At 71.4% G+C, this 115343-nt stretch carries 101 protein-coding genes and 13 pseudogenes (2 of these 114 running past the window's edge); 35 read left to right on the top strand and 79 right to left on the bottom strand.

The features are described 5' to 3' along the window. From rplB to QQK35_RS11960, 33 genes and pseudogenes are all read right to left on the bottom strand, one after another. A protein-coding gene (gene rplB / locus QQK35_RS12120) for a 50S ribosomal protein L2 (protein ID WP_284254393.1) crosses the window boundary here: on the bottom strand, positions 1-277 show its beginning. 563 nt of this gene lie to the left of the window's left edge; the window shows 277 of its 840 coding nt (coding positions 1-277); the start codon lies at positions 275-277; its stop codon lies off the left edge, out of view. Positions 278-294: 17 nt separating this feature from the next. Continuing rightward, the gene (gene rplW, locus QQK35_RS12115; protein WP_284254391.1) at positions 295-594 is read right to left on the bottom strand and encodes a 50S ribosomal protein L23; all 300 of its coding nucleotides are present in this window, start codon (positions 592-594) and stop codon (positions 295-297) included. Beyond that, positions 591-1235, bottom strand: a complete 645-nt coding sequence (rplD, locus tag QQK35_RS12110; RefSeq protein ID WP_284254390.1) for a 50S ribosomal protein L4 — start codon at positions 1233-1235, stop codon at positions 591-593. The genes rplW and rplD overlap by 4 nt, the downstream gene beginning before the upstream one ends. A 2-nt stretch (positions 1236-1237) precedes the next feature. After that, entirely contained in the window at positions 1238-1888 is a 651-nt protein-coding gene (gene rplC, locus QQK35_RS12105) for a 50S ribosomal protein L3 (RefSeq protein WP_284254389.1), read from the bottom strand. Positions 1889-1898: 10 nt separating this feature from the next. Then, complete coding sequence (rpsJ, locus tag QQK35_RS12100) at positions 1899-2207, bottom strand: 30S ribosomal protein S10 (RefSeq protein ID WP_120761912.1); 309 nt, start codon at positions 2205-2207, stop codon at positions 1899-1901. A 412-nt stretch (positions 2208-2619) separates the two neighbouring features. Then, complete coding sequence (locus QQK35_RS12095; protein ID WP_284254388.1) at positions 2620-3588, bottom strand: DNA topoisomerase IB; 969 nt, start codon at positions 3586-3588, stop codon at positions 2620-2622. A gap of 202 nt (positions 3589-3790) precedes the next feature. Continuing rightward, on the bottom strand, positions 3791-4984 hold the full coding sequence (gene tuf, locus QQK35_RS12090) for an elongation factor Tu (protein ID WP_284254387.1): 1194 nt from the start codon (positions 4982-4984) through the stop codon (positions 3791-3793). A 71-nt stretch (positions 4985-5055) separates the two neighbouring features. After that, positions 5056-7169 (bottom strand): annotated as a pseudogene (gene fusA, locus QQK35_RS12085) (elongation factor G). A 105-nt stretch (positions 7170-7274) separates the two neighbouring features. Next, positions 7275-7745 (bottom strand): 30S ribosomal protein S7, encoded by a 471-nt coding sequence (gene rpsG / locus QQK35_RS12080; RefSeq protein WP_284254386.1) that lies wholly within the window; start codon positions 7743-7745, stop codon positions 7275-7277. A gap of 4 nt (positions 7746-7749) precedes the next feature. Further along, the gene (gene rpsL / locus QQK35_RS12075; protein WP_284254385.1) at positions 7750-8124 is read right to left on the bottom strand and encodes a 30S ribosomal protein S12; all 375 of its coding nucleotides are present in this window, start codon (positions 8122-8124) and stop codon (positions 7750-7752) included. 220 nt (positions 8125-8344) lie between these two features. Then, positions 8345-9154 carry a type II secretion system protein M gene (locus tag QQK35_RS12070; RefSeq protein ID WP_284254384.1) on the bottom strand — a complete coding sequence of 270 codons (810 nt, stop codon included), beginning with the start codon at positions 9152-9154 and terminating at the stop codon, positions 8345-8347. A gap of 209 nt (positions 9155-9363) precedes the next feature. Next, a complete protein-coding gene (locus QQK35_RS12065; protein ID WP_284254383.1) occupies positions 9364-9846 on the bottom strand; it encodes a hypothetical protein in 483 nt (160 codons plus the stop codon). Next, positions 9843-10886: a type IV pilus assembly protein PilM gene (gene pilM / locus QQK35_RS12060; protein ID WP_284254382.1), complete on the bottom strand. Its 1044-nt coding sequence runs from the start codon at positions 10884-10886 to the stop codon at positions 9843-9845. The genes QQK35_RS12065 and pilM overlap by 4 nt, the downstream gene beginning before the upstream one ends. 35 nt (positions 10887-10921) lie before the next feature. Next, positions 10922-11740: a prepilin peptidase gene (locus tag QQK35_RS12055; protein WP_284254381.1), complete on the bottom strand. Its 819-nt coding sequence runs from the start codon at positions 11738-11740 to the stop codon at positions 10922-10924. Next, positions 11740-12855: a hypothetical protein gene (locus tag QQK35_RS12050; RefSeq protein WP_284254380.1), complete on the bottom strand. Its 1116-nt coding sequence runs from the start codon at positions 12853-12855 to the stop codon at positions 11740-11742. Before QQK35_RS12050 ends, QQK35_RS12055 begins: the two co-directional genes overlap by 1 nt. 612 nt (positions 12856-13467) lie before the next feature. Continuing rightward, entirely contained in the window at positions 13468-13899 is a 432-nt protein-coding gene (locus QQK35_RS12045) for a hypothetical protein (RefSeq protein ID WP_284254379.1), read from the bottom strand. After that, entirely contained in the window at positions 13896-14036 is a 141-nt protein-coding gene (locus tag QQK35_RS12040; RefSeq protein WP_284254378.1) for a PulJ/GspJ family protein, read from the bottom strand. The genes QQK35_RS12045 and QQK35_RS12040 overlap by 4 nt, the downstream gene beginning before the upstream one ends. Beyond that, positions 14029-14427, bottom strand: coding sequence for a type IV pilus modification PilV family protein (locus tag QQK35_RS12035; protein WP_284254377.1), 399 nt, complete (start codon positions 14425-14427; stop codon positions 14029-14031). Before QQK35_RS12035 ends, QQK35_RS12040 begins: the two co-directional genes overlap by 8 nt. An 83-nt stretch (positions 14428-14510) precedes the next feature. Continuing rightward, positions 14511-14939, bottom strand: coding sequence for a type IV pilin protein (locus tag QQK35_RS12030; protein ID WP_284254376.1), 429 nt, complete (start codon positions 14937-14939; stop codon positions 14511-14513). Between the two features lie 141 nt (positions 14940-15080). Next, a complete protein-coding gene (locus QQK35_RS12025; protein WP_284254375.1) occupies positions 15081-16310 on the bottom strand; it encodes a type II secretion system F family protein in 1230 nt (409 codons plus the stop codon). Positions 16311-16556: 246 nt separating this feature from the next. Next, positions 16557-17621: a type IV pilus twitching motility protein PilT gene (locus QQK35_RS12020; RefSeq protein ID WP_284254374.1), complete on the bottom strand. Its 1065-nt coding sequence runs from the start codon at positions 17619-17621 to the stop codon at positions 16557-16559. Positions 17622-17957: 336 nt separating this feature from the next. Continuing rightward, positions 17958-19628 (bottom strand): GspE/PulE family protein, encoded by a 1671-nt coding sequence (locus QQK35_RS12015; RefSeq protein ID WP_284255692.1) that lies wholly within the window; start codon positions 19626-19628, stop codon positions 17958-17960. 189 nt (positions 19629-19817) lie between these two features. Continuing rightward, positions 19818-20597 carry a hypothetical protein gene (locus QQK35_RS12010; RefSeq protein ID WP_284254373.1) on the bottom strand — a complete coding sequence of 260 codons (780 nt, stop codon included), beginning with the start codon at positions 20595-20597 and terminating at the stop codon, positions 19818-19820. Positions 20598-20700: 103 nt separating this feature from the next. Next, positions 20701-24585, bottom strand: coding sequence for a DNA-directed RNA polymerase subunit beta' (locus QQK35_RS12005; protein WP_284254372.1), 3885 nt, complete (start codon positions 24583-24585; stop codon positions 20701-20703). Positions 24586-24638: 53 nt separating this feature from the next. Beyond that, a pseudogene (gene rpoB, locus QQK35_RS12000) lies at positions 24639-28094 on the bottom strand (DNA-directed RNA polymerase subunit beta); the annotation flags it as partial. 371 nt (positions 28095-28465) lie between these two features. Next, on the bottom strand, positions 28466-29107 hold the full coding sequence (locus QQK35_RS11995) for a response regulator transcription factor (RefSeq protein ID WP_425564965.1): 642 nt from the start codon (positions 29105-29107) through the stop codon (positions 28466-28468). A gap of 64 nt (positions 29108-29171) precedes the next feature. Then, complete coding sequence (locus QQK35_RS11990; protein WP_284254370.1) at positions 29172-30557, bottom strand: GH1 family beta-glucosidase; 1386 nt, start codon at positions 30555-30557, stop codon at positions 29172-29174. Beyond that, positions 30554-31165 carry an aldo/keto reductase gene (locus QQK35_RS11985; protein ID WP_284254369.1) on the bottom strand — a complete coding sequence of 204 codons (612 nt, stop codon included), beginning with the start codon at positions 31163-31165 and terminating at the stop codon, positions 30554-30556. Before QQK35_RS11985 ends, QQK35_RS11990 begins: the two co-directional genes overlap by 4 nt. A gap of 80 nt (positions 31166-31245) precedes the next feature. Then, positions 31246-31446 (bottom strand): annotated as a pseudogene (locus tag QQK35_RS11980) (aldo/keto reductase); the annotation flags it as partial. Positions 31447-31529: 83 nt separating this feature from the next. After that, complete coding sequence (locus QQK35_RS11975; RefSeq protein ID WP_284255787.1) at positions 31530-31685, bottom strand: hypothetical protein; 156 nt, start codon at positions 31683-31685, stop codon at positions 31530-31532. A gap of 349 nt (positions 31686-32034) precedes the next feature. Further along, positions 32035-32328: pseudogene (locus QQK35_RS11970) on the bottom strand (VOC family protein); the annotation flags it as partial. A gap of 102 nt (positions 32329-32430) precedes the next feature. Beyond that, positions 32431-33660 carry an ROK family transcriptional regulator gene (locus QQK35_RS11965; protein WP_284254368.1) on the bottom strand — a complete coding sequence of 410 codons (1230 nt, stop codon included), beginning with the start codon at positions 33658-33660 and terminating at the stop codon, positions 32431-32433. A 1-nt stretch (position 33661) separates the two neighbouring features. Beyond that, the gene (locus tag QQK35_RS11960) at positions 33662-34450 is read right to left on the bottom strand and encodes a substrate-binding domain-containing protein (RefSeq protein ID WP_284254367.1); all 789 of its coding nucleotides are present in this window, start codon (positions 34448-34450) and stop codon (positions 33662-33664) included. A gap of 575 nt (positions 34451-35025) precedes the next feature. Here QQK35_RS11960 and QQK35_RS11955 point away from each other — a divergent pair. Beyond that, on the top strand, positions 35026-35925 hold the full coding sequence (locus tag QQK35_RS11955; protein ID WP_284254366.1) for a TolB family protein: 900 nt from the start codon (positions 35026-35028) through the stop codon (positions 35923-35925). Positions 35926-35940: 15 nt separating this feature from the next. On the opposite strand, the gene QQK35_RS11950 is transcribed toward QQK35_RS11955, so the two are convergent. The 4 genes from QQK35_RS11950 to QQK35_RS11935 form a co-directional block, all read right to left on the bottom strand. Beyond that, positions 35941-36639 (bottom strand): carbohydrate ABC transporter permease, encoded by a 699-nt coding sequence (locus QQK35_RS11950; RefSeq protein WP_284255691.1) that lies wholly within the window; start codon positions 36637-36639, stop codon positions 35941-35943. Next, positions 36528-37640 carry a carbohydrate ABC transporter permease gene (locus tag QQK35_RS11945; protein WP_284254365.1) on the bottom strand — a complete coding sequence of 371 codons (1113 nt, stop codon included), beginning with the start codon at positions 37638-37640 and terminating at the stop codon, positions 36528-36530. The genes QQK35_RS11950 and QQK35_RS11945 overlap by 112 nt, the downstream gene beginning before the upstream one ends. A gap of 73 nt (positions 37641-37713) precedes the next feature. Beyond that, positions 37714-39078, bottom strand: a complete 1365-nt coding sequence (locus tag QQK35_RS11940) for an ABC transporter substrate-binding protein (protein WP_284254364.1) — start codon at positions 39076-39078, stop codon at positions 37714-37716. Positions 39079-39281: 203 nt separating this feature from the next. Next, on the bottom strand, positions 39282-40199 hold the full coding sequence (locus QQK35_RS11935) for an ROK family protein (RefSeq protein WP_284254363.1): 918 nt from the start codon (positions 40197-40199) through the stop codon (positions 39282-39284). Positions 40200-40360: 161 nt separating this feature from the next. On the opposite strand from QQK35_RS11935, the gene QQK35_RS11930 reads away from it, so the two are divergent. Continuing rightward, positions 40361-41398: a LacI family DNA-binding transcriptional regulator gene (locus QQK35_RS11930; protein WP_284254362.1), complete on the top strand. Its 1038-nt coding sequence runs from the start codon at positions 40361-40363 to the stop codon at positions 41396-41398. A 23-nt stretch (positions 41399-41421) separates the two neighbouring features. Here the strand turns inward: QQK35_RS11930 and QQK35_RS11925 are convergent. Further along, positions 41422-42389, bottom strand: a pseudogene (locus tag QQK35_RS11925) (acetylxylan esterase). Positions 42390-42400: 11 nt separating this feature from the next. Then, positions 42401-44176 (bottom strand): ABC transporter ATP-binding protein, encoded by a 1776-nt coding sequence (locus QQK35_RS11920; RefSeq protein WP_284254361.1) that lies wholly within the window; start codon positions 44174-44176, stop codon positions 42401-42403. A gap of 207 nt (positions 44177-44383) precedes the next feature. On the opposite strand from QQK35_RS11920, the gene QQK35_RS11915 reads away from it, so the two are divergent. The 5 genes and pseudogenes from QQK35_RS11915 to QQK35_RS20495 all read left to right on the top strand — a co-directional run bounded on the left by QQK35_RS11915 (position 44384) and on the right by QQK35_RS20495 (position 51076). Next, entirely contained in the window at positions 44384-45697 is a 1314-nt protein-coding gene (locus tag QQK35_RS11915) for an ABC transporter substrate-binding protein (protein ID WP_284254360.1), read from the top strand. A gap of 203 nt (positions 45698-45900) precedes the next feature. Next, the gene (locus QQK35_RS11910) at positions 45901-46734 is read left to right on the top strand and encodes a carbohydrate ABC transporter permease (protein WP_348534934.1); all 834 of its coding nucleotides are present in this window, start codon (positions 45901-45903) and stop codon (positions 46732-46734) included. A gap of 26 nt (positions 46735-46760) precedes the next feature. Continuing rightward, positions 46761-47639 carry a carbohydrate ABC transporter permease gene (locus QQK35_RS11905; protein ID WP_425564948.1) on the top strand — a complete coding sequence of 293 codons (879 nt, stop codon included), beginning with the start codon at positions 46761-46763 and terminating at the stop codon, positions 47637-47639. Continuing rightward, positions 47636-48459, top strand: a pseudogene (locus QQK35_RS20500) (glycosyl hydrolase 2 galactose-binding domain-containing protein); the annotation flags it as partial. The gene QQK35_RS11905 and the pseudogene QQK35_RS20500, both read left to right, overlap by 4 nt. Positions 48460-49942: 1483 nt before the next feature. After that, a complete protein-coding gene (locus tag QQK35_RS20495; protein WP_431311847.1) occupies positions 49943-51076 on the top strand; it encodes a glycoside hydrolase family 113 in 1134 nt (377 codons plus the stop codon). 41 nt (positions 51077-51117) lie between these two features. Here QQK35_RS20495 and QQK35_RS11885 read toward each other — a convergent pair whose 3' ends face one another. The 4 genes from QQK35_RS11885 to QQK35_RS11870 all read right to left on the bottom strand — a co-directional run bounded on the left by QQK35_RS11885 (position 51118) and on the right by QQK35_RS11870 (position 54018). After that, the gene (locus QQK35_RS11885; RefSeq protein WP_284255686.1) at positions 51118-51657 is read right to left on the bottom strand and encodes a substrate-binding domain-containing protein; all 540 of its coding nucleotides are present in this window, start codon (positions 51655-51657) and stop codon (positions 51118-51120) included. Further along, a complete protein-coding gene (locus QQK35_RS11880; RefSeq protein WP_284254358.1) occupies positions 51630-52148 on the bottom strand; it encodes a LacI family DNA-binding transcriptional regulator in 519 nt (172 codons plus the stop codon). Before QQK35_RS11880 ends, QQK35_RS11885 begins: the two co-directional genes overlap by 28 nt. Before the next feature lie 117 nt (positions 52149-52265). Beyond that, positions 52266-53162, bottom strand: a complete 897-nt coding sequence (locus QQK35_RS11875) for a sensor histidine kinase (RefSeq protein WP_284254356.1) — start codon at positions 53160-53162, stop codon at positions 52266-52268. A gap of 316 nt (positions 53163-53478) precedes the next feature. After that, on the bottom strand, positions 53479-54018 hold the full coding sequence (locus QQK35_RS11870) for a hypothetical protein (protein WP_284254355.1): 540 nt from the start codon (positions 54016-54018) through the stop codon (positions 53479-53481). An 89-nt stretch (positions 54019-54107) separates the two neighbouring features. Here QQK35_RS11870 and QQK35_RS11865 point away from each other — a divergent pair, with 89 nt between their 5' ends. From QQK35_RS11865 to QQK35_RS11850, 4 genes are all read left to right on the top strand, one after another. Further along, the gene (locus QQK35_RS11865; RefSeq protein ID WP_284254354.1) at positions 54108-54992 is read left to right on the top strand and encodes a spermidine synthase; all 885 of its coding nucleotides are present in this window, start codon (positions 54108-54110) and stop codon (positions 54990-54992) included. Positions 54993-55074: 82 nt separating this feature from the next. Beyond that, complete coding sequence (locus tag QQK35_RS11860; protein WP_284254353.1) at positions 55075-56088, top strand: PQQ-dependent sugar dehydrogenase; 1014 nt, start codon at positions 55075-55077, stop codon at positions 56086-56088. After that, positions 56088-56540 (top strand): SprT-like domain-containing protein, encoded by a 453-nt coding sequence (locus QQK35_RS11855; protein ID WP_284254352.1) that lies wholly within the window; start codon positions 56088-56090, stop codon positions 56538-56540. Before QQK35_RS11860 ends, QQK35_RS11855 begins: the two co-directional genes overlap by 1 nt. Positions 56541-56550: 10 nt before the next feature. Beyond that, complete coding sequence (locus QQK35_RS11850; protein WP_284254351.1) at positions 56551-57030, top strand: CGNR zinc finger domain-containing protein; 480 nt, start codon at positions 56551-56553, stop codon at positions 57028-57030. A gap of 11 nt (positions 57031-57041) precedes the next feature. On the opposite strand, the pseudogene QQK35_RS11845 reads toward QQK35_RS11850, so the two are convergent. Next, positions 57042-57352 (bottom strand): annotated as a pseudogene (locus QQK35_RS11845) (DUF427 domain-containing protein). 177 nt (positions 57353-57529) lie between these two features. Here QQK35_RS11845 and QQK35_RS11840 point away from each other — a divergent pair. Further along, positions 57530-58660: a lactonase family protein gene (locus tag QQK35_RS11840; protein ID WP_284254349.1), complete on the top strand. Its 1131-nt coding sequence runs from the start codon at positions 57530-57532 to the stop codon at positions 58658-58660. An 86-nt stretch (positions 58661-58746) separates the two neighbouring features. Here the strand turns inward: QQK35_RS11840 and QQK35_RS11835 are convergent, their stop codons facing one another. Next, positions 58747-59175 (bottom strand): hypothetical protein, encoded by a 429-nt coding sequence (locus QQK35_RS11835; RefSeq protein ID WP_284254348.1) that lies wholly within the window; start codon positions 59173-59175, stop codon positions 58747-58749. 55 nt (positions 59176-59230) lie between these two features. Then, positions 59231-59599, bottom strand: coding sequence for an EVE domain-containing protein (locus tag QQK35_RS11830; protein ID WP_284254347.1), 369 nt, complete (start codon positions 59597-59599; stop codon positions 59231-59233). Positions 59600-59644: 45 nt separating this feature from the next. Between QQK35_RS11830 and QQK35_RS11825 the strand changes: the two genes are divergently transcribed. The 3 genes and pseudogenes from QQK35_RS11825 to QQK35_RS11815 all read left to right on the top strand — a co-directional run bounded on the left by QQK35_RS11825 (position 59645) and on the right by QQK35_RS11815 (position 62410). Continuing rightward, on the top strand, positions 59645-60148 hold the full coding sequence (locus QQK35_RS11825) for a hypothetical protein (protein ID WP_284254346.1): 504 nt from the start codon (positions 59645-59647) through the stop codon (positions 60146-60148). Next, the gene (locus QQK35_RS11820) at positions 60145-60759 is read left to right on the top strand and encodes a DUF1684 domain-containing protein (RefSeq protein WP_284254345.1); all 615 of its coding nucleotides are present in this window, start codon (positions 60145-60147) and stop codon (positions 60757-60759) included. Before QQK35_RS11825 ends, QQK35_RS11820 begins: the two co-directional genes overlap by 4 nt. Positions 60760-60917: 158 nt before the next feature. Next, positions 60918-62410 (top strand): annotated as a pseudogene (locus QQK35_RS11815) (DEAD/DEAH box helicase). Between the two features lie 118 nt (positions 62411-62528). Here QQK35_RS11815 and QQK35_RS20490 read toward each other — a convergent pair. Next, positions 62529-63272: pseudogene (locus tag QQK35_RS20490) on the bottom strand (LLM class flavin-dependent oxidoreductase); the annotation flags it as partial. 86 nt (positions 63273-63358) lie between these two features. On the opposite strand from QQK35_RS20490, the gene QQK35_RS11810 reads away from it, so the two are divergent. After that, positions 63359-63796, top strand: coding sequence for a MarR family winged helix-turn-helix transcriptional regulator (locus QQK35_RS11810; protein ID WP_284254344.1), 438 nt, complete (start codon positions 63359-63361; stop codon positions 63794-63796). Here QQK35_RS11810 and QQK35_RS11805 read toward each other — a convergent pair. From QQK35_RS11805 to QQK35_RS11785, 5 genes are all read right to left on the bottom strand, one after another. Then, a complete protein-coding gene (locus tag QQK35_RS11805) occupies positions 63793-66486 on the bottom strand; it encodes a DUF5979 domain-containing protein (protein WP_284254343.1) in 2694 nt (897 codons plus the stop codon). The genes QQK35_RS11810 and QQK35_RS11805 overlap by 4 nt on opposite strands. Continuing rightward, entirely contained in the window at positions 66480-70097 is a 3618-nt protein-coding gene (locus tag QQK35_RS11800; RefSeq protein WP_284254342.1) for a DUF5979 domain-containing protein, read from the bottom strand. Before QQK35_RS11800 ends, QQK35_RS11805 begins: the two co-directional genes overlap by 7 nt. Beyond that, the gene (locus QQK35_RS11795) at positions 70094-71647 is read right to left on the bottom strand and encodes a hypothetical protein (RefSeq protein WP_284254341.1); all 1554 of its coding nucleotides are present in this window, start codon (positions 71645-71647) and stop codon (positions 70094-70096) included. The genes QQK35_RS11800 and QQK35_RS11795 overlap by 4 nt, the downstream gene beginning before the upstream one ends. Then, the gene (locus QQK35_RS11790) at positions 71644-72180 is read right to left on the bottom strand and encodes an isopeptide-forming domain-containing fimbrial protein (protein ID WP_284254340.1); all 537 of its coding nucleotides are present in this window, start codon (positions 72178-72180) and stop codon (positions 71644-71646) included. The genes QQK35_RS11795 and QQK35_RS11790 overlap by 4 nt, the downstream gene beginning before the upstream one ends. Positions 72181-72331: 151 nt before the next feature. Beyond that, positions 72332-72889: an NUDIX hydrolase family protein gene (locus tag QQK35_RS11785; protein ID WP_284254339.1), complete on the bottom strand. Its 558-nt coding sequence runs from the start codon at positions 72887-72889 to the stop codon at positions 72332-72334. Between the two features lie 139 nt (positions 72890-73028). On the opposite strand from QQK35_RS11785, the gene QQK35_RS11780 reads away from it, so the two are divergent. Continuing rightward, positions 73029-73637: an alpha/beta hydrolase gene (locus tag QQK35_RS11780; RefSeq protein ID WP_284254337.1), complete on the top strand. Its 609-nt coding sequence runs from the start codon at positions 73029-73031 to the stop codon at positions 73635-73637. Between the two features lie 79 nt (positions 73638-73716). Then, a complete protein-coding gene (locus QQK35_RS11775; protein ID WP_284254336.1) occupies positions 73717-74271 on the top strand; it encodes an alpha/beta hydrolase in 555 nt (184 codons plus the stop codon). Here the strand turns inward: QQK35_RS11775 and QQK35_RS11770 are convergent. Continuing rightward, complete coding sequence (locus QQK35_RS11770; protein ID WP_284254335.1) at positions 74268-75542, bottom strand: MFS transporter; 1275 nt, start codon at positions 75540-75542, stop codon at positions 74268-74270. The genes QQK35_RS11775 and QQK35_RS11770 overlap by 4 nt on opposite strands. An 83-nt stretch (positions 75543-75625) precedes the next feature. On the opposite strand from QQK35_RS11770, the pseudogene QQK35_RS19795 reads away from it, so the two are divergent. The 3 genes and pseudogenes from QQK35_RS19795 (at position 75626) to QQK35_RS11745 (ending at position 81833) form a co-directional block, all read left to right on the top strand. Further along, positions 75626-80361, top strand: a pseudogene (locus QQK35_RS19795) (ATP-dependent helicase). An 8-nt stretch (positions 80362-80369) separates the two neighbouring features. Then, positions 80370-81176: a DNA-formamidopyrimidine glycosylase family protein gene (locus QQK35_RS11750; protein ID WP_284254333.1), complete on the top strand. Its 807-nt coding sequence runs from the start codon at positions 80370-80372 to the stop codon at positions 81174-81176. A 141-nt stretch (positions 81177-81317) separates the two neighbouring features. Beyond that, the gene (locus QQK35_RS11745) at positions 81318-81833 is read left to right on the top strand and encodes a hypothetical protein (RefSeq protein ID WP_284254332.1); all 516 of its coding nucleotides are present in this window, start codon (positions 81318-81320) and stop codon (positions 81831-81833) included. 6 nt (positions 81834-81839) lie between these two features. Here QQK35_RS11745 and QQK35_RS11740 read toward each other — a convergent pair whose 3' ends face one another. After that, positions 81840-82382, bottom strand: coding sequence for a hypothetical protein (locus tag QQK35_RS11740; protein WP_284254331.1), 543 nt, complete (start codon positions 82380-82382; stop codon positions 81840-81842). Here QQK35_RS11740 and QQK35_RS11735 point away from each other — a divergent pair. Next, the gene (locus QQK35_RS11735) at positions 82381-82722 is read left to right on the top strand and encodes a hypothetical protein (RefSeq protein ID WP_284255786.1); all 342 of its coding nucleotides are present in this window, start codon (positions 82381-82383) and stop codon (positions 82720-82722) included. The genes QQK35_RS11740 and QQK35_RS11735 overlap by 2 nt on opposite strands. 129 nt (positions 82723-82851) lie before the next feature. Then, complete coding sequence (locus QQK35_RS11730; protein WP_284254330.1) at positions 82852-83415, top strand: hypothetical protein; 564 nt, start codon at positions 82852-82854, stop codon at positions 83413-83415. Positions 83416-83425: 10 nt separating this feature from the next. On the opposite strand, the gene QQK35_RS11725 is transcribed toward QQK35_RS11730, so the two are convergent. After that, the gene (locus QQK35_RS11725) at positions 83426-83932 is read right to left on the bottom strand and encodes a MarR family winged helix-turn-helix transcriptional regulator (protein ID WP_284254329.1); all 507 of its coding nucleotides are present in this window, start codon (positions 83930-83932) and stop codon (positions 83426-83428) included. Between the two features lie 40 nt (positions 83933-83972). Continuing rightward, positions 83973-85298 carry an EAL domain-containing protein gene (locus QQK35_RS11720; RefSeq protein WP_284254328.1) on the bottom strand — a complete coding sequence of 442 codons (1326 nt, stop codon included), beginning with the start codon at positions 85296-85298 and terminating at the stop codon, positions 83973-83975. Between the two features lie 68 nt (positions 85299-85366). Here QQK35_RS11720 and QQK35_RS11715 point away from each other — a divergent pair, with 68 nt between their 5' ends. Continuing rightward, complete coding sequence (locus QQK35_RS11715) at positions 85367-85663, top strand: DUF7882 family protein (RefSeq protein WP_425564963.1); 297 nt, start codon at positions 85367-85369, stop codon at positions 85661-85663. Here the strand turns inward: QQK35_RS11715 and QQK35_RS11710 are convergent. Further along, positions 85660-86061 carry a hypothetical protein gene (locus tag QQK35_RS11710; protein WP_284254326.1) on the bottom strand — a complete coding sequence of 134 codons (402 nt, stop codon included), beginning with the start codon at positions 86059-86061 and terminating at the stop codon, positions 85660-85662. The genes QQK35_RS11715 and QQK35_RS11710 overlap by 4 nt on opposite strands. Then, positions 86048-86317: a hypothetical protein gene (locus QQK35_RS11705; RefSeq protein WP_284254325.1), complete on the bottom strand. Its 270-nt coding sequence runs from the start codon at positions 86315-86317 to the stop codon at positions 86048-86050. Before QQK35_RS11705 ends, QQK35_RS11710 begins: the two co-directional genes overlap by 14 nt. A gap of 275 nt (positions 86318-86592) precedes the next feature. On the opposite strand from QQK35_RS11705, the gene QQK35_RS11700 reads away from it, so the two are divergent. Beyond that, a complete protein-coding gene (locus tag QQK35_RS11700) occupies positions 86593-87993 on the top strand; it encodes an aspartate aminotransferase family protein (protein ID WP_284254324.1) in 1401 nt (466 codons plus the stop codon). Positions 87994-88019: 26 nt separating this feature from the next. Here the strand turns inward: QQK35_RS11700 and QQK35_RS11695 are convergent, their stop codons facing one another. The 3 genes from QQK35_RS11695 to QQK35_RS11685 form a co-directional block, all read right to left on the bottom strand. Continuing rightward, a complete protein-coding gene (locus tag QQK35_RS11695; protein ID WP_284254323.1) occupies positions 88020-88697 on the bottom strand; it encodes a YoaK family protein in 678 nt (225 codons plus the stop codon). Between the two features lie 182 nt (positions 88698-88879). Next, the gene (locus QQK35_RS11690) at positions 88880-89755 is read right to left on the bottom strand and encodes a hypothetical protein (RefSeq protein ID WP_284254322.1); all 876 of its coding nucleotides are present in this window, start codon (positions 89753-89755) and stop codon (positions 88880-88882) included. 129 nt (positions 89756-89884) lie between these two features. Beyond that, a complete protein-coding gene (locus QQK35_RS11685; protein WP_284254321.1) occupies positions 89885-90346 on the bottom strand; it encodes an Lrp/AsnC family transcriptional regulator in 462 nt (153 codons plus the stop codon). A gap of 140 nt (positions 90347-90486) precedes the next feature. Here QQK35_RS11685 and ald point away from each other — a divergent pair, with 140 nt between their 5' ends. Further along, positions 90487-91587: an alanine dehydrogenase gene (gene ald, locus QQK35_RS11680; protein WP_284254320.1), complete on the top strand. Its 1101-nt coding sequence runs from the start codon at positions 90487-90489 to the stop codon at positions 91585-91587. A gap of 38 nt (positions 91588-91625) precedes the next feature. Here ald and QQK35_RS11675 read toward each other — a convergent pair whose 3' ends face one another. After that, positions 91626-92075, bottom strand: coding sequence for a rhodanese-like domain-containing protein (locus QQK35_RS11675; protein ID WP_284254319.1), 450 nt, complete (start codon positions 92073-92075; stop codon positions 91626-91628). A 116-nt stretch (positions 92076-92191) separates the two neighbouring features. On the opposite strand from QQK35_RS11675, the gene QQK35_RS11670 reads away from it, so the two are divergent. Both QQK35_RS11670 and QQK35_RS11665 read left to right on the top strand, forming a co-directional pair. Further along, the gene (locus QQK35_RS11670; protein ID WP_284254318.1) at positions 92192-92443 is read left to right on the top strand and encodes a DUF6953 family protein; all 252 of its coding nucleotides are present in this window, start codon (positions 92192-92194) and stop codon (positions 92441-92443) included. 66 nt (positions 92444-92509) lie between these two features. Next, entirely contained in the window at positions 92510-93133 is a 624-nt protein-coding gene (locus QQK35_RS11665; RefSeq protein WP_284254317.1) for a flavodoxin family protein, read from the top strand. On the opposite strand, the gene QQK35_RS11660 is transcribed toward QQK35_RS11665, so the two are convergent. Continuing rightward, the gene (locus tag QQK35_RS11660) at positions 93019-94020 is read right to left on the bottom strand and encodes an HAD family hydrolase (RefSeq protein ID WP_284254316.1); all 1002 of its coding nucleotides are present in this window, start codon (positions 94018-94020) and stop codon (positions 93019-93021) included. The genes QQK35_RS11665 and QQK35_RS11660 overlap by 115 nt on opposite strands. Before the next feature lie 61 nt (positions 94021-94081). Then, positions 94082-94838: pseudogene (locus QQK35_RS11655) on the bottom strand (SDR family NAD(P)-dependent oxidoreductase). A gap of 52 nt (positions 94839-94890) precedes the next feature. On the opposite strand from QQK35_RS11655, the gene QQK35_RS11650 reads away from it, so the two are divergent. The 6 genes from QQK35_RS11650 (at position 94891) to QQK35_RS11625 (ending at position 100128) form a co-directional block, all read left to right on the top strand. Next, positions 94891-95712, top strand: coding sequence for an aldo/keto reductase (locus tag QQK35_RS11650; RefSeq protein ID WP_284254315.1), 822 nt, complete (start codon positions 94891-94893; stop codon positions 95710-95712). 43 nt (positions 95713-95755) lie between these two features. Continuing rightward, the gene (locus QQK35_RS11645) at positions 95756-96730 is read left to right on the top strand and encodes an LLM class flavin-dependent oxidoreductase (RefSeq protein ID WP_284254314.1); all 975 of its coding nucleotides are present in this window, start codon (positions 95756-95758) and stop codon (positions 96728-96730) included. Then, positions 96627-97292 (top strand): nitroreductase family protein, encoded by a 666-nt coding sequence (locus tag QQK35_RS11640; protein ID WP_284254313.1) that lies wholly within the window; start codon positions 96627-96629, stop codon positions 97290-97292. Before QQK35_RS11645 ends, QQK35_RS11640 begins: the two co-directional genes overlap by 104 nt. 72 nt (positions 97293-97364) lie before the next feature. Then, positions 97365-97793, top strand: coding sequence for a hypothetical protein (locus QQK35_RS11635; RefSeq protein WP_284254312.1), 429 nt, complete (start codon positions 97365-97367; stop codon positions 97791-97793). Further along, positions 97751-98737 carry a D-alanyl-D-alanine carboxypeptidase family protein gene (locus QQK35_RS11630; RefSeq protein WP_284254311.1) on the top strand — a complete coding sequence of 329 codons (987 nt, stop codon included), beginning with the start codon at positions 97751-97753 and terminating at the stop codon, positions 98735-98737. The genes QQK35_RS11635 and QQK35_RS11630 overlap by 43 nt, the downstream gene beginning before the upstream one ends. 89 nt (positions 98738-98826) lie before the next feature. Continuing rightward, positions 98827-100128, top strand: coding sequence for an MATE family efflux transporter (locus QQK35_RS11625; protein WP_284254310.1), 1302 nt, complete (start codon positions 98827-98829; stop codon positions 100126-100128). Position 100129: 1 nt separating this feature from the next. On the opposite strand, the gene QQK35_RS11620 is transcribed toward QQK35_RS11625, so the two are convergent. The 8 genes and pseudogenes from QQK35_RS11620 to pdhA all read right to left on the bottom strand — a co-directional run bounded on the left by QQK35_RS11620 (position 100130) and on the right by pdhA (position 109709). Beyond that, on the bottom strand, positions 100130-100936 hold the full coding sequence (locus QQK35_RS11620; protein WP_284254309.1) for an HpcH/HpaI aldolase/citrate lyase family protein: 807 nt from the start codon (positions 100934-100936) through the stop codon (positions 100130-100132). Continuing rightward, entirely contained in the window at positions 100933-101445 is a 513-nt protein-coding gene (locus QQK35_RS11615) for a MaoC family dehydratase (protein ID WP_284254308.1), read from the bottom strand. Before QQK35_RS11615 ends, QQK35_RS11620 begins: the two co-directional genes overlap by 4 nt. After that, entirely contained in the window at positions 101442-102635 is a 1194-nt protein-coding gene (locus QQK35_RS11610) for an acyl-CoA dehydrogenase family protein (RefSeq protein ID WP_284254307.1), read from the bottom strand. Before QQK35_RS11610 ends, QQK35_RS11615 begins: the two co-directional genes overlap by 4 nt. Continuing rightward, positions 102632-104559, bottom strand: a pseudogene (locus QQK35_RS11605) (acetyl/propionyl/methylcrotonyl-CoA carboxylase subunit alpha). The gene QQK35_RS11610 and the pseudogene QQK35_RS11605 overlap by 4 nt, the downstream one beginning before the upstream one ends. 5 nt (positions 104560-104564) lie before the next feature. Next, positions 104565-106172 (bottom strand): carboxyl transferase domain-containing protein, encoded by a 1608-nt coding sequence (locus tag QQK35_RS11600; RefSeq protein WP_284254306.1) that lies wholly within the window; start codon positions 106170-106172, stop codon positions 104565-104567. Between the two features lie 11 nt (positions 106173-106183). After that, positions 106184-107455: a dihydrolipoamide acetyltransferase family protein gene (locus QQK35_RS11595; protein ID WP_284254305.1), complete on the bottom strand. Its 1272-nt coding sequence runs from the start codon at positions 107453-107455 to the stop codon at positions 106184-106186. Beyond that, on the bottom strand, positions 107452-108513 hold the full coding sequence (locus QQK35_RS11590; protein WP_284254304.1) for an alpha-ketoacid dehydrogenase subunit beta: 1062 nt from the start codon (positions 108511-108513) through the stop codon (positions 107452-107454). Before QQK35_RS11590 ends, QQK35_RS11595 begins: the two co-directional genes overlap by 4 nt. Further along, positions 108510-109709 (bottom strand): pyruvate dehydrogenase (acetyl-transferring) E1 component subunit alpha, encoded by a 1200-nt coding sequence (gene pdhA, locus QQK35_RS11585; RefSeq protein ID WP_284254303.1) that lies wholly within the window; start codon positions 109707-109709, stop codon positions 108510-108512. The genes QQK35_RS11590 and pdhA overlap by 4 nt, the downstream gene beginning before the upstream one ends. 57 nt (positions 109710-109766) lie before the next feature. Between pdhA and QQK35_RS11580 the strand changes: the two are divergent. After that, positions 109767-110254: pseudogene (locus QQK35_RS11580) on the top strand (Lrp/AsnC family transcriptional regulator). 98 nt (positions 110255-110352) lie between these two features. On the opposite strand, the gene QQK35_RS11575 reads toward QQK35_RS11580, so the two are convergent. The 7 genes from QQK35_RS11575 to QQK35_RS11545 all read right to left on the bottom strand — a co-directional run. Then, entirely contained in the window at positions 110353-110892 is a 540-nt protein-coding gene (locus QQK35_RS11575) for a GIY-YIG nuclease family protein (RefSeq protein WP_284254302.1), read from the bottom strand. Between the two features lie 68 nt (positions 110893-110960). Next, complete coding sequence (locus tag QQK35_RS11570) at positions 110961-111734, bottom strand: alkaline phosphatase family protein (RefSeq protein WP_284254301.1); 774 nt, start codon at positions 111732-111734, stop codon at positions 110961-110963. A 20-nt stretch (positions 111735-111754) separates the two neighbouring features. Then, positions 111755-112573, bottom strand: a complete 819-nt coding sequence (locus QQK35_RS11565) for a hypothetical protein (RefSeq protein ID WP_284254300.1) — start codon at positions 112571-112573, stop codon at positions 111755-111757. Next, positions 112570-113313, bottom strand: coding sequence for a RibD family protein (locus tag QQK35_RS11560; protein WP_284254299.1), 744 nt, complete (start codon positions 113311-113313; stop codon positions 112570-112572). Before QQK35_RS11560 ends, QQK35_RS11565 begins: the two co-directional genes overlap by 4 nt. After that, a complete protein-coding gene (locus QQK35_RS11555; RefSeq protein ID WP_284254298.1) occupies positions 113310-114266 on the bottom strand; it encodes a lysylphosphatidylglycerol synthase domain-containing protein in 957 nt (318 codons plus the stop codon). The genes QQK35_RS11560 and QQK35_RS11555 overlap by 4 nt, the downstream gene beginning before the upstream one ends. Continuing rightward, positions 114254-115069 carry an SAM-dependent methyltransferase gene (locus QQK35_RS11550; protein WP_284254297.1) on the bottom strand — a complete coding sequence of 272 codons (816 nt, stop codon included), beginning with the start codon at positions 115067-115069 and terminating at the stop codon, positions 114254-114256. The genes QQK35_RS11555 and QQK35_RS11550 overlap by 13 nt, the downstream gene beginning before the upstream one ends. Continuing rightward, positions 115066-115343, bottom strand: partial view of a glycosyltransferase family 4 protein gene (locus QQK35_RS11545; protein WP_284254296.1) — the 3' end only. The gene runs 745 nt beyond the window's last position; the window shows 278 of its 1023 coding nt (coding positions 746-1023); its start codon lies beyond the right edge, outside the window — the gene reads right to left on this strand; its stop codon occupies positions 115066-115068. The genes QQK35_RS11550 and QQK35_RS11545 overlap by 4 nt, the downstream gene beginning before the upstream one ends.

Here is a 115343-nt window from a genome sequence, read left to right as displayed (position 1 = left end):
CGATGCGCGCCGTGCGGTTCGGGTCGTACTCGATGTGCGCGACCTTGGCGTTGACGCCGTCCTTGTCGTTGCGCTTGAAGTCGATCACGCGGTACTGGCGCTTGTGCCCTCCGCCGATGTGGCGGGTGGTGATCCGGCCGGCGTTGTTGCGGCCGCCCGTCTTCGGGAGCGGACGCAGCAGCGACTTCTCGGGCGTCGACCGGGTGATCTCGGCGAAGTCGGCGACCGACGAGCCGCGACGACCCGGGGTGGTCGGCTTGTAATTGCGAATGGCCATGGTTGTTCTCCCTGCCCCTAGCCGACAGCCGTGAAGATGTCGATCGAGCCGGACTTGAGGGTGACGATCGCGCGCTTGGTGTCCTTGCGCTTGCCGATGCCCCGGCTGGTGCGCTGGGCCTTGCCCGTGCGGTTGAGGGTGTTCACCGAGTCGACCTTGACGCCGAAGATCTTCTCGATCGCCAGTTTGATCTCGGTCTTGTTCGAGCGGGGGTCGACGATGAAGGTGTACTTGCCCTCGTCGATGAGCCCGTAGCTCTTCTCGCTCACGACCGGCGCGAGGATGACGTCGCGCGGGTCCTTGTTGTAGCCGCTCACTTGGCAGCCTCCTCGGTCTTGCTCCGGGACTCCACGAAGGAGTCGAAAGCCGCCTTGGTGAAGACGATGTCGTCGCTGGTCACGACGTCGTACGCATTCAGCTGGTCGGCGAACAGCACGTGGATCTCCGGGATGTTCCGGACGCTCTTGTACCCGGCCTCGTCACCGCGCGCGAGCACGATGAGCACGTTGCGCACGGCGCCGAGGGCGTCGAGCTGCGCGACGGCCGACTTGGTCGACGGCGTCTCGCCGCCGAGCACCGACACCACGTGCAGACGCTCGCCACGAGCGCGGTCGCTGAGCAGACCCAGCAGCGCGGAGGCGATCATCTTCTTGGGGGTGCGCTGGGCGTAGTCGCGCGGCACAGGGCCGTGCACGATACCGCCGCCGCGGTGCTCCGGGGCGCGGACCGAACCTTGACGGCTGCGGCCGGTGCCCTTCTGCTTGAACGGCTTGACACCCGATCCGGAGACCTCGCCGCGGTTCTTGGTGGAGTGGGTGCCCTGGCGGGCGGCCGCGAGCTGCGCGGTCACCACCTGGTGGATGAGCGGCACGTTCGGGGTCACGTCGAAGAGCTGCGCGGGCAGCTCCACGGAACCGGTCTTCTTGCCGGTCGCGTCGACGACGTCGACAGCAGCCATGGTCAGGCCCCCTTCACGGCGGTACGGACGAAGACGATGCGGCCGCGGGCGCCGGGGACGGCGCCCTTGACCAGGAGGAGGCCCTTCTCGGCGTCGACCGAGTGGACCGCGAGGCCCTGCACGGTGACGCGCTCGCCGCCCATGCGGCCCGCCATCCGCATGCCCTTGAACACGCGCGAGGGCGTCGAGGACGCGCCGATCGAACCGGGCTTGCGGTGGTTGCGGTGCGAACCGTGGCTGGACGAGACGCCCTTGAAGTTGTGGCGCTTCATGACGCCGGCGAAGCCCTTGCCCTTGCTCGTGCCGACGACGTCGACCAGCTGGCCGGCCTCGAAGATGTCCACCGCGAGCTCCTGACCGAGGCTGTACTCGGCAGCGTCGGAGGTGCGGACCTCGGTGAGGTGTCGGCGGGGCGTGACGCCCGCCTTGTCGAAGTGGCCGGTGCTCGGCTTGTTCACCTTGCGCGGGTCGATCACGCCGTAGGCGATCTGCACGGCGGTGTAGCCGTCCTTCTCCTCCGAGCGGACCTGGGTCACGACGTTCGGAGTGATCTGGACGACGGTCACGGGGACGAGCCGGTTGTCGGCGTCCCAGACCTGGGTCATACCGAGCTTGGTGCCGAGCAGACCCTTGGTCGTCTTGACTGCAGTCATGGCGGGGTCCTTAGAGCTTGATCTCGATGTTGACGTCAGCGGGCAGATCGAGACGCATCAGCGAGTCGACGGCCTTGGGCGTCGGGTCGATGATGTCGATGAGCCGCTTGTGGGTGCGCTTCTCGAAGTGCTCGCGGGAGTCCTTGTACTTGTGAGGGGAACGGATCACGACGACCACGTTCTTCTCCGTGGGCAGCGGCACCGGGCCGACCACCGTCGCGCCCGCGCGGGTCACGGTGTCGACGATCTTGCGTGCCGACGCGTCGAGTCCGGCGTGGTCGTACGACTTCAGCCGGATGCGGATCTTCTGTCCCGCCATGCGTTCTCTCTCTCGTTCCATGCGCGGTCCCGTCCCCGTCTCCGGTTCCGGTCCGCACCCGCGCGACACTGCTGTTCGCGCACCGCTGTTCTTCTGTCAAAGCCCCTTCGCACCCCGCGGTCGGGCGTGTCGTGCACGCGGCACACACGTCTCCCACGAAGGATCGGGGTTCGATTGAAGCTGTGTTCTTCTACCCGCGGCCCAGCCCGGCGATTACTCGGGGCTGTGCACTGCTCTGGCAGTGAACCGCGCGCGAGGCGCGGCGTATTGAACTAGAAGAGTTTGCCACACCCCGGGAGGTGCTGCAAGCCGGGCGTGTCGCCTGAAGGTGGAGGTCCTTTCGGACCTCCACGGCGACACGCCCCGGCGACCGTCTCGGGCGCCGGTTGTCGGCCTGAGCGGTCAGCTGACGCTACTCGAAAAGCAGCGCCCGGAGCTCGCTCTCGGCGGCGTGCAGCCGGTTCGGGTCGATCGTGCGTCCCTCGTCGTAGAGGTCGACGACCCGGGGGTCGACATAGCTGGCGCGGGCGACGGCGGGGGTGTTGCCGAGCACCGCGGCGGCGACCCGCATCGCCTCCGCGACGGCACGCTTGCGGGCCGTCGGCGACGACTTCGGCCCGGCCTGCGCGAGCGAGGCGGCCGCGGCGATCGTGCCGTGCAGGGTGCGGAAGTCCTTCGCGGTGAACTCGCCGCCGGTGCGCTCATGGACATCCGCGTTGATGTCGGCCGCGGCCACCGGATGCCATCGCCCGTCCTCGTGCCAGGCCAGCAGCTTCGCTCGAGTGCCGCGTCGCTTCAGCGCCCGGACGACGGCGGCGAGGTCGGCATCCCGGATCTCGCTGCGCCACTCCTTGCCGCTCTTGGCCGGGAAGTCGAGCAGCACCTCGTCGCCGCGCACCTTCGCGTGCGCGCCCCGCAGCGTCGACAGGCCGTAGCTGCCGTGCTCGTCCGCGTAGCGCTCCGACCCCACCCGCAGGCTGCCCGTGTCGAGCATCCGGAAGGCCGCCGCGAGGACGCGCTCCCGGCCGAGGCCTTCGCGCCGCAGATCGAGCGTGACGCCCCGCCGCGCGACCGGCAGCGACTCGGCAAGGGTCAGGGCGCGGTCGAACTTGATGCGGTCCTTCTGCTCGCGCCAGGTCGGGTGGTAGAGGTACTGGTGGCGCCCTGCGACGTCGATGCCGGTCGCCTGGATGTGGCCGTTGGCGTAGGGCGCGATCCACACGTCGGTCCAGGCGGGCGGGATCGCGAGGGCCGCGATCCGGTCGAGGAGCACCGGGTCGTCCACCCGCTGCCCCGTGACGTCGCGATACCAGAAGCCCCGACCGGCGCGGACGCGACGGATGCCCGGTCCGCTCGAATCGGATCGGCGCAGGCGCGGCATGGCTCGACGGTATGCGGCGACCCGGGCCGTGCGTCGAGTGCCCAGCCGGAATCCAGAGGTCGGCCGCATCATCCGAACGACGTCTTGCCATCCGATCGCATCCGCGCGGGGCGCGTCGGATGGCAAAGAGACGATCTGTTGTCAGCGGGGACGCGGAAAGGGGCCGAGCCGTGTGGCTCGACCCCTTCGCGTGGTGCGGGTACTACTTGAGGATCTTCGTGACCGTTCCGGCGCCGACGGTGCGGCCGCCCTCGCGGATGGCGAAGCCCAGGCCCTCCTCCATGGCGATCGGCTGGATCAGCTCGACCGACATGCCGACGGTGTCGCCGGGCATGACCATCTCGGTGCCCTCGGGCAGCGTGATGACGCCGGTCACGTCGGTGGTGCGGAAGTAGAACTGCGGACGGTAGTTCGCGTAGAACAGGTTGTGACGGCCGCCCTCGTCCTTGGACAGGATGTACGCCGTGCCCTCGAAGTTGGTGTGCGGCGTGACCGAACCCGGCTTGACGACGACCTGACCGCGCTCGACGTCCTCGCGCTTGGTGCCGCGCAGGAGCAGACCGCAGTTCTCGCCGGCCCACGCCTCGTCGAGCTGCTTGTGGAACATCTCGATACCCGTGACCGTGGTCTTCTGCGTCGGGCGGATGCCGACGATCTCGACCTCGGAGTTGATCGCGAGGGTGCCGCGCTCCGCGCGACCCGTCACGACCGTGCCGCGGCCGGTGATGGTGAAGACGTCCTCGATGGGCATGAGGAACGGCTTGTCCTTGTCGCGCACCGGGTCGGGGATGCTGTTGTCGACGGCCTCCATGAGGTCGAGGACCGACTGCGTCCACTTCTCGTCGCCCTCGAGCGCCTTGAGGCCCGAGACGCGCACGACCGGCGCGTTGTCGCCGTCGAAGTCCTGGCTGCTCAGCAGCTCGCGGACCTCGAGCTCGACGAGCTCCAGGATCTCCTCGTCGTCGACCATGTCGGCCTTGTTGAGCGCGACCAGCAGGTAGGGCACGCCGACCTGCTTGGCGAGCAGCACGTGCTCGCGGGTCTGCGCCATCGGGCCGTCGGTCGCCGCGACCACGAGGATCGCGCCGTCCATCTGGGCAGCACCGGTGATCATGTTCTTGATGTAGTCGGCGTGACCCGGGGCGTCGACGTGCGCGTAGTGGCGCTTCGGCGTCTCGTACTCGACGTGCGAGATGTTGATCGTGATGCCGCGCTGGCGCTCCTCGGGAGCGGAGTCGATCGACGCGAAGTCACGCGGGACGTTGACAGCCGACGGGTACTTGTCCGCGAGCACCTTCGAGATGGCGGCGGTGAGCGTCGTCTTGCCGTGGTCGACGTGACCGATCGTTCCGATGTTGACGTGCGGCTTGGTCCGCTCGAACTTGGCCTTGGCCACTGTGGGTCCTCCTCAGGATCCGGATTTCGGTTACTTACTGTAGTGGGGCTCTGCCGCCCCGGCTTGTTGAGCTAGTCGCCCTTGCCCTTGAGCACGATCTCGTCGGCGACGTTCTTCGGCACCTCGGAGTAGCTGTCGAACGTCATCGAGTAGACGGCCCGGCCCGAGGTCTTCGAGCGCAGGTCGCCGACGTAGCCGAACATCTCCGACAGCGGCACCTTCGCGGTGACGACCTTGACGCCGGTCGCGTCATCCATCGACTGGATCTGGCCGCGCCGCGAGTTGAGGTCGCCGATCACGTCGCCCATGTACTCCTCGGGCGTGCGCACCTCGACCGCCATGAGCGGCTCGAGGAGCACCGGCTGCGCCTTGCGGGCCGCCTCCTTGTACGCCATCGAGCCGGCGATCTTGAACGCCATCTCGGAGGAGTCCACGTCGTGCGCGGCACCGTCGACCAGGGTCGCCTTGACGCCCACGGTCGGGTAGCCCGCCAGCACGCCGACCTGCATGGCGTCCTGGATGCCGTGATCGACCGAGGGGATGTACTCGCGCGGCACGCGACCGCCGGTGACGGCGTTCACGAACTCGTACGAGGTCTCCGGGGTCACCTCGAGCGGCTCGAGCGTGATCTGCACCTTGGCGAACTGGCCGGAGCCGCCCGTCTGCTTCTTGTGGGTGTAGTCGTACTTCTCGACCGCGCGGCGGATCGTCTCGCGGTAGGCGACTTGCGGCTTGCCCACGTTGGCCTCGACGTTGAACTCCCGCTTCATGCGGTCGACCAGGATGTCGAGGTGGAGCTCGCCCATGCCCTTGATGATGGTCTGGCCGGTCTCCTGGTTCTGCTCGGTGCGGAACGTCGGGTCCTCTTCGGCGAGCTTCTGGATGGCGGTGCCCAGCTTCTCCTGGTCCGCCTTCGTCTTGGGCTCGATCGCGACCTCGATGACCGGCTCCGGGAACGTCATCGACTCGAGGATCACCTGCGCGTTCGGGTCGCTCAGGGTGTCACCGGTGGTGGTGTCCTTGAGGCCGATGACCGCGTAGATGTGCCCGGCGGTCACGTGATCGACCGGGTTCTCCTTGTTGGCGTGCATCTGGAAGATCTTCCCGATGCGCTCCTTCTTGCCCTTGGTCGAGTTGATGACCTGGGCGCCCGTGTCGAGGTGGCCCGAGTACACCCGGATGTAGGTGAGTCGTCCGAAGAACGGGTGCACCGCGATCTTGAAGGCGAGCGCCGAGAACGGCTCCGAGGCGTCGGCGTGACGCTCGATGACCTTCTCCTCGTCGCGGATGTCGTGTCCCTCGACTGCCGGCATGTCCAGCGGCGACGGGAGATAGTCCACGACCGCGTCGAGCATCGGCTGCACGCCGCGGTTCTTGAACGCCGAGCCGCAGAACACCGGGTACAGCGCGCTGTCGATGGTGAGCTGACGGACGGCGGCCTTGATCTCCTCGGGGTGATCTCCTCGCCGGCGAAGTACTTCTCGAGAAGCTCCTCGCTCGTCTCGGCGACCGTCTCGAGCAGCACCGCGCGGTACTCCTCGGCCTTCGCCTGAAGGTCGGCCGGGATCTCCTCGATGGCGTACTCGGCGCCCATCTTCACGTCGCCCTTGGCATCGCCGCGCCAGGTGAGCGCGCGCATGTAGACCAGGTCGACGACGCCTTCGAACGACGACTCCGCGCCGATCGGGATCTGCATCACGAGCGGCTTCGCGCCGAGGCGCTTGATGATCGTGTCGACGGTGAAGTAGAAGTCCGCGCCGAGCTTGTCCATCTTGTTGACGAAGCAGATGCGCGGCACGTCGTACTTGTCGGCCTGACGCCAGACGGTCTCCGACTGGGGCTCCACGCCCTCCTTGCCGTCGAAGACGGCGACCGCGCCGTCGAGCACGCGCAGGTTGCGCTCCACCTCGACGGTGAAGTCCACGTGTCCGGGCGTGTCGATGATGTTGAGCTGGTAGCCCTCCCAGAAGCACGTGGTCGCCGCCGACGTGATGGTGATGCCGCGCTCCTGCTCCTGCGCCATCCAGTCCATCGTCGCGGCGCCGTCGTGCACCTCGCCGATCTTGTGGTTGACACCGGTGTAGAAGAGGATCCGCTCGGTCGTCGTCGTCTTGCCGGCGTCGATGTGCGCCATGATGCCGAAGTTGCGGACCTTCTTGAGGTCGGTGAGCACGTCCTGTGCCACGGGGGTTCCTTACTTCTTGGTGGTGAGAGGGTCGAGTAGCGCGAAGCGCGCATCGAGACCGGGGTTTCGATACGCCGCTTCGCGGCTAGTCGACCCGCAGGGTTGTTACCAGCGGTAGTGCGCGAAGGCCCGGTTGCTCTCGGCCATCTTGTGGGTGTCCTCGCGGCGCTTGACCGCGGCACCCAGGCCGTTGGAGGCATCCAGGATCTCGTTGGTGAGGCGCTCGGTCATCGTCTTCTCACGACGCGACTTCGCGTACGAGGTCAGCCAGCGCAGCGCGAGGGTGTTCGCGCGGTGCGGCTTCACCTCGACCGGCACCTGGTAGGTCGATCCGCCGACGCGGCGGCTCTTGACCTCGAGGGTCGGGCGCACGTTGTCGAGCGCCTTCTTGAGCACGGTGACGGCATCCTGATCGGACTTCTTGGCGACGCCCTCGAGCGCGCCGTAGACGATGCGCTGGGCGAGGTCCTTCTTACCGTCGACCAGGATCTTGTTCACGAGCTGGCTGACGACGGGGGCACCGTAGACGGGGTCGTTGACGACGGGGCGCTTGGGCGCGGGTCCTTTACGAGGCATCGGCTTACTTCTTGTCGAGCTTCGCGCCGTAACGGCTGCGAGCCTGCTTGCGGTTCTTGACGGCCTGGGTGTCGAGCGCGCCGCGCACGATCTTGTAGCGCACGCCGGGGAGGTCCTTCACACGACCGCCGCGGACGAGCACCATCGAGTGCTCCTGCAGGTTGTGGCCCTCGCCGGGGATGTAGGCGGTGACCTCGGTGCCGTTGGAGAGCTTGACGCGGGCGACCTTGCGGAGGGCCGAGTTCGGCTTCTTCGGGGTGGTGGTGTACACGCGCGTGCACACGCCCCGCTGCTGCGGGTTGGCCTTGAGGGCCGGCGCCTTGGTCTTGACGACCTTCGGCGTGCGGCCCTTGCGGACCAGCTGCTGGATGGTGGGCAAACCTGCTCCTATGTCATTGCTGCACGGTGACAGCGTTGATGGTGTTCCATCGGGATCCGCCCCCGGCACCGGAATCGGTGCGGGACAGCTGACGGATATGCCGTGGGGGTCGAGCCGCCGGGTGGCGGTGACCCTTCCCCGCGCGCATCCCAACAGACCCTCGCGGGCGTTCGTCAGGCATGGGGAACGTGTGCGACGAGCGCACACCCGAATAAGGGTACTACTTCGTGGGCGTCGGCGCAGGTCGGGGCGTCTGCACGGTGCTCGACGGGGTCGGAGTGGGCGTGGCGGCGCCGGTCGATGTCGGCGAGGATGTGGCGCTCGGCGAGGCTGCGGACGCCGAGGGATCGTGCACCACGAAGACGAACCCGGACACCGTTCCACCCGCCGGGGAGCTCGTGTACGCCATCGAGCTGACGAGGATCAGCCGCTTGCCGGTCTGGAGCCCGTTGACGAAGGCCGTCACCTGGCTCGGGCCGCTGCTCAGCGAGATGTCGATCGGCACGACATAGAGCTTCGACGCCAGGTCGCCAGTGGGAGTCTTCGGAGCGGCGGCGACCGGAGCGGCGGCCGTCGCGGCCGGGGCCGGCGTGGCGGACGCCGCGGGCGTGGCCGACGAGGTCGGCTGCGGCGTCGACGACGCCGCCGACTTCGCAGGCGTGCCGCTGCCGCCCGCGGTCAGGCCGTAGGGCTGCGCCTCGCCGGCCGTGATCGAGGTGATCGACGCTCCTGCTGCCGAGGCGATCGCGGCGACCTGGTCGAAGAAGTCATCGAGGTCGACGGTACCCGGCACTGAGAGCTGGAGGCTCGCCATCTGAGCCTGCAATTCGTCGAGCTTGTCGTACTGGCCCCGCATCGAGGCGAGCACGGTGCGCTGCTGCGCGTTCTGCTGCTGAACCTGCGCGCGGCTCTGGTCGGCCGCGGCCGCCTGCTGGAGCAGCGGCGATGCGCCGAGGAACCAGCCGAGGGCCACGATCACGAGCACCGCGAGCACCGCGATCAGGTGCCAGGTGCGTGGGCTGCGCATCATCGCGATGCTCCGTCCGCCGGGGCGTCGCTCGACGCCGGTGCCGGAGTAGCGAAGCGTCCCGACAGGGCGCCTGCGCCGAGCGTCAGCGAGATGGTCGTCTCGACCCCCATCGCCGGCAGTGGAAGACTGCACCGTGGAGTCCGCGTACCCGGGCAGGCTGCGCAGCATCGCGGTGACCGCCTCGATGTCCGGCGGTGCCGGGCTCGAGATCACCAGCGCGAGCACGGCGATCCGCGGCGCACGCAGGGGACCCTCCGGAGCGAGCGCGGCCCCCATGGCGTCTGGCCCGTCGCCGTGACCGACGACAGCGAGACACCCTGCGGCAAGCCCGACCCGATGCGGCCGATCAGCGGGGCCCACAGCACCTCGAGCGAGGTGCCCACCTGCTGCGTCTGCTTGATGGCGCTGACGGTCGAGGCGATCTGCGTCGCCTGGTGATACTTCGCCTGCGCGGAGATCACGGTCTGGGTCTCGGACTGCGCCGAGGCGAGCGCCGCCTGGGCGGAACCGGCGGTCACGACGCCGAATCCGTACATCGCCGCGGCGACGGCGACGCCTGCCACGAGCGCCAGGACGACGAGGCGCTGTGCGCTGCGCACCTTCTCGCGAGCCTGGACCGAGGGCGGCAGAAGTTGCACGCGCGGCTCGCCCGCGAGCACCAGATTCCGCGTGGCGTTGGTCGTGGCGCTCATGCGTGGCTCCCGAGCGCGAGGCCGATCGCGGTGACGTACGCGTCCTGCTCTGTCGGCGCCGGCCGCGCCCGGGCCTTCGAGGCGACGGCTACGTAGGGGTCGGCCGCGGCGATGGGCAGCTTCGTCATCTCCGACAGCGCGCCGGCGAGTCCGCTCAGCTGGGCTCCGCCGCCGGAGAGCACGATCCGCTGGATCGGCGCGGCAGGGTGCGCGTTGGCGTAATACGCGAGCGTGTTGCGGATGCCGGAGATCAGCTCGCCGACCACCTCGTACACGATCTCGATGATCGGGCGGTCTTCCAGGCGCATCATCGGACCGCCCATGCCGAGCGCGCGCTTGGCCTGCTCCGCCTGCTCCGGTGGCCACTGCAGCCGCGACGCGAGCATCCTCGTGACGTCGTCGCCGCCGTTGGGAAGAATGCGGACATAGCGCGGCACCCCGTCGTCGACCACGACGACGTTAGTCGTGTTCGCCCCGAGCGAGACGATGACGTCACGGCCGCGTGCGGTGCGCAGCGGCGCGAGAGCGCGCGCGACGGCAAAGGGGATCAGGTCGACGTGCACCGGATGCAGACCGGCGCCCATGACGGCCGCGACATTCGCCGTGATCGCGTCCTTGAGCCCCGCGACGAGCAGCCCGCCCACGGCCGGACCGTTCTCGCCCTGCTCCTCCGTCAATGGGTAGAAGTCGAGCAGCACGTCGGCGATGGGCACCGGCAGCAGCTCCTGCACGTGGAACGGAAGCGACTCGCGGATCTGCTCGAGCGGAGCCCGCGGAACCGTCAGGTCGCGAGCGAACACGCGCTGTCCCCCGATGCCCAGCACCACGTTCTTCGACTTGAAGCCCGCCGCGGACCACAGCCGGCGGAGCGCGGTCGCGACCGTGCTCTGCTCCACCACCTCGCCGCGGCGCACCGCCGATTCCGGCACCGCGATCTCGTGCTGCCGGACGATCAACGGCTTCGCCGTGTCACATCCCTGCACCTCGACGGCGCGTACGGCATTGCTGCCGATGTCGACACCTACGACTGTCGTTCCCATTGCGGATCCCCCGATTCCGTATTTCTTTCAGTGACTCACGTCAGCCCGAACAGGGCGAGGTAGCTGGCGACGATCCGATCACCGAAGAGGATGCCGATCCAGGCTCCGGCCAGCATCCACGGCCCGAAGGCGATGGCGGTCTTGCGTCCGCGACCGGCGGCCAGCAGCACTATGCCGAACAGGCCGCCCAGGATGAATCCGCCGATGCCGGCCACGACGAGCGGCGCCCAGCCGAGCCAGCCCGCGAACAGGCCGATCACGCCCGCGAGCTTCACGTCGCCGAGCCCCATGCCGCCGGGCCGCGGCACGGCCAGCAGCAGATAGACGACGAGCATTGCGCCGGCGCCCACGGCCGCGCTGATCAGCCGGCCGAGGTCGGCGCCGAGCCCGGCCGAGAGCGTCAGCAGAACTACGCCGACGGGGTAAGCGGGCAGCACGATCGCGTTCGGCAGCCGATGGGTCTCGATGTCGATGACCGCGAGCGCGAGGCTGATCGCCGCGAGGTAGAGGAACGCGGCCAGCGCAAGAGCCGATGAGCCGAGCATGGTGGCCGACGCCGACGCGAACAGCGCGGGCGCGAAGAACTCGGCTACCAGCACGAAGAACGCGGCACCGGCGAGTTCGATGAGCGGGTAGCGGATCGAGATGCGAGCTCTGCAGTCGCGGCAGCGCCCACGCAGCACGAGCCACGAGACGAGAGGGATGTTGTCATGCCACCGCACCTCATGGCCGCACGATCCGCACGCGCTCCGCGGCGACACGATCGATATGCCGCGCGGCACACGGTAGACGACGACGTTCAGGAACGACCCGATGATCGATCCGAACGCGCCGAGCGCGACGACAGCGGCCATCAGTTGGACTCGGAGACGTTGCGGGACGACAGCAGGGTGCGAGTCGACTCGACGTCATTGGTCGTCGTCGTCGACGTCGTCGTGGTCGACACCGGGGTCGACGGCGTGGCGTGGCCCGTCCACAGGTCCCAGCCGGGCAGGCCGACCGTGAGGTAGTGAAGAGTCGCGCCGCCGGAGATGCCCGCCTGCCCTGCGAACACCTGACCATAGAGGTTCAGGCCCGAGGCCAGAACGATCTGGCAGGGGCTGTACATCATGAGAGAGATGTTCGACTGCACGGTGAACCCGCCGTCGATGTTGTAGCTCGAGCCGCTGGGGCAGGTCGGCTTGCCGTCGGCCGTGCTGTCCGGCGTGACCATCCAGAGGCGCGCGTTGGCAGACGAGGTGAAACCACCGCTGCCGGTCATGCTGAACTTGTTCGAGATGATCGCCATGTCCCCGTCGAGGGCGATCTTGTCGGCACCGCCGACGTAGATGCCGCCGGTGCATGCGAGGGCGTTCACGACGATCGGCGTGCTCGGGTGATCCTGCACGGCATTCCGCAATTCCGTCGTGCCGCACGTGCCACTGGTGGCGGGCAGCTTGACCTCGGTGAACCCCGTCCAGTCGCTCGCGGTGTAGGCGAAGTCGACCCAGTCCGGCACCACGGGCACCGACGGGGTCGCATACGGGCTGGTGCCGGGCGTGGAGGGGCTCGTCGTGGTGATGGTGCCCGAGACGAGACCGCTCGACCACGCGGGCGCCGAATACGTCTTGGTCGTGACGTTCCCGCTGATCTTGGAGCCCCAGTCCATGGTCGTCGCGCCGTAGATCCATGCGTTGCCGCCGACCTTGCCGCCGCCCGAGAACGTGAGCGACGTCGCGGTCACGTTCTTGGAGACCGAGCTGCTGCCACCCGACATCGACACCGGGCCGGTGGACCAGAGGCTGCCACCCACCGATCCACTGGGGATCGAGACGCCGGCCGCGACCACGTTGCCGCCGACCTTCACGCCGCCGGAGATCGTCGTGGAACCGGTCGACCAGACGTTGCCCGCGATGTTGCACGATCCGCTGAGGTTGAGGTTGCCCCCTGCACGACCAGGTCGGAAGCGCCCGATGCGGCGCCGGAGCATGAGACATTGCCCGTCTTCACCATGATGTCGGGCGAGTTGCCGTCCACCGAGACAAGCGTGCCCGAACCGCTGAAGCCCTGCGAGCTGTAGGCGTACACGGCAGGGCCGCTGGAGTTGATCTGCGTCGGCGGCGTCGTCGTCGTCGTGCTCGTGCTCGTCTGGGTCACCACGGCGCCCGCCGAGAGGATCGCCTCGAGGTTGGTCCTGTCGCCGGACGTCGCTGCGCCGACCGCGTTCGCGTCGGCGTAGCCGGTGGAGAGGATCCGCACCTGCGTCGACGTGTCGGAGGGGCATCCGCGGCGCCAGCCAGTGCCGAACGGCATCCAGATGGTGGCGAAGTATGCCGGCGTCGCGCCCACGTCGCTGCGGTACGCGCCACCGTGAACCGCGCAGTCCTGGGCGACGAGACCGGCTCGCGCCGCGGCGATGCCCGCCTCGGCGGCGGCCTGCGACTGCACGCCGGCACGGGTGTTGGAGCTGTAGCTGACGGCCGTGATGACGGAGCTCGCGACCACGGTGGTGAGCAGCATGCTGACGCCCATGAGGCCGAGGACGGCGGCCAGGGCGACGCCCCGGTCGTCGCGGGTGCCGCGGAGGAGCGCTGGATACGGGTCAGAAGCATGAGTTGTCCTCCGTGGTGCCGGTCAGAGGTGATGCCGAGGTCTGAATGGCGACGGACGGATGCCCGGCGCGGTGGGTGTCGAACGTGACGGTGAGCACGCTTCCCGTGTCGTCCGGCGCGAAGACCGGGGCCGTGCCCCGGGGCGTGACACCGCTGGCGAGCAGCGTCCAGCTGGTGAGCTGGGCCGACGTCGGCGCGGTGATGCGGGTGCCGGGTGTGCTCGTCGTCATGCGGAGCGACTCGTCGGCAGCGGAGTAGTACCAGCCGTAGCAGGTCCAGGTCAAGGTGCTGCCTGTGCCCGCGGAGCGGGTGACGAGCAGTTGGTCGGATCCGACCGACGTCACTCGGAATCCGGAACCGTTCCGCACCCGGTCGGTGATGGTGGTCGCGACCTGTTGCCCGGAGGTGGTCGAGGACGTCACCGCGTCGACCGTCTGCTGCGTCTGGGTGAGGCTGATGAACAGCCCCCGATGACCGTCATGACGAGCGTCGTGAGGGCGAGGGCGACCAGCATTTCGACGAGCGTGAAGCCGCTGTCACTCGCGGTGTGGTCAGTCATGTTTCACGTACACCAGGGTCGAGGCGGATGCGACGGTGTCGCCGCTGTCCTGCCGGACCGCGGACACCGTCACCGACACGGTCCCGCCGACGGCGGTGGGGCAGGCTCCGACGCTCGTGGTGACCTGGATCTCCACGCCCTGCGGATCGGTGAGCTGCTGCATGCCCGCGACGGACTCGACGAGGGTGCACTGCGGTCCTTTGGCCTGCGCTTTCTGCAACTGCTGGTTGACGAGCTGCGTGGCGGTGGCGAGCGTCGCGTTGGAGGACGACTGCTTGAGCCCCTGCACGAGGATCGGCAGGAACGCCATCGCGAGGATGGCGAGCATGAACATCGAGACGACGATCTCGACGAGGCCGAAACCTTCGTCCTCGGTGGTGATGCGATGCATGACGTCGACCCCCTTCTCGTCGCCGAATTTGAAGCGAGTCGTGGGGCGCCGCGATGGACGCCCCACGACTCACGATCAGCGGGTTACGGTGTTGCCGCGCAGGTGCCGTCCTGGACGCCACCGCTGTTGGTGATGTGGAAGGGCTTCTTGCCCGAGCTGGCGCTGGTCGCGTCGATGCAGAAGTCCGGGCCATCGCCCTTCGCGATCGTGACCGTGACACCGGCGGTCGGGACGAATCCGTACGCCTGCGTCTCTAGATCGGCGATGGCGGTCGTGCCGGCCGGAGTGTCGACCAGGAAGCTGACATAGGCGACCTTGGCGTTCGCGAGATCGGACTTCGCAGCGGAGTCCTTGGCCTGGTCCTGCTGGCCGAGGAAGACCGGGATGGCGATCGCGGCGAGGATGCCGATGATCAGAACGACGACGAGGAGCTCGATGAGCGTGAAGCCGCCCTCGTTGTCCTCGAGACGCTCACGCTTGGTGCGCAGCGAGTTGTGGATTGCAGTAATCAATTTCCCATCCTTTGTCGTAAGACGTGTGTTGGACGGGTGGCCCCCAAAAATGACCCCCAAGTGAATATTCAGTTGTGGAAATGAAGTTGTGAATCCCGCGAACGGGGGCAATCCGGTTGTGACACGCCCCCAGTTGCAGGGTCAGTGGACGTTGTTGTAGATCGTGAAGATCGGCATGTAGAGCGCGACGATCATGCCGCCGATGACCGTGCCGATCACGGCGATCATGAGCGGCTCGATGAGCGAGGTGAGCTGCTCGGTCGTGGTCTGCACCTCCTCGTCGTAGAAGTCCGCGATCTTGCCCAGCATCTGCTCGAGCGAGCCCGAGTCCTCGCCGACGGCGATCATCTGGGTAACCATCGACGGGAACACCGGCTCCTCGGCCAGCGGCGCCGCGATCGTGCGGCCGGAGCGCACCGAGTCCTGCACCTTGCGCAGTGCGTTCTCGATGACCCAGTTGCCCGAGGTGTCGCCGACGATGGAGAGCGCCTGCAGAATCGGCACACCCGAGTGCGTCATGGTGCTGAAGTTGCGCGCGAACCGGGCGATGGCGACCTTGCGGAACAGCATCCCGAACACCGGTACCTTGAGCCGCCAGGGATCGACCCGAGCACGGACCTTCTCGTCGTGCTTGTGCCGGTTCCACCACCAGGTGAACGCGATGATGCCGACGGCCAGCACCGGTCCGATCCAGATCATGTTGTGCGAGATCGTCACGAGGATCTGTGTCGGCAGCGGCAGCTGGCCACCGAGGCTCTTGAACATGTTCTCGAAGATGGGAACGATGAACGTCACCATTCCGACCACTGACAGCAGCGCCATCACGAGCACGACGACCGGATAGGTCATCGCCGACTTGATGGTCTGGCGCAGCTTGACATCCTTCTCAAATGTCTCCGCGATCGAGTCGAGCGACTGGTCGAGGAACCCGCCCACCTCACCGGCCCGCACGAGATGGATCATGATCGGCGGGAAGATCCGTCCCTGCCGCGCGAGGGCGTCGGAGAGCGAGGATCCGGTCTCGACGAGCCCGCGCACCGACGTGAGAGCGCGGGCGAGCTTCTTGTTCTCGGTCTGCTCGCTGAGGATGGTGAGCGAGCGCAGCAGCGACAGGCCGGCGCCGACCATCGTCGACATCTGCCGGCTCATGACGGCGAGGTCCTTGAGCTTGACCTTCTTCTCGAGGAAGGAGATGTTGAGGTCCATCTGGAGACCGCTGCCGCCGGTGAAGGTCGACACCTCGATCGGCGAGATCGACATCGTGCGCAAACGCGTGACGACCGCGGCCTCGCTCGGCGCCTCCACCTTGCCCTTGACGAGCTTGCCGGCGCCGTCGCGCCCCTTGTAGGCGTAGGTGAGCAGATTCGACATCAGAAGCCCCCAGCTGGCCGAAGCCGGCCGTCGGATCGTTGTCGCCGGTGCGGTGCACCAGACGTTTGAAGTCCTCGACGTCGTGCACCTTCTCCAGCGCCGCGCCGTACGTGATCAGGCCGCCGTTCACGAGCTCCGCCAGGTGCTGGTCCATCGTGTGCATGCCGTTCTGGCGCCCGGCCTGCAGGGAAGAGCGCACCTGGTACGTCTTGCCCTCGCGGATGAGGTTCGCGATCGCGGGTGTCGTCACCATGACCTCCGTCGCCACCGCGCGGCCGACACCGCCCGCCCGCTTGACGAGCGTCTGACAGACGACGCCCTGCAGGGTCGACGCGAGCTGCGTGCGCACCTGCCCCTGCTGATGCGGGGGAAGACGTCGATGACGCGGTCGATCGTGGATCCGGCATCCTGGGTGTGCAGGGTCGCGAACACGAGGTGGCCGGTCTCGGCGGCGGTCAGGGCCACCGAGATGGTCTCCAGGTCGCGGAGCTCGCCGATCAGGATCACGTCCGGGTCCTGGCGCAGCACGTGCTTGAGCGCGTTGCCGAAGCTGTGGGTGTCGTTGCCGACCTCGCGCTGGTTGATCAGCGAGCGCTTGTTCTGATGCATGAACTCGATCGGGTCCTCGACCGTGACGATGTGGTCGGATCGGGTCTGGTTCACCAGATCGACGAGGGCGGCGAGGGTCGTCGACTTGCCGGAACCGGTCGGGCCGGTCACGAGCACGAGGCCGCGCGGGAGCTTGGCGAACTCCGCCACGACCTCCGGAACGCCCAGCTCGTCCAGCTGTTTGATCTCGACCGGGATGAGACGGAACGCCGCGCCGATGGCGCCGCGCTGCAGGAAGTAGTTGACGCGGAAGCGTGAGCTCTCGGACAGCGTGAACGCGAAGTCCAGCTCGAGCTCCTCGTCGAACTTCAGCGCCTGCTCGTCGCTCAGCAGGCTGTAGAGCGCCGCGGCGACGCGCTCCCGATCCCAGACGTCGGTCTCGTCGATGGCGCGGAGGCCGCCGTCGACACGGATCATGGGTGGCGCGCCGATCGACACGTGGAGGTCGGATGCCCCCTCGTTGACGACCGTCTCGAGCGCGGCCAGGAGATCGGCATCCGCCTTCCCGCGGGCCGCCTGCGTGTACTCGTCGTCCATGAAGACGGCGCGACGTGACTCCTTCTCCTTCACGAGGCGCAGCGGCGGCAGCGGCTCGTACTCCGGCATCGTGAGCAGGGACTCGAGCGGCGCCGGCGTGAGGCCCGGGATGCTCGTGCCCTGCGGAACCGGGGTGGCCACGGATGCCGCGGGTGCGCTCAGCACGGAAGGTTCAGCATCGAGCGAGTACACCGGGGTCGACAGCAGCGGGTCGCCGGGAGCCGGGATCAGGCCCGGGATCCCGGAGGGAGCCGGTGCCGGGGCCGGCGTCGCAGAAGACGCCGGGACCGACGGCTGCTCGACCGGCGTGACCGCGGGGGCGGCAGCTGCGAGTAGTCCACCGCCGGTCCCGGCAGCTCAGGGGGAGCTCGCCGCGCGTGGGCGGCATGGCTCCCGCGGCGCCCGGTGCTCCGAACGGCGGCTGCGCCGGATCGGTGACCGGGATCTCATAGGCCGGCTTGTTCACGGTTCCTCCCTCGGGAACGGCGGCATGACTCGGACTCACGCGACCACTCGCAGGATCTCCTCGATGGATGTCAGACCCAGCTGCGCCTTCGCCCAGCCGTCGTCACGCAGGGTCGACATGCCCTGAGCGACCGCGGCGCGCCCGATCTCGGCGCTCGACGCGCGGGCGACCGCGAGCCGCTCGATGTCCTCCGAGACCGGCATGACCTCGTGCAATGCGATCCGGCCTCGGTACCCCGTGTTGGAGCAGGAGGTGCAGCCGATGGGCTTGTAGAGGGTCGGGACCACCGTCTCGTGCCCGGCCATCAGACGCAGCGCCACGAGCTCCTCCAGCGGGTGCTGGTACGCCTGCTTGCAGCGGTCGCACAGCCGCCGTGCGAGTCGCTGGGCGACCACGCAGTCGAGTGCGGAACCCACCAGGAACGGCTCGATGTCCATCTCGATGAGGCGGGTGACGGCGCTCGGCGCGTCGTTGGTGTGCAGGGTCGAGAGCACGAGGTGACCGGTGAGGGCCGCCTCGATGGCGATCTGCGCGGTCTCGTGGTCGCGGATCTCGCCCAGCAGCACGACATCCGGATCCGAGCGCAGGATGCTGCGCAGCGCGCTCGCGAAGGTCAGGCCCGCCTTCGGGTTGACCTGCACCTGGTTGATGCCGTCCATCCGGTACTCGACCGGGTCCTCGACGGTGATGACGTTGATCTCGGGGCGCGCGACCGCGTGCAGGGTCGTGTAGAGCGTCGTCGACTTGCCCGACCCGGTCGGTCCCGTGACGAGGATCATGCCGTAGGGCTTCGTGTACGACGCGCGGTAGACCTCCGCGTTGCGCTCCAGCAGGTGCAGCTGATCCATGCCGAGGCCGGTCGACGCGTTGTCGAGGATGCGCATGACGACCTTCTCGCCGTACACCGTCGGCAGGGTCGCGACGCGGAGGTCGATCTGACGGCCGCCGTGGATGACCGACATGCGGCCGTCCTGCGGCTTGCGGCGCTCGGCGATGTCGATGTCGCTCATGATCTTGAGCCGCGAGATGACGCCGTTCTGGATGTTCTTGGGCGCGCGCTGCATCTCGTGCAGCACCCCGTCGATGCGGTACCGCACGTGCATGTCGCGTTCGGCCGGCTCGATGTGGATGTCGGACGCGTGGTCCGAGATCGCCTGGCTGATGAGCAGGTTGACGAACCGCACGATCGGGGCGTCGTCCTCGGTCGGCTCGGTGACGGGCACCAGGTCGCCGCCGCCGGACCCGCTCTCCTCGACCATGGCCGTGGTCAGCTCGCTGAGCTCGCCGTCGGACCGCACGAAACGCCCGATCGCCGCGAGCAGGTCGCTGCGCTCGGCCACCACCGGCGCCACCTGCATGCGCACGGCGGCGCGCACGTCGTCGAGCGCGAGCACGTCGCGCGGCTCGGCCATCGCGAGCATGAGACGGTCGCCGTCGCGCGCGATGGGCAGCACCTCGTGCCGGCGCAGCAGGGCGCCCGGCACGAGCGCCACGCACGCCTGATCGACCGGGAACTCGGTCAGGTCGACGAACGGCAGGCCGAGCTGCGCGGCACGGGCGGTCGCCACCTGGCTCTCGGTGACGATCCCGCCGAGCACGAGGTCGCGCACGAACGCCTCGTCTTCGACGGGGTCGCCCGAGAGCGCGTCGAGGCTCGTGATCGGCATGTGGCCGCGGATGACGAGGATCTCCGACAGGGAGGACATCACCACCCCCTCGGTGGATGCCACGGTCCCCGCGTACCCCCGATCCGCGAGAACACCGGGGACCACGCGTGCGTACGCGAGACACCCCCGGTGCACTCAGGCTAAGAGGGGGCTCCCCGCCGGGATAGTCCCGTGATCGGGGGTCGGGCCGCACGCGCGGGCGCGCGCCCTCGATACGCCGCCGCGCCGCTACTCGACCCGCTCGGCGGGCCGGTTCTCGTACTGGGCGCGCTTCTCGGCGAGCTCGCGGTCGTACTGCTCGCGTGTCTGGGTGTTGCGCGCCCGCACCCTCCGGCCGCGCGCGGCGATCGCCAGGCCGAACCAGATGGCCACCTCGCGCGCGATCACGGCCGCGGCGATGACCTGCGGTACGAGCGCCACGGCCGAGAACGCGAGGTTCTGGTGCGTGAAGACGTTGCCGACCAGCAGCAGCAGCCCGATGCTCGCGAAGTAGACCACGAACGCGAGCAGCAGGCTGCCGAAGACGTGCGCCGCCCAGCCCGCTCGGTTGACGATGACGACCTCGAGGATGAACGCGAGCACGAACACGAGGATCGGCGCCCAGAACAGCGCGCTGCTCACGAACGTGCCGAACCGGTCGCCGAAGAACGCGTCGCCGCCGAGGAAGTAGATGAGCGCCGCGACCACCGCGTAGACCGCGGCGAACACGACGGCGCCGAGGACGGCCAGCAGCACGCCGATGACCCGGTTGCCGCGCTTGCGCGGCGGCGGTGCGGTCTCGACGTAGACCACCTGGTGGGTGGAGGCAGGGGCGGGTGCGGCGGCCCCGGGCGCTTCGGCCTCGGGTGTTTCGGGCTCCGCGGGCCCCTCCGCCGACGGCGCGACGGGCACGGCCGCCGGATCGTCGGTCACCGGCACCGGCTCGGCACCCGCCGGCACGGCCTCGACGTCGGGGGCCGCGGCATCGGAGGGGACACCCTCGTCGCGGACGGGCTTGTCTTCGCTCATGGGCGGACTCCTTCGGAGGTCGGGGCTCACTCTATCGACGGGGCCGCCGAGGGGTATAGACGAAGGGCCCCGCCGTGATGGCGGGGCCCTTCGGGTGGTGGGATCAGTTGTACGTGCCCGGGGTGAAGTCGTCCGTCGAGAAGCTGTCGAAGTCGACGAAGCTCAGGTCGGACTCGTTGAACACCGAGTCGTCGGAGAAGATGCGGTTCGGGTAGCGCTCCGCCTTCGCCTCCTCGGTCGCCTCCACGGAGACGCTCCGGTACTTGCTGAGGCCCGTGCCTGCCGGGATCAGCTGACCGATGATGACGTTCTCCTTGAGCCCCATCAGCGGGTCGGACTTGCCCTCCATGGCGGCCTGCGTGAGCACGCGGGTCGTCTCCTGGAAAGACGCGGCCGACAGCCACGACTCGGTCGCCAGGGATGCCTTGGTGATGCCCATGACCTCCTGGCGGGCCGACGCGGTCTTCTTGCCCTCGGCGAGCGCGGCGCGGTTGATCTCGTTGTACCGCGAACGGTCCACGAGCTCACCCGGCAGCAGCTCGGTGTCGGCGTGCTCCACGACGGTCACCTTGCGCATCATCTGACGCACGATGACCTCGATGTGCTTGTCGTGGATCGGCACGCCCTGCGAGCGGTACACGCCCTGCACGCCGTCGACCAGGTGCTGCTGCACGGCGCGGATGCCCTTGACGCGCAGCACCTCCTTCGGGTCGAGGTTGCCGACCACGAACTGCTGGCCGAGCTCGACGTGCTGCCCGTCCTCGATGAGGAGGGTGGCGCGCTTGAGCACCGGGTACGCGTGCACCTCGTCGCCGTTGTCGGGCGTGAGGATGATGCGGCGCTGCCGCTCCGTGTCCTCGATCGTGACGCGACCGGCCGCCTCGGCGATCGGCGACGCGCCCTTCGGGGTGCGGGCCTCGAACAGCTCCGTGACACGCGGCAGACCCTGGGTGATGTCGTCCGCGCCGGCGGTGCCGCCCTGGTGGAACGTGCGCATCGTCAGCTGGGTGCCGGGCTCGCCGATCGACTGGGCGGCGATGATGCCGACCGCCTCGCCGATGTCGACGAGCTTGCCGGTCGCGAGCGAGCGTCCGTAGCAGGCGGCGCAGACGCCGACCGCCGACTCGCAGGTCAGCACCGAGCGCACCTTGATGGTCTCGACACCGGCCGTGATGAGCTGGTCGATGAGCACGTCGCCCACGTCGGAGCCCGCCTCGGCGATGACCCTGCCCTTGGCATCCACCGCGTCCTCGGCCAGCGAGCGCGCGAACACCGAGTTCTCGACGTTCTCGTCGCGGACGAGCTTGCCGTCGATCATGTCGGCGATGCGGATCTCGAGACCGCGCGTGGTGCCGCAGTCGTCCTCGCGGATGATCACGTCCTGCGACACGTCCACGAGGCGCCGGGTGAGGTACCCGGAGTCCGCGGTGCGCAGAGCGGTGTCGGCGAGGCCCTTGCGGGCACCGTGCGTGGCGATGAAGTACTCCGCCACCGACAGCCCCTCGCGGTACGAGGAGATGATCGGGCGCGGGATCGTCTCGCCCTTCGGGTTCGCCACCAGGCCTCGGATGCCGGAGATGTTGCGCACCTGCAGCCAGTTGCCTCGGGCGCCCGACGACACCATCCGGTAGATGTTGTTGTCCGGCTGGTACGCGTCCTGCATCGCCTTCGCGACCTCGTTGGTCGCCTCGGTCCAGATGTCGATGAGCTCCTGGCGACGCGAGGCGTCGTCGATGAGTCCCTTGTCGTACTCGTCCTGGACCTTCGTCGCGCGCTTCTCGTACGCGGCGATGATCTTCGGCTTGCTCTCCGGGGTGACGATGTCGCTCAGCGCGACCGTGACGCCGGAACGCGTGGCCCAGTAGAAACCCGCGTCCTTGATCCGGTCGAGCGTCGCGGCGACCTCCACCTTCGGATAGCGCTCGGCGAGGTCGTTGACGATCGCCGAGATCTGGCCCTTGTCGGCCAGCGCCTCCACGTAGGGGTAGTCCTCCGGCAGCGCCTCGTTGAAGAGGGCGCGGCCGAGGGTCGTCTCCACGCGCGCGGTCGAACCCTGCTCGAAGCCGTCGCGCTCGGCGGCGTCCTCCTCGCTCAGGTGCAGGTTCTCGATGCGCAGACGGATCTTCGCGTTGAGATCGAGCGAGCCCTGGTCCTTCGCGAGGATCGCCTCGGCGACGGACGAGAACGCGCGGCCTTCGCCGGTGGCGCCGTCCTTGAGGGTCGTCAGGTGGTGCAGACCGATGATCATGTCCTGCGAGGGCAGGGTCACCGGGCGGCCGTCCGACGGCTTCAGGATGTTGTTCGACGCGAGCATGAGGATGCGGGCCTCGGCCTGCGCCTCCACGCTCAGCGGCAGGTGGACGGCCATCTGGTCGCCGTCGAAGTCCGCGTTGAACGCGGCGCAGACGAGCGGGTGCAGCTGGATCGCCTTGCCCTCCACGAGCTGCGGCTCAAACGCCTGGATGCCGAGGCGGTGCAGCGTGGGCGCGCGGTTCAGCAGAACCGGACGCTCACGGATGATCTCCTCGAGCACGTCCCACACCTGCGGGCGCGAGCGCTCCACCATCCGCTTGGCGGACTTGATGTTCTGCGCGTGCGACAGGTCGATGAGGCGCTTGATCACGAACGGCTTGAACAGCTCGAGCGCCATCTGCTTCGGCAGACCGCACTGGTGCAGCTTGAGCTGCGGTCCGACGATGATGACCGAGCGGCCGGAGTAGTCCACGCGCTTGCCGAGCAGGTTCTGGCGGAACCGGCCCTGCTTGCCCTTGAGCATGTCGCTCAGGCTCTTGAGCGCGCGGTTGCCCGTGCCCGTCACCGGACGGCCGCGGCGGCCGTTGTCGAACAGCGCGTCGACGGCCTCCTGCAGCATCCGCTTCTCGTTGTTGACGATGATCTCGGGAGCCCCGAGGTCGAGCAGACGACGCAGACGGTTGTTGCGGTTGATCACGCGGCGGTACAGGTCGTTCAGGTCGGACGTCGCGAAGCGGCCGCCGTCGAGCTGCACCATCGGGCGCAGCTCCGGCGGGATCACCGGCACGACATCCAGCACCATGGCGGCCGGCGAGTTGCCGGTCGCGAGGAACGAGTTGACGACGCGCAGGCGCTTGATCGCGCGGATCTTCTTCTGGCCCTTGCCGTTGGCGACCTGGTCGAGCAGATCCTGCGACTCGGCCTCGAGGTCGAACGCCTGCAGGCGACGCTGGATCGCCTCCGCGCCCATGTGCGCCTCGAAGTACAGGCCGAAGCGGTCCTGGAGCTCGTGGAATACCGAGTCCTCGGGCTTCAGCTCGCCGACCTTCAGGCTGCGGAAGTCGTCCCACACCCGCTCGAGCTGCGCGATCTGCTCGTCGTACGACTTGCGGATCTGCGACATCTCCTTCTCGGCGCCGTCCTTGACCTTGCGCTTCTGGTCGCTCTTGGCGCCCTCCTCCTCGAGCGCCGCGAGGTCGGTCTCGAGCGTCTGCAGACGCGTCGCGATCTGGCTGTCGCGCTGCTGCTCGAGCTGCGAGATCTCGAGGCGGAGCTCGTTCTCGAGGCCCGGCATGTCCGCATGGCGCGCCTCCTCGTCGACCGAGATCACCATGTAGGCGGCGAAGTAGATGACCTTCTCGAGGTCCTTCGGCGCCATGTCGAGCAGGTAGCCGAGGCGGCTCGGCACACCCTTGAAGTACCAGATGTGCGTCACCGGGGCGGCGAGCTCGATGTGGCCCATGCGCTCACGGCGCACCGAGGACTTGGTGACCTCGACGCCGCAGCGCTCGCAGACGATGCCCTTGAAGCGCACGCGCTTGTACTTGCCGCACGAGCACTCCCAGTCGCGGGAGGGCCCGAAGATCTGCTCGCCGAACAGACCGTCCTTCTCGGGCTTCAGCGTGCGGTAGTTGATGGTCTCCGGCTTCTTGACCTCGCCGTACGACCACGCGCGGATGTCCGCACTGGTCGCGAGTCCGATCTTGAGCTGATCGAAGCTGGTTGCACTGATCACGTGTCGTGTTCTCTTTCGCTGGATTCAGTCAGTGACGTTGTGAGTGCCGGTGATCAGATGTCGTCGATCGACGACGTCTCGAAGCGGCTGGAGATGTTGATGCCGAGCTCCTCCGCGGCACGGAAGACCTCGTCGTCCGTGTCCTTCAGGCTGATCGGCTGGCCGTCGGCGCCGAGCACCTCGACGTTCAGGCACAGCGACTGCATCTCCTTCATGAGCACCTTGAACGACTCCGGGATGCCGGGCTCCTGGATGTTCTCGCCCTTGACGATCGCCTCGTACACCTTCACGCGGCCGAGGATGTCGTCCGACTTGATGGTGAGCAGCTCCTGGAGCGCGTACGCGGCTCCATAGGCCTCGAGGGCCCACACCTCCATCTCGCCGAAGCGCTGGCCGCCGAACTGCGCCTTCCCACCCAGCGGCTGCTGCGTGATCATCGAGTACGGGCCGGTGCTGCGGGCGTGGATCTTGTCGTCCACGAGGTGGTGCAGCTTGAGGATGTACATGTAGCCCACCGAGACCGGAGCCGGGAACGGCTCGCCGGAGCGGCCGTCGAACAGCTGGGTCTTGCCGGAGCTGCCGATGAGGCGCTCGCCGTCGCGGTTCGGGCGGGTCGAGTCGAGCAGCCCCTCGATCTCCTCCTCGCGCGCACCGTCGAAGACCGGAGTGGCGACCTTCGTGCCGGGCTCGGCCGCGTGGGCCTCCTTCGGCAGCTGCTTCGCCCAGTCGGGGTTGCCCTCGACCTCCCAGCCCTGCTTGGCCACCCAGCCGAGGTGCGTCTCGAGCACCTGGCCGAAGTTCATGCGGCCGGGGATGCCGAGCGGGTTGAGCACGATGTCGACCGGGGTGCCGTCCGCCAGGAACGGCATGTCCTCGACCGGCAGGATCTTCGAGATGACGCCCTTGTTGCCGTGGCGTCCGGCGAGCTTGTCGCCCTCGGTGATCTTGCGCTTCTGGGCGATGTAGACGACCACGCGCTGGTTGACGCCCGAGCCGAGCTCGTCGTCGCCTTCTGCTGAGTCGAACACCTTGACGCCGATGATCGTGCCCTCCTCGCCGTGGGGCACCTTGAGGGAGGTGTCACGGACCTCGCGGCTCTTCTCGTTGAAGATCGCGCGGAGCAGGCGCTCCTCGGCGCTCAGCTCGGTCTCGCCCTTCGGCGTGACCTTGCCGACGAGGATGTCGCCGGGGGCGACCTCGGCGCCGATGCGGATGATGCCGCGCTCGTCGAGGTCGGCCAGCAGGTCGGGGCTCACGTTCGGCAGGTCGCGGGTGATCTCCTCCTTGCCGAGCTTGGTGTCGCGGGCGTCGACCTCGTACTCCTCGATGTGGATCGAGGAGAGGACGTCGTCCTTCACCAGGTTCTGGCTGAGGATGATCGCGTCCTCGAAGTTGTGACCCTCCCAGGGCATGAACGCCACGAGCAGGTTCTTGCCGAGCGCGAGCTCGCCCTGGTCGGTGGCGGGCCCGTCGGCGATGACCTGACCGGTCTCGATCCGGTCGCCGGCATCCACGATCACGCGGTTGTTGTACGACGTGCCCTGGTTGCTGCGCTCGAACTTGCGCAGGAAGTACTCCTGCGTGCCACCTTCGTCGAGGGTCACCGAGACGACATCAGCACTGACCTCGGAGACGACACCGGGCTTCTCGGCGATGACGACGTCACGCGCGTCGATGGCGGCGTAGCCCTCCATACCGGTGCCGACCAGCGGCGACTCGGAACGCAGCAGCGGCACGGCCTGGCGCTGCATGTTCGCGCCCATGAGCGCGCGGTTCGCGTCGTCGTGCTCGAGGAACGGGATGAGCGAGGTCGCGACCGACACCATCTGGCGCGGGGAGACGTCCATGTAGTCGACGTCCTCGCGGTGGAACAGGTCGACCTCGCCGCCCTTGCTGCGGGCGAGCACGCGGTCCTCGGAGAACTTCTTGTCGCTGGTCAGCGGCGCGTTCGCCTGGGCGACGATGTGCTCGTCCTCCTCGGAGGCGGTCAGGTAGTCGATCTTGTCGGTGACCTTGCCCTTCTCGACCCGGCGGTACGGGGTCTCGATGAACCCGAACGAGTTCACCCGGGCGAACGACGCGAGCGCGCCGATGAGGCCGATGTTCGGGCCCTCGGGGGTCTCGATCGGGCACATGCGGCCGTAGTGGCTCGGGTGCACGTCACGGACCTCGACGCCGGCGCGCTCGCGGCTCAGGCCACCGGGGCCGAGAGCCGAGAGGCGGCGCTTGTTGGTCAGACCCGCGAGCGGGTTGTTCTGGTCCATGAACTGCGACAGCTGCGAGGTGCCGAAGAACTCCTTGATCGCGGCGACGACGGGTCGCACGTTGATCAGGGTCTGCGGGGTGATCGCCTCGATGTCCTGCGTGGTCATGCGCTCGCGCACCACGCGCTCCATGCGGCTCAGGCCGGTGCGCACCTGGTTCTGGATGAGCTCGCCGACCGCGCGGATGCGGCGGTTGCCGAAGTGGTCGATGTCGTCCACGTCGAGACGCAGCTCGACCGGCTTGCCGTCGCGGATGCCCGGGAGCGTGGCCTGCTCGGCGTGCAGCGCGACGAGGTACTTGATGGTCGCGACGATGTCGTCGATCGTCAGCACCGAGTCCTTGAGCGGCGCGTCGAGGCCCAGCTTGCGGTTGATCTTGTAGCGACCCACCTTCGCCAGGTCGTAGCGCTTCGGGTTGAAGTAGAAGTTGTCGAGCAGCGCGCGGGCGGCCTCGGCGGCCACCTGCTCGCCCGGACGGAGCTTCCGGTAGATGTCGCGGAGCGCGTCCTCCTTGGTGAGGATCGGGTCCTTCTCGAGCGTCGAGGCGATCGACTCGTAGCCGGCGAAGCGCTCGAGGATCTCCTCGGACGTGAGGCCGAGGGCCTTGAGGAACACCGTGACCGATTGCTTGCGCTTGCGGTCGATGCGCACGCCCACCTGGTCGCGCTTGTCGATCTCGAACTCGAGCCAGGCGCCGCGGCTCGGGATGATGCGGGCCGAGTAGACGTCCTTGTCGGAGGTCTTCTCCATCGTGCGCTCGAAGTACACGCCCGGCGAGCGGACCAGCTGCGAGACGACGACGCGCTCGGTGCCGTTGATGATGAAGGTGCCCTTGTCGGTCATGAGCGGGAAGTCGCCCATGAAGACCGTCTGGGTCTTGATCTCGCCCGTCATGTGGTTCATGAACTCGGCGTTGACGTAGAGCGGTGCGGCGTAGGTCTTGCCGCGCTCCTTGCACTCGTCGATGGAGTACTTGGGCTCCTCGAGCTCGGGGTTGGAGAAGCTCAGCTGCATGGTCTCGCTGAGGTCCTCGATCGGGGAGATCTCCTCGAAGATCTCGTCGAGCCCGGTGGTCTCGTTCACGCCGGTGTCACCGGCCTCCTGAGCCGCCGCGACACGCGCCTTCCAGGCGTCGTTGCCGACCAGCCAGTCGAAACTGTCGGTCTGCAGCGCCAGCAGGTCGGGGACCGTGAGCGTGTCGGCGATCTTCGCGAACGAGAGCCGCGATGCGGTGCGGCCGTTCTGGGGGCGTTCTTACTGGATGCGGAGCGCGCAGCAGCCAAGGGAAATGCAACCTCCGTGAGGCTCGACGGCCTCTCGTGTGTGGGCAGGTGAGAGACGCCCCCGTTCAGACACCGTCCCGCCGCTATTCTCGGGAGGGTTTCTTCGCGCGTGAGCCGACCGCAATATGACGGCACGGAGAAGGTGGGAGCGCAAGGATCAAGCTTAGGCGATAACGGCGCGCCGTGTCCAGCTATTCCTTGACTTGATTCCGGATCAGCGCTATAAGCGTGCTCGTCGTGGGTTGAGGAGCGCCGCCCGGCAGGACGACGCGTCTCGACACCCCGCCGTGATGTCCCGGGTTTCGAGACGCGTGCCGCGTCGCGGCGCGCTCCTCAACCCGCGGAGCCGAGGGCGAGGGCGATCGCCTGGCCGCGGTCGCGCGCGGGGAGCTTCGCGAAGATCGCGTTCACATGCGATTTCACCGTCGCGACGCTCAGGAAGAGCTGCCGAGCGATCTCGGCGTTGCTGCGGCCGGCGGCGATGAGCTCGAGCACCTCGGCCTCGCGTCGCGTGAGCTGCGGAAAGCGCTCGGCCACGGGCACGGCGCCGGCCGGCGCGGCGGAGAACCCCGCGACCAGCCGTTCGCCCACCTCGGGCGCGAACGTCGACTGCCCCGCGGCGGCCGACCGCACGGCGGCGGCGAGCTCGTCGCGACCGGCGTCCTTCGTGAGGTAGCCACGCGCCCCCGCCCCGAGCGCGCCGGCGATCGACGCGTCGTCGGCGAACGTCGTGAGCACGACGACGGCGATCCCCGGATGCGCAGCCTTGATCCGCGCGGTCGCGCCGGCGCCGTCGAGCACGGGCATCCGCAGGTCCATGAGCACGACGTCCGGCGTGGTCGCGTCGGCGAGCCGCACCGCCTCGGCGCCGTCGGCCGCCTCGGCGACGACCTCGACATCCGGGAGCACGCCCAGCAGCGTGACCAGGCCGTCGCGCACGATCGCCTGGTCGTCGGCGACGAGCACGCGGATCATGCTGCTCATGCCGGAAACGGTAGCCCTCTCGTTCCGGCGCGGGGACATGGAAGCCCCTGATGAGCTACGAGCCCTCGGATCGCGCGTCGAGAGCCCCGCCCAGCAGGCGGGCGAGCCATCGCGCACTGGTCTTCGGGATGCGACGCTGCGTCGGATAGTCCACATGGACGATGCCGAAGCGGCGGCTGAAGCCGTACGCCCACTCCCAGTTGTCGATGAGCGACCACACGAAGTAGCCCCGCAACGGCAGCCCCTCGGCGACCGCCTCGTGGCAGGCCTCGAGGTGCGCCTGCAGATAGGCGGTGCGCTCCGGATCGTCGACCGTGCCGTCCGGTGCGACCTCGTCGGGCAACGCGGAGCCGTTCTCGGTCACGTACAGCGGCAGGCCGGGGGCGCGCTCGGCCGCCATCCGCAGCACGTCGACGAGCCCGTCGGGGTGGATCTCCCACCCTATCTGGGTGCGCGCGGCGCCGGTGTCGACCATCCGGACGAACTCGCTGCCCGGGTTCGAGCTCGGGCCCGGGTCCGGCTCGCCGGCCGCCGTGGTGTGCCGGCTGTAGTAGTTGACGCCGAGGAAGTCGATCGGGCGCGAGATCTCCGCCAGGTCGCCTGCCCCGGCGTTCTCGTAGAACCACTCCCGCTGCCCGAGATCGTCCAGCACATCCTCGGGGTAGGCGCCGCGCAGCACGGGGTCGAGGAAGAACCGGTTCGAGAGGCCGTCGATCCGGCGGGCCGCGTCCCGGTCCGCCTCGCCGTCGCTCGCCGGCACCACCGAGTACAGGTTGAGCGTGATGCCGACCCGCGCGCCGGGGCGCGCCGACCGGATCGCGGCGAGCGCCCGCCCGTGCCCGAGCAGCAGGTGGTGGGCGGCCCGCGCCGCGCCCGTGCCCTCGTGCCGGCCGGGGGCGTGCAGCCCTCCCGCGTAGCTGAGGAAGGACGAGCACCACGGCTCGTTGAGCGTGATCCAGTCGTCGATCACGTCGCCGAGGGCGGTGGTGACCTGGTCGGCGTAGTCGGCGAAGCGGTCGGCGGTGTCCCTGTTCATCCAGCCGTCGCGGTCCTCCAGCGCCTGCGGCAGGTCCCAGTGGTAGAGGGTCGCCCACGGCGTGACGCCCGCCTCGTGCAGGGTCTCGGCGAGGTGCCGGTAGAAGTCGAGGCCGGCGGTCAGGGCGCGCCCCGTGCCGTCGGGCTGGATGCGCGGCCAGGCGATCGAGAACCGGTACGCGTTCACACCCAGGTCGCGCATGAGCGCCACGTCGTCGCGGTACCGGTGGAAGTGATCGTCGGCCACGTCGCCCGTCGTGCCGTCGGCGATCGCCCCCGGACGGCGCGCGAACGTGTCCCAGATGCTCACGCCGCGTCCGCCCTCGTGGACGGCGCCCTCCACCTGGTAGGCGGCCGTGGCCGTCCCCCACACGAAGTCGGCGGGAAGGTCGTCGCGGCGCATCATGTCTCCTTCGAGGGTGCGAGCGGGTCGTCGCGGAAGTCGAGCCAGCTCGAGCGCGGCGGCACGAGCTCCTCGAGCTCGCGCCACAGCTCGTCGGGCAGGTCGGCGCTCGCGGCGGCGATCGCGGGTTCCACGCGCTCCGGCTTGCTGAGGCCGACCACGGTGGAGGCCAGCCGCGGGTCGCGAGTGGAGAAGCGCAGCGCGGCGGTGCGCAGGTCGGTCGCCCAGCGGGCGCACGCCCGCCGCATCTCGTCGATCGCGGCGAGCACCGCCTCCGGGGCCGGCCGGTAGCCGTAGTCGGTCACGGCGCCGGGCGGGGCGGCGAGGATGCCGCCGCCGTAGACCGCCGCGTTGACCACCCCCATCCCGCGGGCGAGGGCCTCGTCGATGAGGTCGCCGGCGCTGCGGTCGACGAGCGTCCAGCGGTTGTGCACGAGCAGCACCTCGAACACGCCGAGCTCGAGGTAACGACGCATCTCCTGCACCCGCCCTCCGGCGAGGCCGAGATGCGACACCAGCCCGCGCTCGCGCGCCTCGACGAGCGCGTCGACAGCGCCGCCCGGTGCCGTGAGCTCGGCGAAGTCGTGGAACTCGGGATCGTGCAGGTGCACGAGGGGAGCGGAGCCCCGATGCCGAGCCGCTCGATGCTCTCCCGCAGCGACGCCCGCACGCGGTCGCCCGAGTAGTCGCGGCCGTCGGCGTCGACCTTGGTGATGACGACCGTGTCGTCTGGCAGGCCGAAGCGGGAGAGGGCGGCGCCGATGCGCTGCTCGCTGCGCCCCGCCGAGTATCCGTTGGCGGTGTCGATCGCCCGGATGTCGCTGCGCAGCACGGCGCCGACCAGCTCGACGGCCTGCTCCTCGTCGACCTCGTAGCCGAAGACCTCCGGCATGCTGCCGAGCGGTCCCCCTCCGAGCGTCACCGAGGAGAGGGTGAGGCCGGTCGAGCCCAGCGGGCGATCGTCGAGGCGCCCCCTCACGGAAGCGCCGTCGCGTGCGCCAGCCCGTCCGGGTCGGTGCCGACCCGCCAGCGATCGAGGGTGACGTCGCCGGCTCCGGCGGGCGGCGCCGGATCGAGCTCGACGGCGACGAACCCGGGCGCGTCGAACCCGGGCCCATCGGACCCGGACACGTCGACGCGCGGCGTCGCCGGCACCAGCTCGGCGCGGTCGAAGGTGAAGATCTCGAGGAGGTGTCGCCGGAGCGCAGGAAGGCGATCTCGAATCCGCGCGCGTCCGACGGCTGGTGGATGCCCGACATGTGCCGCCAGCCGAGCGGGGCGTAGTAGGCGACCGTGCGATCGAGATCCGCGACGGTCTCCGCGACGTGGTCGAGGCGCGGGCGCTCGGGGTGCCGAGCGCCCAGTCGCTCTCGACGGCCTCCCGATCGAGCACCTCGTGGTACTGCAGCGGCCCCTCGACCAGCTCGAGCAGGGTGCCGTCGGGGTCGTAGAAGAAGGTCAGACGCACCCCGCCCTCGGCCTCGAGGGGCTCGAGATGGAACCGCACCCCCGCCTCGTGAAGCGCGGCGACGATCGGGTCGAGAGCGGCGACCTTGAACCCGACGTGACGGAACCCGGCGTGCAGATCGTCGGCGATCCACGACGACGGGGCCGCCCGATCCACGCGCCGGAGGCGGATCGTCGCCGTCACGAGGTCGAGGTCGGCACCGTGCTCGGAGACCTCCCCGACCGGGACCGCGGCGAGGAAGCGGGTGTAGAAGTCGACCGCGCGCGGGACGTCGGCGACGTTCAGCAGGACGGATCGGATGGACACGGGCTCGCCCTTCGCCGTCGGAGGAGTGCCGCGATGGGGCGCTCTTTCTTACATTATGATAGTTAGTGGCCGCCGCGGCAAATCACGTGGCATGATCGACGGCTAACTCCGGCCGACCCGCGCGTGCGGCGTGAGCGACTGCTGCAGGGCGAGGGACGCGGCCCCGACCGCCGCCGCGTCGCGCGCCGGATCCGAGAGCACGACCTCGACCCGGTGGATGTCGCGGACGCGCGCCAGCCCGCCCACCGCGTCGCGGATGACGCGCAGGTAGATGGGGCCGGCCTCGGCGAATCCCGGCCCCGCCAGGTACACCCGATCGAGGTCGAGGAGGTTGACGACCGAGAGCGTCGCCTGGGCGACGTAGCGGGCCGAGCCCTCGATGAGCGCGACGCAGGCGGTGTGACCCTGCGCCGCCGCGCGGCCGACGGCGGAGAAGTCGTGCCGCACGTCGGCCTCGGCCCCCGACAGGCCCAGCTCGGCGGCCAGACCCTCCACCGCCATGGCGTCGGAGATCACGCGACGCGGCGCGGCGAGCATCTCGAGGCAGCCGCGCGACCCGCACCAGCACGGCGGCCCGTCGACCTCGAGCACCATGTGGCCGATCTCGCCGACGTTCGAGGAGGCACCGCGCGCGAGCGAGCCGTGCTCGACGATGCCGCAGCCGAATCCGGTCGCCATGTAGAGGGTCGCGAAGTCCTGGCTCGCCGACAGGCGCCCGACCCAGAACTGCCCGATCGCCGCGCACGCCGCGTCGTTCTCGCGGACCACGGGCAGACCCGACGAGGCGGCGAGCGCGTCGCGCACCGCGAAGTTCTCCCACTCCTCGGCGTTCAACGACGCCCGCTCCGCACGGCTGCGGATGTCGAGCCCCGCCCCCGCCACGCCGATCCCCACGACGCTCGCGCGGTCGATCTGGAGCCCCGCGAGCAGCAGCTCGAGCTCGCCGGCGACCCGTTCGATGACGGCGCCGGGCGCCTCCTGGCCGGTCCCGCGCGTGACGAGGCGGCCGACGAGCCGGCCGCCGAGGTCGGTGACGGCGTAGGTGAGGTGGGCGTCGTCGAGCGATAGGCCCACGGCGTACCGGGAACGCGGGTTGAGCTCGAGCAGGGTCGGTCGCTTGCCGCCCGTCGAGTCGCCGTAGCCCGTCTCGATCACGAGCCCCGCCTCGATGAGCGCCTTGACGATCCGCGTGATCGAGGCGCCGGTGAGCCCCGACAGCTCCACGAGCTCGTTGCGGCTCACCGTGCCGCTCGAGCGGATGAGGTCGAGGATGGCTCCCCGCGTCTTCTCGGACGACGGGCCGATCTGCTTCACCACGCTCACCTGGGCCACCTCACGCACTCTCCCTGGCCGCGACGCCGGCGCGGGGCGCCGGGAGACGCCCGAGCTCGCCGCCGGCCGTGACGCGCAGCACGCACTCGCCGAGCAGGCGGCCGATCTCGGTCGCGCGGCGATCGAGCGCGGTGATGGTCGGGTCGCTCGTGCGGCAGAGCAGGGAGTCGTTCCAGGACAGCACGCCGGCGTCCCCCGGGACGGATCGCCCCGTCTCGCGGATGGCGGCGATGATCGCGACCGCCGCGGTCGCGTCCGCGGCGACCACGGCCGCCGGCGCCACGGCCTCCGCGACGGCGCGGGCGACCGCCTGCGGTGTCGCATCGTCGAGCGCCCTGACCCGGCCGCCGAGCCGGGCGAAGGCGGAGTCGCGCAGGTCGGAGGCGTCGGAGGCGCCCGCTCCGTCGGGGGCGTACAGCACGTCGCGATAGCCGCGCCGGTCGAGGAAGGCCGCCAGTTCGTCGGCCGCGGCGTCGTCGTCCAGCACGACGGCCGAGACGCCCGGCAGGTGCTCCTCGTGGGTGAGCGCGACGACGGGGATCCGCAGCCGCGTCAGCAGTGCGACGCGCGCGTCGTCGGCTTCCGCCGGGATCACGACCACGGCATCCGGAGCACCCGAGGCGTGCCAGGCGTGGTAGACGTCCAGTTCGGAGTCGGCGTCATCCACGACCCTCGCGAGGAACGGCAGGCCGGCCTCGCTCACCGCCTCGCCGAGGGAGTGCACGAGCGCCGAGATCACCGGATCGGCGGCCAGGACGTCGCCGACGAGCACGAGCCCGACACCGTTCATCTGCTCACCATAGTGAGGCACCCCGCGCGAGACGGACCGTGCCCTCATTACAGCCGAAAAGTAAGTATGTCCTAGTCTGTCCTTGTGACCAGTACGATCTCCCCCGGCATCTTCGACGACGCGACCGACGTGGGACCGGTGGCGATCCCCGGCTCCGTGCAGGAGCAGGACGGCGGCTACCGGGTGACCGGGAGCGGCACCAACATGTGGTTCGAGCGCGACGAGTTCCACTTCGTGTGGAAGCGGGTCGAGGGCGACATCGCGCTCGCCGCGACCATCGCGTTCCCCGAGGCGGGCGCCGATCCGCACCGCAAGGCGTGCCTCGTGATCCGCGCGAGCCTGGAGCCGGGGGCCGCCTACGCGGACATCGCCCTGCACGGCGACGGCCTCACGAGCCTGCAGTACCGCCCCACGACCGGCGCCGTGACCCGCGAGGTGCAGTCCTCGGCCGTCGCGCCGCGCCGCATCGGGATCACGCGCCGCGGCGACGTCGTCACGGCGCTCGTCGACGGGCGACCCTCCGGCGGCTCCGTCCGGCTGCGGCTGGACGGCGCGTACTACGTCGGGCTCGCCGTGTGCTCGCACGACCCGGGCGTCGCCGAGGCCGCGGTGTTCTCGGATGTCGAGCTCGGGGCCCCGACCCCTCGACCGGCACGCTCTGGAGCAGCCTCGAGACCGTCGACATCGCGTCGACCGACCGGCGCGCCGTCCACGTCGTCGACCGCTGGATCGAGGCGCCGAACTGGACCGCCGACGACCGCCTGGTCTTCAACGGGGAGGGCCGGATCTTCGCGGTCGCCGCGGCCGGCGGCGACGAGGAGCGCATCGACACCGGGACCGCCGTGCAGTGCAACAACGACCACGGACTCTCGCCGGACGGCACACAGCTGGCCATCAGCGATCAGAGCGAGGGCGAGTCGGCCATCTCGATCCTCCCGCTGGCGGGCGGTGTGCCGCAGCGCGTCACGACCCAGGCGCCGTCGTTCTGGCACGGCTGGTCGCCCGACGGCGCCATCCTGGCCTACACGGCGCGACGCGACGGGGTCTGGGGCGTGTTCACGATCCCGGCCGACGGCGGCGAGGAGCGCCGGCTGACGACCGCGACCGGGCTGGACGACGGCCCCGACTACTCGCCCGACGGCCGCTGGATCTACTTCAACTCCGATCGCACCGGTCGCATGCAGATCCACCGGATCCCCGCGGAGGGCGGCGACGTGGAGCGCGTGCTCGAGACCGCGACCGCCGACTGGTTCCCGCACATCTCCCCCGACGGTCGCTGGCTGGTGCACCTGGCCTACGCGGCCGACGTCGTCGGCCACCCGCGCGATCACGAGGTGACGCTGCAGCTGGTCGACCTGACGGACGGCTCGTCGCGCGTGCTCGCCGAGCTCTTCGGCGGCCAGGGCACCATCAACGTCCCGTCGTGGTCGCCCGACAGCCGCCGCCTGGCGTTCGTGAGCTACGAGTACCACTGACCCGGGCCGCCGGCGCTACTTGAGCGCACCCGCCGAGAGGCCGCGCTCGAACAGGCGCTGCAGCAGGAGGTAGGCGACGATCTCCGGGATCGCGGTGACCACCGCGGCCGCGACGACCTTCGTCTGGTCGTTGTTGAACTCCCCCACGAAGAAGGTCGGCACGAGCGTCACCGTCTGCAGCCCCGGATCCTGGAGGAACACCAGGGGGAGCAGGTAGTCGTTCCAGGTGCCGATGAGGGTGAGCACGACAATGGCAGCGCCGATGGGCGCCGTCAACGGCCACACCACGTAGCGGAACGTCTTCCAGGTCGTCGCGCCGTCGACGCGGGCGGCGTCGAGCAGGTCGTTCGGGATGCCGTCGACGAAGTTGCGCGTCAGCAGCACCGTGAAGGGGATCTGCAGCGCCGCCAGCGGGAGGATCACGGCGATGAAGGTGTCGTAGATCCCGAGCGCGCTCGCGGTCGCGAACAGCGGGGCGAGGATCACGACCTCCGGCAGCGTGAGCGCCGCCAGCATGAGCCAGAACAGCACCTCCTTGCCGCGGAACCGGAGCTTCGAGAAGGCGAACGACGCGAGCATCGTGCAGACGTAGACGATGACGATCACGCAGACGGCGATGATCGCGCTGTTGCGGAAGAAGACCGGCAGCTCGGGGATCGCCAGCACGGTCGCGTAGTTGTTCCAGCCGGTGCCCGCCAGCGACTCCTGCACCATCGCCACGAGCGGGTACAGGAACGGCAGCACCAGGATCGTGGCGACCAGCTGCAGCACGACCTTCGCGGGCAGGCTCCGGGCCTCAAGCACGTCGTGCTCCTCTCGCGGCCGGTCGCGCGCAGGATGATCGCGGCCGCCACGGCGAGCACCAGCAGCATCATCGACAGCGCCGAGGCGTATCCGACGGCGTTGAGCGGCACGCTCTGGCGGTAGATGAGCGTGCCGAGGAACTCGGTCGCGTAGTTGGGTCCGCCGGCCGTGACCAGCTGCGGGATGTCGAACAGCTTGAGCGAGCCGATCGCCGTGAGCATCGCGATCGCCACGGTCGTGCCCCGCAGGTTCGGCCAGATCACGCTCCACAGGATGCGCACGTTGCCGGCGCCGTCGAGGCGCGCGGCCTCGATCATCTCGGGGTCGAGCTGCCCGATCGCCGCGTAATAGAGGATGAAGGAGATCCCCGTCCCGCTCCACACGGCGATCGACAGGATGACGGCCAGGGCCGTGTTCCCCTGCCCGAGCCACGCCTGCTTGAGGAAGCCGAGGCCGACGGCGCCGAGCAGGTCGTTGAACTGCCCGGTCGGCGTGTACATGACCCGGAAGATGGGAGCCATCGTCGCCGGGGCGATTACCACCGGAACGAAGACGATGACCTTGTAGACCACCGCGAGCCGCACCTTCGAGTGCAGCAGCACCGCGAACACGAAGCCGAGCACCGCCTGCGCCACGAACGCGACGACGAAGAAGATGACGGTGTGCTGCAGGCTGTCCCAGAACACCGGGTCGGCGAACATCCGCGCGTAGTTCTTGAACGCGATGAACATCGGGTCGGGGCTGATGCCGTCCCAGTCCTGCAGCGAGATCCACGCCGTATAGCCGACGCAGAAGTAGATGACGGCGACCGAGACCACGAACGCCGGCAGCAGCCAGACGTAGTTCACCGCCCTCGCGCCGTCCGCGCTGCGGCCCGGGCGTGTGCGCCGGGCGGGTATCGCGGTCGTCATCGACTGTGCTCCATCCTCGTGGATGCGATCGGAGCGGGCGCGGACCCGCGTGGGGCCCGCGCCCGCTCGTCGATCACTGGCCGGACTGCGACTGCAGGGTCTGGGCCGCCTGCTCCGGGGTCGCCTTCGCGCCGAGCGTCGTGCTCGCCGAGTCGAGCAGCGCCTGGTCCAGCGTCCCCGAGATGTTCGCCAGTCGCGCCTCGGTCACGTTGGAGGTGTACTTCGACAGCCAGTCGAGGTACGGCGTCTGCTCCTTCGTGTTCACGAGCGGCACCTTGCCGTAGTCGGGCGTGATGCCGGCCAGCACCGGGTCCTCATCGAGGTTGTTGGCGATCACCTGCTGGCCCGCCTTGGTCGCGCCCAGCCAGGTGGCGAAGGTCTCGGCCGCGGCGATGTGCTTGGACTTCTTGTTCACCGCGAGGGCGTAGTCGGGATCGCTGAACGCGGCGATCGTGTGGCCCTTGCCGGCGACATCCGGGAACGGGATCGGCACCATCGTGATCATCTTGCTGGTGTCGGAGACGCCCGCGCCCTGGAGCGCCGCCTTGAGCGTGTCGGTGCGCGTGTACTGGCGGTACCAGGTGCCCATCTGCACCATCGCGACCTGCCCGGAGAGGAACGCGTTGTTGACGTCCGGGTACTGCTGGATCCCCAGCGCGCCCGGATCGAGGATCCCGTCGCTCTGCAGGTTCTTCCAGATCGTCAGCGTCTGCACCATGGCCGGGTCGCTCCACTTCGCCTTGCCGGCGATGGCCTTCTCGTAGAAGCCGGGCTGCACGCTGTTGGCGATGGTATGCAGGGTGTCCTGCTCGAAGCCGGCGGGGTCGACGCCCTCACGGAAGCAGCCCACGTTGTGCTCGCGGAAGGTCTTGCAGACGCTCTTCCACTCGTCCAGCGTCTTCGGCGGCTTGAGGCCGAACTGGTTGAACAGGTCGAGGTTGATCCACATCATGCCCGCCGCGACCTTGCCGATCGGCGCCGCCTTCAGCTGGCCGCCGACCGTGAAGTCCTTCACGCCGGTGGCGAAGAGGCCGTTCTTCCAGTCGGCGCCGCGCAGCTTCTTCATCGACGGCGTCAGGTCGACGGCGTCGACACCGTAGGTCTTGACCGTCGCGCCGGTGCCCCCGACGAGCAGGTTGAAGACGTCCGGCCCGTGCGACGACGCGAGGGCCGGGCGCAGGGCGGCGGCGTACGTCGCGTCCTGGATCTTCTTGAAGGTGATGTGGATGTCCGGGTACTTCTTGTTGAACTCGGTGATGGCATTCTCGGCGACCGCCTGATCGGGCGTCCACCCCCACCACGTGAGGTCGCCCTTCTGCGCGGAGCCCTGGCTCCCGGACGAGCCGGAGCAGGCGGCGAGACCCGCCGCCAGGAGGCCGGCGACCGCGAGCGCCGCAGCGGTCCGAACCGTCCTCTTCGAGATTGCACGAAACGACACTGTTTCTCCTCAGGTGTTGGAGTGTGCGTCGGTGGTGCCCGACCGGACCACAGTAATCTTCGCCGATCTAATTTACAAATAGAATGTAAGTAGGTCGGCGCGCGGCGCGGGTGTTTGGGCAGAGCGCCGCGGACCCGCTCGGGCCGGGCACTCGGAGGGCGCGCTCCGGCGTCGGGCTCGGCGCCCGGCACCCGCCTCCGGCGTCAGAGAGCGGAGGCGCCGCGCCGGGCCAGCAGCAGATCGAGGGCGGCGGCGCTCGCGCCGAGCATTCCCGAGGCGTCGCCGAGCAGCGGCGGCACCAGGAAGTCGAAGGCGTCCGCCGTGATCGCGTGCCCCGCGTGCGGCCCGCCGGTGACGAGGGGGAACTGCTGACGCGTCTCGTCGAGCAGCCCCGGCGCCTTCAGGACCCCGCCGCCGATCACGATGCGGTCGACGCCCGAGGTGTAGGCCACGGTCGCGGCGAGCTGAGCGATGTAGAAGCCGAGGATCTCGTGCGCCCGCGACCGGATCCGATCCGGCAACGACGACGAGTCGACGCCCCAGCGCGCGAGCACCGCCGGCCCCGACACGAGGCCCTCCAGGCAGTCGCCGTGGAACGGGCAGCTGCCGACGAAGTCGTCCAGCGGATGGCGGCGGATCATCAGGTGGCCGAGTTCCGGAAACCCGTTGCCGTGGAAGAGCCGGCCGTTCAGCACGAGCCCGACCCCGACGCCGGTGCCGACGGTGGCGTAGCCGATCGACGCGACGCCGGCCCCCGCGCCCCACCGGTGCTCGGCGGTCGCCGCGCCGCTGACGTCGCTCAGCAGCGCGGTCGGCACGGCCTCGGCGACGGGGATGCGCTCGAGCAGCTTGGTGTTGGCCCAGCCGGGCTTGACCGTGCCGGTGATCCAGCCGTAGCGCGGCTCGTCGCGCGACACGTTGAGGGGACCGAACGAGGCGATCCCGAGCGCCTCGATGGGCTGCCGGTCGCCGACCTCGCTCAGATACTCGTTGATCCGTCCGATGGTCTCGCTCGGCGATGTGGTGGGAAATCGTCGGACATCGAGCGGCACCGCGGGCTCCTCCGGAGAGAAGGCTCCGCAGACGACCTTCGTGCCGCCCGTCTCGATGCCCACGATCACGCCGAGAGCTCCCTCCGTCAATCCGGAGTTCGTCCGGTTCGTCCCTCGTAGACGAGGGTGCCGACCGCCCAGCCGGTCCGCCCATCTTTCCGGCGCTTGTCCCACGTTGTCAAGCGCGACGGCGTCCCGCCGATCACGGGATTTGGCCCTACTCTGCTCCTATGGTCGATCGCGCCGCCTCGACGCCTCCCGCGCGGGGCGGCGTACGGGCCACGGTCGCGGATGTCGCCCGTCTCGCCGGCGTGAGCGTCAAGACGGCGTCGCGCGCGCTCAACGGCCACTCGAGCGTCAAGGAGTCGACCCGCGCGAAGGTGGTCCAGGCCTCGCTCGCGCTACGGTTCCGCCCCAACGCGATGGCGCGCGACCTGCGGCGCGGAGGCCGCCCCTCCACGATCGCCTTCGTGATCGGCGACCTCACCAACCCCTTCTACTCGCAGGTCGCGGTGGGCGTCAGCGACGCGACCGCCGAGCTGGGACTCACGCTCGTCATGGCCGCCTCAGGCGACCAGGCGGCCAGGGAACGCCCGACGGTCGACAGCATGCTCGAGCGCCGCGTGCTCGCGCTCCTGCTCGTGCCCATCGCGAGCGACCACTCCTATCTCGAGGGCGAGCGACAGCTCGGCACCCCCATCGTCGCCGTCGACCGGCCCCTTTCGAACGCGGCGAGCGACTCGGTGATCTTCGACAACCGCGGCGGCGCGCGCTCCGGTGTCATGGCGCTCGCGGATGCCGGGCACCGGCGCATCGGATTCGTCGGCAGCTCGAGCGGCCTCTACACGCACGGCGAGCGGCAGCTCGGCTACCACGACGCCGTCATGATCCGCGGGCTCGATGCCGACCCCGATCTGGTGCGGGAGGACGCCGACTCGATCGAGGCGGCGGAGAACGCCGTCACCCAGCTGCTCGCCCTCGCCGAGCCGCCCGACGCCGTCTTCGCGGGCAACAACCGCGCCGCGTTCGGGGCGTTCCGGGCGATCAGGGCGGCCCGGGCCGACACCGCGCTGCTCGGCTTCGACGACTTCGACCTCGCGGAGTCGCTCGGCATCTCGGTCGTCGCGCACTCCCCGACCGAGATGGGCAGGGTCGCGGCCGCGCTCGCGCTGCGCCGGCTCGACGAACTGGATGGCACCCTCGAGCAGATCGCGCTGCCGACCTCGCTCGCGCTCCGCGCATCGCACCGCGCCTTCGCCCACCCCTGACCGGCGGGCGGCGCGCGCGGCGCTCAGCCCAGTCGGGAGCGGAAGAAGTCGACGGTCTCCTGGGCCTGGAACTCCTCGCCGTTCTCGTGCCCGTTGTACGGGTAGACGACGATGCGCTTGTCGCCGCCGGCGTAGTGGTTGAAGGCGGCGAACACCGTCGACGGCGGGCAGACCTCGTCCATGAGCCCGGCCGAGAACAGCGCGGCGGGGCGCGCCCTGGCGGCCATGTTGACGCCGTCGAAGTACGAGAGGGTGCGTAGCACGCGCTCCTCGGCATGCCGATGCACGTGCAGGTACTGCACGATCTCGGCGTACGGGTGGGTGTCGACGAGCGTGATCGCCCGGCGGAATCCCGTGAGGAAGGGCACGTCGATCACCGCCGCCGTGACCGGGGACGCGAGCGCGGCCGCCGCGAGCGCGATCCCGCCGCCCTGGCTGCCGCCCTGCACCGCGATGCGGGCGGGGTCGACGAGCGGGTGCGCCGCCGCCGCGTCGACGGCGCGGACCGCATCCGTGAAGACGCGCCGGTAGTAGTACGTCGCGGGATCGTCGATGCCGAGCGTCATGACGCCGCCGGAAGACGGGCCGGTGAAACCCCCGTCGGGGGTGTCGCCCGGGCGATACCGGCTGCCCTGCCCCCGGGTGTCCATCACGAGCTGCGCGATGCCGGCGCTCGGCAGCTGCGACCACGACCCGACCAGGCCACGGCCCCCGCCGTACCCGATGTACGACACGACGACCGGGAGGGGCCCTCGGCGTGCCGCGGGGCCACGAACCAGCCGGCGATCGGCTGTCCGTCGAACCCGGCGAACCGGATGTCCTCGGTGATGAGCTCGCGGTACCCCGCGTCGACCTCGCGACGGTCCAGCCCGACGTCGTGCCGCCGCGCCTCGTCGAGCGTGGCGCGCCAGAAGTCGTCGAAGTCGGCGGGCTCGTCCCGCTCGGGCAGGTACTGCTCGAGCACCTCGAGCGGCAGGTCGAAGTGCGGCATGGTCTCCTCAGTCATCCGGCCTGGATGGAGTGCAGCGTCGCATAGACGCCGTCGGCCGCCAGCAGCTGCGCGTGCGTGCCCTGCTCCACGATACGGCCGGCGTCGAGCACGACGATGCGGTCGGCCGAGCGGATCGTCGAGAGTCGGTGCGCGACCACGAGGGTCGTGCGCCCGCGGCGCAGGGTCGCGAGCGCCTGCTGCACGAGGCGCTCCGATTCGCTGTCGAGCGCCGAGGTGGCCTCGTCGAGCAGCAGGATCCGCGGGTTCCTGATCAGCGCCCGCGCGATGGAGATCCGCTGGCGCTGCCCGCCGGAGAGCCGCGCCCCGCGCTCCCCGAGCAGGGTGTCGAGCCCCTGCGGCAGGTCGTGCACCAGGTCAAGCGCGTTCGCCTCGCGCAGCGCCTCCCGCACCCGGTCATCGTCGACGTGGTCGAGCCCGTAGGTGACGTTGTCGCGGATCGAGCCGGTGAACAGCACCGACTCCTGCGGCACGACGGAGACGCTCTGCCGCACCGTGCGCAGGTCGAGACCGTCCATGTCGACGCCGTCGAGCAGGATGCGGCCGGCCGTCGGGCGCAGGAACCCGAGCGCGAGGTTCAGCACGGTCGACTTGCCGGATCCCGACCTGCCGACGAACGCGACCGTCTCGCCCGGCTGGATGTCGAGGTCGAATCCGTCGATGGCGAGAGAGTCGCCGGCGTCGTAGCGGAAGTCGACGTACTCGAATCGCAGGCGGCCCGTCACCCCGTCCACGCGCACCTTGCCCTCGTTGCGCTCGACGTCCGGCTCCTCGAGCACCTCGCCGATCGACCGCAGCGACTCGCGGCCCTTGGTGAGCAGCGGGGCCAGGTTCAGCAGGTTGACGATCGAGTTGGTGAGCATGACGAAGTAGGTGCTCAGCAGCACGACCTGCCCGGGGGTGATGGGCAGCAACCCGCTCACCGACACCAGCGCGGCGCCGATCAGGCATCCGATCGACAGGAACTGGAAGGCGACCCAGGCGAGTGAGGTGAAGCGGCCGTTGAGCACGTCGAGCACCAGGCCCGAGTCGCGTACCGTGCGCGCCGTGGTCGTCACGCGCTCCGTCGCGACGTGCTCGAGACCATGGGCGCGGGTGATCGGCAGCAGCGACGCCATCTCGCCGACCTGCGACGAGAAGCGCTCGACGTCACGGCGGAATCCCTCGTTGCGGCGCTCGGAGCGCTTGCGCACCCCGCGCACGAACGTCACCGAGAGCGGGATGACGAGCGCGAACAGGATCAGGAACGCGGGCACCTGTATCGCCAGCACCACGATCGCCCCGGCGATGACACCGAGCGCCGACAGGGTCGGGTTCGCCGCCTGCTGGAGCATCAACTCCACGTTCTCGACGTCGCGGACCACCTTGGTCTGCATGACGGAGGAGCTCGTGCGGGTGTGGAATCCGATGGACAACTCCTGCAGGCGATGCGCCAGCCGATTGCGCAGGGCGACGCCGAGATCCCGCACCGACGAGTTGAAGAAGCGCACGTAGACCTGACTCACCGGATAGTTCAACCCGACGAGCACGAGGGCGGCCCCGCCGAAGGCGATCAGCCGGAGGGCCGGTCCGTGCGCGACCACCGTGTCGATCACCGCGGAGGTGATGACGGGCAGCACCCAGATCGGGCTGTCCTTGACCACATAGGCGAGGGCGGCGATCGCCAGACGGCCCCACGCGGGGCGCAGGGCGCGCGCGAGCCCCGAGAACGGGCGCTCCACCGAGATGGACGACCCGACGCCGCTCGTCGTGACCTGACTGTGACCCACGATGTCACTCTAGGCGAGGCAATGGAGGCTTCACGCCTCAAATTCCCGTTGTTCGGGGCGTGGTCGCGCCCGCTGATCGGCGTGCAAGCGATGACAACGATGGTCAAATGGGCTTGCGTCGTCGCCGGACCGCGTGTAGCGTCCGGCGAGACACAGCAGCCGCGTCCGCGGCAACCCTGTGGGTCAACGACGATCAAGGAGATAGTCATGAAGATGCGGCACGTACTGGCCGGCTTCGGCGTCCTGGTCCTCGCTGCCGGACTGGCCGCCTGCTCCGGAGGCAGCGGCGACAGTTCGGGCGGCGACGCCTTCGCGGGCAAGATCACGGGCACCATCACGGTCCTCACCAATCGCACCGACATCGTGAACACGACCTTCAAGAAGTACGCGAAGGAGTTCGAGAAGGCGTATCCGGGCACGAACGTCAAGTTCGAGGCCATCACCAACTACGAGCAGGACGTCACCACGCGCCTCGGGTCGGGCAACGCCGGCGACGTCGCGCTGATCCCGACCGCGGTCGGCCGTGCGCAGCTGCCCCAGTTCTTCGAGCCGCTCGGCTCCGAGGCGTCGGTCTCGAAGACCTACCGCTTCGTGGCGAACCAGTCGTACAACGGCAAGGCGTACGGGATCCCGACCTACGGCTCGACGATGGGCTTCGTGTACAACAAGGACGTCTGGAAGCAGGCGGGCATCACCGCGCTACCGAAGACCCCGTCGGAGTTCCTCGACGACCTGAAGCAGATCAAGTCGAAGACGTCGGCCACGCCGTACTACACGAACTATCACGACCAGTGGCCGCTGTCGCAGTGGAACGGCGACTCGGGTCTGACCAACAACGTCGACGCGGTCAACGACCTCAACACGAACAAGGCGCCGTGGTCCGGCAAGACGTACGTCAACATCTCGGACAGCCTGCTGTTCGACATCGTGCACGACGGCCTCTCGGAGGTCGACCCGACCACCACCGCGTGGGAGAGCTCGAAGGGCTACCTCGCCCAGGGGCAGATCGCGACGATGTACCTCGGCTCGTGGGCCATCACCCAGATGCAGGACGCAGCCACGAAGGCCGGCAAGTCGGCCGACAGCATCGGCTACATGCCGTTCCCCTACCAGGTGAAGGGCACGTACTACGCGGCCCTCGCCCCCGACTATCTGCAGGGGGTCACCAAGGCGTCGAAGAACAAGCCGACCGCCTACGCGTGGGCGAACTGGTTCGCGAAGAAGTCGGGCTATGCCGACCTCAACGGCGGCGTGGGCGCGACGGTGGGCAGCAAGAACCCCGCGACGCTCAACAACTTCGCCAAGCTGGGAGTCAAATACGTCGAGCAGGCGCCGGCGCCGAAGGGCAAGGAGAACCTGCAGAACCAGATCATGAAGGAGTCGCAGATCGATCTGTCGGGCGGCATCTACCGGCAGAAGCTCGTCGACGTCGCACGGGGCGCCGCCTCCGGCACCAAGGCCTCCTACTTCGCCTCGCTGAACCAGGCGTGGGGACAGGCGGTCGCGGACAACGCCGGCTGAGACACCAGAGCCCGAACGAATCGAACCTGACCGCGGTCAGGGCGCAACCCGAGGAGAGGTCGAAGGATGACCGAGATCAGCGGAGACGCCAGCCAGGGCGTTCGATTCGAGAAGGCATTGAGCCCCGCCGCCGCTCCCCGGCGGCGGCGGGGACTCCGCGGCCCGCAGGGCGGGTTCCGCTTCACCCTCTCCTGTTCCTCGCCGTGCCGCTCGTGCTGCTCATCACGTTCACGTACTACCCGGTCGGCAACATGATCTGGTACTCGTTCACCGACTGGGACGGCATCGATCAGACCAAGAACTTCGTCGGCCTGAACAACTACATCCAGCTCTTCACCCGGCCGCAGTACTTCCAGGTCTTCACGGTCAGCCTGTACTACTTCGCGGCGTCGTTCGTGCAGATGGCGATCGCTCTCTACTTCGCGACCCTGCTCAGCTTCAGGACGCGGTTCAAGAACTTCTTCAAGGGGATCATCTTCTTCCCCTACCTCATCAACGGCGTCGCGATCGGCCTCATCTTCCTGTTCTTCTTCCGGCCGGGAGGGACCCTCGACGCCACCCTCGTCGCGCTGGGCCTGGGCAAGATGGGGCACTTCCCGCTCTGGCTCGGCAACCCGGGCTGGGTCAACATCTCGCTCGCCGGCGCCTCGGTCTGGCGCTACACGGGCCTGAACTTCGTGCTGTTCCTCGGGGCGATCCAGTCGATCCCGAGCGAGGCATACGAAGCGGCCGACATCGACGGAGCCAACTCGTGGCAGAAGTTCCGCTACCTGATCGTGCCCGGCATCCGGCGCATCATCAGCCTGTCGATGATCCTCGCGATCGCCGGATCGCTCTCGGTGTTCGAGCTGCCGTACATCATCACCGGCGGCGCCAACGGCAGCGGCACGTTCGTGACCACGACCGTGCAGCAGGCGTTCGTCTTCCAGCGAGTGGGCTTCGCCTCGGCGATGGCGGTCATGCTCACGATCGTCGTGCTGCTGATCACCTGGATCCAACGCAAACTCGTGCCCGACGACGACGTGGCGCTGTCATGAGCGGGGCGATGCAGGAGGAGCAGGAGATGAGCTCGGAGCCGATCTCACGGCGACGTCAGCGGTCGCAGGCTGCGATCCGGGTGACGTGGCTGTTCGCGGGGCTCGGCAAGTACGCCTCGCTCGTCGCGTTCTGCGTGATCCTGATGCTGCCGCTCGTCGTGATCCTGTTCGCGAGTTTCAAGTCGGCGAAGGAGTACCTGACCACCTCGCCGATCACGCCGCCGCAGGACTGGCTCAACTTCTCGAACTTCGGCACCGCGTTCTTCGACGGCGACATGCTCCAGGGGTTCGGGAACACGACGATCATCCTGGTCGCCTCGATCGTCGCGACGATCCTCATCGGCACCATGACCGCGTACGCGCTCGACCGCTTCACCTTCCGCTTCAAGCGGGTGATCTTCGCACTCTTCCTCATCGCGACCCTCGTGCCGGGCGTCACCACGCAGGTCGCCACCTACCAGGTCGTCAACGGGCTGCACCTGATCAACACCTACTGGGCGGCGATCATCCTGTTCTCGGGCACCGACATCGTGTCGGTGTACATCTTCATCCAGTTCATGCAGAGCATCCCGAAGAGCCTCGACGAGGCCGCGATGCTCGAGGGCGCGAGCCGCTTCATGATCTACCGGCGCATCATCCTGCCGCTCCTGCAGCCCGCGATCGCGACCGTGATCATCATCAAGGGCATCGCGATCTACAACGAGTTCTACATCCCGTTCCTGTATCTGCCGTCGCCGGATCTGCAGGTGATCTCGACCTCGCTCTTCCACTTCACCGGGCCGTTCGCCGCGTCGCAGCAGATCATCGCGGCCGGGATCATCATCGTGATCGCGCCGACGCTCGTGATCTTCCTTCTTCTCCAGCGCTTCATCTACAACGGCATCACCCAGGGAGCAACTAAGTGACGAACACCCGCATCTCGACCGAGCTGCATCACGGATGGACGGCCGAGCCGGTCGTCGGCGCGCAGATCCCGGCCGCCGTCCGCGAGCACGGACCGATCCCGGCGACCGTGCCCGGCACGGTGCACACCGATCTGCTGGCCGCGGGGCTGATCGCCGACCCGTACCTCGGCACGAACGAGAAGCTGCAGGAGTGGATCGGCAGCACCTCGTGGCGCTACACCACCTCGTTCGATGCGCCCGCGGGGACGCCGAGCGGATCGACCTGGTGTTCGAGGGGCTCGACACGATCGCGACGGTCCGGCTGAACGGCGAGGTCGTGCTCGAGAGCCGCAACCAGCACCGCAGCTACCGGGTGCCGGTGGGATCGCGGCTGCGGCAGGGCGCCAACCGGCTGGAGGTCGACTTCGCGGCTCCGGTGCCGGAGGCCGACCGCGCCTCGCTCGAGCTCGAGTACCGGCCGCACGTCAACCACCACCCGTACAACGCGATCCGCAAGATGGCGTGCAGCTTCGGCTGGGACTGGGGTCTCGACACCGCGACGAGCGGGATCTGGCGCCCGGTGCGTCTCGAGTCGTGGTCGACGGCCCGCATCGCGCAGGCGATCGTCTCCGCGGGGATCGACGGCGACGACGGCGTCATCGAGCTGCGCGTGCCCGTCGAGGCCGTGGGGAGCGACGCGCTCCGCGTGGTGGCGTCCGTCGGCCTCATCGAGGCGCGGGCCGATGTCGTCGACGGTGAGGCGACGCTGCGCCTCGTCGTGCCGGATGCCGACCGCTGGTGGCCGCGCGGCTACGGCGAGCAGACCCGGTACGAGCTGCACGTGGAGCTCTTCGCCGGCGACCGGGTCCTCGACGAGCGCGATCACCGGATCGGATTCCGCACCGTCCGGGCCGACACGACGCCTGACGAGGCCGGCACGCCCTTCACGATCGTGGTCAACGACCGTCCGGTGTACGTCAAAGGCGTCAACTGGATCCCGGACGACGCGTTCCCCTCCCGGGTGGATGCGGCGCGATACCGCGAGCGGCTGACCCAGGCCGCCGATGCGAACGTCAACCTCGTGCGCGTGTGGGGCGGCGGGATCTACGAGAGCGAGGACTTCTACGACGCGGCCGACGACCTCGGCCTGCTGGTCTGGCAGGACTTCCTGCTGGCCTGCGCCGCATACGCCGAGGAGGAGCCGCTCGCCTCCGAGATCGCCGCCGAGGCCAGGGAGGCGATCGTCCGGCTCGGCCGGCACGCCAGCCTCGTGATCCTCAACGGCAACAACGAGAACGTCTGGGGGCACGTCGACTGGGGCTGGGAGCAGCGCCTCGAGGGCCGCACCTGGGGGGCGACGTACTACGAGGACCTCTTCCCCGGCCTCGTCGCCGAGCTCGCGCCGCACGTCGTGTACACGCCCGCGAGCCCGTTCTCGCCCGACCCGTCGATGCATCCCAACGATGAGCTCAACGGCACGATGCACATCTGGGAGCTCTGGAATCGGCGCGACTACCCGCACTACCGCGACTACCGCCCGCGCTTCGTCTCGGAGTTCGGATGGCAGGGGCCGCCGACCTGGGCGACCCTCACCGAGGCGCTCCCCGACGAGCCCCTCACCCCCGAGTCGCCGTCGATGCTCGTGCACCAGAAGGCGATCGAGGGCAACGTCAAGCTCACCGACGGCCTCGTCGCGCACCTGCCGCTGCCGAACACGATGCCGGAGTGGCACTGGGCGATGGTCCTCAACCAGGCGGTCGCGGTCCGCACCGCGATCGAGTGGTTCCGCTCCCTGCAGCCGCATAACATGGGCGCGATCGTCTGGCAGCTGAACGACTGCTGGCCCGTGGTCTCCTGGGCGGCGATCGACGGCTACGGCCGGCGCAAGCCGCTCTGGTACGCCTTGCGCGGCGCCTACCGCGACCGGCTCGTGACCGTCCAGCCCGAGGGCGACGGCCTCGAGGTCGCGATCGTGAACGACACGGACGCGGCCTGGTCGGGGCCGCTGCGGATCTCGCGACTCCGCTACGACGGCACCGCGCTCGCCGAGGTGGGCATCGATCTCGACGTGCCGGCGCGCGGCGCCGCGCGCATCCCGATCCCCGCCGAGGTGGCGGCCGTCGGCGACCCGGCGGACGAGCTCCTCGTCGCGGAGTCGGCCGGCGAGCGCGGCCTGTGGTTCTTCACCGAGCCGCGCGACTCCGCACTGAGCGAGGCCCGGCTCGAGACCGAGGCGCGCGCCGTCGACGGCGGCGTCGAGATCACGGTGACCGCCGTCGACCTCGTCCGCGAGCTCGCGGTGCTGGCCGACGTCGCCGCCCCGGATGCCGAGGCCGACGACATGCTGCTCACGCTGCTGCCCGGCGAGCGCGCCGTCATCACGGTGCGCACGGCATCCGGGGTCGACCCGGCGCGGTTCCTCGAGCCCGACGTCCTCCGCAACGCCAACGCCCTGCTCTCCCCCGAAAGGCACGAACCGCCGCATGACCGACACCACGACGACCACCGCCCCCGACCTCTCGGTGCTCGACGACCACGTGTCGGGCATGACGTGGGGATGGACCGGCGTGCGCGGCACCTGGGCGACGCCCGAGGCGGAGCGCTCGATGGACGCGATGCTCCCGCTGAACCTGAACTGGATCACGATCGCCTTCGCCACCCTGCAGGCCACGGTGGTCTCGACCGAGATCCCCTGGCGCGAGGCCCCCACGCCCACCGACGACGAGGTGCGCTGGGCGATCCGCGCGGTGCACGAGCGCGGCTGGCGCGCGTGCCTCAAGCCGACCGTGAACTGCCGCGACGGGATCTGGCGCGGCTACATCGGCTTCTTCGACTGGGACGTGCCGGGCGAGGCGCACTGGGGCGACTGGTTCGCCGCGTACCAGGAGTACATCGTCCACTTCGCCCGGATCGCCGAGGAGGAGGGTGCGGAGATGCTCTGCGTCGGGTGCGAGATGGTGCGCTCCGACCCGCGGGAGGCCGAGTGGCGCGCGCTCATCGACGCCGTCCGCGAGGTCTACTCCGGCATCGTCACCTACAACTGCGACAAGTATCAGGAGGACCACGTCTCGTGGTGGGACGCCGTCGACGTCATCTCGGCGAGCGGCTACTACCCGACCGGGCAGTGGGAGGCGCAGCTCGACCGGATCGAGCCGGTCGTGCGCGCGCACGGCAAGCCGTTCCTCTTCATCGAGGCCGGCTGCCCCAGCCGCGACGCCTCGCCCGCTCGCCCGAACGACTGGACCCTGCAGGGCGCGCCCTCCGGCGCCGCGCAGGCCGGCTACCTCGACGAGATGTTCGAGGCGTGCCGCGGGCGGGACTGGGTCGGCGGCTTCGCGCTCTGGGACTGGCCCGTGCGGCTCTACGACCCGGCGGACGCGGCGACCAACACCGACTACTGCATGTACGCGAAGCCGGGGCAGCAGGTCGTCGCCGACTACTACGCGTCGCGCCGCTGACGGGGGCGCTCGGGCCGACCGCCGCCGTCAGCCCCTCGCCGTCAGTGGCTGCGATGCGACTCGCGCAGCACCAGCCGGGTGGGGAGTAGCACGTGCTCCAGCGGACCGTCGAGGTCGTCGATCCGGCGGAGCGCGAGGTCGGCCGCACGCCGCCCCATCTCCTTCGGCGAGTGCGCCACGACGGTGATGCCGAGGGTGTCGGCCAGCGGGAAGTCGTCGAAGCCGACGAGTGCCACGGGCCGGCCGGAGCGCCGCAGGGCGTCATAGGCGCCGAACGCGGCTCGGTTGTTGGCGGCGAACAGGGCGGTGGGGGGATCGGCCTGGTCGAGGAGCGCCAGCGTGGTGGCCGCTGCGCTCTCCAGAGTTTGCGCGTCCTCACGCACCAGCCGGGGATCCGTGTCGAGTCCCCGCGCCTCGACAGCATCGTGATATCCGGAGAGGCGCTCGATGTCGGTGTACAGGCGGCTGTTGGAGCCGACGAAGCCGATCCGGCGATGCCCCGCGTCGGCCAGGGCCAGCACGCCGTTCCGCGCTCCGGAGCGGTTGTCGAAGATCACCGAGTCGCTGGCCGAGTTCGCCAGCGGCCGGTCGACCGCGACGATCGGGGTCCCGAGCTGCCGCTCCCCTCGAGATAGGAGTGATCGTCGGCGATGGGCACGAGCAGCAGCGCCTGCACACGACGTTCGAGCATGCTGTCGACGGTCGGGCGCTCCCGGGCGGGCTGATCGCCGGATGAGGCCATCACGAGGGTGAGGTCGCGGGCGTTGATGACCTCCGTGGCGCCCATGGCGACCTCGGCGTAGAAGGCGTTCATCATGTCGCCGAAGACGAAGGCGATGCTCGTCGCGACTCCGCCGCGCCGCAGATCCCGCGCCATCCCGTTGGGCCGAAAGCGGAGGGCGACGGATGCCTGCAGCACCCGCGATCGCGTCTCGTCGCGCACGCTGGGGTGCCCGGTGAGCGCCCGGGATGCGGTCTTCAGGCTCACGCCGGCGAGGCGTGCGACGTCGGCCGTCGTCGCCCGCGACGGCGCGGTGGAGCGTCGCGCCGCCGGCGGGTCATCGGTCGACATGGGCTCACAGTAGCGCGGACGCCGCGCCGTTCCGCGCTCCATACCGGCTTCATGACAACGCGGGACATTCTTGCGGCCCCGTCGCTGGGGGCAGGAGGCTCGGGAGCACGATCGCGATCATCCCGTTCGTGCGCGCGGGAGGTGCGCCTCGACCACGAAGGCGTGGTCCTGCACGCCCGCGGTCGCGGTGCCGCCGAGCGCCGCCATCCGCTCGCTCAAGCCGACCAGGCCGCGACCCCCGCCCATGCCCCCGAGGCCGGCCGTCGCACTCGACGCGAGCCCCGTCGAGGCGCGGAAGGCGACGTCGCTCGGGGTCCAGTCGAGCGACAGCTCGGTCGGCATCCCGGGCGCGTGCCGGCGGGCGTTGCTCAGCACCTCCTGCGCGGCGCGGCGCAGCGCCCCGGCGGCGGCGGGATCGAGCGGGCCGGGCTGCCCCGACTGGTGCAGCTCGGCCCGCGCGCCGAGCGAGCGGTGGGTGTCGATGAGCTGCTGGATCGCCGCGGCGGGGTCGGCCGCGGTCTCCGGATCGCGCAGCGCGTCGACGGCCCGGCGCGCCTCCTCGAGACCCTCCGCCGCCAGTCCCCGCGCCGCCGTCACGCGCCGATGGGCCTCGTCGTGGCGTCCGGACTCGAGCAGGGCCTCGACCGCGTCGAGTTGCAGCACCAGGCCGCCGAGACTGTGGGCGAGGACGTCGTGGATGTCGCGCGCGATCCGCGAGCGCTCGGCGAGCGCCGCGACCTCGGCGCGCTCCTGCTCCACCGCGAGCCGCTCCTCGAGGAGCAGCCGCTCCTGACGCTCCGCCGCGAGGTACTGCCGCCGGCTGAGCGAGATCAGCACCACGATGATCAGTGCCGCGACCGAGCTGATGAGCTGCACGGGATAGGGGAACAGGAGCGCGCTCAGGCCCAACAGCACGAGCGAGAGCGCCGCCGTCGCGAGCCCCATGATGACGCGGCGGTGCGGCCGCCGGACGAGGCCGCCGATGGCGCCGATGGCGGGGATGAAGCCGAGCACCTGCGTGCCGCAGGCGACGAGCGATCCGCAGACGGCGGCCGTGACGAAGAGGACGGCCCGCGCGCGGTCCCAGCGCGAGGAGGAGGACTCCGGCGACCCAGGCGGCCGTGCCCCCGAGGGTCACGACCGCGACCCAGGTCGGGGTGCTGCCGGTGATCAGCTCCTGGACGATGAAGACCGTCACGCCGGCGGCGGCGAGGCCGGTGAACACCCGCGCGAACGGCCGCCGATCCCCGCCGAGATCCCGGACGCGGGCGGGCTCGGGCCGGGGGCGGAGTCGGGCCGGGGGTCGTCCGTCGCCGAGCTCACGCGACCATCATCGCGCCGCGAGGCTCAGGTGACGATCGTGACGGAGGCTGAAGACCAGCGTGCGGAGCCCGCGGTTCACCGCCAGCACCAGCAGGATCACGCCGGACGACTCCGCGAGAGCCGAGCCGAGCGAGTGGCCCCAGAAGCCGAGCCCCACGCGAACGGCGACCATGACGATCCAGAGCACGAGGCCGATCCAGCCGGTGCGCGACTCCGTGGTCGGCTCGGCGGCGTCGCCGGGCCGGCGACGGGCACGCCACGCGGCGAGCCCCTTCTCGGTGATCGGACGGAAGGTCGCGACGAACCCCATGAGCGCCCCCGTCACCACCGCGACGGCGAGCTCGAGCGCGAGGAGTCCGAGATCGACGGCGGTCAGCGCCTTCGTGCTGCCCGAGCTGACGAGCGTGACGACACCGACGAGGCCGAGGATCGCCGGCATGCGCCACATGCGGCCGACGTCGACCGCGGTCCACGTCATCTGGCGGTAGACGATCCACACGAGGAGCGCGACGCCGAGAAGCGCCTCTCCGATGTTCACGATGCTCATGTCCTCCACTGTGCGCGGCGGTGGCCGCCCTTCCCACCACCCGGGGTGGAGTCCGGGTGGAATGCGGTGGGGTGCGCGAGGATGGACGGGTGGATGCCGAGCCCTCCGTCACGCTGGACAGCGGGCTCCGGGCGCTCATCCGCCCCGATCGCTGGATGCCTGGCGCGTTCGAGCTCGTGGTCGACGGCACGCCGCAGTCGCACGTCAACCTCGACGACCCGTCCGAGCTGTTCTTCGAGTACATCGTGCGGATGGGTCACGTCATCGACCAGCTGAAGCAGCCGGGCGAGCCGATCACCGCGCTGCATCTCGGCGCCGGCGGGCTGACGCTGCCGCGGTACATCCACGCGACGCGGCCGGGGTCGCGGCAGCAGGTCATCGAGCTCGAGCCGAAGCTCGTCGAGCTCGTGCGGTCGGCGCTGCCGCTGGCGCGCGGGGCATCCATCCGCGTGCGCTACGGCGACGCGCGCTCGACCCTCGACAAGCTGCCGGACGGGCTGCGCGGCGCGGTCGACCTGCTCGTGGTCGACGTGTTCGGCGGCGCGACGACGCCGCCGCAGGTCACGAGTCGCGAGTTCTACGCCGCCGGCGCGGCGTTCCTCGCGCCCGACGGCGTCATGCTCGTCAACATCGCCGACGGCGGGCTCTCCGGCTCCCCCGGCGCCGCCTTCGCCCGCTCGCAGGGCGCCACGCTCGTCGACGTGTTCGGCTCGCCCGACCGGGTCGCGATCCTCGCGGAGCCGCAGGTGGTGCGCAGCCGCCGGTTCGGCAACTTCGTGCTCGTCGGTTCGGCGGCTCCGCTGCCCCTCGAGTGGATGCCACGGCTGCTCGCGGGAGGTCCGCATCCGGCCGGGCTGCTCACCGGCGACGACCTGCGCGACTGGACCGCCGGCGCGCCCGTCACGACCGACGCGAACGCGCAAGGCTCGCCCGATCCCAACCGCAGCATCTTCCAGAGGCGGCTGGGCGGATGATCCCCGCGGCGCGCGCACGGCGACGGCGGCGCTCGCCGCGGCCGCGCTCGCCGGCACGCTGCTGACCGGCTGCACGCAGACGGTGCGCGACCCCGCGGCGACGGCGCCGCCGAGGCCGCTGCCGTCGTCGTCCGACGGCGCACCGGTCGACGTCGTGACCGGGCTCGCGAGTCCGTGGTCGATCCTGCAGGTCGGCGACGGGCGCATCCTCGTGAGCGAGCGCGACTCGGGGCACATCGTGCGCGTCGACCGCGGCGAGGCGCAGCCGATCGGCACGGTGCCGGGCGTCGTGCACGAGGGCGAGGGCGGGCTGCTCGGCCTCGCGTACCGAGACGGCTGGCTCTACGCCTACACGACGACCGCGACCGACAACCGCGTGATCCGGATGCGGCTGGGCGATGATCTCTCGCTCGGCTCCCCGCAGGTGCTGCTCGACGGTCTGGAGAAGGCGCCCAACCACGACGGCGGGCGGCTGGCGTTCGGTCCCGACGGGATGCTCTACGTCACCGTCGGCGACGCGTCCGACACCGGGAACGCGCAGAACCTGAAGAAGCTGAACGGCAAGATCCTGCGGATGACGCCGGATGGCGCGGTCCCCGACGACAACCCCTTCGCCGGCTCGTACGTCTACAGCTACGGCCACCGCAATCCGCAGGGTCTGGCCTGGGACGACCACGGACAGCTCTGGGCATCCGAGTTCGGACAGGACACCTGGGACGAGCTCAACCGCATCGAGCCGGGCAAGGACTACGGCTGGCCGATCGTCGAGGGCGTCGCGCACGACCCGCGCTTCGTCGATCCGGTGGCGCAGTGGTCCACCGACGACGCGAGCCCAAGCGGCCTCGCCTACGTCGACGGCGCGTTCTGGATGGCGGGGCTCGGCGGGCAGCGCCTCTGGCGCATCACGGTCTCCGCCGACGGCCGCGCGAGCACCGACGCGTTCTTCACCGGGGATGCCGGCTACGGTCGCCTGCGCGACGTCGCCCCCGCACCCGACGGCGGCCTGCTCGTGCTCACCGACAACACCGACGGCCGCGGCTCACCGCGCGACGGCGACGACCGGCTGCTGCACGTGCCGCCGGGGGTGTCGGGCTGATGGCCGAGCTCGAACGGGTGCGGCACTGGGCCGAGGCGCTCATCCGGCTGCACCTCGATGATGCGTGGACCTTCGGCTTCGACAACGCCCGCACCCGGGCGGGGCTCTGCAACTACGACCGCAAGCGCATCTCGGTCTCGCGGCTGCTGGCGGCCCGCTACGAGGACGACGAGATCCACCAGGTGCTGCTGCATGAGGTGGCGCACGCGATGGCCGGCCCCCGCGCGGGGCATGGTCCGGGGTGGAAGCGCATCGCCGCCGACCTCGGCTACGAGGGCAAGCGGCTGCACGACGGCGCGGTCGCGACCGAGCTCGCGCCCTGGGTCGGGCGGTGTCCCGCCGGCCACCAGCACTTCCGGTACCGCCGGCCGACCCGTCCGCTCAGCTGCGGCCGGTGCTCGCGCCGCTTCGACCCGGCGTTCCGCATCGAGTGGGAGCGGCGTAACCCCTAGCATCGGTTACGTGACGTTGTCGATCGACTTCATCGACCGGGCATCCGGGGTCGGCGTGTGGCTGGCCGGGCGCTTCGACCGTCTCGCACCGGCGACCGGGCGCGACGCCGCGGATGCCGAGGCGCTGTCCGCCGCGATCGAGCGTCTCGTGGTCGCCACGGCCGACGAGACGACCCGGCACGCCGACGATGTCGACACCGTCAATCTGTTCGCCGCGACGCCCGACGTTCCGCCGGCACTCGAGGGCGGACATCGCCGCGCCGGCGCCGCCACGGTGCGCGTGTCGCAGGCACTGTCCTCGATCGCCCGGGATGCGGTCGCGATCCTCGCCGCGGCCGACGGCCGGATCCGGCGCTGCGCGGGATGCGGACGCGTCTTCCACGACGACTCGCGCACCGGCAACCGGCGCTGGTGCTCGATGCTCACCTGCGGCAACCGCGCGAAGGTCGCGGCCTTCCGTGCCCGCACGCGCTCCGCTCAGAGCACCTAGCGAGGGTCACCTCACTCGGTGACCTGCACGTCCTTCCAGAACGCGACGTAGTTCGAGAAGTCCTTGCCGACGCGGTCGAACGCGGTCGGGTACGGCGTCGGATAGCTCCAGGCGCGATCCTGCAGCAGCTCGCCCGAGGCCGGGTCCTTCACCGAGAAGTACTGGCACTCGCCCTTCCACGGGCAGGTGTAGGGGTGGGGCTGTTCTCGAGGAACTCCGCCTTCACGCTCGACGGCGGGAAGTAGGCGTTGCCCTCGATGTGGATGATGTCCTCGGCCGGAGCCTCGGCGATGACGGTTCCGTTCAGCGTTGCAGTAGCCATGTCGGTATGAACCCGCGGAGGGCTCGTTCGATTCCCGACGCCCCGCCACGGACATGTCACGTGACCGTAATGGTTTCGCGGTCCGGGCGGCGCCCGGATGAGCGAGCGTGGGGTGTGCCCGGCCGCTCGACGGCACGGGCCCTCCGAGCCTCTCGGAGCACGACGGAAGGAAGAATCATGAGAACCGCAACCCGCTGGGGCCTCCTGGCAGCGGCCACCGCCGCGCTGGTGGCCGGCACGGCCGGAGCCGCCGACGCCGCCCCGACGCACGGGCGGCCGGCGCCGACCGCCGGCACGGTCTTCGTCCAGACGGATGACGCATCCGGCAACCAGATCGTCGCCTACGACCGCGCGGCGAACGGCACGCTGAGCCAGGCCGGCGTCTACGCCACCGGCGGCCCCGGCGGCGCGCTGGACGGCTCGGTCGTCGACCACACGGCCAGCCAGGGCGCCGTCGCCATCGTCGGCGACACCCTGATCACCGTCAACGCGGGCAGCAACACGATCACGACCTTCCGGATCGTCGGGGACCGTCTCGTTCGCCGGCAGACGATCTCCTCGGGCGGCGAGTTCCCGGTGAGCGTCACGTCGCACGGCAACGAGGTGTACGTGCTCAACGCCCGTCACGGCGCGTCCGTGCAGGGGTACGTCGACCTGGGCGGCTACCTCGCGCCGCTGCCCGGCGGGAACCGTCGGCTCGGGCTCCCGGACAGCACACCCGAGTTCGTCAGCACCGCCGCGGAGGTCGCCTTCACGCCGGACGGGTCGAAGCTGGTCGTCTCGACCAAGGGCAGCGGCAGCGGCTTCGACGTCTTCCGCTCGTACGGGCTGCTCGGCCTGAGCGCGCGGCCCGTGGTCAGCACCTTCGCGGGCGCGGCGCCGTTCGGCTTCGTCTTCGATCGCGGCGGCCACCTCGTCGCCACCGAGAGCGGGACGAACACGATCGCGACGTTCGCCATCCAGCCGAGCGGCACGGTCACGCGTCTCGCGGAGTCGGCCACCGGCCAGAAGGGAACCTGCTGGATCGTCGGCTCGGGCGACCGGTTCTGGACCAGCAACGCGGGCAGCGGCACGCTCTCGCGCTACACCGACTCGAGTGACGGCCGGATCGCCGGCGGGGCCACGACGCCGACGGATGCGGGCACGGTCGACGCGGCCGTGTCGCCCGACGGCTCCTTCCTCTACGTCCAGACCGGTGCGGCCGGGATCGTCGACGAGTTCTCCGTCGCCGGCGATGGATCGCTGACCGAGGTCGGCTCCGTGACCGTGCCGAACGGCGTGGGGGCCGAGGGCATCGTCGTGCGCTGATCGGGATCTCGGGGGCCGGCGGCGCGTTCGACGCGGCGCCGGCCCCCGTTCGCGTTCCGACGTCGGCGCTCGAGCAGCGCGACGGATCAGGCGAGCTCGCGGGACTCCCGGGCGCTGACCGACGCATTCACGAGGTGCCGCGTCGCGTTCCTCAGCCCCCGGTGCGCGGCGGCCGCCGCCGCGGCCTCCGGCGACTGGTGGTCGATGCCCACGCCCGCGATCGCGTCGATGATCGCACCGGCCGCGAGCAGGTCCTCGACCGCGAAGCGGAGGGTGCCGTCGTCGCGCGCCGCGCCGGCCGCGACCACGGCGATCCGGAACCGCCCGCCGAGCCGCTCCTGCTCGGCGAGCGCCCACGCGGCGACCTCGTCGGCCTGCTCGAGGGTGCGCGCGCCCGGGTCGCCGCCGAGCTGGTCGACCCACACGACGGCCTCGGCATCCACCGCGATCGCGTCGCGACCGGCCGCGCCCCAGTCGAACCGCACCTGATACGAGGACTGGGAGGCCGCATTCACGCCAGCAGGCTAACCGCGCCCATCTCGCGGACGATGACCGCGAAGTCATGCTCCGTCATCTCGAGGTGACCGCGACGCATCGCGAAGCCCCAGTTGCGGTTGCCGCGGGTGAGGTCGAGCACGTCGAGCAGGGGGCGATCGGCACCGGATGCGCGGCGCCGTCGTAGTCGACCTTGCGCCGCCACGGGCGCCACTCGCCATCCTCGGCCTGCCAGGGCTCCCCCGGCGCGACCCGGCCGATCGCGGTGAACTCCTGGAGCGGGTCTCCGTCGGGGTAGGAGGTCTTCGGCGAGTAGAAGACGAATCCGTCGCCCGGCCCCATGCGCGCGATCCCGGCCTTGGCGCCGTGGTTCGTCTGCGCGATGCCGAGCTCGACGCCGACGAGCACGTGCGCCCGCTGCACGACCCCGAGCCAATACCGCATGCCCGGAGCATGGCCCCGACCCCCGACACGTGCGAGTCTGGGGACATGCGCGTCCAGCTCAAGCTCGTGCTCGACTGCCCGCCGGACGCGGCCTGGGAGGCGATCCGCTCGCCGGACGTGTTCCGCGAGGTCTACCACCCGCTCGCCAACGTCGAGCCGATCGATCCGCCGACCTTCCCCGAGCGGTGGCCCGACGGCCCCACGCTGCTGCGGGTCACGTCGATCTCCGGGCTCGTGCCCTTGGGCGAGCAGGTCATGGACCTCGCGCGCGCCGAGCGCGACGGCGTGCGGATCCTCGAGGATCGCGGCCACGCGGTGACCGGTCCGCTCGCAGCACTCACGCTCTGGCGGCACCGGATGGCGGTGTCGGCGATCGACGCTCCTTCGACGGGCCCGGGACAGCGCACCGCGACGCTGTACCGCGACCGCCTCGACGTCCGGGGGCCGACATCCGTGCCGCTCTGGCCGGTGCTGTGGGAACTGTGGCAGTACCGGGGCGGCCGGCTGAAGAAGCTCGCCCCGACGTTCGCAAGGAGGTTCGGACGATGACCCCGCTCGATGTCGTCGACTGGCGGCGTTCCGTGTTCGCGCTCTACCAGGCCGTGCGCGACGAGGACGACCCGGCGACCGCGCACCGCATCTGGCGCGACGGCCGCGACGAGCTGTTCGCCCATCACCCGGCGACCGCGCTGCTGCCGGAGGACCGCGCGGGCTTCACGGGCCTCCCGGTCGCGGACTACGACCCGGCCTGGCGGTTCCAGGTCGAGCTGGAGCCCGCCGAGCCGGGCGCGTTCGAGTACGAGACCGGCACCGACGGCACGGTCGTCTTCGACCGCGCGGGCGTGGTGCGGATCCCGGATGTCGGCTCCTTCGACGTCTGGCGCCTCACCAGCTACGGGGGCGGCCTGTTCATCCCCGTCAAGGACGGCCTGCACGGCAAGCCCGGCGGCACCTACGGCGGCGGCCGCTATCTCATCGACACGATCAAGGGCGCCGACCTCGGCTCCGACCCCGCCGCGAACACCCTCGTGCTCGACTTCAACTTCGCCTACAACCCGTCGTGCGCGTACGACCCCGCATGGGCGTGCCCGCTCGCGCCGGCCGGCGACACGGTGACGGTCGACATCCCCGTCGGGGAGACGTACGACGGGAAGTACTGATACGGTTGCGTTCGGCCGCGCGATCGTGCGGCCCGCGTCGTGGAACGCTTCCTCGCCGCCCGGCGGTCTCGTTGAGAGCCGGGCCCGGCTGACATCTTCTCTGCGGCGAACTTCTGTGCCCATCGGCACGGTCGCCCATCATCACCCGAAAGACCTCTATGTCCGACAACTCGTTCGGCGCGCTCGGCGTGCCGTATCCCCTGCTCGAGGTGCTCAGCGCCGACGGCAAGACCACCCCTTCCCGATCCAGGCCGACACGCTGCCCGACTCCCTCGCGGGACGCGACGTGCTCGGTCGCGGGCGCACCGGCTCCGGCAAGACGCTCGCGTTCGCCCTCCCCATGGTCGCCCGCCTCGGCACCCGCCTCGCCGGCGGATCACGCCGCGGCGGCCACCCGCTCGGCCTCGTGCTCGCCCCGACCCGTGAGCTCGCCACGCAGATCGAGGCGGTCATCGCCCCGCTCGCGGCGGCCTACGGGCTCACGACGACGACGATCTTCGGCGGCGTCTCGCCGAACCGCCAGATCGCGGCCCTGAAGGCCGGCGTCGACATCGTCGTTGCCTGCCCCGGCCGGCTCGAGGACCTGATGCAGCAGAAGCAGGCCCACCTCGACGCGATCGAGATCACGGTGCTCGACGAGGCCGACCACATGGCCGACCTCGGCTTCCTGCCCGGCGTGACCCGGATCATGGCCGCGACCCCCGCCGAGGGGCAGCGGATGCTGTTCAGCGCCACGCTCGACCGCGGCGTCGACAAGCTCGTGAACCGGTTCCTGCACTCCCCGATGCTGCACGAGGTCGACGAGGAGAACTCGCCCGTCGTCGACATGACGCACCACGTGTTCGGGGTCGCCGACCTCACCGCCAAGAACGAGCTCGTGCGCGCGCTCGCCTCGGGCACCGGACGGCGCATCCTGTTCATGCGCACCAAGCACCAGGCCAAGAAGCTGGCGCGTTCGCTGACCGAGTCCGGCATCCCGGCGGCCGACCTGCAGGGCAACCTGTCGCAGGCGAACCGCGAGCGCAACCTCGCGGCGTTCGGCGCGGGCGAGATCCGCGTGCTCGTGGCGACCGACGTCGCCGCCCGCGGTGTGCACGTGGATGACATCGAGCTCGTCGTGCACGTCGACCCGCCGACCGAGCACAAGGCCTACCTGCACCGCAGCGGTCGCACGGCGCGCGCCGGGTCCGCCGGCGATGTCGTGACGGTCGTCCTGCCCGTGCAGGAGGGCGACCTGGGGCAGCTGCTGCGCAAGGCCGGCATCAAGGTGCCGACCCAGCGCGTGACCGCGACCTCGGATGCCGTGACCGCGCTCGTCGGCGAGGTCGCCGCGTACGTGAAGCCGGCTCCGCAGGCGCCGAAGCAGCAGGGCGGCGGTGGCGGTCGGTCGACCGGCGCGAACGCGCAGCGCAAACGCGCGCTGCGCTCCTCCCAGCCAGGCACCGGTGCGACGCCGAACGGCGGCGGCCGCAGCCGCCGCGACCGTTCCGGCCGCCCCGCGGCGGGCGCGCCCCAGCGCTCGGGTGCCGCGAGCACCCGCAGCGGCAGCACGACCGTGTGGTCCTCGGGCGGCGGTGCTCAGCGTCCCGCGGCGCCGACCGGCAACCCGCGCCGCTCGGGTCGGCGCTCCGGCCGTCCCGCCGGCAGCTAGCCGCACGATCAGCTGAGCGGTCCGACGACCTCCCCCACGATCCGACGCACGATTCCCTGCGGATACCCGCGGGGAGGTTGAGGACGACGTGGCTCGCCCCCGACTCGATGAGCTGCCGCGCGACCGAGCGGGTCGCCGGCAGGTCGTCGTAGGCGACGGTGAGCTGAACCGAGCGCCCGAGCCCGGACGGATCGCGGCCGAGCTCGGCGCACAGCGCGTCGAGACGCCGCGAGCGCTCGGCGAACGCATCGACCGTGGTGTGCGGCGGGCCGGGGATGTTCCACACGTCCGCGCGCTCGGCCACGAGCCGCAGCATCCGGTCGCCCCACGCGCCGATGAGCAGCGGGGGACGGTGCGACGGAGCGGGCCGGTTGACCGTGCCGCGCAGCGTGCTGAACGGTCCGTCGAAGTCGAACGGGCCGCCCGTCCACATCCGGTCGAGCACGTCGAGCGTCTCGATGAGCCGGCGCACGCCCTCGGCGGCGGGCACGAGGTCGACGCCGTAGGCGGCGTACTCGGCGGCCGCGGGGTTCGTCGCGAAGCCCGCCACCCCCGCGGGCTGGACGGTCCCGCCGACGCCGAGGCCCATCGTGAGACGGCCGTGCGAGATCGCGTCGACCGTGCTGGCGATCTTGCCGAGGTGCGCGGGCGAGCGCAGTCGGTTGCTCGTGACGAGCAGCCCGAGCCCGAGTCGTTCGGTCTGCGCCGCCAGCGCGCTCAGCAGCGTCCAGCCCTCGAAGATCGGACCATCCGCGGGCGGGGCCAGCGGGAGCAGGTGGTCCCACAGCCACGCGTCCGCGATCTCCGGGAGCTCATCCGCCTCCCGCCAGACGCGCACGATGTCGTCGTAGCTCACGTGCATGGGTGCGGTCTTGATTCCGAAGGTCGTCATGGAGCGAGGATACCGTCAGTACCACTGATGATCAGTGAGCCGATAGGATTCACCGTGTGGCGACCGACGTGACACCGCTTGACGACCGGCTCGGCTTCCTGCTGAAGACCGCATACGCCCAGCTGGCCCAGCGGGTGGATGCCGCCCTCGCCCCGCTCGGGCTCACCGCCCGGCAGCTCGCCGTGCTCTCCGTGATCGCGGCGGACGACGCGCTCTCGCAGATCGCCCTCGGCGAGCGGCTCGGCGTCGATCGCACGACGATCGTCGCGATGCTCGACGAGCTGGAGGGCAGCGGCCTCGTGGAACGCCGCCGGGACCCGCGCGATCGACGGCGCAACGCCCTGGTCCTCACGGGATCCGGTCGCGCGCGCGTCATGCGGGCCGAGCGAACCCGTGCTGCGGCCGAATCCGCCTTCCTGTCACGGCTCGACGAATCCGCGGCACGCGACCTCGTCGCGGCGCTGCGGAGTCTCGTGCGGCATCCGGACGGCTAGCGGGCCTCGCGCCGCGTCCGGCGACGCAGGCGCACGGCGATCAGCGCGCCGAAGCCCATCATCATGAGCAGCGCGGCGGCTGCGATGAGCGCCCGCGGGTCGACGCCCGTCGACGCGAGCGCCGCACCCGCGGTCCAGATCGTCGCGGAGTCCTCCGGGTCGGCGAGCGTCGGCAGGTCGACGCTGATGTCGGTGCCCGTCACGTGCGCGGTGTTGGTGATCGGCCCGAAGCCGGCGTGGGGGCTCAGCAGGGTCGTCAGCGTGACCGCGGGTGCGGACTGCAGCGCCCCGAGCGGACGATCGAGCGTGCAGACCAGCGTGCCGCCGTAGCCGGAACCGTTTCGCCCCGTCACCTCGCAGCTCTGCCAGGACGGCTGACCCGCGTCGGCCGGCGCCGGGTCGACCGACAGCACCTTGAGGGTCGCCGGGATGGGGTCGACCAGTTGGACCTGGTCGGCCGCGCCGAGGCCGCTGTTGCCGCTCCTCATGACGTAGTCGACGGTGGTGCCGACCGGCACGTTGGTCGAGGAGACGTCCTTGGTGAACCACAGCGAGGCCGCCGGGTCGCCGTGCGCGTCGGCGCAGCTCGCGGTCGCCGCCGGGTAGGTCAGCGCGAGCGTCGTGGTCGGGTTGATGCTGATCCGCACCGACCCGTCCGCGCGCAGCCCGTACTCCGGCAGGGTGCTGTCCTGCACGAGGTTCTCCCACTGCGGCGTCTCCCCCGGCTCGGCGGCGCGCCACCCCGGCCACAGGATGCCCTGCTGCGTCGACGGGTCGACCGCGGCACCCGGCCAGAGCAGCGTGCCCGTGATCGGACCGGCATCCGGGTCGCCGCCCTCGAGCGGAACGGTGTCGGTGTGCACGACGGTGCCGGCGCCGTCGAGCCACTCGACGGTCATGGTCTTGCCCGACAGGTCGACGTTGCGCGCATCGACGGAGTACTGCAGCCACGGCGCGTCCTTCACGCACTGCGGCGTGACCGTCGCATCAAGCCACTTGACCGGGAGCGAGACGGTGTCGTCGTCACCGGTCACCACGCGCGTCGTCGACGTGACGGCGGCCGTGTTGTCGAGGTCGTCCTGCGCGATCTGCGGGCGCACGCTCACGTGCGCCGTGATGCGCGGCGCGGTGGCACCCACCCCGAGCAGGATGCCGGGCTCGGCGCCGAGGTCGCAGGCGAGGGTGCCGCCGTAGCCGTCGCCGTCCGCGCCGGTCACCGCGCAGCTCCAACCGGCCGCGTCGATGCCGGTCACCCGGAGGTCGTCGTCGAGCGGGTCGGCGACGTGCACGCCGGCCGCGGCGACCTCGCCGGTGTTGGCGACATCCATCGTGTAGTCGAAGTCGGTGGCGCCCTGCACGATCGTCGCGGTCGCCTCCTTGTCGATCGAGAGCGATCCGAGCAGGAAGGTGTTGACGATCGTGACCTCGGACGGCGATCCGGCGGCCAGAGTCACGGTGCCGTCCGCGGGCGACAGCGCGTGGGTGACGGCGTCGCCCTGGTCGGTCTCGTCGACGGTGCAGATCGCCCCGACCGGGAGGCCGCTCACCGTGCGGGTGTAGTGGCCGGGCGACAGCGTGAGGGTGGCGCGATCGCCGAGGTCGAGCGCAACGCTCGCACCGTCGTGGTCGAGGGTGCAGAGCAGCGAGGCCATGTAGGTGCCGTTGCCGTAGGTGTCGACGCCGTCGCCCTCCTGCTGCTTGGTGACCACGAGGTCCTGCACGTCGAAGGTGTTGGTGATGCCGATCGTCGCGGTGCCGTTCGCGGGCACCGTCGACGGCGACATCGCGCCGACGCTCGAGCTCGTCGATCCGCCGGTCGCGGTCTCGAGCGCCTGGCAGCTCGCGCCGCCGATGAGACCGGAGACCGTCGCGCGGTAGTCGTGCGCGGCGTCGAGGGTCACGATGCCCGCGTCCGGCAGCGGGATGGTGAGGAGCTCGCCGTTGCGCTGCCAGGTGCAGCTCAGCTGCGCCTCGAACGGCCCGGTGCCCCAGGCGGACGCGCCCGCGCCGGTGATCGTCTTGTCGAGCTCGACGGAGCCCGTGTCGAAGCGGTTGGTCAGCACCGCGGTCGTCAGCCCCACGGTCTGCGGGCCGCTCGGGCCCGCGATCGCGACCGAGGCGTCCGCGGCGTTCGTCGTCGCGCCGCCGGCGTCCGTCTCGCTCAGGGCGCACTGCGTGCCCGCGGGCATGACCGGGTCGAGCGTGCGGGTCTCGCCCGCCTGCAGGATCACGGTCGTGGTCTGGACGTGCTGGCCCCGGTAGCTGCAGTCGACGCCGACGGTGTACGAGCCGGTGCCGTAGTCGGTGGCGCCCGCGCCCGTCACGAGCTTGCTGATCGCGAGGCGTCCGCCGTCGTAGACGTTGGTCACGACGGCGTCGTACCCGGCGTGGGTGCCGAGCACGATGGCGGTTGGGCCGCCCTCGGTCGCGGGCACGGCCGAGCCGCCGTCGACGTTCACCTGGATGCGGTCGGCGTGATCGCTGTCGGTCTCGGTGAGCGCGCAGACGGCGGTCACGGGGAGATCCGCGATCGTGCGGCTGGCACCGTCAGCGAGCGTGAAGGCGACGTCGGCGGCGGCGAGCGGCACCGCGAGCGTGCCGGCCCCGGTCGCGGCGGTGCACGACAGCGCGAACGAGAACGGCCCGACCTCGCCCACCGTCGCGGTCGTCGACACGTGCTTGGTCACCACGAGCGAGGTGGTGCCGTAGGCGTTGGTGATCGTCGCGCGCTGGGTGGGGGAACGGCATCCGCGGAGCCCGCGGCGGTCGTCACGGCGATCCCGGCTCCGGTTCCGGATGCCGCCGCCGGGCTGTACGAGGTCGAGCTCGCTCCGCTGGGGCTCTCCACGATCCCGCAGTCGGCGCCCACCGGGATCCCGTCGATCCGTGCGGTGTAGCCGGTCGCCGACGCGAGCGTCAGGGCGCCGCCGGAGGGCAGCGTCACGGGGGCACCCGCCACGGTGCAGGTGGCGGTCGCGGCGTACGAGACCGGGGCGTAGGCCGCGCCGGCGCCGATGATCGCCTTGGTCACCTGCAGCGGTCCGGTGAGCAGCTGCACGCCCGCGCGGGCCGGCTCGACGCGGCGGTCCGCGTAGCCGGCGCCGAACTTCGCCCACACCCCGAAGCTGTTCCACGCCTGCGCGGTGCCGAGCGGCACGGTCGTGGGGGCGAGCTTGTCGGACGCGGTCGTCGACGGCTGGTTCACCGTGCGGTAGGTGACCGCGACGGTGGCAGCCGGGGGCAGGGTGCCGGACGGGGAGGCGCCGACCACCGAGGTGAAGTCGAAGACGATGCGGATCGCCGTCACCCGGGCGAGCTGGGTCGCCGACATCGTCGCGCCATCGACCCACGTCGCGGTCGAGCAGCTGGAGTCGGTGTCGTAGGAGGGGCACGGGTCGGCGGACGTCGTGCCCTGCCAGCTCATGGCCGCACCGGCCGACAGGTCGTCGGTGGCGAGCGTGACGCCGCCGGCGAAGACCGGGCGGAAGGTCGTGCCGCGGCTCGCGCCCGAGCGGAGGTAGCTGTCGCCCGGCTTCGGCAGCACGTCGACGACGGTCGCCGCCGTCGCCGGCACGTTGCCGCCGTTGACGATCTGCAGCTTCCACTGATCGGTGGCGCCGACGACGGTGTTCGCCGCGCACGGCTGGCGGTAGTAGCCCTGGGGGTCGGCGACGCAGGGCGTGGCCGCGTTGTTCACGTTGACCGCGCCGCGGGTCGACTCGCCCGCACCGTCGACATCGCCCTTGACGCCCTTGAACGAGCTGATCGCCGAGGCCGAGATCGTGCTGACGGAGTTCTGCGTGAGGCAGCTCGTGCCGCCGGCGGTGAAGGTCACGGGCTGGCCGTTGCCAGATGCGCTGTTCGTGCAGGCGCTCAGCGCGCGATCGCTCGAGAACCGGAACTGGTTCGGGATCGCGCCGTGGCTGGCCTGCAGCCCCGGCTGGATGGCGATCGGGATCACGAGCGTGACCTTCTCGCCCGGCGCCATGCGCGATCCGGCCGGCCAGGTCACGGTGATGCGCTTGCTCGTCGCGTCGAACGCGACGCTCTGCCCGGAGGTCGGCAGCAGGCCGCCGGTCGACGTCGCGGAGGTGATCTCGCTCGTGGGGTCGAAGACGAGGGCGCCGTCGGCGGGCAGCTGATCGGTGACGACCGGGTTGGTGAGGTAGCCCGTGCCGGTGTTGGTCATCACCAGGGTCCAGTTGATGGTCTGGCCCGCCGGCGAGGTGGCGACATCCGGGGTCGTGGAGATGTCGACCGTGAACGTGCCCGGGTTCAGGCTCAGCGTCGCCGTGTTCGTCGCCGAGCGGTCCGCGAGGTGCGGGTTGCCGACGGTCGCGGTGACGTCGTCCGGCAGGGTCGACGGGAACGCCAGCACGGCGCCGGTGTCGCGGGTCGCCGGTCGCAGCGTGACGGTGAACGCCGCGCTCGCGGTCCACGCGGCGGCCGGGCCCGTGATCGAGAACAGGTCGTTCGGGTTGCTGGGGTCGGTGGTGTCGTTGGTGAAGACGAACCGGATGCCGGTGACGGCGTTCGTATCGACACCGTCGGGCAGGGCGGCGCTCGCGGCCGCGGTGCCCGTGGTCCAGGTGCTCGACCCGTTCAGCTGCACGTCGACCTCGACGCGGTTCGCGCCGGTCGGGAGCGCGACGGCGCCGAGCGCGCCGAGCCGGACGGCGTTCCAGAACTCCGGGCGGGTGTCCTGCACGACCAGCCGATCCGGCGATGCGGTCGCGCCGTTGGAGCCGGCGGTGAGGGTGACCGTCACGGGATTCGCGCGGTCCTTCTCGAGGAGCGCACTCGGGCTGAAGGACTTCGCGGTGGTCACCGCGAGAGCCGCGTCGCTGAGGGTGAGGTCGACCGATCGCGTGATGTACGCGGCGGAGGCGTCGAGCACGCCGTCCCATGACTCGGCGAACGCGGTGTTCGTGATCGTCCGCGGGGTGACGGGCGTCGCGGGGGAGCTGCGCAGGGTGGGGCGCAGCTGCGCCGTGATGGTCAGCCTGGGCTTCGCGGTGGAGACGATCGTGCCGCCGTCGGCCTGGCTCGAGCCGATCCACAGCACGCTCACGCCGACGACGTCGCGCAGCGCGCTCGCGCTCGTGAGCGTCGAGCTCGTGAGCCCCACCGTGGCGGTGTGCCCGTCGGCGTACCAGAGCTCGATGCCGGATGCCGTGGCGTCGATGCCGGTGCTGCCCGTGTAGCCGCTCGGCACGATCTTCGTGATGGTGAAGGCGTCGAACGGACTGGTGGCCGGATTCCACGTCGCGCCGGCGTACGGGTCGACGGTCCAGCCGGAGACGCCGTCGGCGCTGGGGTGCGCGCAGTCCGACGGCGTCAAGGCAGCGCAGGGCGCCTGGTCGGTGACCCGCAGAGCCCACGCCTTCGCCGGCGCCGTGTTGTTGGCGGTGAGGGTGAAGTCGGTGCTCGGATACGCGGCATCCGGGATGTCGCCCGCGACCGGGATGGCGACCGCGGTCGGGGCGACGGTCTTGGTGAGGGCGACGCCCGGGGTGGTGTCGAGCACGAGGAGGTCGGCGCTCGCCGTGCCGGTCTGCGCATCGAGCGCCACGCCCGCGGTGTTGGTGACGACGCCGGCGTCGGCGTCGTTGTAGGTGCGCGACCCGGTGACCCACGGGTGGGCCGGGTCGCCCGAGGCATCCCGCAGCGTGTTGCGCAGCTGGAAGACGAAGGTGACGGCTCGACTGTCCGGCCCGCTGGCGACGCCCGACCCGACCGGCGGGGCAAGCGGGTCGGTCGTGCGGCCGCCGGCCCACTCGGCGAACGTGATCCGCACCCCCACGGTGGATGCCTGCTCCGCAGTGCTCAGCGAGTACGCGGGCATCTTGCCCTGACAGACCGCCGCCGAAGTGCAGACCTTGCTCGTGATGTCGGTTGGCTGCGCGGCGCCGGAGGCGAACAGCTCCACCTTGGTGACGCGGTCGTAGGCGATGAGCGGGTCGGTGGCGGTCGTGATCGCGTTGATCCTGGTGAGGTTGAACGCCTGGAACACGGTGCTCGAGACGGCTGCCGACGGATCGGCGGGCTCGGTCACCGTCGCGGTCGTGTAGCCCGAGATCTCGGTGCCCCACCGGACGGTGGCGTTGGCGGCGTCGCCGGACTGGGCGTTGACGGTGGCGACGTTCCAGCTCTTGCTCGGGGCGATCATCCCGCCGGACCCGCCCGCGAGCTGCTTGATGACGGCGGTGCTGCTGGAGCCGGTCGTGGCGGTCACCGGCCCCTCGCCGTCGATCACGACGTCGCCGATCGCGGTCGCGGTGGCCGCGTTCGTGTAGGTCACGTTCGACCCGGAGCCGGCCGTGCTCTCCCCGAATCGCGCACGGTCGCGCGCGCCACGAAGGCGAGATTCGCCTGCAGGGTCGAGGCCTGGGCGAAGCCGTCGACGTTGGTGAACGTCAGTCGCACGCCCTGGAGGTTCGACGCGCCGGGGAGCGCGGCCTGGTAGTAGGCGGCGCCGGCCGACGCGGGCACCGAGGCCACGACGTCCCACGTCGTGCGGTCGGTCGTGGTGGCGACGGTCAGCGCGGCCCCCGCCGGTACCTGCGTCGGCGCGACGGCGACGATGTCGAACGCGCCCCAGTAGTCGCCGGCCGCGCCCGTGGCGAGGTCCTGGATGATGACCGTCGTCGGATGCACGAAGCCCGAGTCGGAGTCGGTCGTCGCCTTCAGCTGCGCGATCGAGCGGCCGCCGGCCGGGATCGGCTTGGCCGCGGACGGCGTGATGGTCTTCGTCAGCGCGACCTTCACCTGCGGATAGAGCACGCCGAGCGACGCGGTCGGCACGGCGCGCGCGGCGTCGCCCGCGTCGTTGTGCCCGTCGACCCACCCCGTCTCGACCACCGTCGCCGGCGCGGCGCTCGAGGCGGCGATGTCCTTCGCGACCTGGATGCGCACCGGCAGCGACGCGGTGGCGCTCGGCGCGATCGCGCCGCGGTACACGACCGTGAAGCCCGTGACCGTCTGCCCCGCATCGAGGGCCGGGGAGCCGGGAAGGGCGTCGCCCTGGTGCAGCACCACGTCATCCGGGACGGCGCCGCCGCTGACGCTCCAGCTCAACGTCGCCGAGGTCGCCCCGGTCGGCCAGGCGGCACCGGAGGCGAAACCCGCGAAGGTCACCTTCGGCCCGAGCAGTGTTCCGCCGACCGGCTGGGTCAGCGTGAACGTCGACAGCGGGCCGTTGGAGGTGTTGACGCCCGTGAGGGTCACGGTCGTGGTCGTGCCCGCCGGGATCCGGGGGCCGGCGAACGCGGTCGAGCCCGACACGGTCGCGGTCAGGCCGCCGATCGTGTAGCTCGCGGTCGCGCTGCTCGACGCCGCGCCGTGGTTGCCGAGCGAGACGGTGCCGAGCACGGTCGCCGTCGCCGCGCCGCCGGTGACGAGCGGGGTGTGTGCCGATCGGGTCTGCGTGCGCTGCGCGAGCTGGAGCACGACCGAGCCCGCCGCCCCCTTGGCGGTGATGCCGGTCGCACCCGAGGTCGAGGTGAAGGTGATGCGCAGGCCCGCGACGTCCGCGGCGACGACGCCGTCGGGCAGAGCCGCCGTCGCCAGCGGGACGCCGGTCACCCAGTGGTCGGTGTCGGCGTCCACCTGGATCCGGTCGGCGCCGGCCGGGAAGGTCACCGCTCCCAGACCGCTCAGGTCGACCGTGTCGAACAGGTCGCCCGGGGCCGCGGGGTCGGCCGGCACCGCGAGCACCAGGCTCTGTGCGCCGCCGTTGGACGTGTTGCGGATGCCGACGGTCAGGTTCGAGGCCTCGCCCACCTTGTACTGCGTCGCGGTCGGCGCCCACGCCGCGGTGGCGGCGGTGGCGGGCGTGTACGGGATCGTCACGGTGGTGGTCGCCGACGAGGTGCGTGTGGCCGCGTTGTCGGCCGTGGCCGTCGCGGTGTCGGTGATCGGCGTGCCGTTCGAGGCCCAGTCGGGGCTGAGCGTCGCGGGCGCACTGAGGGAGACCTGGATGGAGGGGCGCTGCCGTCCGGCAGACCGATGCCGCCCTCCTCGAGCGCAGCCGTGAACTGCACCGTCAGGGTGCGGCCACCGGCGCCGCCCCAGCTCGTGGTGGCGGTGGCCCCGGTGACGACGACGTTGGGGTTGAGGGTGAGGGCGTCGAACTCCGGAGGCAGCACGTCGGTGACGACGGCGTTGCGGCATCCGGCGCTCGAACAGCTCGGGCTGATCGTGTAGGTGAAGGTCTGGCCGGGCGCGACGGCGCTCTTGTCGACCGACACGGCGATGTCGAGCACGGCCGTGTCGGCTGCCTGCGCCGGAGCAGCGAGCGCCACCGTTGCGAGCAGTGCCAGCAGCGCGGCGACCGCCGCGGTGAAGACGGCCGTACGCCGTCCCGAGCGCGCGAGATGACGCATGATCGTGAAGCCCCCGAAGGCGGTCCGCGAGATCCCCTCACGGTCGGTCCGCCTCGGGCAGGCTAAGCGGGGGACGCCGGGAGCCGGAAGACCCCAACGAAGGGGCTCCCCGAAGGGGTGACGAGGCGTGTCCCCCGGTTCGCGGCAGGCGTCAGCCGAGAACCCCCACGGAAGCGAGCGCGGCACGCAGAAGTGTCCCCCGACCGCCTTCGAGCTCGGCGTGGATCGAGGCACTGGATGCCTCCGCCGGCGTCATCCAGGTGACCTCCAGCGCATCCTGTCGCGGCTCGATCGTGCCGGTGACCGGCACGACGTAGGCGAGCGCGACCGCGTGCTGGCGCTCGTCGAGGTAGGCGCTGAGACCCGGGATCGGGAAGTACTCGGCGACGTGGAAGGGCACCGGGCTCGCCGGCAGCTGCGGGAACGCCATCGGCCCGAGATCCTTCTCGAGGTGCCGGAACAGCGCGTCGCGCAGCGTCTCGCCGAACATCACGCGGCCACTCACGAGCGTGCGCGTGATGTCGCCCTGCGCGTTGGCGCGCAGCAGCAGGCCGACGCTCGTGACGACGCCGAGCCCGTCGACCCGTACGGGCACGGCCTCGACGTAGAGGAGCGGGATGCGACGGCGCACGTCGGCGAGCTCCTCGTCGGTGAGCCAGGCGGAGTTCGGTTCCTCCGGGGGCGGATCTGGGGTGCCGACGGGGCTCATGCCCTCATTGTCGTCGCTCGCCGCGCCGACTCGTCGCGAAATGCAGGAACGGACGATGCCGGCCTGGCGGGTGATGATCCCGACGCGGCATCCCTCACGTCCGGTCCTGCATTTCGTCACGCGGGCTAGCCTCGGGAACATGGAGCTCGACCCGTCGGCCGTCATCTGGAACCGCGACGACCGTGCGGGCCGTCCGCTGCTCGTGATCCTGCACGGCCTCGGGGCGAGCGAGCGCGACTTCGTGCCGATCTTCCCGATGCTGCCGGACGACCTGGCGATCGCCTCGGTGCGCGCGCCGATCGACTTCGCGCCCGGCGCCGCCTGGTTCCAGCCGCAGCAGTCCGACGCGCTCGCCCGCGAGATGGACGAGTCGACGGATGCCCTGGTGCGCTGGGTCGCGACGCAGTCCGGTCACCCGTCGGTCGGCATCCTGGGCTTCTCACAGGGCGGCGCGATCGCGGTGCACACGTTGCGCCGCGCACCGGAGCTGGCCGACTACGCCGTCAGCCTCGCCGGGTTCCTGCCCGGCGTCGCCGACGACACCGCCCTCGGCGAGCGCCGCACGCCGCTGTTCATCGGCTACGGGCTCGCCGACGACGTCGTGCCGCGGGCCTGGACCGACATGCTCGTCGACTGGGCGACGCCGCTCACCGAGGTCGCGACGCACTTCTACCCGGGGTTGACGCACGCGGTCTCCGAGGAGGAGATCGCGGACGCGTCCGCCTTCATCCGCGCGCACCTGCCGTGACGGCGCCCGCTCTCGACTCCGACGCGATCCTCTGGAGCGCGTCGCCCGAGGCGCGACCCGGGCGCCCCTGCTCCTCGCGATGCACGGGCGGGTCAGCGGCGAGCAGCGGCTCGTGACGGCGTCGGCCTCGTTCCCCGAGGACTTCGTGATCGCGCACCTGCGCGGGACGCGGGCCGAGGAGGGCACATGGTCGTGGTTCGCCCCCGACAACGAGCGCGGCGATCCGCGACCGGAGGATGCGTCGGCCTCCGCGGCGGCGGTGCTGTCGTGGCTCGAGACGCTCCCTCCGGCGCCGCTCGTCGGGGCGCTCGGATTCTCGCAGGGCGGCGCGATGGCGCTGGAGCTGCTGCGCCACGATCCGGACCGCGTGCGCTTCGCCGTCAACCTGGGCGGGTACGCGGTGCGCGGCGAGCGGGCACGGGATGCCGAACTGCGTGAGCGCAGACCCCCGGTCTTCTGGGGCCGGGGAGGGCTCGATCACGTGATCGGGCCGGTCGCGATCGACCGCACGACCGCGTGGCTCGATCGGCACGCGACCGTCACGGCGCACTTCTACCCGCGGCTGCGCCACACCGTGAGCAGGCGCGAGGCGGCGGATGCCGGCGCGTTCCTGCAGGAACGGCTCGGGCGCTAGGCCTCCGCGGTCGCCTCGCGCCGCTCGGGCGCCGGGCCGCGCGCCGCGCGGATCGCCGACCGCCCCGACGGCACCACGATGGCGACGAGCATGACGAGCGCGGTCGCCGCACCGCCGAGCACGAGGAGCACCTGTACCGTCCAGACGTCGGCGAGCGGGCCGAACGCGACCATGCCGATCGGAGTCGCCAGCGCCATCACGATGCCGACGTAGCTGAACACGCGACCGTGCTTCTCCGGCTCGACGGTCTCCTGGATGAGCGTCATGAACGGCGCCGAGAAGGCGGGCACGATGAGCCCGAACACGAACATGACGCCGTAGAAGACCCACAGGTTCGGGCTGAACCCGAGGGCGACGTTCAGCAGTGCGAAGCCGAACGTCGAGAACAGGATGAGCCCCAGCCGGCTCCGCTTGGCGAGCACGGTCGAGACGGCGACGCCGCCGAGCGTCATGCCGATGCCGAATGCGACCTCGAGGCCCGCCAGCATCCACGGCTCGTCGCCGAACGAGCGCGCCACCATGAGCGGGGTGAGGAACGACGGCGCGACCGTCAGCACGAAGATGATCGTGAAGACGAGCAGGAGCCAGCGCACGACACCGTGTCCCGCGATGTAGCGCAACCCGTCGGCGAGGTCGGCGAAGTAGCCGGTGGTGGCCTGGGTCATGCGCTGCAGCGAGGGCACCCGCACGAGCGCCATCAGGCCGATGCCGATGACGGCGGTGACGACGTCGATGAAGAAGGTCGGCACGATGCCGACCAGCCCGAAGACGAGCCCGGCCGCCGCGGGGGCGACGAGCGACATCGCGGACTGCACCGTGCCGTAGAGGCCGTTGACGCGCATCAGCTGATCGGGCGGTGTGATCTGGGGGATGAGCGCCTGGACGGCGGGCTGCTGGACTCCGGCCCCGATCGAGCGCACGCCCACGGCGAGCAGGATGATCCACAGGTCGGTGATCCCCGACATCATGACGAGTGCGAGGGCCAGCGTCGTCAGCGCGATGACGCCGTCGGAGGTCATCGCCAGGATGCGCCGGTTCACCCGGTCGGCGAGCGTGCCGCCGAAGATCGAGACGAGACCCTGCGGAGCGAAAGCGGCGAGCGCGTAGAGCGCCACCGCCCAGCCCGACTTGGTCTCGAGCGTGACATACCACATGACCGCGTACTGCACGATCATCGAGCCGAACAGCGAGACGGTCTGCCCGCTGAGGAAGATCGCCGCGTTCGAGCGCCAGCGCTCGGGCACCGCAACGGGGGCGGCGATGTCGGTCATGACGTCCTCGTCGGTCGGAGTCGGTCGCGAATGTGGACAGCGTACACAGGGCATCTGACGGCGGTCGCGTGGAGGATGAGGGGATGGCATCCGCCCTCGAGCCGTTCTCCCCCGCCACGCGGGCGTGGTTCGAGGGCGCGTTCGCCGGCCCCACCCCCGCCCAGGCCGGCGCGTGGGAGGCGATCTCCTCCGGGCGGCACGCGCTCGTCGTCGCGCCCACCGGCTCCGGCAAGACGCTGTCGGCGTTCCTCTGGTCGCTCGACCGGCTCGCCGCCGAGGTGCGCCCCGCCAATCCGAAGCAGCGCACCCGGGTCCTCTACATCTCGCCGCTCAAGGCGCTCGGCGTCGACGTGGAGCGCAACCTGCGCGCCCCGCTGGTGGGCATCACCCAGACCGCGCGGCGGCTGGGGCTCGACGTGCCGCCGATCTCGGTGGGGGTGCGGTCGGGCGACACACCCGCCGCCGACCGCCGGATGCTGCTGCGGGAGCCGCCGGACATCCTGATCACGACGCCCGAGTCGCTCTACCTGATGCTGACCTCGGCGGCGCGCGAGACGCTCACCGGCGTGGAGACCGTCATCGTCGACGAGATCCACGCGGTCGCCGCGACGAAGCGCGGGGCGCACCTCGCGGTGTCGCTCGAGCGACTCGACGCGATGCTCGAGACGCCCGCCCAGCGGATCGGCCTCTCGGCGACCGTGCGGCCGGTCGAGGAGGTCGCGCGGTTCCTCGGCGGGCGCGCGAGCGTCGAGATCGTCAAGCCGCCGATCCAGAAGACGTTCGACCTGCGCGTGGTCGTGCCCGTCGAGGACATGACGGAGCTCGGGGCGCGCCAGACCGCCGAGACGCTCGAGGACGACGAGACGGCGCTGCAGAGTGCCGGGTCGATCTGGCCGCACGTCGACCGGGCGATCCTCGACGAGATCCTGCGGCACCGTTCGACGATCGTCTTCGCGAACTCCCGCCGGCTCGCCGAGCGGCTCACGGCCTCGTTGAACGAGCTGTACGAGGAGCAGGTCACCGGCTCGGCGCCGGAACGCTTCCCGGCGCAGGCGGTCGGCGGCTCCGGCATCACGGGGGCCGCGAAGCTCGCGACCGCGGTCACCGGGGTCCCGTATTGGCGCGCGCGCACCACGGCTCCGTCTCGAAGGAGCAGCGGGCGCTCATCGAGGACGACCTGAAGTCCGGCCGGCTGCGCTGCGTCGTCGCCACGAGCTCTCTCGAGCTGGGCATCGACATGGGGGCGGTCGACCTCGTCATCCAGGTCGAGTCACCGCCGTCGGTGGCGTCCGGCCTGCAGCGCGTCGGTCGCGCGGGCCACCAGGTCGGCGAGATCTCGAAGGGCGTGCTGTTCCCGAAGCACCGCGCCGACCTGCTGCACACGACGGTCGTGAGCGAGCGGATGACGGCCGGGCTGATCGAGGCGATCGCGATCCCGCAGAACCCGCTCGACATCCTGGCCCAGCAGACCGTCGCGGCGACGGCGCTCGACAGCCTCGACGTGGAGGAGTGGTTCGACACGGTGCGCCGCTCGGCGCCGTTCGCCACCCTGCCCCGGTCGGCGTTCGACGCGACGCTCGACCTGCTCGCCGGACGCTACCCCAGCGACGAGTTCGCCGAATTGCGTCCGCGGATCGTGTGGGATCGCGTGGCCGGCACGATCGCCGGTCGCCCCGGATCGCAGCGCCTGGCCGTGACATCCGGCGGGACGATCCCCGACCGCGGCATGTTCGGCGTCTTCATCGTCGGCACCGAGGACGGTGCGCGCCGCGTTGGCGAGCTCGACGAGGAGATGGTGTACGAATCGCGGGTGGGCGACGTCTTCGCCCTCGGCGCGACGAGCTGGCGCATCGAGGAGATCACCTCCGACCGCGTGCTCGTCTCTCCCGCGTTCGGCCAGCCGGGTCGGGTGCCGTTCTGGAAGGAGACGGCCTCGGCCGTCCTGCCGAGCTCGGCAAGGCGATCGGCGGGTTCACGGCCGAGCTCCTGGCCGGAGGCCGGAAGGGCGAGGCGGTTGCGGAGCGCCTGCGCGCCGCCGGACTCGACGAGTACGCCGTCGGCAACCTGCAGCGCTTCGTGCACGAGCAGAAGGAGGCGACCGGCGCGGTGCCGACCGACACGACCCTCGTGGTCGAGCGGTTCCGCGACGAGCTCGGCGACTGGCGCCTCGTGCTGCACTCCCCTACGGCATGCCCGTGCACTCGCCGTGGGCGCTCGCGGTCGCCGCGCGCATCCGGGAGCGGCTCGGGGTCGAGGGCTCGGCGATGGCGGGCGACGACGGGATCGTCGTGCGGCTGCCCGAGACCGATGCCGAGGCCCCGGGGCCGACCTGTTCCGCTTCGAGCCGCAGGAGCTCGACGAGCTCGTGACGCTCGAGGTCGGCGGTTCGGCGCTGTTCGCCTCCCGGTTCCGGGAGTCGGCCGCGCGTGCGCTGCTGCTGCCGCGCATGAACCCGACCCGGCGATCCCCGCTCTGGCAGCAGCGGCAGCGCAGCGCCCAGCTGCTCGAGGTGGCGCGCAAGTATCCGAGCTTCCCGATCATCCTGGAGACCGTGCGCGAGGTGCTGCAGGACGTCTACGACCTGCCGTCGCTGCACACGCTCGCGACCGACCTGCAGGCGAACCGGGTCCGGATGGTCGAGGTCGAGACCGACGTGCCGTCGCCGTTCGCGCGCTCCCTGCTCTTCGGTTACGTCGCGGCGTTCCTCTATGAAGGGGACTCCCCGCTCGCCGAGCGCCGGGCCGCGGCGCTCTCGCTCGACCCGACGCTGCTCGCCGAACTGCTCGGCCGAGCCGAGCTGCGCGAACTGCTCGACCCGGAGGTCATCGAGCAGACGGAGCTCGAGCTGCAGCGCCTCGCCCCCGACCGCCGCGCGCGCGACGCGGAGGGCGTCGTCGACCTCCTCCGCGTCCTCGGCCCCCTCACCCTCGCCGAGATCCACGCCCGCTCTTCATTGAGCCCAATTGGGGTCACCGAACCAATTGGTGACCCCAATTGGGATCTTTCAAGGGCGCTGGGGGAGCTGGCGCGGGCGAACCGGGTGCTGCGGGCGACCGTCGCGGGCGAGGAGCGGTGGGCCGTCATCGAAGACGCCTCCCGCCTGCGCGACGCCCTCGGGGTCCCGCTGCCCATCGGCGTGCCGAGCGCGTTCCTCGACCCGGTCGCCGACCCGGTGGGCGATCTCGTCAGCCGCTACGTGCGCACCCACGGCCCGTTCACCGCCGCCGACGCGGCCGCACGGCTCGGGCTCGGAGTCGCCGTCGTCCTCGACGCCCTGCGCCGGCTCGCGGCCGACCGGCGCGCGGTCGAGGGCGAGTTCCGGCCGGGAGCGACCGGCAGCGAATGGGTGGATGCCGAGGTCCTGCGGCGCCTGCGCGCCCGGTCGCTCGCGGCGTTGCGCTCCGAGGTCGAGCCGGTGCCGCAGCGCGCACTCGGACGCTTCCTCCCGGATTGGCACCACGTCGGCGCGCTGGAGCTGAAAGGAGAGGCCATTTCTGGCCTCTCCCGCGACGCCAGCGCCGAGGCCCGTCTCGGGCCTCGGGTCACGGCTCCCCGACCTGCTCTGCGCGGGGTCGACGGCGTCGTCGCCGCGATCGAGCAGCTCGGCGGCGTCGCGCTGCCGGCGTCCGCATGGGAGGCCCTGATCCTGCCGAGCCGGGTGCGCGACTTCCTGCCGATGATGCTCGACGAGCTCACGACGACGGGCGAGGTCCTGTGGTCGGGTCGCGGGGAGCTGCCCGGCGGCGACGGCTGGCTCGCGCTGCACCTCGCCGAATCCGCACCGCTCACGCTGCCCGCGCCGGCGCTCGACGAGCCCGCGCTCGCCGACGCGACCGAGCTGCACGATCGCATCCTGCTCGCGCTCACGGGTGGCGGCGCCTTCTTCTTCCGGCAGCTGCAGCAGACGCTCGCCGCGACCGGGCCGGCCGACGACACCGACCTCGCCCGTGCGCTGTGGGATCTCGTGTGGGCCGGCCTCGTCACGAACGACACGCTCGCCCCGCTCCGCGCGCGCCTCGGCGCCACGACGTACCGCCCGCGCAAGCCGACGCGACGGCCGGGACGGCCATCGGCGCCGGCGTCGCTACGGAGGCCGGACATGACCTCCGCCTCCCGCTCCAGCGCGCCCCCGACCGTCGCCGGGAGGTGGAGCCTGCTGCCCCAGCCCGAGACGGCGACCACGGTGCGTGCCGCGGCTCTGGCCGAGCAGCTGCTCGACCGGCACGGCATCGTCACCCGCGGCGCGGTGCAGAGCGAGGGTGTGGCCGGCGGCTTCGCCCTCGCCTACAAGGTGCTCGCCGGGCTCGAGGAGACCGGCCGCACGCGACGCGGCTACTTCGTCGAGGGGCTCGGGGCCGCGCAGTTCGCGACGCCGGCGACGGTCGACCGGGTGCGCGCGTTCGCGCCGGAGCCCGAGGAGCACGATGATCTCGTCGCCCTGACGCTCGCCGCAACCGATCCCGCCAACCCGTACGGTGCGGCGATCGGCTGGCCCGCTCCGCCGGCCGACGCGGGGTCGGGCCACCGCCCGGGACGCAAGGCCGGCGCCCTCGTGGTGCTCGTCGACGGCGGCCTCGCCCTCTACGTCGAGCGCGGCGGCAAGACCGTGCTCGACCTGCTGCCCCACGACGACGCCGACCGCACCGTGGCCGCGCGCGCCGCCGCCGCCGCCTCGCTCGCCGCCACCGTGCGGGCCACGGGAGGCCGGCTGCGCGTCGAGAAGGTCGACGGGGCGTTCGCCGTCGGCACCCCGCTCGGCGACGCGCTCGTCGCCGCCGGCTTCGCGACCACGCCGCAGGGCCTGCGGCTGCGCGGCTGAGGCGCGGCATGCCCGAGGGCGACACGATCCGGATGACGGCACGGCGACAGCACGCGGCGCTCTCGGGCCGGGTGCTCACCGGTTTCGACATCCGGGTGCCGGAATTCGCGACCGTCGACCTGTCGGGTCAGACCGTGCGCGAGGTGGCGAGTGTCGGCAAGCACCTCTTCCACCGGTTCGATGAGCTGAGCCTGCACACCCATCTCAAGATGGAGGGGTCGTGGCGCACGGTGGCTCCGGCACAGCGCTGGCCGCGCCCCGCGTTCCAGGCGCGCGCCGTGCTCACCACGGCCGAGGTCGTCTCCATCGGGTTCGAGCTCGGCACCACCGAGCTCCTGCCGTCCGTCGATGAGGAGTCGGTGGTCGGGCACCTCGGTCCCGATCTGCTGGCGCCGGACGCGGCACGGCATCCCGCACCGCACGCCTGGGACGCGGCCGAGGCCGTGCGCCGCCTGTCGGCCGATCCTCTGCAGACCGTGTTCGGCGCGCTCCTGGATCAGCGCAACCTCGCCGGGATCGGCAACGTCTACGCCAACGAGCTGTGCTTCGTGCGCGGGCTGCTGCCGACGCGTCGGATCGGCGAGGTCGGCGACATCCCGGCGCTCGTCGACCTCGCGCGCCGGATGCTGTGGGCCAACCGCGATCGCGGCGCCCGATCGACGACGGGCGACCTGCGCCCCGGCCGCCGCACCTGGGTCTACGGACGCACGGGTGAGCCGTGCCGGCGCTGCGGCAGCACGCTGCTCGGCGGCGAGCTCGGGCGCCGCGAGGGCGAGGAGCGCGTCGTCACGTGGTGCCCGGTCTGCCAACGCTGAGTCCGACGGCACAGTGCTGGTTAGGGTGGATGCCATGACCGAGCCCGTGCCCCCGCCCAACCGGCGCAGCCGGGCCCGCTCACCGGCCTCGACGCGCCGCCCGAGAACGTCCAGCGCGGCGTCGCGTTCGCACTCATCGTGGTGCCGCTCGGCATCGTCGCGTGGGATCTGCTCTGGAACATCGGCTTCGTCGCATCGATCGTCGCCTTCGGCGTCGCCTGGGGTGCGCTGCGCCTGTACCGGATCGGCTCCAACGGCGTCTTCGGACGCAGCGGGGCGATCGCGGTCGCCGTCGTGACCATCGCCACCCTCGTGCTCGCGTTCGTCTCCGGCTACGCGGTCGCGCTGGTTGCACCGTTCTCGAAGGCGGCGGGCACGAGCATCCCGGAGTCGCTCGTCGACGGGCGGTTCTGGGGCATCGTCGTGCAGGCCATGACCACCGGCCCGGCGCTGATCTCGCTGCTGCTCGCGGCTGCGTTCGGCGCACTCGGCTGCTTCACACTGCTGCGCTCCGCGTTCCGCGTGACCCGTCCCGGGGCGGCCTCCGGGCAGGTCGCGGCCCCGTCGGCTCCTCATCAGCCGGGGGATCCCGGCGTCCCGCCGGTGCCGCCGGCCCCGCGCCGCCTGATGCAGGACGACGACGACCCGAACGGCTGAACCGGCTCAGCCCTCCTCGTCGCGCGCTCGCCAGCCGCGAGCGAGCACGAACAGCAGCCCGGCGATGATCGCGACGCCGATGCCGATGGTGAGCGGTGCGCCGAAACTCATCGCCATCGCCGCGTAATAGCCGACCGTGGTCGAGGTGCGGTCGTCGGCGATCGCGGCGAACCCCTGGTTCAGCCACACCGCCCCGCCCACGATGAGCACCACCGCGAGCGCGGCCGCCGCGAGATAGAACGGATTGCGGGTGACGTCCCGGGCCGAGACCGGCTCGGAGATGAGGATCGACTCATTCGAGGCGTCCGCTCGGGAGTCCGACGGCCCGGTCGGGATGACCTCCGCGGCGGGGGACCCGGCCACGGGCGATGCGGGCTCGGCGGCCGCGGTCGACGGGGTCGCGACCACCCGGGCAGGCCCCGCCGACACGACGGCGGCGCGGCGCAGGGCGCTCTCGCCGCGCTGTCCCATCCGGACCTCGCCCGCATACCCGCGCTGGAACGCCGGGTCGTATCGGGGGTCGACGCGTTTCTGGTCGTCCTCGGCCATGAGCACCTCCGCGCTGCGAGCCTACGCGCGGCCGGCGGCGGCGTGCGGGAGCGCCCTGGTCGTTGACTGGGAGAGCATCGACCGCGGCGGGCGCTTCGGGACGATGGAATCCGACCACGCGAGGCGGCCCGATACGGTCTGGCCCCCGGACGTGAGAGGGAGAGTGAAGAAGATGAACATCCTCGCGCTCATCATCGCGATCATCGCGGTCATCCTGCTGTTCACGGGTGGCTTCGTGTCCTCGCTGCAGTTCCTGCTGTGGATCGGCATCGTGCTGGCGGTCATCGCCATCATCGTGTGGCTGGTCCGTTTCATCAGCGGACGCGGAAGCCGGGTGTAACCGGCTCTGGGAACGGTCGTGGCCGGTGGATTCGTCCACCGGCTACGACTGCGCGAGCGTATGGTACGCGGCCCCCGAACGGGGGCAACGGACTGTCGCCGGCCCACAGGCGGTGCCAGGCTGAGACGCATGACCATCGACACGATCGGGCCGCTGACCGGAAGCGGACATGCCAACGAGGTGGTTCTCAAGCACCTCGGCCAGGTAGCCGTCGACACCTCCCGCCTGCAGCATCTGGCGACGGAGGTGGCGCACAGGGTCAAGCTGCGCAACCCGACGGATCGCACACTTCACCGCCTGCAGCACGAGAAGCTGCATCTGCCCCCGTGGAGCGGCTCCTCGGCCAAGGACGTGGCCGGGTGGGCCGGCAGCGTCGCCCGCCTCCTCGACACCCGGGACCGCATGTTCGACGCGAGCGGCACCGCCCACTTCTCCGGCTCGCGCGGCGACACGATCGCGACCGAATCCGCCGACGGGACCGTGTTCCCGGCCGATGAGGAGTACCTGGGCCGCCTGCTGCATCGGCTCGAGCGCCAGCTCGCGGCCGGCGCGGATCTGCTGTCGCGCCTGGACTATCACGACGAGCACGGGCAGCGCTGGCCGCTCGTGCAGCTCTACGCCGCCGGCTCCGACCAGCCGGGCGAGACGATCGCGAACCTTCCGGACGACTGGCGCAGCTGGCTGAGCGCCTGATCCCCGCGCCTCATCCCGGCTCGGCGTCCTCCATGACCGCCCGCATCGCCTCGAGGTAGGCGTGCACGGAGCGCCGCGCCTCCGGGTCGAGCGACTCGGTCACCTTGAGCATCTGCTCGTGCATCCGGCCGAGGTGCTTCCGCACGTCGGCACCGGCCTGGGGTGTCGCCACGACGACCACGGCGCGTCGGTCCGTCGGATGGGTCTCACGACGGGCGTGGCCCGAGCGCACGAGCCGATCCACGAGCACCGTCGTCGAGGCCGAGGAGATCCCGAGGCGCCGCGCGAGGTCCTTGGCCGTGACGGTGCGGCCCAGCTGCTGCGCCTCGAGGAGCTGGCGGATGGCGAGCAGATCGGTCTCGCCGACGCCCATCGATCCGCGGGCGCGACGGCGCATCGCCCGTTCCGCCGCGCGATACCCGCGGAGCGCGTCGAGCACATCGACGGGCGTGGGCGGCGTCGACGGCCGTGCCGCGTACCAGAATCCGCGAGCCCCGTGCTCGGTCGCGGGAGGCATGGCCAGAATGCTAACGGTCCGCGCGGGCGCGGCACCGCGGTCAGGCGCTCGGCAGCCGAAGCCCCGGGCCCGTGTTCGCCGCGTCGATCAGCGTCTCGAGCCACGCGCGGTCGATCGGACCGGGATCGCCGTTGAGGTCGAAGACCAGCATGCTCGCGGCGTTGATCCAGAGGGTGCTGCGACCTCCCGCCGGGCTCGGGATGGTCAGGGCGAAGGGCTCGCCGCGACGCAGCTTCGCGAGCGTGACGATCTCGACGTGCGCGAGCGTGCGGTCGTCGACATCGAAGGTCTGCGCCGGCGACCCGTAGCGGAGATGGCCCATCGTGGTTGTCATACTAGGGCGATGGCCCTCATCCACCGCGTGACCGTCGATGGCCGGGACTACTTCCTCCCGGATCCGGTCGACGAGCTCAAGCAGCAGATCCTCGAGGCGATCCGGGCCGGCGGCGGGTACGTCACCATCCCGCCGCTGCGCGGCGGACCGGGCATCGAGATCCTGTTCTCGCCGGGGATGCCGGTGACCTGGTCGCAGATCGATGTCGCGGACACGTCGCCCGAGCAGTCCGAGTCGGGCTACGCCGACCTCTGACTCAGTGCTCCGCCGGGAGTCCGCGCCGCGGGCCGGGCGGACCGCGCGCTCGAACGCGGCGTCGTCCAGCGGCTGACCGAACAGCCACCCCTGGGCCCGGTCGCAGCGGAGGTTCTCGACCCGCTCGAGCTGATCCTCGGTCTCGACCCCTTCGGCCACCAGCCGCAACGAGTGCGCGTGGGCGTACTCCGCGATCTCCATGAACGCGGCATAGCCGCCGTCGGTCGCGTCCTGCACCATCGAGATGTCGATCTTGATCTCCGAGATCGGCAGCTCCTCGACGCGCTCCATGGAGGAGTAGCCGACGCCGAAGTCGTCGATCGAGACGCCGACGCCGAGGTCGCGCAGGCGGGCGAGCCGCGCCGCGACGCCGGGGACGTCGAGGATCCGGTGCGACTCGGTGATCTCGAGGGTCAGCGTCTCCGGGGGCAGGTCGCTGTGCTCGACGAGGAACCCGACGGCCGCGTCGAGCCGCTCACTCGTAAGCTGCACTGGCGAGACGTTCACCGCGACACCGACGTGGAAGTCGGCGGTGTTCCAGCGCTGCGCCGCCTGCCAGCCGAGCTGCAGCATCCGGAGGCCGATCTCGTCGATGAGCGCCGTGCGTTCGGCGAGCGGGATGAAGTCGAGCGGCGACACGACGCCGCGCTCGGGATGCCTCCAGCGCGCCAGCACCTCGCCGGCGACCACGCGACGCGAGACGACGTCGACCTGAGGCTGGTACAGGGCGAAGATCTCGTCGGCGCCCACCGCGGTCCGCAGGTCGTTCTCGCTCATCGCATCCGACCTCATGGCAATCCACATACTGACATCTCGGGGCCGGTTATCCTTCGACCGTGGGGACGATGACGTACGACTCGAAGGTCGTGGCGACCATCGACGATCGCGCGCTCGCGCACCTGCAGGTCGTGATCTGGGCGAAGCTGCGCCGGGGCGAGACGTTCGCGTTCACTTGGAACGATCCCGAGCGCAACGGTTTCGGCCGCACCTCCATCTGGGTCACTCCGCACGTCTCCCTCGCCTTCGACTTCTTCGGATCCAAGACTCCTGCGCTGAATCCGGCATGGATCGAGGTCCTGACGAAGTCGGCGAACTCACCGGGTGGTCTCCAGTTGCTGCCGGAGCCGTCCCCGCCGTCCTAGGAGGCGAGCGCGTCCGCCGTCTGGCGGATGGTCGACACGGGGGCGGTGGGCATCGAGCCGGTCGCCAGCGAGGCATCGGCGGTCGCGAGACCCAGCTGGTAGCTCATGCGGCGCACGAGGCGCTGGACGAACACGATGTCCGCGGGCACGAGGGAGCCGTCCGGCGCCTGCACGTGCAGCGCGTGCTCGACGAGCGGGCCCTCGGCGAGCCGCTCCTGCAACGCCTCGGACTGCTGCAGGAGGAAGTCGGTCGCCTCCTGCCAGGCCGGCCCCATGCCCCCGGCGCGCGCGACGTGACGGAGCCGGAGCTCGCACACCTGCAGCTCTCCGAGCGCCCGGAGATAGGGCGTGCTGATACGGGACAGCAGCGTCGGAGCGTGGGTCTTAGCGATCGTCATCGGAGTTTCCTTCCTGGAGGGCGGTCAGGGCGCGGGTGAAGTCGATCTGCTGGGTGACCTCGACCGCGATGTCGTAGCGCGACCCGGCGAGGGACACGAAGACGTGGTCGACGACCTCGACGAAGCCGAGAACGCGCTGGGCGCTGCTCACCTCGACGAGATCGGGACGCAGGGTGGTCAACGAGAGCAGCTCCGGAGCCGTGCGACGGGCTGCGCGGGCGCCATGAAGCCGGGGCGGCTGGGTCGCGAGACTCACAGCAGCACCCCTGAGAGCAGGACGACCGCCGCCGCCACCGCCGCCACCGCGGCGACGACCGCCGTGGTCATGCTCACCACCAGGTTCATGTCCTCGACGCTAGGTCGGCGAATCCGCGGCACGGGGGTCTTGCGCGCGACGCCCGATCAGGTGTAGGCGCGGCCTGCCCCTCGAAGGAGGGCCATCGGCGCCACAGCCGATCACCGCCGCGATCAGGCGGTGAATCAACGGATTCCGCCCTACCTGCGTGCTCCGACGATTGATATCGTGGTCGCATGACGATCACCGAGCAGCCGATCGGAGTCACCGACGACTCCGCCCTCCAGCAGAAGGCGAAGGACCACCTCTGGATGCACTTCTCGCGTCAGTCGGTGCTCGAGGAGCACGGCGCGCCGATCATCGTGCGCGGCGAGGGGCACCACATCTGGGACTCGAAGGGCAAGCGGTACATCGACGGCCTCTCCGGCCTGTTCGTGGTCAACGCCGGCCACGGGCGCAAGCGTCTCGCCGAGGTCGCCGCGAAGCAGGCGGAGCAGCTCGCCTTCTTCCCGATCTGGTCCTACGCGCATCCCAACGCCATCGAGCTCGCCGACCGGCTGGCGGGCTACGCGCCCGGCGACCTCAACCGGGTCTTCTTCTCCACCGGCGGCGGCGAGGCCGTCGAGACCGCGTTCAAGCTCGCCAAGTACTACTGGAAGCTGCAGGGCCGGCCCACCAAGCACAAGGTCATCTCGCGCGCGATCGCCTATCACGGCACCCCGCAGGGCGCGCTCGCGATCACCGGCATCCCGGCCATGAAGGAGATGTTCGAGCCGGTCACGCCGGGCGGGTTCCGGGTGCCGAACACCAACTACTACCGCGCGAAGGAGATGGGCTTCGAGGGCTCGATCGAGGCGTTCGGCCAGTGGGCGGCGAACCGCATCGAGGAGATGATCCTGTTCGAGGGCCCGGAGACCGTGGCCGCGATCTTCCTCGAGCCCGTGCAGAACTCGGGCGGCTGCTTCCCGCCCCCTCCCGGCTACTTCCAGCGCGTGCGCGAGATCTGCGACCGGTACGACGTGCTGCTCGTCGCCGACGAGGTCATCACCGGATTCGGGCGGATCGGCAACTGGTTCGCGTCGACCACCTACGGCTTCCAGCCCGACATGATCACGTGCGCGAAGGCGATGACCTCCGGCTACTCCCCCATCGGCGCGACGATCATCTCCGACCGGATCTATGAGCCCTTCCGGCACGGCACGACGAGCTTCTATCACGGCTACACGTTCGCGGGGCACCCCGTCTCGTCCGCGGTCGCGCTCGCCAACCTCGACATCTTCGAGGAGGAGAAGCTCAACGAGCGCGTGCGCGAGAACTCGCCGCTGTTCCGCGCGGCCCTCGAGCGCCTGCTCGACCTGCCGATCGTGGGCGACGTGCGCGGCGACGGCTACTTCTTCGGCATCGAGCTCGTGAAGGACAAGGCGACCAGGGCGACGTTCGACGACGACGAGTCGGAGCGCCTGCTGCGGGGGTTCCTGTCCAAGGCGCTGTTCGACGCAGGGCTGTACTGCCGGGCCGACGACCGGGGCGATCCCGTGATCCAGCTCGCGCCGCCGCTGACGATCGGGCCGAAGGAGTTCGACGAGATCGAGGGCATCCTGCGCGGCGTGCTGACGGAGGCCTGGGCGCGGCTCTAGCCGTCCTGCGCGACCGGAGCGCCGCGCTAGTGCGGACGGCCGACCGCTCCGAGCACGGCGACCGCGGCGGAGACGACCGCGGCGCAGAGCGCCGGCCAGCCGAGCCCGAGGCGCAGCAGCAGGGCGCCGGTCGCGGCTCCCGCCATCAGCAGCAGGATGGCGCCCACCCGCCGCTCCCACGGGTGCCCCGCCGCGCCGCGTCCGAATCGCGAGTCGAAGGCGAGGCCGACGAGGGTGGAGGTCACCACCACCGTGGTGACGTCGGAGACGCCGATGTGCCGGGCCGAGCCGGCCTGGCATCCCATCGCGAGACCGAGGGCGCCGGTGATCGCGTAGGTGACCCACTCCGCACGGTGCTGGGGAAGCGCGAACGCGACGATCGCCACGATCGCCAGCAGCGCCGCGACCCCGGCGAAGAGCACGGTCGTCCTCGCCGCCCATCCCGCGGCGAGGCGGCGCAGGGTCCGACCGGCGATCGCGGCGCCCACGATGAAGAACGCGAGCGCGAGCAGGGGACCGACGACCGGGAGTCCGCCGGCGCCGGTCAGCGCCATCGCGAGCACGACGACGTTGCCCGTCATGTTGCCGGCGAAGACCTTGTCGAGGCCGAGGTAGCCGAGGGCGTCGACGACGCCGGTCGAGAACGTCATGGCCAGCATGAGTCCGAGGTGCAGGCCGGCGGGATGGTCGCGGAGTCGGGGCATCGCTTCCAGGCTAGGGGTCGACGGGACGGTCGCCGTTCTCGGCCCCACCGGTGCGGCGAGCCAAAGGACCGCCGACCGGAAGGACGCGGGGCACTCGCGGCGCCGCCGAGGCGCGCCGAGGCGCGCCACCGTTCAGTGACTCACCGCCGCAGCGATGACGACGACATACGCGACGACGACCACTACCCCGATGCCGACCTCGACCCAGCCGATGATGATCGCCGCGAGGGCGAGGCCCGCGCCCCCTCACCGGTCCTCCGGATCTGCGCCCGCGCGACGTAGCCGAGGATCAGGCCGACGATGGAGCCGAGGATCGCGAAGACGAGCGCGAGCACCGCGATCGTGTTGACGCCTCCCGATGGCCGGGACTGCACGACCGGCGGCATGAAGCCGGCGGGAGGCTTCTGCCCGTCGTGCGCGAGCGCGTAGGCCTCCTCCCACTTGCGGATCTCGTCGGCGCGCTGCGCGATGTCCTGCTGCTCCGCCGCCGCCCCGCGCTCCCGGACCGTCGCGTCGCGTGCGGCGCGGGAGCGCTCGCCGAGGAGGCCGAGGCCGACGATCAGGGCAGCGACGATCGCCATCAGGAACTCCGCGATCAGCAGGAGCGCGAAGGAAGGGACGGCCGCGCCGACGAGCACTGGCACCGCGAGCAACGCCAGCCAGGCGAACGCCCGCCCGCGCAGACCGAGGGCCCACATCAGGCCCGCGAGCACGACTCCGACCAGGATTCCCGCCGCCAGCATGCTGAAGCGAACCGCCAGGTGCCCGCCGACGAAGCCGACGAGCAACGACAGGAGGACGCCGACCGCCGCGAGGATCGCGCCCGAGGCGCGGAGCCGGACCGTCACCGGGCTCAGCACGATCGCGGCGGCGATCACCACGATGCCGGCGATGAACAGGATCAGACTGATGCCGGCTGACGCGGCCGAGATGCCGAGCATCGCGGCAAGGCTCGGCATCAGGAGGGCGTAATACCCGAAACCGAGCGCGGCCGCTCCAGTGAGGGCGAGCACGACGGAGCCGGTACGGAGCGTGCCGGACGGGTTCGGGTGAGACATCGGGGGCTGTTCCTCTCGTCCGGGTCGCGGCGACAGCGCCCGAGCGACCCTCGGATTGAACTATGCCAGTGCACCCGAGCACGACAGGCCGCAGGAGCACCCCCTTCTAGGGGCGTCGGCGCCGCCGGGTCAGCCGATCCGCAGGCCCGGTGTCGTGTGCTCGAACACGACGCTCGTGCGGGTCGAGGCGACCGACGGATGACTCGACAGGTTCTCCACGACGAACTCGCGGAGATGATCGCTGTCGCGCGTCGCGACGTCGAGGATGAAGTCCTCCGCTCCGCCGAGGAAGTAGACCTGGGTGACCTCGGGCAGGGCCCGCACCTCCTCGGCGAACGCCGCGATCGTCTGCCGCGCCCCCGACCGGATGTTGACGCTGATGAGCGCCTCGAGCCCGAGGCCGAGCGCCCGCGGATCCAGCTGCGCATGGAACCCCGCGATGACCCCGGCGTCGACGAGGGCGCGGACCCGGGCGAGGCAGCTGGACGGCGCGAGGCCGACCTCCGCCGCGAGGCGCGCGTTCGGCATCCGGGCGTCGTCGCGCAGCAGCTCGAGGAGGCGTCGGTCGATCGCGTCCGGATCGCGCCGCACGTCGTTGCGCCGAACGCCGAGTGGGGGGATGATTCCGACGGCATGGTCGCCTCTTCTCCGATTTCACCGAAGATCATTCGGCGTCTCTGGTGTCTCATCGCCCATCTCACCAGATTGGGAGCGTCGAGAGGAGCGCGAAGATGCGCGTCGGGATCCCCCGTGAGGTCAAGAACAACGAGAGCCGGGTCGCGATCACGGCGGCGGGAGCGCACGAGCTGACCCGCCGCGGGCACGAGGTGCTGATCGAGACGGGCGCCGGGGCGGCATCCGGCATCTCCGACGAGCAGTACGCGTCGGTCGGCGCGACGATCCTCGACACCGCGACCGAGGTGTGGGACCGGGCCGAACTGCTGCTGAAGGTCAAGGAGCCGATCGAGTCGGAGTACGGGCACCTGCGCCCGGATCTCGTCGTCTTCACGTACCTGCATCTCGCCGCCGATCGGGCGCTCACCACCGCGCTGCTGGACGCCGGCACGACCGGCATCGCCTACGAGACCGTGCAGCTCGCCGACCGATCGCTGCCGCTGCTCGCGCCCATGAGCGAGATCGCGGGCCGGCTCGCCGGCTACGTCGGGGCGGCCCAGCTGATGGCGCCGAACGGCGGCATGGGCATCCTGATCGGCGGTGTCGCGGGCACCCGCAAGGCCCGCGCCGTCGTCATCGGCGGCGGCGTCGCCGGGGAGCACGCCGCGACCAACCTGCTCGGCCTCGGCGCGCTCGTCACCGTCGTCGACGTCAACATCCCGCGGCTGCGTCAGCTCGAGGCGGCGCACCCCGGCCTGGAGACCGCGCTGAGCACCCAGTACACGATCACCGAGCTCGTGCAGCAGGCCGACCTGGTGATCGGATCGGTGCTCATCCCGGGCGCGGCGGCGCCCAAGCTCGTGACCGACGACATGGTCGCGGGCATGAAGCCCGGCAGCGTGCTCGTCGACATCGCGATCGATCAGGGCGGCTGCTTCGAGGGCAGCCACCCGACGACCCACGACGACCCGACGTTCATGGTGCACGACTCGACCTACTACTGCGTCGCCAACATGCCCGGCGCGGTGGCGCACACGTCGACCGTCGCGCTCACCAACGCGACGCTGCCCTACGTGCTCGCCCTCGCCGACCAGGGCGTCGATGCGGCGCTCGCGGCCGACCCGGCCCTCGCGCGCGGTCTGAACACCCGCGCGGGCACCGTGCGCAACGAGGGCGTCGCCCGGGCGCTGGACCTTCCGTTCGACGCCACGGACTGACGCGGCGCTCGCGCGCGGTCGGGCGGGCCGCGCCCGGCTCAGCAGTCGCAGGCGACGCCGGCGGTCGGCGCCGTGAGCGCGTCGACCTGCCGGTGCACGCGGCCGGCGTCGTCCTCGACCGGATACCCCTCCCGAGCCCAGTACTCGAAGCCGCCGATCATCTCCCGCACCCGGTAGCCGAGCAGCGCGAAGGCCAGCGCCGCCTTGGTCGACCCGTTGCATCCGGGGCCCCAGCAGTAGACGACGACCGGCAGGTCGAGCGGGATCGCGCCCGGCGCCTCGTCGGCGATCCTCGCGGTGGGCAGGTGAACCGCCCCGACCGCGCGGCCCTGCGCCCACGCGGCGTCGCCGCGGGTGTCGACGAGCACGAACGGCCGGCTCGCCTCCTGCGCCGCGTGCACGTCGGAGGCATCCGTCTCCCAGTCGAGTCGCCGGCGCAGGTGCGCGATGTGATCGGTGTCGAGCGCGGCGGCGGGAGCGTCGGTCATGCACGGAGGCTAGCGGCGTCCCGCGACGTCGAGCGCGCCGACCGTATGCCCGATGCACCGGTGATCTGTCAAGCCCTCTCCGCATTCCCGACGAGTTGCCTAACCTCCCTGGAGACGTGAACCAGTACGACGTGGCGCAGTGGATGATCGAGCAGATCCACGAGCGCGGCCGTGTGCACTATGCCGAACTCGCCCGCGAGGGTCTCGCCCGCTTCGGCGGCGCCTGGGTGGTCGTGGGGGTGCAGGGCATGCGCTTCTCAGATCCCGTGCTCGCCGCCTTCCGCCGCCGGCACGCCGGCCTGATCCGCTGGCAGTCCCCCTACTGGGAGTCGCTGCGCGCGCGGGCCGAAGAGGCTCCGATCCCCTGAGCGGGGCCTGCTGCATGTCCGGTGGGAGGGCGCCCGGAAGCCGCACCGCGCTCGAAGACTGGCGGCATGACAGCCGAACATCCCCTGCCCCTCCGCGCCGTCGCGCTCGTGTGCACCCTCAAGCCGTCGCCCGCTCCCTCGAGCAGCGAGCGCATGGCGCGGCAGCTGCTCGACGCGCTCGCCCGGCACGACGTCAGGGGCGACCTGATCCGCGTCGTCGATCACGACGTGAAGCCCGGCGTGGAGGCCGACATGGGCGACGGGGATGCGTGGCCCGCGCTGCGCGCGCGGGTGCCGGGCGCCGACATCCTGGTGCTCGCGACCCCGACATGGATGGGCCATCCGTCGAGCGTCGCGGCCCGCGTGCTCGAACGCCTCGACGCCGAGCTCTCCGAGACCGACGAGAACGGTCGTCCGCTGGTCGAGGGCAAGGTGGCGATCGCGGGCGTCGTCGGCAACGAGGACGGCGCGCATCTGATCACCGCCAAGGTCTTCCAGGCCCTCGACGACGTCGGGTTCAGCATCCCGTCGCAGGGCGTCGCCTACTGGAACGGCGAGGCGATGGGATCGACCGACTACAACGACCTGCCCGAGACACCGGAGGCCGTCGCCTCCACGATCGCGACGGCGACGCGCAACGCCGCGCACCTCGCTCGGCTGCTGGCGGCCTCCCCGTATCCCGCCGGATAGCGCTCAGCAGGGAGCCACCTGCGAAGCCGGACACCCCCTGGTGCCCGTGCCCGGCTCGGGTCATGATGGAGACGGCTTCGTCGCATGACATTCGGCTGCGGAGGTGCCCGACACGGGCATCGGCCTCCACCGGTGGGGCAGAGGCGGCGCGCAGTGCTCACCTCGCCGGTCCGATCGCGACGACGAGCGCCCCGGTGCGGGATTCCCGCCCGGGGCGCGTCCACGTCCGGGTGTCGCCGGATGTCAGGGCCACCGGCGCCGCAGCAGCTCCGCCGGATCGTCGACCACCTCGGAGGCGCCCGCCGCCGTGAGCTCGTCGGCACCGACCCCACCGCACCGCACTCCGACCGAGGGGACCCCGCCCGCCCCGCGGCGATCATGTCCCAGGTCGCGTCGCCGACGAGCACCGCCTCGTCGGCGGCCGCGCCGGCGCGTTCGAGCGCGACCTGCACGATGCCGGGATGCGGCTTCGCGACGTCGACGTCGTCGGCGTTCGTCTCGGGCACCTCGCCCTCCGCCAGCCCGAGCGCGTCGCGGAGCATCGCCAGCTCGTCCTCGGGCGCGGAGGTCGCGAGCACGACGGTCAGTCTGCGCTCGCGCAGTGCGCCGAGCAGCTCGACGGCACCGGGCAGCGGACGCAGGCGCTCGCGCATCCCGGCGAACAGCCGCGCGTGCTCGTCCTTCGCCGCGTCGCCGAGTTCGCCGGCCGCGTCGCCCAGCAGGTCGTCGACGAGTCCGCCGGAGTCCATGCCGATCGCCCGGTGCACCCGCCAGGCGTCGACCGGGCGTCCGACCGCGGCGCAGGCGCGCTGCCAGGCGTCGACGTGGAGGTAGGTGGAGTCGACGAGGGTGCCGTCGACGTCGAACAGGATCGCGCGCAGGGCCATGGGGCGACGCTAGGCGCCGGGCACGCCGGCGTTCCGAACGCGCAGCCGACGTCCGTATGACTCAGCGGGGCGGCATCCGGAGCGCGCCATCGAGGCGGATGACCTCGCCGTTGAGGTAGTCCTGCTCGATGATCGAGACGGCCAGCCGCGCGTACTCGGCGGGTCGTGCGAACCGCGCCGGGAACGGCACGCTCGCCTCGAGTCCTGCGCGGAACTCGTCGCTCACCGTCGCCATCATGGGCGTGTCGACGATGCCGGGCGCGATCGTGACGACCCGGATGCCGTGCTGCGCGAGATCGCGGGCGGCCGGGAGCGTCATCCCGACGACGCCCCCTTCGACGACGAGTACGCGGCCTGGCCGACCTGCCCGTCGAACGCCGCGACCGAGGCCGTGTTGATGATGACGCCGCGCTGCCCGTCGGCGTCGACCGGCTCGGTCTTCGCCATCTCGGCGGCGCACAGCGCGAGCGCGTTGAACGTGCCGACGAGGTTGATGCCGACCACGCGCGCGTACAGCGCGAGGTCGTGCATGCCCTTGCGCCCGAGCACCCGCTCGGAGGGGCCGATGCCCGCGCAGTTCACGAGCACCCGCAGGGGCCCGAGCGACGCGGCGTGCTCGATCGCCGCACCGAGGCCGTCGACGTCGGTCACGTCGGCCTCGCGGTACTCGACGCCCGGGATGTCGTCGGCACCCTCGATGCTGCGGGCCAGATCCAGGGCCACCACCCGCGCCCCATGGGCGGCGAGCGTCCGCACCGTCGCCGCGCCGAGGCCCGAGGCACCCCGGTGACCACGGCCACCGCGTCGTCGATCCGCATCGGCCCATTCTCCGCCGCCGAGCGCTCGGCCGCGAGGGCGTAGCGTCGAGCCATGAGCGTTCTCACCGACACCCTCTCCCTCGGCAACGGCGTGCAGATCCCGCAGATCGGCTTCGGCACCTGGCAGATCCCCGACGGCCCCGAGACCTACGACTCCGTGCGGACCGCGCTGGATGCCGGCTACCGCCACATCGACACGGCGGCGGCGTACGGCAACGAGGCGAGCGTGGGCCGGGCGGTGCGCGACAGCGGGGTGCCCCGCGACGAGATCTTCATCACGACCAAGCTGCGCGCCGAGATCAAGGACGCCGCGGGCGCCCGGGCCGCGTTCGAGCGGTCGATCCAGACCCTCGACCTGGGCGTGATCGACCTCTACCTCATCCACGCGCCGTGGCCGTGGACGGCCATCGGCTCCGACCACCGCGCCGGCAACATCGAGGTCTGGAAGGTGTTCGAGGAGCTGTACGACGCGAAGAAGGTGCGCTCGATCGGCGTCTCGAACTTCGACGTCGCCGACCTCGAGTCGCTCGGCTCCGAGACCGACATCACCCCGCACGCGAACCAGATCCGCTGGTTCATCGGCAACACGCAACCCGAGACCACGGCGTGGTGCGCCGAGCACGGGGTGCTCGTCGAGGGCTACTCGCCGCTCGCGACGGGCAAGCTGCTCGACGACGAGCGCCTCTCGGCCCTCGCCGAGAAGTACGGCGTGAGCGTCGCCCAGCTGTCGATCCGCTACCTGCTCGAGCACGGCGTGCTGCCGCTGCCGAAGTCGGTCACGCCGGAGCGCATCCGCGCCAACGGCGAGCTCGACTTCGACATCGCCCCGGACGACGTCGCCACGCTCGACGCCCTGTCGAACACCGTCGACTGAGTCCTCGCCGGGGGCTGTCATCGGGCCGGTGCAGACTCGGCCCATGGCATCCCTCGGCGTCATCTTCCAGCCGTCCTTCCCGCCCGAGCGCCTGCGCCCGGCCGCCCAGCGCGCGGAGCGGGCGCGAATCGCCGAGCTCTGGGTCTTCGAGGACTGCTTCCGCGAGGGCGGCATCGCGTCGGTGACCGCCGCGCTCGCGGCGACCGAGCGCATCCGGATCGGCGTGGGCATCCTGCCGATGCCGCTGCGCAATGTCGCCGCGCTCGCGATGGAGGCCGCGACGATCGAGCGGCTGTTCCCCGGCCGGCTGCGCCTCGGCGTCGGGCACGGCGTGCTCGACTGGATGGGGCAGGTGGGCGCCCGGGCGGCCTCGCCGCTCACGCTCATGCGCGAGTACGTGCCGGCTCTGCGGGGTCTTCTCGCGGGCGAGGAGGTCACGGTCGACGGCCGGTACGTGCAGCTGGACCACGTGCGACTCGACTGGCCGCCCGCCGCACCGGTCCCGGTGCTGGCCGCGGGCGAGGGGCCGAAGACGCTCGGGGTGACCGGCGAGGTCGCCGACGGCACGATCCTCACGACCGGCACGAGTCCCGACATGGTGCGCACGGCCGTCGAGCGGATCAGGGCCGCACGCACCGCGGCCGGACGCGGCGGGCAGCACGAGATCGTCGTCTTCCTGATGACCGACTTCGGCCACGGATCGGCCGAGCGCATGGAGGCCGAGTTCGACGCGTGGGGGCTCGCGGGCGAGCGCCGCACCGCCGCGGTCGGCGACGACGAGGCGGTCGCCGCGGGCGTCGCGGCTCTCGTCGAGGCGGGCGCCACCACGGTGCTGCTCCAGTCGCTCGCGCACGAGGCCGACCTCGATCGGTGGATGGACAGCGCGGCCCGGATCGCGGCACGAGACTGGGGGCGTGACCCTTCCCGACATCCGCGTTCCCGACGACCTCCCCGTGCTCGAGGCCCTGCACTCGACCCCCGCGCGTCGCCGCCTCTCGACGACGCCGATCCCGGATGACGTCCTCTGGGCCGTGCTCGATGCCGCGGTGCGCGGTCCCTCCGGCGGCAACGCGCAGACCTGGGCATGGATCGTCGTGCGCGAGCAGGACACCAAGGACCGCATCGCCGCCTGGTACCTCGAGGGCTGGAACGCCGCGTACGGCTCCCACCGCGAGCGCTTCCTCGCCGCCGCGCCGGGCGAGCTGCCGATGAGCCCGCAGGCGTTCCTCGGCGCGGAGCACCTCGCGCAGCACCTCGCCGAGGCTCCGGTCTGGGTGATCCCGGTGCTGCTCGGCGCCGCGGGCTCCACCGACCCGCGGCTCGGCTCGTCGATCTACGGCGCCGTGCAGCAGCTCTTCCTCGCGGCACGCGCGTTCGGTGTCGGCACCAACCTGACCACGCTCTACCGGGCGCACGAGGACGACGTGCGCGCACTCCTCGGCCTGCCCGACGACGCTCTGACGATGTGCCTCATCCCGATGGGCTACCCCGAGGGCGGGCGCTGGTCCCAGCCGCGGCGCAAGCCGGTCGCCGACGTCGTGCACTGGGAGGCGTACGGCTCGCGCCGGGAGCGGGCGTGAGCGATCGCGTTAGCATGATCAGAACTCAGCAACGCGTCTGAGTCGTGACACATCCGGGCGGGGAGGCCGACGATGGCATCGCGGTACGAACCGTCCGACGGGATCTCCGAGCTCGCCGAACTCCTGCGCTCCGGCCCGCGCGGCACGGCCGGCCCGCTTCCGCGGCAGCGCCCGCCGGTCGACCCCGCCCGTCGCCGACGGCGGCGCCGGTTCGCGCTCATCGCCACGCTGATCGTCACCGTGGTGGTCGTCGCGCTGCTGGGGTCGTACGCCGGGTTCACGCTCAACGCGCCGGTCGGGCGGGCGGATTCCACGCTCCATCCCCCGGCCGTTCCGACCCCCGCCGCGGCCGAGATCGCCCTCCCCCGCAGGGCGAGGCCGCGGTCAGCGTCGCCGGCGCGGACGCCTACCTCGGTGCCGGCGCGAGCGGCGTCTGGCAGGCGCACGGCGACGCCGCCGTGCCGATCGCGTCGATCAGCAAGCTCATCACGGCGCTCGTGATCCTGAAGGCGAAGCCCCTGGCGAGCGCCGCCGACCCCGGGCCGCGCATCACCTTCTCGAAGGCCGACCACGCGCTGTACGACAAGTACTACGTGCAGAACGCGACGATCGCACCCATGCCGACCGGCAGCATCCTGAGCGAGCACGACGCGCTCGAGACGATGCTCGTCGTCTCGGCCTGCAACTACGCGGAGGCGCTCGCCGACTGGGCCTACGGTTCGGAGGGCGCGTTCCTCGCCGCCACCCGTGCCTGGCTCGCCGCGCACGGGATGACGCACACCCGGATGGTCGAGCCGACCGGCATCGACGCCGCCAACACGAGCACGCCCGCCGACCTCATCGCCCTCGGCAGGCTCGCGATGGCCGACCCGGCGATCGCGTCGATCGTCGGGAAGACGCAGCTCGACGTGCCGGCCGACGACCTGCGCGGCATGCCCGGCACCAACGACCTGCTCGGCTCGCACGGTGTCGACGGCATCAAGACCGGCACCCTCGACCCCTCCGGATCGGACCTGCTCTACTCGGCGAGCCTCGACGTCGGCACCCCGACGCCGCTCAGGGTCATCGGCGTCGAGCTGGGCGGCGCGACGCGCAGCCAGGTGGACGGCGACGTCGAGGCGCTGCTCGACGGGATCGCCGCCGGGTTCCACCACGTGCCCCTCGGGCACGAGGGCGACGTGGTGGGCACGTACTCGACGCCGTGGGGATCATCGGCGCGCATGGTGCTCGCGGCGAGCCCGACGATGCTCGTCTGGTCGAACACGAAGATCACGGCGAGCATGACGACGACGACCCTGACGACCGGCAGGAACGGGGAGCGGGTCGGCACCGTGACGTGGAAGGCCGGACCGAACACCGCGACCGCGCCCGTGGTGCTGAAGGGCGCCATCCGGCCACCGACCGCCTGGTGGCGGCTCACCCACCCGTTCGAGCTCGGGAGGTAGGGACGCCGTGGGAGGCTGAGATCACGCCAGACCAGGAGCCGACTCTGCCCATCCGCCTGCCCCTCGATCGCGAGATCGCGGCCCTCGCCGTGCCCGCCCTCGGTGCGCTCGTCGCGGAGCCGCTCTTCCTCGCGACCGACACGGCGCTCGTGGGGCACCTCGGCCCGGCCCGGCTCGCGGCCCTCGGGATCGCCGGCACGATCCTGCAGACCGCCATCGGCCTGCTCATCTTCCTGGCCTACGCGACGACGCCGACCGTCGCGCGGCGCCTCGGCGCGGGCGACCGGCCGGGCGCCGTCCGCGCCGGGATCGACGGGATGTGGCTGGCCGCCGGCATCGGCGTCGTGCTCGCGGCGGCCGGCTGGGTCGCATCACCCGCGCTGGCCGGGCTGTTCGACGCGTCCGCGCCCACGACTGTGGCGGCCGTCACCTATCTGCGGATCGCGCTGCTCGGCCTGCCGTCGATGCTCGTCGTCGTCGCCGCGACCGGGCTGTTCCGCGGGATGCAGGACACCCGCACGCCGCTCGCGATCGCCGTCGTCGGCTTCGCGGCGAACGCGGGTCTCAACGCCGTGCTCATCTACGGCGTCGGCTGGGGCATCGCCGGCTCGGCGACGGGCACCGTCGTCGCGCAGACCGGGATGGCGGCGGCCTGCGTCGTCATCGCGATCCGGACCGCGCGACGCGAGGGCACGACGCTGCGACCCGGGCTCGCCGGGGTCTCGTCATCCGCGCTCACGGGCGGCTGGCTCCTCGTGCGCACCCTCTCGCTGCGCGTCGCGCTCGTCGCCACCATCGCCGTCGCGTCGGCCGACGGCACCACGACGCTCGCGGCTCAGCAGGTGCTGTTCACGCTGTTCTCGACGATGGCGCTCACTCTCGACGCCTTCGCGATCGCCGGCCAGGCGCTCATCGGCCACGGGCTCGGCGCCGCCGACGTGCCGCGGGTGCGGGCGGTCCTGCGGCGCCTGCTCGGCTGGGGCGCCGTCACCGCGATCGCGCTCGGCGTCGGGCTCGGGGCCGTCTCGCCGGTGATCGGCGCCGTGTTCACCTCGGACCCCGACGTGCGCGCGGCGATCGTGCCCGGCGTCATCGTGCTCGCGGCGGCGCAGCCGCTCGCGGCCGTCGTGTTCGTGCTCGACGGGGTGCTCATCGGCGCGGGCGACGTGCGCTACCTCGCCTGGACCGGTGTGCTCAACCTCGCCGTGTTCGCTCCGCTGCTCGCACTCGCGGCGCTCGTGCCCGCGGGGGCGCCGGCGATCCTGGCGATCCAGCTCGCGTTCTGCGTCGGGTACCTCGCGGCACGATGCGTGACCCTGTCGCTGCGGGCGCGGGGGACGAGGTGGATCGTGACGGGAGTCCCGACCGCGGGGCGCGGGGCGCCGGCGTAGCTCAATCCCGAACGGGACCGCGGCGCAGGATCGACTCCGCGTGGCGGATGACGGGGCCGTCGACCATGCGGCCGTCGAGGCGGAACACGCCGCCGTGCTCGCGGGCGGCATCCACGATGCGGCGGGCCTCGGCCATCTCCTCGGGGGTGGGTGCGTAGGCGCGGCGGATCACGTCGACGTGCGAGGGGTGGATGCAGGCGGTCGCCGCGAAACCGACGGCCGCGGCGTCCTCGGCCTCCGCCGCCAGGCCCTCGAGGTCGGCGAGGTCGAGGTGCACCGTGTCGATCGCGGGGATGCCGGCCGCGGCCGCCGCGAGCAGCACCGTCGAGCGCGCGTGCCGGGCGACGTCGCGGTAGGCGCCCGCCGCATCCCGGCTGGAGGTGCCGCCGAGGGACGCCACGAGGTCTTCGGCACCCCACATGAGCGCGACGACGCCCTCGCGCCCGGCGAGCTCCCGCGCGTCGAGAACGCCGGCCGCGGTCTCGCACAGCGCGACGACGTCGAGGCCCGGCAGGGGCGGCATCCGGGCATCGGCCTTCGGCACCATCACCGTTCGGTAGCCGGCGGCGCGCACCGCCTCGAGGTCGGCCCCCTGGTCGGAGGAGCCGGTCTCGTTGACCCGCACGATCACCCGCGCCGGGTCGAGGAGGGTCGTGGTCAGCGCCTCCCGGGCGGCATCCCGGCTCCCGGGAGCCACCGCGTCCTCGAGGTCGAGGATCACGGCATCGGCCCGCTCGAGCGCCTTCGCGAAGCGATCGGGGCGATCGGCCGGGCAGAACAGCAGAGCCGGCCCGAGGGCGAGGCTCACGGTGCGGTCCGGACCAGGGTCGTGCGGATGGCGCGACCGACGACCGTGCCGTGCTGGTTGCGGCCGACATGCTCCAGGGTCACGATGCCCTGGCCCGGCCGGCTCTTCGAGAGCCGCTTGTCGAGCACCGTCGTCTCGGAGTAGAGGGTGTCGCCCGGCCGCAGCGGGTGCGGGAACGTCACGTCGGTGAAGCCGAGGTTGGCGACGATCGTGCCGAGCGTGAGCTGGGTCACCGAGGCGCCGACCATCGTCGAGAGCGTCCACATCGAGTTCATGAGCCGGCCGCCGAACTCGGTCGTCGCGGCCCACGCCTCGTCGAGGTGCAGCCCCTGCGTGTTCATCGTGAGCGTCGTGAACAGGGTGTTGTCGGCCTCGGTCGCGGTGCGCCCCGGGCGGTGCAGGTAGCGGGTGCCGACCTCGAACTCCTCGAACCAGAGGCCGCGCTGCTCGACCGTGCGGCCCTCGCCGGCCCGCTCGGCCCCGGCGCCCGCGTCACCGGCGCCCGTCATCGCCCGTCCGCGGTGGCGAGTCCGAGCTCGCGGGTCAGCACCATGAGCTGCACCTCCGTCGTGCCCTCGCCGATCTCGAGGATCTTCGAGTCACGGTAGTGCCGCGCGACCGCGTTCTCGTTGAGGAACCCGTAGCCGCCCCAGATCTGCGCGGCGTCGCGCGCGTTGTCCATCGCGGCCTCCGACCCGATGAGCTTGGCCATGGATGCCTCCGCCTTGAAGGGCCGGCCGTTCACCATCTTCCGCGCCGCGTGCATCCACGCGAGCCGTGCCGAATGGGCGCGCACCTGCATGCGGGCGATCTTGAACGCGATGTGCTGGTTCGATCCGATCGAGTGGCCGAACACGTTGCGGGTCTTCGCGTAGCGCAGCGCCTCCTCGAAGCAGCCGAGCGCCGCCCCCGCGCAGAGCGCCGCGAAGGCGATGCGCCCCTCGTCGAGCGACTGCAGGAAGTTCGCGTAGCCGCGGCCGCGTTCTCCGAGTAGGTACGACTCCGGCACGTGCACGTCGTCGAGCGTGAGCGGATGGGTGTCGCTGGTGTGCCAGCCGACCTTGTCGTAGCCCGGCTCGGCCCGGAACCCCGGCGTGCCGGTCGGCACGATGATCGACGAGAGCTCCTTCTTGATGGAGCCGTCGGCGCGCTCGGACTCCCCGGTCACGGCCGTGATCGTGACGAGCGAGGTGATCGGCGTGCCGGAGTTGGTGATGAACTGCTTGGTGCCGTCGATGATCCACTCGCCGTCGGCGAGGCGCGCGGTGGTCTTGGTCGCCCCCGCGTCGGAGCCCGCCTCGGCCTCCGTCAGCCCGAAGCCGGCCAGGGCGCGACCGGCCACGAGATCCGGCAGCCAGCGCTCCTTCTGCTCGGTCGTGCCGTGCCGGAAGATCGGCATCATGCCGAGCCCGACCCCCGCCTCGAGCGTCACCGCGAGGCTCTGGTCGACGCGCGCCAGGGCCTCGACCGCGAGGCACAGCGACACGTAGTCCTGCCCCTGCCCGCCGAACTCCGTCGGGAAGGGCAGGCCGAACAGCCCCATCTCGCCCATCCGGCCGATGATGTCCATCGGCAGGGTGCGATCGGTGTCGTACCGGTAGGCGCGCGGTGCGACGACCTCGTCCGCGAACGCGCGGACGTCGTCGCTGAGCTTCTGCTGCTGCGGGGTGAGCTCTGCGGTCGTGGGCAGAGTGCTCATGGAACCTCCTGGGGTGTGGCGGGTGTTTCGATCGTCGCGACGACCTGGTCGCGTCGGACGAGGTGGCCCGGCAGCAGTGCGATGCGCACGACGCCGGCGAGCGGGGCGAGGAGGGAGTGCTCCATCTTCATGGCCTCGACCGTGAGGAGCAGGGCCCCGGCCTCGACGACCTCGCCGTCGCGCACCGCGACCTGGACGACGGTGCCCGGCATGGCCGCTCGGACCTCGGGGCTGACCGGCCCGGATGCGCGCTCGCGCGAGGCGAGCCGGCGGGCGAGGACGGTGGCGCGGTCGGGGGCGTCGACCGCGCGGGTGCGGCCGTCGCGATGCAGCCAGACCGTGGCGCCGTCGGGATCGGCGACCGCGTGGATCGTCTCGCTGCGGCCGTCGATCGTGAGCCGGTACGCCGTCCCGCCGAGCGGCGTGAGCGTCGTGCCCGGCGCCTCGGTCGTGCGGCCCGCACGCCACCCGTCGGCGCGCCACGGCGACCCTGCCTGCTCGGCTCTTCCGAAATGCAGGACCAGCGAGGCGGCCGCGCGGTCCTCGGCGGAGGAATTCCCGGAATCCGGGGCTCCCAGACGGTCGATCAGGTCGACATCCACGCGCCCCTCCTGCATTTCGGAAAGCGCCAGGAGGTCGTGCAAGAACCCCATGTTCGTGTCGAGGCCGAGCACTCGGCCGGCGGCGAGCATCCCGTCGAGCCGGGCGAGCGCCTCCGCGCGGTCCGCACCCGTCGCGATCGCCTTGGCGAGCATCGGGTCGTAGTCGCCCGTGACCACGAGACCGGGGATCAGCGCGCTGTCCCAGCGCCATCCCTCCCCGCCGGCTGGCCGAGGTCGAGCACGGTGCCGGTCGCCGGGAGGAAGCCGCGCTCGGGCGACTCGGCGTAGATGCGCGCCTCGATCGCGTGGCCGCGGAGCTCGACGTCGTCCTGGGTCAGCGGCAGCGGCTCGCCGGCGGCGATGCGCAGCTGCAGCTCGACGAGATCGAGGCCGGTGATCTGCTCGGTGACCGGATGCTCGACCTGCAGCCGGGTGTTCATCTCGATGAAGAAGAAGGCATCCGGGTCGCCGTCCGACACGAGGAACTCGACCGTGCCGGCCCCCTCGTACCCGACGCTGCGCGCGACCTCGCACGCGGCCGCCCCCATGCGATCGCGCTGCGCGGGCGTCAGCAGCGGCGACGGCGCCTCCTCGATCACCTTCTGGTGCCGGCGCTGCAGCGAGCACTCGCGCTCGCCGAGGTGGATGACGTGGCCGTGCCGGTCGGCCATGACCTGCACCTCGATGTGCCGCGGCCGCTCGACGAGCCGCTCGAGCAGCAGCGTGTCGTCGCCGAACGCGGCGGCCGCGACCCGGCGCGCCGAGGCGAGCGCCGGGGCGAGCTCGGGCTCGGCGGTCACCACTTGCATGCCCTTGCCGCCGCCGCCCGCGGCCGGCTTGACCAGCAGCGGGAAGCCGACGTCACGAGCCGCCGCCGCGAGCTCCTCGTCACCCAGTCCGTGGCCGTCGCTGCCCGGCACGACCGGCACGCCGCGCGCGGCGACCGTCTGCTTGGCTGCGATCTTGTCAGCCATGATGGCCATGGCATCCGGACCCGGACCGATGAAGACGATGCCCGCCTCGGCGCATGCGCGCGCGAAGTCCGGGCTCTCGGAGAGGAACCCGTACCCGGGGTGGATCGCCTCCGCGCCCGAGCGTCGCGCGGCGGCGATGAGCGCGTCGACCGAGAGGTAGCTCTCGGCCGCGGGAGCCGGGCCGATGCGCACGGCCTCGTCCGCCATCCGGACGTGCAGGGCATCCGCGTCGGCGTCGCTGTGGACGGCGACCGACCGGATGCCGAGCCGTCGCAGCGTGCGGATCACGCGCACCGCGATCTCGCCGCGGTTCGCGACGAGGACGGTCCGGAACGGTCGGGAGGTCATCGCCATCACATCCGGAACAGGCCGAAGCGGCGCTCGGGCAGCGGCGTGCGCGAGCAGACCTCGAGGGCCATGCCGAGCACCCGGCGGGTGTCGAGGGGGTCCAGGATGCCGTCGTCCCACAGCCGCGCCGTCGCGTAATAGGGGTCGCCGGCCTTCTCGTACGCGGCGCGGATCGGCTCGCGGAACGCCGCCTCGTCCTCGGCGCTCCACTGCTCGCCGCGCGCCTCGAGCTGGTCGCGCTTGACGGTCGCGAGCACCGAGGCGGCCTGCGGGCCGCCCATGACCGAGATGCGGCTCGCCGGCCAGGTCCAGAGGAAGCGCGGCGAGTACGCGCGGCCGCACATCGAGTAGTTGCCGGCCCCGAAGGAGCCGCCGACGATGACCGTCAGCTTCGGCACGCGCGTGGTCGCGACGGCGGTGACCATCTTCGCGCCGTCCTTGGCGATGCCGCCGGCCTCGGCATCCCGGCCCACCATGAAGCCGGAGATGTTCTGCAGGAACAGCAGCGGGATGCCGCGCTGGTCGCACAGCTCGATGAAGTGCGCGCCCTTCAGCGACGACTCGCGCAGCAGCACGCCCTGGTTGGCGAGGATGCCGACCGGATGCCCGTGGATGTGCGCGAACCCGGTCACGAGGGTCGTGCCGTACTCCGCCTTGAACTCCTGGAACGCGGAGCCGTCGACGAGGCGGGCGATGATCTCGCGGGGGTCGGACGGCTGCTGCACATCGACGGGCACCGCCGCGTACAGGCCCTCCGGGTCGACGACCGGGTCGATCGACTCGAGCACCTGCCAGGCCGGCGCCGGATCGGGCGGCAGGGTCGCGACGATGCTCCGGACGATCTCGAGGGCGTGCTCGTCGTCCTCCGCGAGGTGGTCGGTCACCCCGGAGACGCGCGAGTGCAGCTCGCCGCCGCCGAGCTCCTCGGCGGTCACGATCTCGCCGATCGCGGCCTTCACGAGCGGCGGGCCGCCGAGGAAGATCGTGCCCTGGTTGCGCACGATGACCGTCTCGTCGCTCATCGCCGGCACGTAGGCGCCGCCGGCGGTCGACGATCCCAGCACCGCCGCGATCTGCGGGATGCGCTCCGCCGACAGCCGCGACTGGTTGTAGAAGATGCGGCCGAAGTGGTCGCGGTCGGGGAAGACCTCGTCCTGCATCGGCAGGAACGCGCCGCCGGAGTCGACGAGGTAGAGGCAGGGCAGCCGGTTCTCGAGGGCGACCTCCTGGGCGCGCAGGTGCTTCTTGACCGTCATCGGGTAGTAGGTGCCGCCCTTGACCGTCGCGTCGTTGGCGACGATCATCGCGAGCCGCCCGGAGACGACGCCGATGCCCGCGACCACGCCGGCGCCCGGGGTGTCGTCGTCGTAGAGCTCGTGCGCGGCGAGCGGTGCGAGCTCCAGGAACGGGCTGCCCTCGTCGAGCAGCCGGTCCACGCGGTCGCGCGGCAGGAGCTTGCCGCGCGCGACGTGCCGCTCGCGCGAGCTCGCCGGCCCGCCGAGCGCCGCGGTCGCGAGACGCTCGCGCAGCTCACCGGCGAGCGCCCGCTGGGCCGCATCGTTCGCGGCCGGGCCCGCGGCGGCAGGGTCGACGGAGGTCGTCAGGACGGTCATGCGCGATCTTCTCAGTTCCGCGCGAACGCGAGGGCGGGGTCGGCGAGCAGCTCGCCGACGTCGTGCAGGAACCGCGCGGCCCGCTCGCCGTCGACCACCCGGTGGTCGAACGAGAGGCTCAGCGTGCACACCTGGCGCAGCGCGACGTCGCCGTCGTGCTCCCACGGCCGGCGCTGCACCGCACCGACCGCGAGGATCCCGGTCTCGCCCGGGTTCAGGATCGGCGTGCCGCCCTCGACGCCGAAGACGCCGATATTGGTGACCGTGAAGGTGCCGCCCTGGAACCGCGCCGGCTCGGTCCGGCCCGACCGCGCCGTCTCGGTGAGCCCGCCGAGCGCCGCTGCGAGGTCGAGCAGGCCGAGGGGGCCGGCATCCGGGATGTTGGGCACGACCAGCCCGCGCTCGGTCGCGACCGCGATCCCGAGGTTCACGCGCGCGTACTCGACGATCTGCCCGGTGGCGTCGTCCCACGAGCTGTTGAGCTCCGGATGCCGGCGCAGCGCGAGGCACACCGCGCGGGCGACGGCGGCGAGCACGGTGATCCGGATGCCGGCCGCGTCGCGGCTCGCCCCCACCCGTTCCAGGAGCTCCATGGTGGGGGTGACGTCGATGGTGGTCCAGACGCTCGCGTGCGGTGCCGTGAACGCGCTGCGCACCATCGCCTCGGCGGTGCGCTTGCGCACCCCGTGCACCGGGATGCGCTTGTCCTCGGGGCCGCCCTCGCGGGTCGAGGAGCCCGCTTCCGGCGGGCGGATCGCGACCCCACCCGCCGCTGCCGCCTCGACGTCCTCCCGCGTCACGAGCCCGTCGGGCCCATGGCCGGTGACGTGCTCGATGTCCACCCCGAGTCGTGCCGCGAGTTGCCGCACGGGCGGTGTCGACGCCACGCGCTCGTGCGCGTCGCGGTGCTCCGGAGCCGGTGCCGGCGTCTCGATGCGCGGGCGGCGGCGGGGGTGGTCGCCGGACTCCGGGGCGGCGCCGTAGCCCACGAGGGTCGCTTCGCGCTGCTCCGGTGCGGGCGCGACCGGCTCACCCACCGAGTCGGCCAGCTCGAACGTCACCAGCGGCTGCCCCACGCTCACGGTCGTGCCCGGCTCGGCGTGCAGCCGCGCGACGATGCCGGTCACCGGCGAGGGCAGCTCGACGAGCGCCTTCGCCGTCTCGACCTCGGCGATCACCTGGTTCAGCTCGACCGGGTCGCCCTCGGCGATGCGCCAGCTCACGATCTCCGACTCGGTCAGGCCCTCCCCGAGGTCGGGCAGCACGAACTCCCGCGTCGTCATCGCACCGGCTCCGGCGTGCGCACCGCGAGGGACTCGGTGGCTGGCGCGGGCTCGGCGGACACCGGCGACGCCGCGACCCGGCCGAGCACGCGATCCACCCCGTCGAGCACGCGGTCGAGGTCGGGCAGGTGGTGCTTCTCGAGCTTGGCGACCGGGTACGGGATGTCGTGGCCCGTCACGCGCACCGGCGCGGCCTCCAGGAAGGGGAAGCACCGCTCCGTCAGCGTCGCCGCGATCTCCGCGCCGAACCCGCCGTGCCGCGCGGCCTCGTGCACGACCACGAGCCGGCCGGTGCGGCGCACCGACGCCTCCACGCTCTCCCAGTCGACCGGCGACAGCGAGCGCAGGTCGATGACCTCGATGCTGACGCCCTCGTCGCCGGCTGCGGCAGCGGCATCCAGGCACACGCCCGTCATCGCGCCGTAGGTGACGACGGTCACGTCCGTGCCCTCGGCGACGACGCGCGCCCGGTCGAGCGGCAGCGCCGTGCGCAGGTCGACCCGCTCGTCGACCTCGGCCTTGACGTGGTAGCGGCGCTTGGGCTCGAAGAACACCACGGGGTCGTCGCAGGCGATCGCCTGGCGCAGCATGACCGCGCCGTCCTGCGGGGTCGACGCGACGACCGTGCGGATGCCGGCGGTGTGCGCGAAGTACGCCTCGGGCGACTCCGAGTGGTGCTCGGCCGCGCCGATCCCGCCGCCGACCGGGATCCGCATCGTGATCGGCAGCGTCACCGCGCCGCCGGTGCGGTAATGCATCTTCGCCAGCTGCGACACGATCTGGTCGAACGCGGGGTAGACGAACCCGTCGAACTGGATCTCGACCACCGGGCGGAACCCGTGCATCGCCAGCCCGACCGCCGTGCCGAGGATGCCGGCCTCCGCGAGCGGGGTGTCGATCACCCGGCGCGGGCCGAACTCGGCCTGCAGTCCGTCGGTCACCCGGAAGACGCCGCCGTTCACCCCGATGTCCTCACCGAGGAGCACGACGCGGTCGTCCTCGGCGAGCGCGCGGTGCAGGGCCGAGCGCAGCGCGCCGCCGAACGTGAGTCGGGTCATCGATCCACCTCCACGAATCCGTTCGCGTCCGCGAAACCGGCCAGGTACCGCTGGTACTCGGCGCGCTCCCGCTCGATGGTCCGGTTGGGCTCGGCGTAGACGTGGTCGAAGACGGCGAGCGGCTCCGGGTCGGCGAGGGCGACGCATCCGGCGCGCAGCTCGGCCGCCGCCGCGTCGGCCGCCGCCGCGACCTCCCGCTCAGCCTCGTCGTCGAGCACGCCCTCCGAGCGCAGCAGCGCCGCCAGCCGGTCGATCGGGTCGCGCTCCGCCCACGCCGCGACTTCCTCCGCCGTGCGGTAGCGGGTGGGGTCGTCGGCGGTGGTGTGCGGACCCATCCGGTACGTCACGGCCTCGATGAGCGTCGGGCCGCCGCCGGTGTGCGCCCGCTCGAGCGCCTCGCGGGTGACCGCGTAGACGGCGAGCGCGTCGTTGCCGTCGACCCGCACCGACGGGATGCCGAAGCCCAGACCGCGGTCCGCGAGCTCGCCCGGCGCCTGCAGCGTCACGGGCTCGGAGATGGCCCACTGGTTGTTCTGGCAGAAGAAGATCACCGGCAGACGGAACGACGCGGCGAACACCATCGCCTCCGCGACATCGCCCTCGCTCATCGCGCCGTCGCCGAGGTAGGCGACCGCGGCATCCGGATGCTGCTCGCCGCGCTCGATCGTCTCGCCGAGCGCCCAGCCCACCGCGTGCAGCGTGTGCGCGCCGATGATGACCTGCTGGGTGGCGAGCCGGATCTCGTGCGGGTTCCACCCCGTGCCCGCGACGCCGCGCCAGACCTTGACGAGGTCGGCGCCGCGCACGCCGCGGTGCAGCGCGAGGCCGTGCTCGCGGTAGCTCGTGAAGACGAAGTCGCCGGGGGTGAGCGCACGGGCCGACGCGAGCTGCGCGGCCTCCTGGCCGCGCACCGGCGGCCACAGCCCGAGCTCGCCCTGACGCTGCAGGGCGGTGGCCTCGTCATCGATGCGGCGCAGGATCCGCATCTCGCGGTACAGGTCGAGCAACGCGGCGGGGGTGAGCTCCGCCGCGAGCGCGTCGTGCTCGGGGAGGAGCGCCGCACGCCGTCCGGGCTCAGCAGCTGCACGAGACCGCTCTCGTCGATCTCCGCCGGCGTCCTCGCCATCGTCGCCTCCCGCATCGTCGCGTCGCGTCTCCATCGTCGCGCGATGCGCCGATCCGTTCAAGATCGCCACCGCATCCTGAACAGAGTGCGTAGCGTGAGACGCCGCTTGCTTGCTAGCCTGCGCAGTATGCCCGGTCTCGACGCCGTCGACCTCGACCTGCTCACGGCCCTCGCCGACGACCCGCGTGCCTCCTCGTCGCGCTCGCCGAGCGGCTCGGGGTCTCGCGCAACACGGTCTACGCGCGGATGTCGCGACTGGAGGCATCCGGCGCCTTCCTCGCGTTCGACCGGCGCATCGCCCCCGAGGCGCTCGGTTACCCCGTGACGGCGTTCATCACGGTGACGACGCGGCAGAAGGAGCTCGCGCGCATCGTCGCGGCGATGGCCGAGATCCCCGAGGTGCTGCAGGCGCACGGCATGAGCGGATCGAGCGACCTGGTCGCGACGGTCGTGTCGCCCGACATCCACCGGCTGTTCGACGTGGATGCCGCGATCCTCGCGATCGACGGCGTCGAGCGCACCGAGACCTCGCTCTCGATGGGCGAGCTCATCCCGTACCGCGTGCAGCCCCTCGTGGAGCGACGGCGGCGCGCGCTGCGGGGGCGCGCGGAGTGACGGGCGCCGCGCCGCCCAAGTCGGGCAGCGGCGGCCCTTCGTCGATCCCCGCTCGACGAAGGACGGCGCCTGCCCGAGTTTCCGCGGGGAGAGGCGGGTCAGAGCCGCGCCGCGAGGGCGGCGCTCACCCAGCGGGCGTGGAGGTCCCACGGGTCGCGGCCGCCGGCGAGCGCGTCGATGTGGGTGGCGATCAGCGGCGTGAGGCGGAACCACTCCGAGCCCGGATAGCGGTCCCCCGCGAACTGCTCGTGCCGTCGGCGCTCGAGGCGGCGGTCACCGCGCTCGAAGGCCAGCACCTCCTCGTGGCGGATCGCGGCGAAGCGCTGCCGCGGGCTCGCGGTCGTGCCGATCTTCACCCGGTCGGCGAACCGCAGGTAGTAGACGACGTCGACCCGCGGCGGTGCGAGATCGGGGTCGGGCACGTCGCCGGGACGCCACTCGCAGACCGCGCACGCCCATCCGGACGGATACCGGATGCCGACCCGCGCCCCGCACGCCGCGCACGGCGCCGGCAGCAGATCCTCGACCCCGTCGCGCCGGGTCGCCCACGCGCCGGCCTCGGCGAGGTGCGGCGTGCACAGCGGGAGCGGGGCGTCCGGCTCGGACGTCGCACGGCATCCGGGGATCGCGCATCGCATCGCGCCAGTGTCGCCTCCGCCCCCGACGCCGCGGCCCCCGACGCCGCGGCCCGCGACCACCCGCCCCGCTACCCCGTGGTGCTGCCGTAGGCGGCGAGGAACCGGTCGCGGAAGGCGTCCATCCGCCAGAGCGGGGCCGCGGCGGTCGGGAGCAGGCCGTCCTGCCAGTGCCAGCCCGCGACATCCCGCAGCACGGCCGGGTCCTTCGCGATGATGCTGACCGGCACCACGTGGTTCGCGCCCGCCCCGCTGACGATCGTCGCGGGCTGATGGTCGCCGAGGGCGACGACGACGAGGTTCGGGTCGTCGACGTTCCTCAGGAACGAGAACAGCGACCCCAGCGAGTACTGCACGGACTGCCCGTAGTACTGCCGCACGAGGGCCGGGTCCCGCCAGACGACGCTCGACGGCTGGCTCTGCGCGGGCTGCGGCGCGTAGATCGTGCCGTCGCCGATCTGCGACCACGGCACGAGCTGCGGCAGCGGTGCCCACGGCGTGTGCGACGAGACGAGGTCGATCTCGGCCATCACCGGGGTGTGCGGGCCGGTCAGCTGGTGGTCGGCGAAGTACTTGAGCGTGTACTGGTCCGGGACGCGGGCGTAGCCGAACGAGGGCCCCGCGTAGCCGACGTTGCCGTCGTCGTAGGCGGTGCCGTAGTGATAGAACGACGAGGCGTACGACCACGGGTGCGTGTCGGAGGGCACGTCGCTCACGGTGTTCCAGCCGGCGCCGCGGAACGCGTCGCTCAGGGTGAGGCGCTTCGTGCGGATGATCTTGTCGTACAGGGACTGCGAGTCGACCCACAGGCCGGTCTGCAGCGTGGAGTGGGCCAGCCAGCTCACGCCGCCGAAGGTGGGCGAGGTCAGCCACGCGCTCTGCGCGTGATATCCTCGGCGGCGAGCTGGGTCTCGCCGCCGCGCAACGTGCGGTCGACCCCGCCCGAGAAGCTCGTGTCCTGCACCGCGACCTGGCCGTAGCTCTCGACGAAGGCGAAGATCACGTCCTTGCCCTTCAGGCGCGTCAGCAGATCGGATGCCGGCGCCGCCGCGTACGGATCGTCCCGCACGCGCTCCGCCAGGTCGGCCTGCGCCCGCGCGGTGTCGCCGGCCCGCCCGGCGGCCGACGCGATCGTGTCGACGGATGCCGCGGCCGCCGCCGGCTCGCCGGCGACGAGCTGCGATCCGGCGAGCGCGCCGACCACCCACACCGCGGTCACGGTCGTCGCGACCGCGGTGCCGCGGACGAGGTGGCGCCGGATCGCGGCGTCCGTGCGCAGCGCCGCCCACGCGAGCACGACGACGAGCGCGAGCGCGGCGAAGGCGGCGAGGACCGCGAGCAGCGCCGCGGGCACGACGCCGATCGAATCCGCGACGACCCCGAACGCATCGCCGAGCTGCCGCCACTCGCTCGGATCGAAGTGCGTGTCGAGGATCGACTCGTACCCGGTGTCGATGCCGGCCAGCAGGAGCGCCGCCACCACCACCATCCCGTAGACGACGGCGACCGACCGGCGCACCGCGCGCCACGGCAGCAGCGCGAGCAGCAGCACGACGACGAGCGACTCGACCGGGATGCGCACGAGGGCGGCCGGCGACCCGGTCGCGAGCACGCCGGGGGCCAGCGGCGCGGCGACCAGCAGGGCGACGGCGAGGACCGTGGCCGCGCCCGGGGCGCGCCTCACCGAGCGCCCAGCGTCGCGAGCTGGCGCGGCTGCGCGCGGAGGACCGGGGCCGGCCGCCCGAACCGCTCCGACAGGGCGTAGCGCAGCAGCACGACGTCGCCGACCTGCCGCGTCTCGGCCAGTGGTGCGCGCCGCGCGGCCGTCCACGGGAACGCGCCCGGCCCGACCACGCGCGGGGCGCGCGACTCCCCCACGAAGAACGGCGCGATCACGAGCTGCAGCTCGTCGACGAGGTCGTCGGCGAGGAACTGCGTCAGCAGCTGCCCACCGCCCTCGACCATGAGGCGCCGGATGCCGCGGTCGGCCAGGTCGTCGAGCACCGCGGCCATGGTGACGCGCTCCCCGAGGCCGACGACGGTGGCGGCCCCGGCGATCCGGGATCGCAGCCGGCGCGCGCGGGCGACCGGCGCGTAGACGTAGCGGTCGACGTCACCGGCCGTGAAGAACGCCGCGTCGCGGGGCAGGTCGCCGCTCGAGGTGACGGTGACCTTCGCGGGGCCGGCGGGCATGCCGGCCTCGACGCGGCGCATCCGGCGCTCGGCGCTGCGCACGAGCAGGCGCGGGTTGTCGCGGCGCAGCGTCGAGGCGCCGACCATGATCGCGTCGTGGCCGGCGCGCACCTCGTCGACCCGGTCGAAGTCGGCGGCGTTCGACATCGCGAGGCGCCGCGGCGGGTCGCCGTCGAGGTAGCCGTCGATCGACATCGCGCAGCTCAGGGTGACGTAGGGGCGCTCGGTCATGCGGGAATCTCCTGCGGGACGGGGACGGGACGGCGGGTGGGGGCGCGGGATGCGGCGATCCGGTCCGCGACGAGCACGATCGCGCCCGGGGCGAGCGCGATCATCGTCAGCACGCCGAACGCGGCGGAGGCGGCGAGACCGGCGCCGGATCCGAGGCCGACGAGGGCGAACGCGGATGCGGACGCCGCCTCCCGCGGCCCCCACCCGCCCAGGTTCACGGGCACGGATCCCGCCGAGAGCGCGACGAGGGCGAGCACGATCAGCTCCGCGGCGACGCCGCGACCCCGGTGGCGAGACACGCGATGACGAAGGCCGCCGCGTGGCACGCGACGACGATCGCCGACGACGCGACGACCGCGAGCACGCGTCCGGGGGGCGGCGACGCGGCGCAGGTCGGCGAGCTCGCGGCGGGCGAGACGCCGGCCGCGCGGGGTGGCCGCGACGATGCCGAGCGCCGCGGCGGCGGCGAGCACGATCACGGCGGCGAGCGCCAGGGTGCCCGGGAGGACCGCCGACGCACCGAGCACGGTCAGCACGGCGACAACGAGCACGAGTTGGGCCAGCTGCCCGGCGATGCGCTCGGTCGCGACGGCCCGCGCCGCGGCGACCGGCTGCGCAGCGCCGCGGCCGTGCCGGTAGGCACGGTGCACGTCGCCGAGCACGCCGCCCGGCAGCACGGTGTTGAGGAACTGCGAGCGGTAGTAGGCGGCGACCGCCGCGGGCCACGTGAGCGGGATGCCGAGGGCGCCGGCGACGACGCTCCAGCGCCACGCCGCGGCGGCGGTCGCGGCGGCGGCGAGCAGCACCGCACCCAGGATCGGGACGGGCGTGAGGCTCGCGATGCCGCGCAGGAAGGGGCCGGCGCCGACGGCCGCGACGGTGGCGGCGACCACCGCGGCGCCCATCGCGGGCACGAGGAGGCGCCGCACGAGCGGCGGCGTCAGGCGGGCCATGCGAGCAGATCCTCGTGATGGACGTCGACCCGCAGCGCCCCGGCGGCGAGCTGGGCGAGGCGACGGGCGCGATACGGGATGGCGGCGGCGGACAGCTCCGGGCGCTGCTCCACGGCGGCGACGATCCAGCCGTCGAGCCACGCCTCGACGAGCGCGGCGTCGGCCGGTCCGAGTCGCCACGGGGTGCGCTCGGCGCGGGTGGGCCATCCGGCGTCGGCGAACAAGCGCGCGATGGTGGGGCCGGCGTCGGGTCCGAGCAGCCGGCGTCCGGCGGCGATCCGGCGCTGGTGCTCGTCGAACGCGGCCTCGAGCTCTGCATCGAGCGGATGGACCGGATGGAGGTCGATGCGGCCGGTGACGCTCAGGCTGAACAGCGCGGGCGCCCGGGACGCGACGCACGCCGCGACGATCCGGCGCGCCTCATCGGCGGTCACGACGTCGAGCAGCGCGGAGGCGGTGACGAGCGCCGCGCCCGCGATCGCCGCCGGGTCGAGCTCCGCGAGCGGCTCGACGCTCGTGCGCACGGTGACCGGCCGACCGTCGGCGTCACGGGCGAACCCGCTGCCGACGTGGGCCAGGATGCCCGGGTCGCCGTCGTGCAGCACCCAGGTCTGCGGGCCGGGCAGCCGCGGCGCGAGCCAGCGCATCATCGCCCCCGTGCCGCTGCCGAGGTCGTGCACCTCGAGCGGACCGGCGGGGAGCAGCCGCGCCGCCCGGGCGGCGAGCGCGGCGGAGCGTGCGGCGTCGTCGGCCGGTCCGCGGAGGGCGAGCCAGTCCGGCGTGACGAGCGAGATGGCGCTCATGCGGCCACCAGGGCCTCGTCGACGCGCGCGACCGTGTCGGCCCAGCGCGGTGCGAGGGCGCGGGCCCGCAGCGCCTCGATGCGCAGTCGCGCGCGCAGGGCGGGGTCGGTCATCCAGCGCCGGAGGGCGTCGGCCAGCGCGTCCGCGTCGCCGGGCGGCACCAGGATGGCGCCCCCGCCGGCGACCGCCTCGGGGATGCCGCCCGCCTCGGTCGCGATCACGGGCATCCCGCGTCGGCGCGCGTCGACGATCGCCATGCCGAAGCTCTCCGCGC

The sequence above is a fragment of the Pseudolysinimonas kribbensis genome (assembly GCF_030161895.1).
Taxonomy (GTDB): domain Bacteria; phylum Actinomycetota; class Actinomycetes; order Actinomycetales; family Microbacteriaceae; genus Pseudolysinimonas; species Pseudolysinimonas kribbensis.
This window is presented reverse-complemented; position numbering and strand designations above follow the sequence as displayed.

Bases quoted from the DNA above. Each gene is read 5' to 3' on its own strand.
- QQK35_RS11775 (WP_284254336.1), top strand. From the start codon at position 73,717: ATGCACGGGCGGGTCAGCGGCGAGCAGCGGCTCGTGACGGCGTCGGCC.
- QQK35_RS12040 (WP_284254378.1), bottom strand. From the start codon at position 14,036: ATGACTGACCACACCGCGAGTGACAGCGGCTTCACGCTCGTCGAAATG.
- QQK35_RS12010 (WP_284254373.1), bottom strand. From the start codon at position 20,597: ATGAGCGAAGACAAGCCCGTCCGCGACGAGGGTGTCCCCTCCGATGCC.
- QQK35_RS11950 (WP_284255691.1), bottom strand. From the start codon at position 36,639: ATGGTGCAGGAGTCGCTGGCGGGCACCGGCTGGAACAACTACGCGACC.
- QQK35_RS11780 (WP_284254337.1), top strand. From the start codon at position 73,029: ATGGAGCTCGACCCGTCGGCCGTCATCTGGAACCGCGACGACCGTGCG.
- QQK35_RS11635 (WP_284254312.1), top strand. From the start codon at position 97,365: ATGGCATCGCGGTACGAACCGTCCGACGGGATCTCCGAGCTCGCCGAA.
- QQK35_RS11905 (WP_425564948.1), top strand. From the start codon at position 46,761: ATGAGCTCGGAGCCGATCTCACGGCGACGTCAGCGGTCGCAGGCTGCG.
- QQK35_RS11725 (WP_284254329.1), bottom strand. From the start codon at position 83,932: ATGCCTCCCGCGACCGAGCACGGGGCTCGCGGATTCTGGTACGCGGCA.
- QQK35_RS11785 (WP_284254339.1), bottom strand. From the start codon at position 72,889: ATGAGCCCCGTCGGCACCCCAGATCCGCCCCCGGAGGAACCGAACTCC.
- QQK35_RS11790 (WP_284254340.1), bottom strand. From the start codon at position 72,180: ATGCGTCATCTCGCGCGCTCGGGACGGCGTACGGCCGTCTTCACCGCG.
- QQK35_RS12065 (WP_284254383.1), bottom strand. From the start codon at position 9,846: ATGAGCGCCACGACCAACGCCACGCGGAATCTGGTGCTCGCGGGCGAG.
- QQK35_RS11710 (WP_284254326.1), bottom strand. From the start codon at position 86,061: ATGACGATCGCTAAGACCCACGCTCCGACGCTGCTGTCCCGTATCAGC.
- QQK35_RS11880 (WP_284254358.1), bottom strand. From the start codon at position 52,148: ATGTCGACCGATGACCCGCCGGCGGCGCGACGCTCCACCGCGCCGTCG.
- QQK35_RS11770 (WP_284254335.1), bottom strand. From the start codon at position 75,542: ATGACCGACATCGCCGCCCCCGTTGCGGTGCCCGAGCGCTGGCGCTCG.
- QQK35_RS11870 (WP_284254355.1), bottom strand. From the start codon at position 54,018: ATGAGCATCGTGAACATCGGAGAGGCGCTTCTCGGCGTCGCGCTCCTC.
- QQK35_RS11995 (WP_425564965.1), bottom strand. From the start codon at position 29,107: ATGATCCGCGTGCTCGTCGCCGACGACCAGGCGATCGTGCGCGACGGC.
- QQK35_RS11575 (WP_284254302.1), bottom strand. From the start codon at position 110,892: ATGCGATGCGCGATCCCCGGATGCCGTGCGACGTCCGAGCCGGACGCC.
- rplC (WP_284254389.1), bottom strand. From the start codon at position 1,888: ATGACTGCAGTCAAGACGACCAAGGGTCTGCTCGGCACCAAGCTCGGT.
- QQK35_RS12095 (WP_284254388.1), bottom strand. From the start codon at position 3,588: ATGCCGCGCCTGCGCCGATCCGATTCGAGCGGACCGGGCATCCGTCGC.
- QQK35_RS11820 (WP_284254345.1), top strand. From the start codon at position 60,145: ATGACCCCGCTCGATGTCGTCGACTGGCGGCGTTCCGTGTTCGCGCTC.
- QQK35_RS11595 (WP_284254305.1), bottom strand. From the start codon at position 107,455: ATGACGACGCGGGAGTTCGTGCTGCCCGACCTCGGGGAGGGCCTGACC.
- QQK35_RS11740 (WP_284254331.1), bottom strand. From the start codon at position 82,382: ATGGCCGAGGACGACCAGAAACGCGTCGACCCCCGATACGACCCGGCG.
- rpsJ (WP_120761912.1), bottom strand. From the start codon at position 2,207: ATGGCGGGACAGAAGATCCGCATCCGGCTGAAGTCGTACGACCACGCC.
- QQK35_RS11730 (WP_284254330.1), top strand. From the start codon at position 82,852: ATGACCATCGACACGATCGGGCCGCTGACCGGAAGCGGACATGCCAAC.
- QQK35_RS12070 (WP_284254384.1), bottom strand. From the start codon at position 9,154: ATGATGCGCAGCCCACGCACCTGGCACCTGATCGCGGTGCTCGCGGTG.
- QQK35_RS11610 (WP_284254307.1), bottom strand. From the start codon at position 102,635: ATGAGCACTCTGCCCACGACCGCAGAGCTCACCCCGCAGCAGCAGAAG.
- QQK35_RS11750 (WP_284254333.1), top strand. From the start codon at position 80,370: ATGCCCGAGGGCGACACGATCCGGATGACGGCACGGCGACAGCACGCG.
- QQK35_RS11650 (WP_284254315.1), top strand. From the start codon at position 94,891: ATGAGCGTTCTCACCGACACCCTCTCCCTCGGCAACGGCGTGCAGATC.
- QQK35_RS11945 (WP_284254365.1), bottom strand. From the start codon at position 37,640: ATGACGACCGCGATACCCGCCCGGCGCACACGCCCGGGCCGCAGCGCG.
- QQK35_RS11840 (WP_284254349.1), top strand. From the start codon at position 57,530: ATGAGAACCGCAACCCGCTGGGGCCTCCTGGCAGCGGCCACCGCCGCG.
- rpsG (WP_284254386.1), bottom strand. From the start codon at position 7,745: ATGCCTCGTAAAGGACCCGCGCCCAAGCGCCCCGTCGTCAACGACCCC.
- QQK35_RS12055 (WP_284254381.1), bottom strand. From the start codon at position 11,740: ATGGCCGCTGTCGTCGCGCTCGGCGCGTTCGGATCGATCATCGGGTCG.
- QQK35_RS11550 (WP_284254297.1), bottom strand. From the start codon at position 115,069: ATGAGCGCCATCTCGCTCGTCACGCCGGACTGGCTCGCCCTCCGCGGA.
- QQK35_RS11700 (WP_284254324.1), top strand. From the start codon at position 86,593: ATGACGATCACCGAGCAGCCGATCGGAGTCACCGACGACTCCGCCCTC.
- QQK35_RS11695 (WP_284254323.1), bottom strand. From the start codon at position 88,697: ATGCCCCGACTCCGCGACCATCCCGCCGGCCTGCACCTCGGACTCATG.
- QQK35_RS11590 (WP_284254304.1), bottom strand. From the start codon at position 108,513: ATGACCCGACTCACGTTCGGCGGCGCGCTGCGCTCGGCCCTGCACCGC.
- QQK35_RS11930 (WP_284254362.1), top strand. From the start codon at position 40,361: ATGGTCGATCGCGCCGCCTCGACGCCTCCCGCGCGGGGCGGCGTACGG.
- QQK35_RS11555 (WP_284254298.1), bottom strand. From the start codon at position 114,266: ATGGCCCGCCTGACGCCGCCGCTCGTGCGGCGCCTCCTCGTGCCCGCG.
- QQK35_RS12015 (WP_284255692.1), bottom strand. From the start codon at position 19,628: ATGTCCTCCCTGTCGGAGATCCTCGTCATCCGCGGCCACATGCCGATC.
- QQK35_RS11915 (WP_284254360.1), top strand. From the start codon at position 44,384: ATGAAGATGCGGCACGTACTGGCCGGCTTCGGCGTCCTGGTCCTCGCT.
- QQK35_RS11720 (WP_284254328.1), bottom strand. From the start codon at position 85,298: ATGAGCGAGAACGACCTGCGGACCGCGGTGGGCGCCGACGAGATCTTC.
- QQK35_RS11990 (WP_284254370.1), bottom strand. From the start codon at position 30,557: ATGATGCGCCGCGACGACCTTCCCGCCGACTTCGTGTGGGGGACGGCC.
- QQK35_RS11830 (WP_284254347.1), bottom strand. From the start codon at position 59,599: ATGCGGTATTGGCTCGGGGTCGTGCAGCGGGCGCACGTGCTCGTCGGC.
- QQK35_RS11715 (WP_425564963.1), top strand. From the start codon at position 85,367: ATGACGTACGACTCGAAGGTCGTGGCGACCATCGACGATCGCGCGCTC.
- QQK35_RS11960 (WP_284254367.1), bottom strand. From the start codon at position 34,450: ATGAACGGTGTCGGGCTCGTGCTCGTCGGCGACGTCCTGGCCGCCGAT.
- QQK35_RS11690 (WP_284254322.1), bottom strand. From the start codon at position 89,755: ATGTCTCACCCGAACCCGTCCGGCACGCTCCGTACCGGCTCCGTCGTG.
- QQK35_RS11855 (WP_284254352.1), top strand. From the start codon at position 56,088: ATGGCCGAGCTCGAACGGGTGCGGCACTGGGCCGAGGCGCTCATCCGG.
- QQK35_RS11675 (WP_284254319.1), bottom strand. From the start codon at position 92,075: ATGACCGACGCTCCCGCCGCCGCGCTCGACACCGATCACATCGCGCAC.
- QQK35_RS11615 (WP_284254308.1), bottom strand. From the start codon at position 101,445: ATGACGGGCGCCGGTGACGCGGGCGCCGGGGCCGAGCGGGCCGGCGAG.
- QQK35_RS20495 (WP_431311847.1), top strand. From the start codon at position 49,943: ATGCCGAGGCCGACGACATGCTGCTCACGCTGCTGCCCGGCGAGCGCG.
- ald (WP_284254320.1), top strand. From the start codon at position 90,487: ATGCGCGTCGGGATCCCCCGTGAGGTCAAGAACAACGAGAGCCGGGTC.
- QQK35_RS12025 (WP_284254375.1), bottom strand. From the start codon at position 16,310: ATGTCGAATCTGCTCACCTACGCCTACAAGGGGCGCGACGGCGCCGGC.
- QQK35_RS11600 (WP_284254306.1), bottom strand. From the start codon at position 106,172: ATGACCGTCCTGACGACCTCCGTCGACCCTGCCGCCGCGGGCCCGGCC.
- QQK35_RS12035 (WP_284254377.1), bottom strand. From the start codon at position 14,427: ATGCATCGCATCACCACCGAGGACGAAGGTTTCGGCCTCGTCGAGATC.
- QQK35_RS11735 (WP_284255786.1), top strand. From the start codon at position 82,381: ATGAGCACCTCCGCGCTGCGAGCCTACGCGCGGCCGGCGGCGGCGTGC.
- QQK35_RS11660 (WP_284254316.1), bottom strand. From the start codon at position 94,020: ATGGCCCTGCGCGCGATCCTGTTCGACGTCGACGGCACCCTCGTCGAC.
- rplD (WP_284254390.1), bottom strand. From the start codon at position 1,235: ATGGCTGCTGTCGACGTCGTCGACGCGACCGGCAAGAAGACCGGTTCC.
- QQK35_RS11645 (WP_284254314.1), top strand. From the start codon at position 95,756: ATGGCATCCCTCGGCGTCATCTTCCAGCCGTCCTTCCCGCCCGAGCGC.
- QQK35_RS12050 (WP_284254380.1), bottom strand. From the start codon at position 12,855: ATGCTCCGGCGCCGCATCGGGCGCTTCCGACCTGGTCGTGCAGGGGGC.
- pilM (WP_284254382.1), bottom strand. From the start codon at position 10,886: ATGGGAACGACAGTCGTAGGTGTCGACATCGGCAGCAATGCCGTACGC.
- QQK35_RS11665 (WP_284254317.1), top strand. From the start codon at position 92,510: ATGACAGCCGAACATCCCCTGCCCCTCCGCGCCGTCGCGCTCGTGTGC.
- QQK35_RS11560 (WP_284254299.1), bottom strand. From the start codon at position 113,313: ATGACCGAGCGCCCCTACGTCACCCTGAGCTGCGCGATGTCGATCGAC.
- QQK35_RS11825 (WP_284254346.1), top strand. From the start codon at position 59,645: ATGCGCGTCCAGCTCAAGCTCGTGCTCGACTGCCCGCCGGACGCGGCC.